The sequence below is a fragment of the Variovorax sp. UC122_21 genome, assembly GCF_044056785.1.
Lineage (GTDB): Bacteria > Pseudomonadota > Gammaproteobacteria > Burkholderiales > Burkholderiaceae_C > Variovorax.
In genome coordinates, this window is the sequence record NZ_CP172004.1 from 1674540 (window position 1) to 1786096 (window position 111557).

General features: G+C 67.7%; 103 protein-coding genes and 8 pseudogenes (2 of these 111 cut by a window edge). 62 read left to right on the forward strand and 49 right to left on the reverse strand.

The window, feature by feature from the left end:
• Nucleotides 1-929: the 3' end of a penicillin acylase family protein gene (locus ACHMXE_RS20205; protein ID WP_395350985.1), read on the forward strand. The gene continues 1549 nt to the left of window position 1, outside the view; 929 of the gene's 2478 nt are visible here — the last part of the coding sequence; its start codon lies beyond the left edge, outside the window; the stop codon is at nucleotides 927-929.
• 10 nt (nucleotides 930-939) lie between these two features.
• On the opposite strand, the gene ACHMXE_RS20210 is transcribed toward ACHMXE_RS20205, so the two are convergent.
• The 9 genes and pseudogenes from ACHMXE_RS20210 to ACHMXE_RS20250 form a co-directional block, all read right to left on the reverse strand.
• A complete protein-coding gene (locus ACHMXE_RS20210; RefSeq protein ID WP_395350987.1) occupies nucleotides 940-1533 on the reverse strand; it encodes an esterase/lipase family protein in 594 nt (197 codons plus the stop codon).
• A gap of 19 nt (nucleotides 1534-1552) precedes the next feature.
• Nucleotides 1553-2743, reverse strand: coding sequence for a tetratricopeptide repeat protein (locus tag ACHMXE_RS20215; RefSeq protein ID WP_395350988.1), 1191 nt, complete (start codon nucleotides 2741-2743; stop codon nucleotides 1553-1555).
• 184 nt (nucleotides 2744-2927) lie between these two features.
• On the reverse strand, nucleotides 2928-8252 hold the full coding sequence (locus tag ACHMXE_RS20220; RefSeq protein ID WP_395352726.1) for a beta strand repeat-containing protein: 5325 nt from the start codon (nucleotides 8250-8252) through the stop codon (nucleotides 2928-2930).
• Complete coding sequence (locus tag ACHMXE_RS20225; protein ID WP_395350989.1) at nucleotides 8140-10095, reverse strand: hypothetical protein; 1956 nt, start codon at nucleotides 10093-10095, stop codon at nucleotides 8140-8142. Before ACHMXE_RS20225 ends, ACHMXE_RS20220 begins: the two co-directional genes overlap by 113 nt.
• Nucleotides 10092-10628 carry a hypothetical protein gene (locus ACHMXE_RS20230; protein ID WP_395350990.1) on the reverse strand — a complete coding sequence of 179 codons (537 nt, stop codon included), beginning with the start codon at nucleotides 10626-10628 and terminating at the stop codon, nucleotides 10092-10094. The genes ACHMXE_RS20225 and ACHMXE_RS20230 overlap by 4 nt, the downstream gene beginning before the upstream one ends.
• A 106-nt stretch (nucleotides 10629-10734) precedes the next feature.
• Nucleotides 10735-12216, reverse strand: a complete 1482-nt coding sequence (locus tag ACHMXE_RS20235) for an HlyD family type I secretion periplasmic adaptor subunit (protein WP_395350991.1) — start codon at nucleotides 12214-12216, stop codon at nucleotides 10735-10737.
• Nucleotides 12213-14457 (reverse strand): annotated as a pseudogene (locus ACHMXE_RS20240) (type I secretion system permease/ATPase). Before ACHMXE_RS20240 ends, ACHMXE_RS20235 begins: the two are co-directional and overlap by 4 nt.
• Nucleotides 14458-14642: 185 nt before the next feature.
• A pseudogene (locus ACHMXE_RS20245) lies at nucleotides 14643-17001 on the reverse strand (cytochrome P450/oxidoreductase).
• A gap of 26 nt (nucleotides 17002-17027) precedes the next feature.
• Nucleotides 17028-18006: pseudogene (locus ACHMXE_RS20250) on the reverse strand (Bug family tripartite tricarboxylate transporter substrate binding protein).
• Nucleotides 18007-18177: 171 nt separating this feature from the next.
• On the opposite strand from ACHMXE_RS20250, the gene ACHMXE_RS20255 reads away from it, so the two are divergent.
• Together ACHMXE_RS20255 and ACHMXE_RS20260 are read left to right on the forward strand one after the other, a co-directional pair.
• Nucleotides 18178-19044: an IclR family transcriptional regulator gene (locus ACHMXE_RS20255; protein WP_395350993.1), complete on the forward strand. Its 867-nt coding sequence runs from the start codon at nucleotides 18178-18180 to the stop codon at nucleotides 19042-19044.
• Nucleotides 19045-19158: 114 nt separating this feature from the next.
• Nucleotides 19159-20401, forward strand: a pseudogene (locus tag ACHMXE_RS20260) (glutamate carboxypeptidase).
• Nucleotides 20402-20466: 65 nt separating this feature from the next.
• Here the strand turns inward: ACHMXE_RS20260 and ACHMXE_RS20265 are convergent.
• A complete protein-coding gene (locus ACHMXE_RS20265) occupies nucleotides 20467-21444 on the reverse strand; it encodes a TIGR03571 family LLM class oxidoreductase (RefSeq protein ID WP_395350994.1) in 978 nt (325 codons plus the stop codon).
• Between the two features lie 209 nt (nucleotides 21445-21653).
• Here ACHMXE_RS20265 and ACHMXE_RS20270 point away from each other — a divergent pair, with 209 nt between their 5' ends.
• From ACHMXE_RS20270 to ACHMXE_RS20285, 4 genes are all read left to right on the forward strand, one after another.
• Nucleotides 21654-22970: an MFS transporter gene (locus tag ACHMXE_RS20270; protein WP_395350995.1), complete on the forward strand. Its 1317-nt coding sequence runs from the start codon at nucleotides 21654-21656 to the stop codon at nucleotides 22968-22970.
• Between the two features lie 74 nt (nucleotides 22971-23044).
• Entirely contained in the window at nucleotides 23045-24460 is a 1416-nt protein-coding gene (locus tag ACHMXE_RS20275) for an FAD-linked oxidase C-terminal domain-containing protein (RefSeq protein ID WP_209545322.1), read from the forward strand.
• A 99-nt stretch (nucleotides 24461-24559) separates the two neighbouring features.
• On the forward strand, nucleotides 24560-26119 hold the full coding sequence (locus ACHMXE_RS20280) for a tannase/feruloyl esterase family alpha/beta hydrolase (RefSeq protein WP_395350996.1): 1560 nt from the start codon (nucleotides 24560-24562) through the stop codon (nucleotides 26117-26119).
• Nucleotides 26120-26210: 91 nt separating this feature from the next.
• Complete coding sequence (locus ACHMXE_RS20285; protein WP_395350997.1) at nucleotides 26211-27173, forward strand: LysR substrate-binding domain-containing protein; 963 nt, start codon at nucleotides 26211-26213, stop codon at nucleotides 27171-27173.
• A gap of 1 nt (nucleotide 27174) precedes the next feature.
• Here ACHMXE_RS20285 and ACHMXE_RS20290 read toward each other — a convergent pair whose 3' ends face one another.
• Nucleotides 27175-27858, reverse strand: coding sequence for a TetR/AcrR family transcriptional regulator (locus ACHMXE_RS20290; RefSeq protein WP_395350998.1), 684 nt, complete (start codon nucleotides 27856-27858; stop codon nucleotides 27175-27177).
• 212 nt (nucleotides 27859-28070) lie between these two features.
• On the opposite strand from ACHMXE_RS20290, the gene ACHMXE_RS20295 reads away from it, so the two are divergent.
• From ACHMXE_RS20295 to ACHMXE_RS20305, 3 genes are read left to right on the forward strand one after another with little or no spacing between them, the layout of a single operon-like run.
• On the forward strand, nucleotides 28071-28874 hold the full coding sequence (locus ACHMXE_RS20295; RefSeq protein ID WP_057596297.1) for an SDR family NAD(P)-dependent oxidoreductase: 804 nt from the start codon (nucleotides 28071-28073) through the stop codon (nucleotides 28872-28874).
• A gap of 26 nt (nucleotides 28875-28900) precedes the next feature.
• Nucleotides 28901-30037, forward strand: a complete 1137-nt coding sequence (locus tag ACHMXE_RS20300) for a DUF5938 domain-containing protein (protein WP_203202163.1) — start codon at nucleotides 28901-28903, stop codon at nucleotides 30035-30037.
• 5 nt (nucleotides 30038-30042) lie between these two features.
• Complete coding sequence (locus ACHMXE_RS20305; RefSeq protein WP_395350999.1) at nucleotides 30043-31596, forward strand: long-chain fatty acid--CoA ligase; 1554 nt, start codon at nucleotides 30043-30045, stop codon at nucleotides 31594-31596.
• Nucleotides 31597-31638: 42 nt separating this feature from the next.
• Here the strand turns inward: ACHMXE_RS20305 and ACHMXE_RS20310 are convergent, their stop codons facing one another.
• From ACHMXE_RS20310 to ACHMXE_RS20320, 3 genes are all read right to left on the reverse strand, one after another.
• Nucleotides 31639-32469 (reverse strand): hypothetical protein, encoded by an 831-nt coding sequence (locus tag ACHMXE_RS20310; protein WP_093340138.1) that lies wholly within the window; start codon nucleotides 32467-32469, stop codon nucleotides 31639-31641.
• Nucleotides 32470-32659: 190 nt separating this feature from the next.
• Nucleotides 32660-33820, reverse strand: coding sequence for a cytochrome c biogenesis protein DipZ (locus ACHMXE_RS20315; protein WP_395351000.1), 1161 nt, complete (start codon nucleotides 33818-33820; stop codon nucleotides 32660-32662).
• A gap of 14 nt (nucleotides 33821-33834) precedes the next feature.
• Nucleotides 33835-33948 (reverse strand): hypothetical protein, encoded by a 114-nt coding sequence (locus tag ACHMXE_RS20320; RefSeq protein ID WP_395351001.1) that lies wholly within the window; start codon nucleotides 33946-33948, stop codon nucleotides 33835-33837.
• A 522-nt stretch (nucleotides 33949-34470) separates the two neighbouring features.
• Between ACHMXE_RS20320 and ACHMXE_RS20325 the strand changes: the two genes are divergently transcribed.
• On the forward strand, nucleotides 34471-35211 hold the full coding sequence (locus tag ACHMXE_RS20325) for a response regulator (protein ID WP_395351002.1): 741 nt from the start codon (nucleotides 34471-34473) through the stop codon (nucleotides 35209-35211).
• The gene (locus ACHMXE_RS20330; RefSeq protein WP_395351003.1) at nucleotides 35208-36512 is read left to right on the forward strand and encodes an ATP-binding protein; all 1305 of its coding nucleotides are present in this window, start codon (nucleotides 35208-35210) and stop codon (nucleotides 36510-36512) included. Before ACHMXE_RS20325 ends, ACHMXE_RS20330 begins: the two co-directional genes overlap by 4 nt.
• 12 nt (nucleotides 36513-36524) lie before the next feature.
• On the opposite strand, the pseudogene ACHMXE_RS20335 reads toward ACHMXE_RS20330, so the two are convergent.
• Nucleotides 36525-37816 (reverse strand): annotated as a pseudogene (locus tag ACHMXE_RS20335) (c-type cytochrome).
• A 10-nt stretch (nucleotides 37817-37826) separates the two neighbouring features.
• A pseudogene (locus ACHMXE_RS20340) lies at nucleotides 37827-38584 on the reverse strand (c-type cytochrome).
• Between the two features lie 190 nt (nucleotides 38585-38774).
• Between ACHMXE_RS20340 and ACHMXE_RS20345 the strand changes: the two are divergent.
• On the forward strand, nucleotides 38775-39437 hold the full coding sequence (locus ACHMXE_RS20345; RefSeq protein ID WP_203202156.1) for a DUF1345 domain-containing protein: 663 nt from the start codon (nucleotides 38775-38777) through the stop codon (nucleotides 39435-39437).
• Nucleotides 39438-39452: 15 nt separating this feature from the next.
• Here ACHMXE_RS20345 and ACHMXE_RS20350 read toward each other — a convergent pair whose 3' ends face one another.
• From ACHMXE_RS20350 to ACHMXE_RS20360, 3 genes are all read right to left on the reverse strand, one after another.
• The gene (locus ACHMXE_RS20350; RefSeq protein WP_395351004.1) at nucleotides 39453-40385 is read right to left on the reverse strand and encodes a DMT family transporter; all 933 of its coding nucleotides are present in this window, start codon (nucleotides 40383-40385) and stop codon (nucleotides 39453-39455) included.
• A gap of 64 nt (nucleotides 40386-40449) precedes the next feature.
• Nucleotides 40450-40947: a methylated-DNA--[protein]-cysteine S-methyltransferase gene (locus ACHMXE_RS20355; protein ID WP_203202154.1), complete on the reverse strand. Its 498-nt coding sequence runs from the start codon at nucleotides 40945-40947 to the stop codon at nucleotides 40450-40452.
• Nucleotides 40948-40953: 6 nt separating this feature from the next.
• Nucleotides 40954-42561, reverse strand: a complete 1608-nt coding sequence (locus ACHMXE_RS20360) for a DNA-3-methyladenine glycosylase 2 family protein (RefSeq protein WP_395351005.1) — start codon at nucleotides 42559-42561, stop codon at nucleotides 40954-40956.
• A gap of 114 nt (nucleotides 42562-42675) precedes the next feature.
• Between ACHMXE_RS20360 and ACHMXE_RS20365 the strand changes: the two are divergent.
• Both ACHMXE_RS20365 and ACHMXE_RS20370 read left to right on the forward strand, forming a co-directional pair.
• Nucleotides 42676-44060, forward strand: a pseudogene (locus ACHMXE_RS20365) (phosphomannomutase/phosphoglucomutase).
• A 6-nt stretch (nucleotides 44061-44066) separates the two neighbouring features.
• Nucleotides 44067-45497, forward strand: a complete 1431-nt coding sequence (locus tag ACHMXE_RS20370) for a 3-deoxy-D-manno-octulosonic acid transferase (protein WP_395351007.1) — start codon at nucleotides 44067-44069, stop codon at nucleotides 45495-45497.
• A 4-nt stretch (nucleotides 45498-45501) separates the two neighbouring features.
• Here the strand turns inward: ACHMXE_RS20370 and ACHMXE_RS20375 are convergent, their stop codons facing one another.
• The 4 genes from ACHMXE_RS20375 to ACHMXE_RS20390 are packed head-to-tail and all read right to left on the reverse strand — an operon-like array spanning nucleotide 45502 to nucleotide 48849.
• The gene (locus tag ACHMXE_RS20375; RefSeq protein WP_395351008.1) at nucleotides 45502-47040 is read right to left on the reverse strand and encodes a TolC family outer membrane protein; all 1539 of its coding nucleotides are present in this window, start codon (nucleotides 47038-47040) and stop codon (nucleotides 45502-45504) included.
• 24 nt (nucleotides 47041-47064) lie between these two features.
• Nucleotides 47065-47403: a rhodanese-like domain-containing protein gene (locus ACHMXE_RS20380; protein WP_057596286.1), complete on the reverse strand. Its 339-nt coding sequence runs from the start codon at nucleotides 47401-47403 to the stop codon at nucleotides 47065-47067.
• A gap of 13 nt (nucleotides 47404-47416) precedes the next feature.
• Nucleotides 47417-48094, reverse strand: coding sequence for a protein-L-isoaspartate O-methyltransferase (locus ACHMXE_RS20385; protein WP_209545342.1), 678 nt, complete (start codon nucleotides 48092-48094; stop codon nucleotides 47417-47419).
• Nucleotides 48095-48135: 41 nt separating this feature from the next.
• Entirely contained in the window at nucleotides 48136-48849 is a 714-nt protein-coding gene (locus ACHMXE_RS20390; RefSeq protein WP_209545343.1) for a TetR/AcrR family transcriptional regulator, read from the reverse strand.
• 100 nt (nucleotides 48850-48949) lie between these two features.
• Between ACHMXE_RS20390 and msrA the strand changes: the two genes are divergently transcribed.
• The 6 genes from msrA to ACHMXE_RS20420 all read left to right on the forward strand — a co-directional run bounded on the left by msrA (nucleotide 48950) and on the right by ACHMXE_RS20420 (nucleotide 54890).
• Entirely contained in the window at nucleotides 48950-49501 is a 552-nt protein-coding gene (gene msrA / locus ACHMXE_RS20395) for a peptide-methionine (S)-S-oxide reductase MsrA (RefSeq protein WP_395351009.1), read from the forward strand.
• A gap of 103 nt (nucleotides 49502-49604) precedes the next feature.
• Nucleotides 49605-49946 (forward strand): hypothetical protein, encoded by a 342-nt coding sequence (locus ACHMXE_RS20400; protein ID WP_203202147.1) that lies wholly within the window; start codon nucleotides 49605-49607, stop codon nucleotides 49944-49946.
• 79 nt (nucleotides 49947-50025) lie between these two features.
• Entirely contained in the window at nucleotides 50026-52128 is a 2103-nt protein-coding gene (locus tag ACHMXE_RS20405; RefSeq protein ID WP_395351010.1) for a TonB-dependent receptor, read from the forward strand.
• Nucleotides 52129-52193: 65 nt separating this feature from the next.
• Nucleotides 52194-53144, forward strand: a complete 951-nt coding sequence (locus ACHMXE_RS20410; RefSeq protein WP_395351011.1) for an AEC family transporter — start codon at nucleotides 52194-52196, stop codon at nucleotides 53142-53144.
• A gap of 151 nt (nucleotides 53145-53295) precedes the next feature.
• Complete coding sequence (locus ACHMXE_RS20415) at nucleotides 53296-53682, forward strand: hypothetical protein (RefSeq protein ID WP_395351012.1); 387 nt, start codon at nucleotides 53296-53298, stop codon at nucleotides 53680-53682.
• Nucleotides 53682-54890, forward strand: a complete 1209-nt coding sequence (locus ACHMXE_RS20420) for an OmpA family protein (RefSeq protein ID WP_395351013.1) — start codon at nucleotides 53682-53684, stop codon at nucleotides 54888-54890. Before ACHMXE_RS20415 ends, ACHMXE_RS20420 begins: the two co-directional genes overlap by 1 nt.
• 4 nt (nucleotides 54891-54894) lie before the next feature.
• Here the strand turns inward: ACHMXE_RS20420 and pdxH are convergent, their stop codons facing one another.
• Complete coding sequence (gene pdxH / locus ACHMXE_RS20425; protein ID WP_209545354.1) at nucleotides 54895-55548, reverse strand: pyridoxamine 5'-phosphate oxidase; 654 nt, start codon at nucleotides 55546-55548, stop codon at nucleotides 54895-54897.
• Between the two features lie 32 nt (nucleotides 55549-55580).
• Here pdxH and ACHMXE_RS20430 point away from each other — a divergent pair, with 32 nt between their 5' ends.
• Nucleotides 55581-56165, forward strand: a complete 585-nt coding sequence (locus ACHMXE_RS20430) for an NTP transferase domain-containing protein (protein WP_395351014.1) — start codon at nucleotides 55581-55583, stop codon at nucleotides 56163-56165.
• A gap of 9 nt (nucleotides 56166-56174) precedes the next feature.
• On the opposite strand, the gene ACHMXE_RS20435 is transcribed toward ACHMXE_RS20430, so the two are convergent.
• Entirely contained in the window at nucleotides 56175-56717 is a 543-nt protein-coding gene (locus ACHMXE_RS20435) for a superoxide dismutase family protein (protein ID WP_203202140.1), read from the reverse strand.
• A gap of 161 nt (nucleotides 56718-56878) precedes the next feature.
• A pseudogene (locus tag ACHMXE_RS20440) lies at nucleotides 56879-57419 on the reverse strand (gamma-glutamylcyclotransferase); the annotation flags it as partial.
• A gap of 187 nt (nucleotides 57420-57606) precedes the next feature.
• On the opposite strand from ACHMXE_RS20440, the gene ACHMXE_RS20445 reads away from it, so the two are divergent.
• The 4 genes from ACHMXE_RS20445 to ACHMXE_RS20460 all read left to right on the forward strand — a co-directional run bounded on the left by ACHMXE_RS20445 (nucleotide 57607) and on the right by ACHMXE_RS20460 (nucleotide 61596).
• A complete protein-coding gene (locus tag ACHMXE_RS20445) occupies nucleotides 57607-58161 on the forward strand; it encodes an OmpA family protein (RefSeq protein ID WP_281080781.1) in 555 nt (184 codons plus the stop codon).
• 219 nt (nucleotides 58162-58380) lie between these two features.
• Entirely contained in the window at nucleotides 58381-60219 is a 1839-nt protein-coding gene (gene edd / locus ACHMXE_RS20450; protein WP_395351015.1) for a phosphogluconate dehydratase, read from the forward strand.
• On the forward strand, nucleotides 60210-60857 hold the full coding sequence (eda, locus tag ACHMXE_RS20455; protein WP_093340093.1) for a bifunctional 4-hydroxy-2-oxoglutarate aldolase/2-dehydro-3-deoxy-phosphogluconate aldolase: 648 nt from the start codon (nucleotides 60210-60212) through the stop codon (nucleotides 60855-60857). The genes edd and eda overlap by 10 nt, the downstream gene beginning before the upstream one ends.
• A gap of 7 nt (nucleotides 60858-60864) precedes the next feature.
• Nucleotides 60865-61596, forward strand: a complete 732-nt coding sequence (locus tag ACHMXE_RS20460; RefSeq protein WP_395351017.1) for a haloacid dehalogenase type II — start codon at nucleotides 60865-60867, stop codon at nucleotides 61594-61596.
• Between the two features lie 60 nt (nucleotides 61597-61656).
• Here the strand turns inward: ACHMXE_RS20460 and ACHMXE_RS20465 are convergent, their stop codons facing one another.
• Together ACHMXE_RS20465 and ACHMXE_RS20470 are read right to left on the reverse strand one after the other, a co-directional pair.
• Nucleotides 61657-63852 (reverse strand): gamma-glutamyltransferase family protein, encoded by a 2196-nt coding sequence (locus ACHMXE_RS20465; protein WP_395351018.1) that lies wholly within the window; start codon nucleotides 63850-63852, stop codon nucleotides 61657-61659.
• A 109-nt stretch (nucleotides 63853-63961) separates the two neighbouring features.
• A complete protein-coding gene (locus ACHMXE_RS20470; RefSeq protein ID WP_395351019.1) occupies nucleotides 63962-64570 on the reverse strand; it encodes a DUF1697 domain-containing protein in 609 nt (202 codons plus the stop codon).
• A gap of 240 nt (nucleotides 64571-64810) precedes the next feature.
• Here ACHMXE_RS20470 and ACHMXE_RS20475 point away from each other — a divergent pair, with 240 nt between their 5' ends.
• A complete protein-coding gene (locus tag ACHMXE_RS20475) occupies nucleotides 64811-66028 on the forward strand; it encodes a tyrosine-type recombinase/integrase (protein WP_395351020.1) in 1218 nt (405 codons plus the stop codon).
• Here the strand turns inward: ACHMXE_RS20475 and ACHMXE_RS20480 are convergent.
• Both ACHMXE_RS20480 and ACHMXE_RS20485 read right to left on the reverse strand, forming a co-directional pair.
• On the reverse strand, nucleotides 65976-66248 hold the full coding sequence (locus ACHMXE_RS20480; protein WP_395352728.1) for a helix-turn-helix domain-containing protein: 273 nt from the start codon (nucleotides 66246-66248) through the stop codon (nucleotides 65976-65978). The genes ACHMXE_RS20475 and ACHMXE_RS20480 overlap by 53 nt on opposite strands.
• Entirely contained in the window at nucleotides 66248-67012 is a 765-nt protein-coding gene (locus ACHMXE_RS20485; protein WP_395351021.1) for a hypothetical protein, read from the reverse strand. The genes ACHMXE_RS20480 and ACHMXE_RS20485 overlap by 1 nt, the downstream gene beginning before the upstream one ends.
• 103 nt (nucleotides 67013-67115) lie before the next feature.
• On the opposite strand from ACHMXE_RS20485, the gene ACHMXE_RS20490 reads away from it, so the two are divergent.
• A complete protein-coding gene (locus ACHMXE_RS20490) occupies nucleotides 67116-67778 on the forward strand; it encodes a hypothetical protein (protein ID WP_395351022.1) in 663 nt (220 codons plus the stop codon).
• A 15-nt stretch (nucleotides 67779-67793) separates the two neighbouring features.
• Nucleotides 67794-68036 (forward strand): hypothetical protein, encoded by a 243-nt coding sequence (locus ACHMXE_RS20495; RefSeq protein WP_395351023.1) that lies wholly within the window; start codon nucleotides 67794-67796, stop codon nucleotides 68034-68036.
• Nucleotides 68037-68792: 756 nt separating this feature from the next.
• On the opposite strand, the gene ACHMXE_RS20500 is transcribed toward ACHMXE_RS20495, so the two are convergent.
• The 12 genes from ACHMXE_RS20500 to ACHMXE_RS20555 form a co-directional block, all read right to left on the reverse strand.
• Nucleotides 68793-70802 carry a DNA cytosine methyltransferase gene (locus tag ACHMXE_RS20500; protein WP_395351024.1) on the reverse strand — a complete coding sequence of 670 codons (2010 nt, stop codon included), beginning with the start codon at nucleotides 70800-70802 and terminating at the stop codon, nucleotides 68793-68795.
• Nucleotides 70799-71110 carry a hypothetical protein gene (locus ACHMXE_RS20505; RefSeq protein WP_395351025.1) on the reverse strand — a complete coding sequence of 104 codons (312 nt, stop codon included), beginning with the start codon at nucleotides 71108-71110 and terminating at the stop codon, nucleotides 70799-70801. Before ACHMXE_RS20505 ends, ACHMXE_RS20500 begins: the two co-directional genes overlap by 4 nt.
• The gene (locus ACHMXE_RS20510) at nucleotides 71107-71529 is read right to left on the reverse strand and encodes a hypothetical protein (protein WP_395351026.1); all 423 of its coding nucleotides are present in this window, start codon (nucleotides 71527-71529) and stop codon (nucleotides 71107-71109) included. The genes ACHMXE_RS20505 and ACHMXE_RS20510 overlap by 4 nt, the downstream gene beginning before the upstream one ends.
• Nucleotides 71529-73613, reverse strand: a complete 2085-nt coding sequence (locus ACHMXE_RS20515) for a ParB/RepB/Spo0J family partition protein (RefSeq protein ID WP_395351027.1) — start codon at nucleotides 73611-73613, stop codon at nucleotides 71529-71531. The genes ACHMXE_RS20510 and ACHMXE_RS20515 overlap by 1 nt, the downstream gene beginning before the upstream one ends.
• Before the next feature lie 154 nt (nucleotides 73614-73767).
• Nucleotides 73768-73944 carry a hypothetical protein gene (locus ACHMXE_RS20520; protein WP_395351028.1) on the reverse strand — a complete coding sequence of 59 codons (177 nt, stop codon included), beginning with the start codon at nucleotides 73942-73944 and terminating at the stop codon, nucleotides 73768-73770.
• Nucleotides 73941-74639, reverse strand: coding sequence for a hypothetical protein (locus ACHMXE_RS20525; RefSeq protein WP_395351029.1), 699 nt, complete (start codon nucleotides 74637-74639; stop codon nucleotides 73941-73943). The genes ACHMXE_RS20520 and ACHMXE_RS20525 overlap by 4 nt, the downstream gene beginning before the upstream one ends.
• A 4-nt stretch (nucleotides 74640-74643) precedes the next feature.
• Nucleotides 74644-75009 (reverse strand): hypothetical protein, encoded by a 366-nt coding sequence (locus ACHMXE_RS20530; protein WP_395351031.1) that lies wholly within the window; start codon nucleotides 75007-75009, stop codon nucleotides 74644-74646.
• Between the two features lie 29 nt (nucleotides 75010-75038).
• On the reverse strand, nucleotides 75039-75275 hold the full coding sequence (locus ACHMXE_RS20535) for a hypothetical protein (protein ID WP_395351032.1): 237 nt from the start codon (nucleotides 75273-75275) through the stop codon (nucleotides 75039-75041).
• Nucleotides 75266-75406: a hypothetical protein gene (locus ACHMXE_RS20540; RefSeq protein WP_395351033.1), complete on the reverse strand. Its 141-nt coding sequence runs from the start codon at nucleotides 75404-75406 to the stop codon at nucleotides 75266-75268. The genes ACHMXE_RS20535 and ACHMXE_RS20540 overlap by 10 nt, the downstream gene beginning before the upstream one ends.
• The gene (locus tag ACHMXE_RS20545; RefSeq protein WP_395351034.1) at nucleotides 75403-75819 is read right to left on the reverse strand and encodes a hypothetical protein; all 417 of its coding nucleotides are present in this window, start codon (nucleotides 75817-75819) and stop codon (nucleotides 75403-75405) included. The genes ACHMXE_RS20540 and ACHMXE_RS20545 overlap by 4 nt, the downstream gene beginning before the upstream one ends.
• Complete coding sequence (locus ACHMXE_RS20550) at nucleotides 75820-76026, reverse strand: hypothetical protein (RefSeq protein ID WP_395351035.1); 207 nt, start codon at nucleotides 76024-76026, stop codon at nucleotides 75820-75822. It abuts the gene before it with no gap.
• 131 nt (nucleotides 76027-76157) lie between these two features.
• A complete protein-coding gene (locus ACHMXE_RS20555) occupies nucleotides 76158-76784 on the reverse strand; it encodes a S24 family peptidase (protein ID WP_395351036.1) in 627 nt (208 codons plus the stop codon).
• Nucleotides 76785-76886: 102 nt separating this feature from the next.
• Here ACHMXE_RS20555 and ACHMXE_RS20560 point away from each other — a divergent pair, with 102 nt between their 5' ends.
• The 10 genes from ACHMXE_RS20560 (at nucleotide 76887) to ACHMXE_RS20605 (ending at nucleotide 85964) form a co-directional block, all read left to right on the forward strand.
• The gene (locus ACHMXE_RS20560) at nucleotides 76887-77132 is read left to right on the forward strand and encodes a transcriptional regulator (RefSeq protein WP_395351037.1); all 246 of its coding nucleotides are present in this window, start codon (nucleotides 76887-76889) and stop codon (nucleotides 77130-77132) included.
• A 157-nt stretch (nucleotides 77133-77289) separates the two neighbouring features.
• Entirely contained in the window at nucleotides 77290-77682 is a 393-nt protein-coding gene (locus ACHMXE_RS20565; protein WP_395351038.1) for a hypothetical protein, read from the forward strand.
• Complete coding sequence (locus ACHMXE_RS20570) at nucleotides 77682-78758, forward strand: toprim domain-containing protein (protein WP_395351039.1); 1077 nt, start codon at nucleotides 77682-77684, stop codon at nucleotides 78756-78758. The genes ACHMXE_RS20565 and ACHMXE_RS20570 overlap by 1 nt, the downstream gene beginning before the upstream one ends.
• Nucleotides 78751-80262 carry a primase-helicase family protein gene (locus ACHMXE_RS20575; protein WP_395351040.1) on the forward strand — a complete coding sequence of 504 codons (1512 nt, stop codon included), beginning with the start codon at nucleotides 78751-78753 and terminating at the stop codon, nucleotides 80260-80262. The genes ACHMXE_RS20570 and ACHMXE_RS20575 overlap by 8 nt, the downstream gene beginning before the upstream one ends.
• Before the next feature lie 590 nt (nucleotides 80263-80852).
• A complete protein-coding gene (locus tag ACHMXE_RS20580; RefSeq protein ID WP_395351041.1) occupies nucleotides 80853-81596 on the forward strand; it encodes a ParB N-terminal domain-containing protein in 744 nt (247 codons plus the stop codon).
• A gap of 25 nt (nucleotides 81597-81621) precedes the next feature.
• Nucleotides 81622-82206, forward strand: coding sequence for a hypothetical protein (locus ACHMXE_RS20585; protein WP_395351042.1), 585 nt, complete (start codon nucleotides 81622-81624; stop codon nucleotides 82204-82206).
• Nucleotides 82206-82577, forward strand: coding sequence for a phosphoadenosine phosphosulfate reductase family protein (locus tag ACHMXE_RS20590; RefSeq protein ID WP_395351043.1), 372 nt, complete (start codon nucleotides 82206-82208; stop codon nucleotides 82575-82577). Before ACHMXE_RS20585 ends, ACHMXE_RS20590 begins: the two co-directional genes overlap by 1 nt.
• On the forward strand, nucleotides 82562-83320 hold the full coding sequence (locus tag ACHMXE_RS20595; protein ID WP_395351044.1) for a phosphoadenosine phosphosulfate reductase family protein: 759 nt from the start codon (nucleotides 82562-82564) through the stop codon (nucleotides 83318-83320). The genes ACHMXE_RS20590 and ACHMXE_RS20595 overlap by 16 nt, the downstream gene beginning before the upstream one ends.
• Nucleotides 83317-85476 carry a phage terminase large subunit family protein gene (locus ACHMXE_RS20600; protein ID WP_395351045.1) on the forward strand — a complete coding sequence of 720 codons (2160 nt, stop codon included), beginning with the start codon at nucleotides 83317-83319 and terminating at the stop codon, nucleotides 85474-85476. Before ACHMXE_RS20595 ends, ACHMXE_RS20600 begins: the two co-directional genes overlap by 4 nt.
• Nucleotides 85473-85964: a hypothetical protein gene (locus tag ACHMXE_RS20605; RefSeq protein ID WP_395351046.1), complete on the forward strand. Its 492-nt coding sequence runs from the start codon at nucleotides 85473-85475 to the stop codon at nucleotides 85962-85964. The genes ACHMXE_RS20600 and ACHMXE_RS20605 overlap by 4 nt, the downstream gene beginning before the upstream one ends.
• 4 nt (nucleotides 85965-85968) lie before the next feature.
• On the opposite strand, the gene ACHMXE_RS20610 is transcribed toward ACHMXE_RS20605, so the two are convergent.
• Complete coding sequence (locus tag ACHMXE_RS20610) at nucleotides 85969-87045, reverse strand: hypothetical protein (RefSeq protein WP_395351047.1); 1077 nt, start codon at nucleotides 87043-87045, stop codon at nucleotides 85969-85971.
• A 199-nt stretch (nucleotides 87046-87244) separates the two neighbouring features.
• On the opposite strand from ACHMXE_RS20610, the gene ACHMXE_RS20615 reads away from it, so the two are divergent.
• The 5 genes from ACHMXE_RS20615 to ACHMXE_RS20635 are packed head-to-tail and all read left to right on the forward strand — an operon-like array spanning nucleotide 87245 to nucleotide 91591.
• On the forward strand, nucleotides 87245-87985 hold the full coding sequence (locus ACHMXE_RS20615) for a hypothetical protein (protein ID WP_395351049.1): 741 nt from the start codon (nucleotides 87245-87247) through the stop codon (nucleotides 87983-87985).
• Nucleotides 87982-88209, forward strand: a complete 228-nt coding sequence (locus ACHMXE_RS20620; protein ID WP_395351050.1) for a DUF6148 family protein — start codon at nucleotides 87982-87984, stop codon at nucleotides 88207-88209. Before ACHMXE_RS20615 ends, ACHMXE_RS20620 begins: the two co-directional genes overlap by 4 nt.
• Before the next feature lie 2 nt (nucleotides 88210-88211).
• Nucleotides 88212-89816 (forward strand): phage portal protein, encoded by a 1605-nt coding sequence (locus ACHMXE_RS20625; RefSeq protein WP_395351051.1) that lies wholly within the window; start codon nucleotides 88212-88214, stop codon nucleotides 89814-89816.
• Nucleotides 89813-91177 carry a S49 family peptidase gene (locus ACHMXE_RS20630; protein WP_395351053.1) on the forward strand — a complete coding sequence of 455 codons (1365 nt, stop codon included), beginning with the start codon at nucleotides 89813-89815 and terminating at the stop codon, nucleotides 91175-91177. Before ACHMXE_RS20625 ends, ACHMXE_RS20630 begins: the two co-directional genes overlap by 4 nt.
• 45 nt (nucleotides 91178-91222) lie before the next feature.
• Complete coding sequence (locus ACHMXE_RS20635; RefSeq protein ID WP_395351054.1) at nucleotides 91223-91591, forward strand: capsid cement protein; 369 nt, start codon at nucleotides 91223-91225, stop codon at nucleotides 91589-91591.
• Nucleotides 91592-91874: 283 nt separating this feature from the next.
• Here ACHMXE_RS20635 and ACHMXE_RS20640 read toward each other — a convergent pair whose 3' ends face one another.
• Nucleotides 91875-92162 (reverse strand): hypothetical protein, encoded by a 288-nt coding sequence (locus tag ACHMXE_RS20640; protein WP_395351056.1) that lies wholly within the window; start codon nucleotides 92160-92162, stop codon nucleotides 91875-91877.
• A 28-nt stretch (nucleotides 92163-92190) separates the two neighbouring features.
• Between ACHMXE_RS20640 and ACHMXE_RS20645 the strand changes: the two genes are divergently transcribed.
• The 18 genes from ACHMXE_RS20645 to ACHMXE_RS20730 all read left to right on the forward strand — a co-directional run bounded on the left by ACHMXE_RS20645 (nucleotide 92191) and on the right by ACHMXE_RS20730 (nucleotide 108524).
• Complete coding sequence (locus tag ACHMXE_RS20645) at nucleotides 92191-92574, forward strand: hypothetical protein (protein WP_395351057.1); 384 nt, start codon at nucleotides 92191-92193, stop codon at nucleotides 92572-92574.
• Nucleotides 92575-92579: 5 nt separating this feature from the next.
• Nucleotides 92580-93056, forward strand: coding sequence for a hypothetical protein (locus tag ACHMXE_RS20650; protein ID WP_395351058.1), 477 nt, complete (start codon nucleotides 92580-92582; stop codon nucleotides 93054-93056).
• Nucleotides 93053-93385 carry a hypothetical protein gene (locus ACHMXE_RS20655; protein ID WP_395351059.1) on the forward strand — a complete coding sequence of 111 codons (333 nt, stop codon included), beginning with the start codon at nucleotides 93053-93055 and terminating at the stop codon, nucleotides 93383-93385. Before ACHMXE_RS20650 ends, ACHMXE_RS20655 begins: the two co-directional genes overlap by 4 nt.
• A complete protein-coding gene (locus ACHMXE_RS20660; protein WP_395351060.1) occupies nucleotides 93382-93828 on the forward strand; it encodes a hypothetical protein in 447 nt (148 codons plus the stop codon). Before ACHMXE_RS20655 ends, ACHMXE_RS20660 begins: the two co-directional genes overlap by 4 nt.
• Before the next feature lie 66 nt (nucleotides 93829-93894).
• Nucleotides 93895-94659: a hypothetical protein gene (locus tag ACHMXE_RS20665; protein ID WP_395351061.1), complete on the forward strand. Its 765-nt coding sequence runs from the start codon at nucleotides 93895-93897 to the stop codon at nucleotides 94657-94659.
• A 140-nt stretch (nucleotides 94660-94799) separates the two neighbouring features.
• Nucleotides 94800-98219, forward strand: coding sequence for a tape measure protein (locus tag ACHMXE_RS20670; protein ID WP_395351062.1), 3420 nt, complete (start codon nucleotides 94800-94802; stop codon nucleotides 98217-98219).
• Nucleotides 98216-98620: a hypothetical protein gene (locus ACHMXE_RS20675; protein ID WP_395351063.1), complete on the forward strand. Its 405-nt coding sequence runs from the start codon at nucleotides 98216-98218 to the stop codon at nucleotides 98618-98620. Before ACHMXE_RS20670 ends, ACHMXE_RS20675 begins: the two co-directional genes overlap by 4 nt.
• A 3-nt stretch (nucleotides 98621-98623) precedes the next feature.
• Nucleotides 98624-100669 (forward strand): hypothetical protein, encoded by a 2046-nt coding sequence (locus ACHMXE_RS20680; RefSeq protein WP_395351064.1) that lies wholly within the window; start codon nucleotides 98624-98626, stop codon nucleotides 100667-100669.
• Nucleotides 100666-102312, forward strand: a complete 1647-nt coding sequence (locus tag ACHMXE_RS20685; protein ID WP_395351065.1) for a hypothetical protein — start codon at nucleotides 100666-100668, stop codon at nucleotides 102310-102312. Before ACHMXE_RS20680 ends, ACHMXE_RS20685 begins: the two co-directional genes overlap by 4 nt.
• A 4-nt stretch (nucleotides 102313-102316) precedes the next feature.
• On the forward strand, nucleotides 102317-103522 hold the full coding sequence (locus tag ACHMXE_RS20690) for a hypothetical protein (RefSeq protein WP_395351066.1): 1206 nt from the start codon (nucleotides 102317-102319) through the stop codon (nucleotides 103520-103522).
• Nucleotides 103513-103896 carry a hypothetical protein gene (locus ACHMXE_RS20695; protein WP_395351067.1) on the forward strand — a complete coding sequence of 128 codons (384 nt, stop codon included), beginning with the start codon at nucleotides 103513-103515 and terminating at the stop codon, nucleotides 103894-103896. Before ACHMXE_RS20690 ends, ACHMXE_RS20695 begins: the two co-directional genes overlap by 10 nt.
• 1 nt (nucleotide 103897) lies before the next feature.
• Complete coding sequence (locus ACHMXE_RS20700) at nucleotides 103898-104296, forward strand: hypothetical protein (protein WP_395351069.1); 399 nt, start codon at nucleotides 103898-103900, stop codon at nucleotides 104294-104296.
• Nucleotides 104293-106191 (forward strand): hypothetical protein, encoded by a 1899-nt coding sequence (locus ACHMXE_RS20705; RefSeq protein WP_395351070.1) that lies wholly within the window; start codon nucleotides 104293-104295, stop codon nucleotides 106189-106191. Before ACHMXE_RS20700 ends, ACHMXE_RS20705 begins: the two co-directional genes overlap by 4 nt.
• Nucleotides 106178-106408, forward strand: coding sequence for a hypothetical protein (locus tag ACHMXE_RS20710; RefSeq protein ID WP_395351072.1), 231 nt, complete (start codon nucleotides 106178-106180; stop codon nucleotides 106406-106408). Before ACHMXE_RS20705 ends, ACHMXE_RS20710 begins: the two co-directional genes overlap by 14 nt.
• A gap of 75 nt (nucleotides 106409-106483) precedes the next feature.
• Nucleotides 106484-107008: a hypothetical protein gene (locus ACHMXE_RS20715; RefSeq protein WP_395351074.1), complete on the forward strand. Its 525-nt coding sequence runs from the start codon at nucleotides 106484-106486 to the stop codon at nucleotides 107006-107008.
• A 50-nt stretch (nucleotides 107009-107058) separates the two neighbouring features.
• Complete coding sequence (locus tag ACHMXE_RS20720; protein WP_395351076.1) at nucleotides 107059-107493, forward strand: hypothetical protein; 435 nt, start codon at nucleotides 107059-107061, stop codon at nucleotides 107491-107493.
• 9 nt (nucleotides 107494-107502) lie between these two features.
• Nucleotides 107503-107982 (forward strand): glycoside hydrolase family 104 protein, encoded by a 480-nt coding sequence (locus tag ACHMXE_RS20725; protein WP_395351078.1) that lies wholly within the window; start codon nucleotides 107503-107505, stop codon nucleotides 107980-107982.
• Complete coding sequence (locus ACHMXE_RS20730) at nucleotides 107979-108524, forward strand: DUF2514 family protein (protein ID WP_395351080.1); 546 nt, start codon at nucleotides 107979-107981, stop codon at nucleotides 108522-108524. Before ACHMXE_RS20725 ends, ACHMXE_RS20730 begins: the two co-directional genes overlap by 4 nt.
• 285 nt (nucleotides 108525-108809) lie before the next feature.
• On the opposite strand, the gene ACHMXE_RS20735 is transcribed toward ACHMXE_RS20730, so the two are convergent.
• From ACHMXE_RS20735 to ACHMXE_RS20755, 5 genes are all read right to left on the reverse strand, one after another.
• Nucleotides 108810-109601 (reverse strand): hypothetical protein, encoded by a 792-nt coding sequence (locus ACHMXE_RS20735; RefSeq protein ID WP_395351081.1) that lies wholly within the window; start codon nucleotides 109599-109601, stop codon nucleotides 108810-108812.
• Between the two features lie 307 nt (nucleotides 109602-109908).
• A complete protein-coding gene (locus tag ACHMXE_RS20740; protein WP_395351082.1) occupies nucleotides 109909-110412 on the reverse strand; it encodes a DUF4124 domain-containing protein in 504 nt (167 codons plus the stop codon).
• Between the two features lie 52 nt (nucleotides 110413-110464).
• A complete protein-coding gene (locus ACHMXE_RS20745; protein WP_395351083.1) occupies nucleotides 110465-110764 on the reverse strand; it encodes a hypothetical protein in 300 nt (99 codons plus the stop codon).
• 409 nt (nucleotides 110765-111173) lie between these two features.
• Nucleotides 111174-111389, reverse strand: coding sequence for a hypothetical protein (locus tag ACHMXE_RS20750; protein WP_395351084.1), 216 nt, complete (start codon nucleotides 111387-111389; stop codon nucleotides 111174-111176).
• A 98-nt stretch (nucleotides 111390-111487) separates the two neighbouring features.
• A protein-coding gene (locus ACHMXE_RS20755; RefSeq protein WP_395351085.1) for a hypothetical protein crosses the window boundary here: on the reverse strand, nucleotides 111488-111557 show its 3' end. 254 nt of this gene lie beyond the right edge of the window; only the last 70 of its 324 coding nucleotides appear in the window; the start codon falls outside the window, past its right edge; its stop codon occupies nucleotides 111488-111490.

Consider the following 111557-nt stretch of genomic DNA (forward strand, 5'->3'; position numbering starts at 1 on the left):
CCAACATGAACGACAGCTACTGGCTGGCCAATCCGGCGCAGCCGCTCGAGGGCTTCGCGTCCGGCCTCGGCGGCGAGGCGAAGCCGCTCTCGCTGCGCGGGCGCGAGGGCCATCGCATCGCGGGCGAGCTCGCGGGCGCGCACCTGCGCTCGGCGCACGCGCTCGCCGACCGGCTCGCGGTCGAGACGCTGGCCTCGCGCGCCTACAGCGCGGACCGTTTCAAGGCGCCGTTGCTCGACGGCATCTGCAAGCCCGAAAGCGTGGCGCTGGGGGCCGACGATCCGGTGCCGGGCCAGGCCGCGGGCATCGCCGCGAATGCGCGTTCGGTGAGCATCGGTCCGGCCTGCGAGGTGCTGCGCCGCTGGCCGAATCGCGCCGATGCGCAGGACCGCGGCGCGCTGCTGTGGGACTTCTTCTGGACCCGCGTGCGGAAGATCCCGTCGGCCGAGCTCTATGCCACGCCGTTCTCGCCGAAGACGCCGCTGTCCACGCCCGACGACATCCGTGCCGCCGATCCGCGCGTGGCGCGTGCGCTGGCCGGTGCCGTCGAGGACATGGCCGCCAAGGGCTGGGCGCTCGACACGCCGTTGGGTGCGCGCCGTTTCGCGCGCAGCGCTGGTGGACTGGTTCCGCTCTACGGTGGGTGCGATTCCGATGGCTACTTCACCAACGCCTGCTCGCGCGACGACGACTACACGATGAGCGATCTCTCGCACGGCAACACCTACCTGCAGATCGTCCACTTCGACGCGCGCGGCGTGCACGCCCGAACGCTGCTTGCGCACGGCGAGCGCGAGACTGCGGTGACGAACGGCGCGGGCGCCGCACCCGTGTTGCGTTATGCGCGCAAGGACTGGCTGCGCTTCCCGTTCCGCGAGGAAGAGATCGCGCGCGATCCGAAGCTGGTGCGCGAGACCCTGCGGCCCTGAGCGGCGCGCTTCAGGCGCGCGATGCGTCCAGGGCGCCCATCCGCTCGACGATGTCCGCGCACACGCGCGCGTTGCCCGGCATGAACCGATGCAGCAGGGCCCGCGCATCGAGACTGCTCGATGCGCGGGGCCAGTGGGAGCTGCGGGCCGGGAACACCGTCACGTCGAAAGACGTCCAGTACCCGAACACCGCCAGCCGCGCGAGCCGATGCTCGGTGCGCCGGAGCTCCTCGAGCACCGGGCTGCCGGGCCGCATGTCGCGGGCGCCCCTTCCCGGATAGAGGTAGGCCAGCAGCGTTCCCTGGTGCGGCGCCGAGACCGCGAACAGGGCCTCGCAGCGCACATGTCCGTCGAGCAGCTGCAGGTAGTGGCGCGAGACGATGCACCCCATGCTGAAGCCGACGATGGCGATCGGCTCGGTGGGGCCGAACTGCTCGTCGATGTATGCCTTCAGCTTGCAGGCAAGGTCATGAATGCCGCGGCGTCCATCGGCGGGTTTGAGCGCGGGCACCCAGCAGCGATGGCCGGCGTCGCGCAGGCTGCGCTCGAGGCGTCGGAAGATCGCGCCGTCGTCGAAGATACCGTGCACCAGCACCACGTTCATGCCGTGCGCTTCTTTCGCATCACTGCTTCGCCGCCGGAAACGTCAGCTTGTTCTTCAGGCGCGCGCCGTCCGGGCTGATGGCCAGCACCGCCTGGGTCACAGCCTGCGGGCTGTCCGTCGTTCCCGCACCGAAGTGCCACAGCCGCCCGTCGCTGTCGCGCTGCACCCGGTACACGGTCTTGCGCAGCGGTCCGCCGTAGTCCGGAACCTGTGCATCGGACAGCTTGCGTACCGTCACGCCGGTGGCCGCCAGGGCTTCGACGCTTTGCGCGAACGCTGCATCGACCTCCTTGGCACTGGCCTTCTGCGCGCGGATCTCGCACACGCCGTTGTCGAGCAGCACCAGCACCCGCTGCGAATAGACGCTGCTGCTGACATCCCACACCGAGCCCGGCTCGCCGTTGAGAAAGCTGATCGCGTTCGGCGGGTTCTCGATGTAACTGGGCCTGGCCTTCACCAAGGCCGTGCGCAGGGCCAGCGGCTGGTCGTAGTGCTTCAGGCAGGTGTCCTGCCACAAGGCCATGAGCGCACGCGCCTGTGCCTCGGGGGAGAAGCGCAGGTCCGGATTCGCGACCGGTGCGCCCGCGTTGGCGTCGATGCCGGCGGGCGTGCGAAGCTTGAGTGCGCGCTGCTTCTGGCCCTCGATGTACCGGAGTTCGCTGCGCGACATCGCGTTGGTGGGGTCGAGCGCGAGCACGCGTTCGTGCAAGGCCTTGGCGGCATCGAGATCGCCGAGCTCGACCTCGGCAAAAGCCATGCCGCGCAGTGCGCGCGTGGTCTCCGAGGTCTTCACCTGTTCCGGGCTGAGCTGGGCCGCGTCCAGTGCCTGCTTGAACCGGTCGAAGGATGCGCGCCAGTTCTTCTCGAGCGCATCGATGTTGCCGCGCTCCGACAGGTACTTGGAGTTTTGCGGCGACAGCAGGATGGCGGCATCGAAGGCCTGCCTGGCCTCCGGAATCCGGTGCAGATCGACCAGCGCGAAGCCCTGCGTGAAGTAGGCGAGGCCGAACCAGGGGCCATGAACCTTGGCCGGCGTGTTCGCGTTGGCGGCCTGGCCCAGGTAGGCGAGGGTTTCGACCAGGGACCGCGACGAGAACGAGATGACGCCGATCTCGCGATAGCGCTTCTCGTACTCGGCGACGGCCTGTTGCGCCAGCGGCAGGGCCTCGGCCGGCTTCTTCGCCTGGATCAACGACAGCGCGCGCAGCACCCGCTGCGCGTTGGCGTCGTTGTCTTCATCGGATGGGGCGGGCGCCGGCTTGGCGGAAGCCGTGGCCTGCGCGGTCGGCTCGATCTTTCCTTCGAGTTGCGTCGCGCAGGCGGCCAGCAGCAGCGACAGAAGTAGTGCCGCGCAAGCCTTGCCGCCCTTCGGGATGTTCGACATCGTCCCGGTCTCAGGTCCAGTTGGCTGCTAGCACCGGTGCCAGGCTGCTCTGGTAGTTGGCCGGGAGAGTCGTCTGCCCGGCTGCCGGCGGTGCGAATCCCGCCATCGCCTGCACGAGGTTCTGCACCTGGCTGTCCAACAGGGTCTTGCCGCCGGCCTTGAACTGCTCGACCTGGTATTGATCGCCCAGATACCAGTTGCTCAGCGTGAACTTGTCGGTGGAGCCGATGACGCTGACTTCCAGGTTGTTGCCGACCTTCTGGAACCAGAGCTGGTCGATGGCGATATCGGCGGCGAACTGCGCCACGTCGGTGTTGCCCGCCGTGGCATCGTTCTCCGTGATGGTGTCGATGCCGTAGCCGCGGCCAAGCACGTAGGTGTCGTTACCGACACCGCCTGCCAGCGTGTCCGCGCCGGCGCCTCCGTTGAGCGTGTCGTTGCCCGCGCCGCCGGTCAAGCCATTAGCACCGGCATTGCCGATCAGGATGTCGTTGTAGCTGCCGCCGACCAGGTTTTCGATGTTGAGCAGCGTATCGGTGCCCGAGCCGCCGGTGACTTGCGCCGCGGTACTGGCCAGGCTGACCGTGACGCCCGAGGCGGCATAGGCGTACGACACCGTGTCGGAGCCGTCCAGTCCGTCGATCACGTTGTTGCCCGCGCCGGCATACAGCACGTTGGCGAGCGCATTGCCCGTGGCATTCACCGCGCCGGTGGTGTTGATGTAGAGGTTCTCGAGGTTGGCGCCCAGCGTGTAGCTGATCGTGCTGTAGACGGTGTCGACGCCTTCGTTGGCCAGTTCGGTCACGACATCGCCGATGTTGTCGACGTAGTAGCCGTCGTTGCCCAGGCCGCCGATCATCGTATCCGCGCCGGCACCGCCGTTCAGGCTGTTGGCTGCGGTATTGCCGGTGAGCTTGTCGTTGAAGTTGCTGCCCACGAGGCTTTCGACGTTGAGGATCGTGTCGCTGCCGGAGCCGCTGGTGGCCTGAGCTGTGGTGATGGCGAGGCTGGCCGTGACGGCCGAGGCTGCGTAGGCATACGACACCGTGTCGATGCCGTCGCCGCCATTCAGCACGTTGTTGCCGTCGCCCGCGTACAGGATGTTGTTCAGCGCATTGCCGGTGGCGTCGATGTTGCCGGTGGTGTGCAGGCGGATGTTCTCCACGTTGGCGGCGAGCGTATGGCTGACGTAGGCGTAGACGATGTCGGTTCCCTCGTTGGCGAGTTCCGTGACCGTGTCGCCGACGTTGTCGACGTAGTAGGTGTCGTTGCCCGCGCCGCCGAGCATGGTGTCGATGCCGGCTGCACCGTTGAGGGAGTCGTTGCCTGCGCCGCCGGTCAGCGTGTTGCTGGCGGCGTTGCCTGTGATCACGTTGTCGAGGGCGTTGCCGGTGCCGTCGATGGCGGCGGTGTCCGTGAGCGTGAGGTTCTCGACGTTGGCGCCGAGCGTGTAGGTGATGGCGCTCTGGACGAGATCGATGCCCTCGTTGGCGAGTTCGGTGACCACGTCGCCGGCGACATCGACGACATAGACATCGTTGCCCGCGCCGCCAATCAGCGTGTCCGTACCGGCCCCACCGTTGAGGGTGTCGTTGCCGGCGCCGCTGGTCAGGGTGTTGCTGGCGGCGTTGCCGGTGATCACGTTGTCCAGGGCGTTGCCGGTGCCGTTGATGGCGGCAGTGCCCGTGAGCGTCAGGTTCTCGACGTTGGTGCCGAGCGTGTAGGTGATGGCACTCTGGACGAGGTCGGTGCCTTCGTTGGCGAGTTCGGTGACCACGTCGCCGGCGACATCGACGACATAGACATCGTTGCCCGCGCCGCCAATCAGCGTGTCCGTACCGGCCCCACCGTCGAGGGTGTCGTTGCCGGCGCCGCTGGTCAGCGTGTTGCTGGCGGCATTGCCCGTGATCACGTTGTCCAGGGCGTTGCCGGTGCCGTTGATGGCGGCAGTGCCCGTGAGCGTGAGGTTCTCGACGTTGGCGCCGAGCGTGTAGGTGATGGCGCTCTGGACGAGGTCGGTGCCTTCGTTGGCCAGCTCGGTGACCACGTCGCCAGCGATATCGACCACATAGGTGTCGTTGCCCGCGCCGCCAATCAGCGTGTCCGTACCGGCCCCGCCGTTGAGGGTGTCGTTGCCGGCGCCGCCGGTCAGCGTGTTGCTGGCGGCGTTGCCGGTGATCACGTTGTCCAGGGCGTTGCCCGTGCCGTTGATGGCTGCAATGCCGGTCAGCGTCAGGTTCTCGACGTTGGCTCCAAGCGTGTAGGTGGTGCCACTCTGCACAAGATCCGAGCCTTCGTTGGCCAGCTCCGTCACGACATCGCCTGCGCTGTCCACGACGTAGACGTCGTTGCCTGCTCCACCGATCAGCGTGTCCGCGCCAGTTCCGCCGTCGAGTACGTTGCCCGTCGCGTTGCCCGTGAGCTTGTCGTTAAATGCGCTGCCCGTGAGGTTCTCGATCTCGAGCAGCGTGTCGCTGCCGGAGCCGCCCGTCGCCTGCGCGGTAGTCACCATCAGACTGACCGTCACGCCGGAGAGCGCGTACTGGTAGGAGGCTGTATCAATTCCGCCCAGGCCATTGAGCACGTTGTTGCCTGCGCCTGAGAAGAGCACATTGTTCGCCGCGTTGCCGGTGCCGTTAATGGCGGTGGTGCCGGTCAACTGCAAGTTCTCGAGATTGGCACCCAGCGTGTGACTGATACTGCTTTGCACGAGATCTACGCCTTCGTTGACCAGTTCAGTGATCACATCGCCCACTGCGTCGATCACGTAGGTGTCGTTGCCGGTGCCTCCGATCAGCGTGTCTGTTCCGCCGCCACCGATGAGGGTATCGTTGCCCGCGCCGCCGGTCAGAGTGTTATTGGCGGCGTTTCCTGTGAGGTTGTTGTCCAGGGCGTTGCCAGTGCCGGTGATAGCAGCCATTCCCGTGAGCGTCAGGTTCTCGACGTTCGCACCCAGCGTGTAACTGATGCTGCTTTGCACGAGGTCCGTGCCTTCGTCGACTAGTTCTGTGATCACGTCACCTGCGACGTTGACCACAAAAGTATCGTTGCCCATGCCGCCGATCAGAACATCGGCCCGAATGCCACCTTCCAGAATATCGTTGCCTAACCCGCCGTTAAGCCTAGTTCCTCCCCAAGGGTTACCGACCAGATGATCATTGAAGTTCGACCCTAAAAAGTCTTGCAGACCCTCGATACGACTCCCTAGAGAGTCCGTATAGTAGGCTTCATAGATGTATTGACCATCGTCGAGATAGGCGTGCTCGTACCAGGAAGTCTTGACCCCGACTGCGAGCTCTTCATAGCTCAATCGGTCGGCTCCTTCCAGGCTCACGCTGCCAAAAACTTTGGTATTCAAGCCGGTGATCACGAACGTGTCAGAGCCTCGCCCCGAGCGAAGCGTGGTGTCACGGTCGCCTCCAATCAAAGTGTCGCCGTGTGCCGATGCGGTGATCGAGATGGCATGAACTTGCCCATCGTATGTGTTTTCTCCCCGCAGACTACGCACCCCACTCGTGGACGTTTGAAAGCGGACATCGTCAATACCAGTTAGATTGGAATACAAATCGAGCCGCGCGGCATTCACTCCCAACAGGGTCACTTTGGGCTGGCCATTGTGGTAAATGACTGTGTTGCCTAGACCATCGTCGGCGATGTCTATATAGCTCCATGCGCGACTATTGATGAACTGGAGCTGATCGCCTGCGGCGCCCACTTGGAAACCACTGACCGTGATGGTTCCGGTCGTGCTCGTGACGGCGATGTTGTCCACGCCTGCATTGAGGACAAAAGTCTGGTTGCCGCGATTGCCGATCAGCAGGTTGTAGCCATTGTCTGCCGTGGTGGTCTGGCCATCCTTGCCGACGTAGGCCCGTGTATAGCCATTGGATTGTGCAATGGCACCGAGCATTTGATCGCCCATGATCTTCAGCTCGGCCATCGGCTGTAAGGCTGACGCATAGGCTCGGAACGCTTCCGCCGCCATCGTAGCATCGGCGCGTGTGAGGAAGGTTGCACCGTTCGGAAGATGGCCAGTGAGATTGAGGTTCTGGGGGACCAATTCGTTGAGTTTGTTCTGGACCTCCGGTAGGCGTGCAGCCATGGCTTCGACCTGGTCCTTGACATTCAGGTAGCTGACGATGGCATCGTCCCAGTCCCTGGTCGCGAATATCGCCTGCAAATCCGCCGAATGTCGGGCGTCGGCGGTCTGGGTAGCATTGGCCACCTGCGCATCGCGTCGGGCCATGACTTGTTTGTTGGCTGCCCATTCGATGGATTGGGCTGCCTTGATCTCTCCCTGGCGCAGCGAAGCGATGCCGTTGAGCACGTTGACGATATCCGCTGGAGCGCTATTGATGCGCCGTAACGAAGGGTAGGTGTTGGCGTCCACCTTCGAACCGTAGAAGTAGACGATCTTGTCATTTAGCCCCGTCGGTCCCAGGCCTGCCTGCTGTGACCAGCTCGCCTTCATCCGGTACTCCATGATGGCTTCGCCTAAAGGTGGTGTACCCGGGGGCACCCCAAACGTCCGCTGCAGCGCGGAGATGGCAGCTTGCTCGTTGGCCTGGCGGCTCATTGCGAGGATGGCGGTTGCCTTGGCCTGACCAGCTGCCATTGCCGCGTAACCCTTGCCCGCGTACTCCGCGAAGGCGAGCGCGGCCGCTGACACCGGGCGCACGCCGTCCGTGATCGCTGTCAGTTCCGTGGCCGATCCCACGTCGTTGATGGTGTGGCGCTTGCCGTCGGCCGTGGTGTACCCTGCCTTGCTCAGGATGACGTTGCCGTCGTCGTTGCGATTGACGGCTTGAGGGGTGAGATCGATGGAGGTGATGCCCAGGCTTGCGAGGGTGCGCAGTTCGCCCGCATCCGTCTTGCCATCCTGGTCGGCGTCGATCCAGACTTGCAGCTCGTCGAAGTAGCGTTTGCCGGTGGCCGGGTTGATCTTGGAAGTGGTTGCCGAAAAGGACGTCGCTCCGGCGTTGGCCAGCGTGGCCAGGGCCTTGAAGCCGTCTTGGTTTGCCGGCGGTGTGCCAGAGGCAGCGAACTGCTGGCCGAACCATTCGCTGGCATTGTCGACGACGCCGTTGGCGTTCTTGTCGAACACGAGGATGCCTTCCTTGCCTCCTACCCAGCCCACTGTTTTGATCTGGCCATTCGCATCGACGTCGAACGTGGCGTTGCTGCGGTCCAGTGCGGTCAATTCAAGTCCATCGTCGCCGAGATCAAGCACCAGCGGCAGCGAAAGGTTGGCAGATGCTGGGCGAGGCGGTGGCGGCGGCATGTTGCCAAAGCCGAGTACGTTGACTGTGAAGTATGAGGGCGTCTGCTGGCGCAATGTGTTGACGCGGCTTTGCGACAGGATGCTCAACGCCTGTCTGACGGCCGCGTCCATTCCGCTGGACAGCATCAGCGTCGAGGGGGATTCCGGCGCCGAGGAAGTACGGCACCCATCGGTCAGAGATGTAAGGCATGCCGAGCCGATTTGCCAGCGTATCCAACGACGCACCCGTGTCCTTGGCGTTACTGACGCCAGCGGCGTTGTTACCGCCGGCGTTGGCGAACTGCTGGTCGTAACGACCGTACGTCGCCGACTCGCTGCTGCTCAAATCGGCTGCATCGGAATTGCTCTGGAGATTGGCAATGAACGCGCCCAGGTCGTCTCCGGTGTAGGTCTGACCATCCTGGGTCCAAGAGACAGGCACCCAGTTGCCGTCAGCATCCTGCTCATAAGCGGCGACGGCCCCTCCGTTCGCAAGTGCAATGGAAGCGGTCCCGCCCTCGCCATCAAAAACGAATGTCTCCAGGACTCCGGCGGAATTTCTACTTATTGTGGTGGATTCCAGTGAGCCCGTCTGATTGAATTGGCTCGTGGTGATTGACGAGTCGTCGTTAAGCACGATTTCCTTGCGCTTGACGATCGATTCATTGAGTGAGCTTTGATGGCCCGTGAAGTCGTACGTTGTTTGTCCTTGACTATTCGTGGTTGTCTGACGTATCCAATAGCCCCCATTGGCATCGATGGTACGGCTATAGACAGTTTGCCCTCCCGTGCCAGGGACTGCCATGTAGTACTCGCCAGTTGCGGAATTGCTATTGACGCTGGCTCCCGTCGCGTAGTTGTACGTTATGCTGCCGTTTGACTGCTTTTTGGGAATGTAAATTACTTGACCGGCTTGAACGATATTTGGGTTGGTAATTCCTGGGTTGCTGGCCAGCAGATCTGCCAGAGAGATGTCGTTCAGTAGGTTTTGCTGGGAGAGCACGATCTGGCTCAGGTTTCCACCCGCATTCAATATGACGCTATTGGGGCCGTTTGCCGTAAATCCGCTTTGTAATGAACCTCTGGCTGGCGGCTGCACTCCGGCCGGGGCATTTTGCCAAGACTGGCCATTTGACGTAGGGACCAGCGCGCCCGAGTAGGTTTGCGCACCCATGCGATCATAGGTGTAGGTATTGGCCGAGACAGCAGCGCCATCGCTGTTGTAAAAATACTGAGAAAAAGTGCTGCCAATGGCATCCCCATTTGCATTAACGATGGTGATGGTTTCGCTTTTTATATAGGCGCCTTGCACATTCTGTGTCCAGATGGTGTCAGTACGAACATTTCCTTCTTTCGTGCTGAGGCCCGTATTGAGAGGACTGAGCCCATCAGGTGCACGACGCGTGAGATCTGGAGTAGGCGGAAAAAGCAAAGGCGAAACGGTTGGAGTATTGGGTGTAGTTGCAGAAGAAAAAATTTGGCCGATGGTTTTGTCGCCCACCATGTTCTGAGCAACCCCCGCAGCCGCACCAACTCCTTTAAGAATCAGTCCTCCAACGAGTTGAGGGCCTGGCTTAATCAAAAAATTTCCTGCCAGTTCGGAAATTCCGCCAACTACACTCAGTGCATCGCCTGCTTTGATGGAGTCAACGTTGTTTGTTACTTGAAGAGTCAAGCGAATTCGTTCGGCAGATATGCCAACAGACGCCAAGGTCGAGCCTGATCCGAGCCAACCAGACCATTGGGGATTATTCGCTCCAAGCTCTGCCATGCCCGCAGTAATCTTTGCGGAGGTATTGATAACGTCAGTCCATGCTGCGCGCCGCTGATCTGCATTGTCTCCATTCAGCGCCTCACTGAGCGCTTTGGCAAGAGAGCCGGCATCGTTTTGCAGATTAATGATGGTGTACGTGCTCATGATTTCTCCCGGTTAGCTTTTTTGCTTGCAATAATCAATTGTATAAAATGAAAAATTAAAAACGAAATGAATCCCAGAACAATAGAATTGCTTTTGGACTCCCTTGCCCATTGCTCTCGAATTTCATCATCGTTGCGGGAATAATAGGTTGTGCTTCCCGAGATTATTTCAGTGACGATGGGGGATTTTCCGTGGTAGGTTGGTATGAGGGTTTGAATGGCTTCCACTGGCCTTCCATTTAACTGTTCTTTTAATCCACAATCATTGCGGCCCGTTCCTACTTGATAATAGGAGAGGCCTATGCAGTTGACGGCAGTACTGCCAACCCAGCTTTGGCTATATCTGCCGCCTGCGTCGCAGCATTTGTATATTCCATGGAGGGGAGGGAGTTTTTCAAGCTTCACTCCTTCTTGAGGTTCTGAGTTTTTGGCGATTGAGAAAAAAATGATTCCGAAAACCACGCCGACTGCGGCACTGGAAAGTAGCATTTTTTTATTCCACCATTTAATTTTCACGGGTTCGGCTTGACTCATAGATTTGATTTCAAAATTGATTAAAAATCAGAATGCTTGGTACTTCGCGGCTGAGGATCGAAGTCGTGCTTGTCGTGTGACATTGGTCATTAGGTGATTTCTCGACTTATCTTTCCCTCAAACTCTCACTTGTCGCCCGTTGCACCGGGCTGAGCAAGAACTCAATAACCCGTCTCTTCCCCGTCTTGATCTCCGCCGTCAGATTCATCCCCGGAGAGAGCTTGATCGGCTTGCCATCCACATCGATGCTGGTGGCGTTGAGGTTCAGCGTCACCGGGAAGATCGCCCCACGCTTCTCGTCATTGACCGCATCGGCCGTCACCGTCTTCACCGTCGCATCCACCGTCCCATAGCGCGTGTACGGGAAGGTCTCCAGCTTGATGCGCGCTTCCTGCGTCGGGCTCACGAAGCCGATGTCCTTGTTCTCCAGCGTCACCTCGGCCGTGACCTGCGCGTCGTGCGGCACGATCACCATCAGCGGCTGCGCCTCGGTCACCACGCCGCCCTCGGTGTGCGTCACCAGCTGCTGTACCGTACCGGCCACCGGCGCCTTCAAGGTCGTCAGGCGCTCTCGTTGCCCCGCCTTGGCGAGTTCCTGCGTGCCCTGCTGGCGTTTGAGCTCGGCCGCGGCTTCCCTGGTGCGCAGTGCATTGCGGGTCTCAGCGATATAGGAGGCCCTGGTGTTCTCGCTCTCGCGCAGCGTCGCATTGGCCTCGGCCAGCCGCGCGCGCTGGGTGGCGAGGTCGCGCTCCAGCTCGATGCGCTCGCGCGTGCGGTCCTGGTTCGCATGGCTGGACATGAAGCCCTGGTTGGCCAGCTGATGGAAGTCGGCCTCCCTCTGCTTCGCAATCGGCAGCGTGGTCTCGAGCTTGGTCACCATCTCGCGCACGGTGGCGATCTCGGCCTGGCGGCGCTGCAGTTCGGCCGCCGCCTTCGCGAGCTTGGCGGTGATGTCGCTCCATTCGTCGCTCAGCTGAAGCTTCGCCGCGGCGACGTCCACCTCGCTCCACGCCGGCAGGTTCGTGCCCAGCTCCGGCGCTCGGGGAGATGAGGCATTGAGTGCCTGCACATTGAACGCCTGTAGCAAGGCCCGTGTCCTTAGAACCTCCGACTGCGCCGACTTCAACTGTTCGTCGATGCTGGTCTTGTCTGCATTGGCGCTGGTGGGATCGAGCTCGACCAATGCCTGTCCGGCTTCGACATGGTCCCCATCCTTCACCAGCACCCGCTTGACCACGCTGACCTCCAGCGGCTGGATCAGCTTGGTGCGCTCGCTCACCACGATCTTGCCCGGCGCCACCGCCACGATGTCCACCTGCCCGACGATGGACCACACGAGCGCGATCAGGAACAGCGCGATCAGTGCGAAGGCCAGTCGCCTCGGTGCGGGGTGCACGGGCGTGTCCTGCAGGCTCAGCGCCGCCGGCAGGAAGGCGGCTTCGTCGCTCAGGCGCTTCGGGCCCGCCAGCTCATGGCGGTGCCGCCAAGCGGCCCGGAAGACCGCGCCATAGCGCCCGAGTAGCTCGAACACCGGATGGCGCACGCTCGGCTGGTTGGCCGCGTCGGTTCGCTGGACGGAGGCGGTCATGCCGGCACCTCCATGCCCGCGGGCTTGCTGCCCTCCATGTGCCCACCGCCCTGCATGTTCCACAGGTAGGCATAGATACCCTTGGGCCGATTGAGCAGCGCCTCGTGCGTGCCGCCCTCCACGATGCGCCCCTTCTCCATCACGATGATCCGGTCGGCGTGGCGCACGGCGCTCAGGCGGTGGGCGATGATGAAGACCGTGCGCCCCTTGCAGATGTGCGCCATGTTGCGCTGCACGATGGCCTCGCTCTCGTAGTCCAGCGCGCTGGTGGCCTCGTCGAAGATCAGGATGCGCGGCTGCGTGAACAGCGCCCGCGCAATGGCGATGCGCTGGCGCTGGCCGCCCGACAGGCTCGCGCCCTGTTCGCCCACCACGGTGTCGTAGCCCTCGGGCAGCTCGCTGATGAACTCGTGCGCGCCCGCCAGCCGCGCCGCATGCAGCACCGCCTCCAGCGGCGCGGCCGGGTCGGCGATCGCGATGTTCTCGCGCACGCTGCGGTTGAACAGGGTGTTCTCCTGCAGCACCACGCCCACCTGTCTTCTGAGCTGCGCCGCGTCGATCAGACCGATGTCGATGCCGTCGACCAGCAATCGTCCCTGCTCGGGGGTGTACAGCCGCTGGATGAGCTTGGTCAGCGTGCTCTTGCCCGAGCCCGAGCGCCCGACGATGCCGATGACTTCGCCCGGGCGCACATCCAGGCTCACGCCGTGCAGCACGGGCGGGGCCTCGGGCCGGTAGCGGAAGGTCAGGCCTTCCAGCGTGACGCGGCCCTTGAGCGCGGGCAGTTGGGCCGCGGTGCTCGGCGGCACCTCGGTGCGGGTGTTGAGGATGTCCCCCCAGCCGGGCCATGGAGATGCCGGTCTGCTGGAAGTCGGTCCACAGCTGCGCCATGCGCATGATGGGCTGCGACACGCGCTGGGCGAACATGTTGAAGGCGACGAACTGGCCCACGGTGAGACCTGCACCGGTCGCGTCGTTGTTCATCACGAGGTGGGCGCCGTACCAGAGGGTGGCGGCATTGACCAGCTTACCGATCAGGTTCACGCCCTCGTGGGCCCAGCTCGCGAGGTTCTGGGTGCGGAAGCTCGCGCTGACGTAGGCGGCGAGCTGGTTGTCCCAGCGCCGCGCGAAGGCCGGCTCCAGCGCGGTGGCCTTGACCGTCTGGATGGCGCCCACGGTCTCCACCAGCATGGCCTGGTTCTCCGCGCCGCGCGCGAACTTCTCGTCCAGGCGTCGGCGCAGGATCGGCACCACCGCCAGGCTCAGGCCGAAGTACAGCGGCAGGCTCACCAGCACGATCAGCGTGAGCGGCACGCTGTAGAACAGCATGATGGCCACGAAGACGACCGAGAACACGACGTCCAGCAGCACGGTCAGGGCGTTGCCGGTGAGGAAGCTGCGGATGTTCTCGAGCTCGCGCACGCGCGCCACGGAGTCGCCCACGCGCCGGGCCTGGAAGTAGGCCAGGGGCAGTTGCACGAGGTGGCGGAACAGCCGCGCGCCCAGTTCCACGTCGATGCGGCTGGTGGTGTGGCTGAAGACGTAGCTGCGCAGGCCGTTGAGCAGCGACTCGAAGATGACCATCACCACCAGGCCCACGACCAGCACGTCCAGCGTGGTGAGGCCGCGGTGCACGAGCACCTTGTCCATCACGACCTGGAAGAACAGCGGACTGACCAGCGCGAACAGCTGCAGCATGAAAGAGATCAGCAGCACCTCGCCCAGCAGCCGCCGGTGCTTCACCAGGCTGGGGATGAACCAGGAGAAGTCGAACTTGGCCAACTCTCCCACGAGGCTGGCACGGCTGGTGACGAGGATGAGTTCGCCGCTCCAGTGGGTGGCGAAGACTTCCAGGGGTTCGATGACGGGGCGCGGGGTAGGTGCAGCGGGGTCTTGCAGCAGGACGCGCTGGCCGTCGCACTGGGCGAGGATGACGAAGCGCTCGCTGCCGTCGGGATCACGCAGCGCCGCGAGGGCGGGCAGGGGCGTGTGGGCCAGGCGCTCGATGCCGCTGCGGCTGGACTTGGCCTTCAGGCCCAGGTGGCGGGCTGCGCGCAACAGGGTTGCGGTGTCGACGGCTTCCGAAGAGGTCACGCCCAGCTGGTGGGCCAGCAGGGCGGGGTCTGCTGCGATCTGGTGGAAGCGCGCGAGCGTGCACAGCGCGGCGAGAGAGGCTGATGTCTCTTGCCGCGTTTCGTTCTCGGGCTTGGAGAGCGCCGCGTCGCCCCCCGCCGGTGCCATATCGGCACCTGATGGATCCAGTTCTCCCACTCCTCGCTCCCACACATTTCTTGTGTCGGGGACGGTAGCGGAAGACGGATCGAACTACAACGACAGTTCAATGACAAAAGCTCCGGAGCTCTTGACAAGTGTCCTGCAAAGGCGTGGCGGCAAGGTCCTCGAGCCTGGGAACTATCGGTGCTCGGTCAAAGCTCCAGCACCAGCCGCTCCCCCGTACAAGCCCGCGAGCAGCAGGTCATCATCCGCCCATTCGCCTCCCGCTCCGAGCGCGTCAGCACCACGTCGCGGTGGTCGACCCTGCCGGCCAGCACGCGCACCTCGCACGAGCCGCACAGGCCCTCCTCGCAGTCGCTCTGCACGTCGATGTTGGCGGCGCGCAGCGCGTCGAGCACGGTGCGGTCGGCCGGCACGGGCACGACGATGCCCGAGTCCTTGAGCTCGACCTCGAAGGCATGTTCCTTCGACGGATCGAGGCTGCCGAGCTTCGATTCGAAATGCTCCACGCGCGGCGAGTCCTCGGGCCAGGCGGCGCAGCAGGCCTCGAGGGCGTCGAGCATGCGCGCGGGGCCGCAGGCATAGACCTGGGTACCTTCGCGCGGGGTGGCGAGAAGGGCGGCGAGGTCGCAGCGCTGGCCGTCCTCCTTCGCGTAGACGTGCAGGCGCTCGCCATGCAGCGCGGCCAGCTCGTCGACGAAGGCCATGCGCGCGCGGCTGCGGCCGCTGTAGTGGATCTCGTAGTCGAGGCCCAAGGCCTTGGCGCGGCGCGCCATCGCGGCGATGGGCGTGATGCCGATGCCGCCGGCGATCAGGATCAGCCGCTGGCGGCTCTCGTCGAGGTGGAAGTGGTTGCGCGGGCCGCGCACCTTGAGCTTGTCGCCGGGGCGCACGTTGGCATGCACCCAGGCCGAGCCGCCGCGGCCTTCGTCCTCGCGCAGCACGGCGATCTCGAGCACGTCGGCTTCGGCCGGGTCGCCGCACAGCGAGTACTGGCGCGACAGGTCGGGCGAGCCGCATTCGATGTCGATGTGCGAACCCGGCGTCCAGCGCGGCACGGGGCGGCCGTCGGGCGTGGCCAGGCGCAGCTTCAGCACGCCCTCGGCGACCGGGGTCACGCTTTGCACCACCATCTGGCGCGAGATCGCGTGCTTCGAGGGCTCGCCGATGCGCACGGGCACCTGTTGCTGCAGCAGCGCGGCATCGCGGCGCTCGGGGTTGTGGGCCGGGTTCCGATTCGACCCACAGGTGCTCGGGGCCGCGGAACGAGGTGTTGGGCACGTAGCTGAACTGCTGCTCGGCCAGCTTCATGTGCGGCAGGCGGCGCGTGAACTCCTCGAGGAAGATCTGCATCTCCATGCGCGCGAGGTTCTTGCCCATGCACTGGTGCGAACCGTAGCCGAAGGTCAGGTGGTCGCTGGCGTTGTCGCGCCGGATGTCGAACAGGTCGGCATCGGCGAAATGCGCCTCGTCGTGGTTGGCCGACGAGGTGACGATCAAGAGCTTCGAGCCGGCGGGGATGTCGATGCCGCCGACCTGCACGTCCTTCGTCGCGAGACGTCGCCAGGCCGCGACCGAGCCGTTGTGGCGCAGGCATTCCTCCACCGCGCTCGAGATCAGGCCCGGGTCCTCGCAGATGTCGCGCCAGGCCTGCGGATGCTGCAGCAGCAGCTTCATCGCATTGGCCGTGGCGTTGGCGGTGGTCTCGTGCGCGGCCACGATGCCGGCCATCATCATCGAGTGCAGGTAGGAGTCGGTCACGACCTCGGGATGCTCCTTCTGCTTGCGCAGGCCGTAGGGCATCCAGCCCGGCGCGTCGGGGTTCAGGCGCATCTTGTCGAGCACCTTGCCCGCGAACTGCCAGAAGTTGCCGACCGCGTGCGCCACCGCCACCTGCTCCTCGGGCTTCGGGCGGCCCCAGGTGTTGACGGTGTGGGCGATCGAGTACTGGCGCAGCGTGTCCATGTCCTCCTCGGGCACGCCGAGGAAGTGCAGCGCCACGGTCAGCGGCACCTCCCACAGCATCTGGTCGACCAGGTCGGCGCGGCCGTCGTCGATGAAGCGGTCGACGTACTCGCGCGCGAGCTGGCGCACCATCGGCTCGTGGTGCTTGAGCGCCTCGGGCGTGAACGGGTCCATCAGCACGCGGCGGCGCGGCATGTGGGCCGGCTCGTCCTCGTTGACCAGCGTGCGGTTGAGCGCGAAGCCGTAGCTCGCGAGCACCGCGTTGGCCTCGGGGCCGGTGGGCGTGATCTTCTCGAGCGCGATCGAGGGACTGAAGGTGAGGTTGTCGCGGAAGATGGCCTTGATGTCCTCGAAGCGCGTGACCACCCAGTAGCCGAGCTTGGGGCTGTAGAACACCGGCTCCTGCTCGCGCGCCCAGCGCACGTACTCGGGCGGGTCCTGCTGGTAGCCGTCCTCGAAGGGATCGAAGTCGGCGGCGCGCCGGCTCACCGGGCAGCCGGTGGGCGAGCGTTCGGCGGACAGCTCGCCGTGTGCCACGGGGCAACCCCCGGTGCGCGCGGCGGTGGCTTCGGAAACGGTGGACATCGAGAAGGCTCCTTCCGCGCGGCGCGTCAGTCCAGGGTGATCTTCAGGTCGCGGATCAGCTTCTGCCAGCGCACGGTCTCGCTGCGCAGCAGTTCGCCGAACTGCGCGGGCGTGTTGCCCACGGGCTCGACGCCGAAGTCCTCGAGGCGCTTGCGTACCGTGGGTTCGTTGATGGCCGCGACCACGCGCTTGTTGAGCGCGTTCACCACCTCGGGCGGCGTGGCGGCGGGCACCACCATGCCGACCAGCGCGGCGGCTTCCACGCCCTTGTGGCCGAGTTCGGCGAAGGTGGGCACGTCGGGCAGCTGCGGCAGCCGCGTGGCGTTGGCCACGGCGATGGCCTTGACCTTGCCGCCCTTGATGAAGCCCGCGCCCGCGGCGAGGTCGACCATCATGGCCTGCACCTGGCCGCCGGCCACGTCGGTGAGGGCCGGTGCCGCGCCGCGGTAGGGCACGTGCACCATGAACAGGCCGGCTTCGGTCTTGAGCAGTTCCATCGCCAGGTGGTGCGGGCTGCCGGCGCCGGCCGAGGCGTACGAGAAGCTGCCGGGCTTGGCCTTGGCCTGGGCGATGAAGGTCTTGGCGTCGGCGATGCCGCTGGCCGGATTGACCACCAGGATCATCGGGAAGCGGCCCATCAGCGTGACCGGCGCGAGGTCCTTGGTGGGGCTGTACGACAGCGTCTTGTAGAGCGAGGGGTTGAACACCATGGTGCCGTTGTCGGCCGACAGCACGGTGTAGCCGTCGGCCGCCGAGCGCGCGGTCTCCCGCGGCCGCGATGGCGGTGTTGCCGCCGGGCTTGTTGTCCACCAGCACCGGCTGGCCGGCCTGCGTCGACAGCGTCTGGCCGATGGTGCGCGCGAGGAAGTCGGAACCGCCGCCGGCGGCATAGGGCACGAGCCAGCGGATGGGCTTGGCGGGGTAGGCCGCGGCCTGGGCGAAGGCGGTGCTCGTGACGGCGAGCGCGGGGAGGGCCAGCAGGCAGCCGGCCAGGAACTTCTTCATCGTGTCTCCTGGTTTCTAGGGTTCTGGGAAGCGCAATCCGGGGTCAAAATCCGCGACGGCGAGTTTTGCGTAATGATTGTACGCATAGCGTAAATCGCGAGGCAAGCCCTGGTGCCACCGTACTTACCATCGGGTGCCCGCCCCTTTTTTCGAGAACGAGACGATCCGCACATGGCTTCCACCCCGAAGAAAAAAGCCCCCGCCGCCAAGCCGAAGGCCGCTGCCGCCAAGCTGCCCGCAGCGCCCGCGCCGCGCGAGCGGCGCCAGCGCGTGCAGTCGGCCGAGACCGGCATGGCGGTGCTCAAGGGCCTGGCGCGCATGGGCGGCAACGCGGGCCTGTCGGGCCTCGCGGCGCACGTGGGCGAGAGCCCGGCCAAGGTGCATCGCTACCTCGCGAGCCTGGTGCAGGAAGGGCTGGTGGCGCAGGACGTCGATTCGCAGCGCTACCGGCTCGGCCCCGAGGCCATCAACATCGGGCTGGCCGCGATGCGCCAGTCCGACCCGGTGCGCGCGGCCGAGCCCGCGCTGGTGCGGCTGCGCGAAGGGCTCGAGGTCACCTGCTTCGTCGCCGTGATGGGCAACAAGGGCCCGACCGTGATGCGCTTCGAGGAGCCGGGCCTGCCGGTCACGGTCAACGTGCGCGCGGGCTCGGTGATGTCGATGCTGTGGTCGGCCACGGGCCGCGCCTTCCTCGGCCTGCTCAACGAGCGCAGCGTGCGCGAGCTGGCCGAGCAGGAACTCGCCGCGGCACCGCGCGAGATGCGCGCGCAGCTCGATGCCAGGCAGCCGATCGAGGCCCTGCGCGCCGAGGTGCGCGCGCTGCGCTGCGCGGTGGTGCGCGACACCTACCTGCGCGGCATCAGCGCGGTGGCGGCGCCGGTCCACGACTTCACGGGGCGCGTGTGCGCGGTCATCACCGCGCTGGGCGCGAGCGGCGGCTTCGATCCCTCGGCCGATGGCGAGATCGCGACCGCCGTGTTGCGCGAAGCAGCCGCGACCAGCGAGGTGCTGGGCTACCTGGTACCGAAGGAATGCTGAGTCGCGCTTGACCCGCGTGCGACCGGGGCGATAGGCTGCGGCGGCGCGTCGCGGGGAGCGGCGCGCCTCCTCGCGGAGCCAACAGCCATCGACAAAGAACGGACAACAAGACTTATGAAGACTTTCGCCTTCCCATCCCTTCGCACCCCGGCCATCGCGCTGGCCTGCGCGCTCGCCTTCGCGGGCGCCGCCTCGGCGCAGCAGCCGAACCAGGCCGTGCTCGACGCCGCCACGCAGAAGAAGGAGGAATCGCTCAAGCTGCTCGAGCGCCTGGTCAACATCGACTCGGGCTCGACCAATGCCGAGGGTCTCGAGAAGGTCCGCACGCTGGTGGTGGACGAACTGCGCCAGCTCGGCGCGCGCATCGAGACCTTCCCGGCCGAGCCGCATCCCGGCAGCAACGTGGTCGCGACCTTCACCGGCACCGGCAAGAAGAAGATCCTGATCCTGGCCCACATCGACACCGTGTTCAAGGACGGCACCGCCGCCGCCAAGCCCTTCTACGTGAAGGACGGCCGCGCCTACGGCCCGGGCGTGATGGACAACAAGGGCGGCGTGGTCGCGGGCCTGCAGGCGCTCAAGATCCTGCAGCAGCTGGGCTTCAAGGACTACGGCCAGCTCACCTTCCTGATCGACACCAACGAGGAGACCGGCTCGGTCGGCACCAGCGCGCTGATCGAGCGCGTGGCCAGGCAGCACGACGTGGCGCTGAACCTCGAGCCGGGCCGCCCGGCCGACGGCCTGGTGGTGGAGCGCAAGGGCTCGGCCACCGCGCTGATCGAGGTCAAGGGCCTGGCCGCGCATGCCGGCGTGGCGCCCGAGGCCGGCCGCAATGCCGCGATGGAGGTGGCGCACCAGGTGCTGCAGCTGTCGAAGACCGCCGATGCCGCGAAGAAGACCACGGTCAACTTCACGGTGCTGACCGCCAACGGCCCGACCAACGTGATCCCCGCCACCGCGACGCGCGCGCGGCGACGTGCGCGCCGCCACGCCCGAGGAGCTCGACCGCGTCGAGAAGGACCTGCAGCGCATCTCGCAGAACAAGCTGATCCCCGACACCGAGGTCAAGGTGCGCCTGATCCGCGGCTTGCCGCCGATGCCGCGTTCGCCCGCCTCCGACAAGCTGGTGGCGACCGCCGAGGGCATCTACGCCGAGATCGGCAAGAAGCTCACCATCGAGAGCAGCGGTGGCGCCGCCGATGCGAGCCTGGTGGCCGGCGTCGGCGTACCGGTGCTCGACGGCTTCGGCATCGTGGGCGGCGGCATCCACACGCCCGAGGAATACGCCGAGGTCGAGAGCATCGTGCCGCGGCTGTATCTGCTGTCGCGGATGCTGATGGCCTTGAGCGCGAACTGAAAACGGGGGATTTCCAAACCGTTCGGGCTGAGCTTGTCGAAGCCTTGCGCGGCGCTTCGACAGGCTCAGCGTGAACGGGTAGGGGAACGAGTGGCCGCGCTCTTCAGACGCGGCAGCACCTCGCGCCCGAGTTCCTCCACGATCTCGCGCGCATCGCGCGGCCCGCGCGCGATGTTCATCAGCACGTGGGCCACGCCCGTGTCCTCCAGCCGGTCGAGGTAGGCCACCAAGGCGTCGCGCCCGGTGCGCAGGCCCAGCTCGATCGGCTCGGCCGGCGCGTCGGCACGCTCGAGCAGCTCGAGCTGCAGCGACTGGATGAAGGGCTTGGCCTCGCCGCCCGCGCGCTCGCGCAGCGCGGTCTGCCACAGGCCGATGCGGCCCTGCTGGCGCGCCTCGTCGCGATGGTAGGTGGCCCAGCCATCGGCATGGGACGCGGTCCATTGCAGCGACTGCCGCGCCGACCCCACCACCACCATGCCGATGCGTTCGGCCGGTGCCGCCATCAGCTCGTGGCCCGCCGTGGCCTCGCGCAGCGCGGCGCGTTCGGCAGCCAGCGGGGAAAGGGCGGAGCGCACCAGCGTCCAGCGCTCGCGGAAGGTCTCGGCGCGCTGCGCGATGTCCTCGCCGAAGATCGCGAACTCGGCCTCGCGGTCGCCCGAACCGAGCCCGAGGATGAAGCGCTCGCCCGACAGCCGGTTCAGCGACAGCGCGGCCTTGGCCAGATGCAGCGGCTGGCGCAGCGGCATCACCGCGGCGGCCGTGCCGAGCGCGATGCGCTGCGTGGCCGCGGCCAGCGTGGCGAGCCAGAGGAAGGGCTCGTCGAGCGGCGCCGTGGGCATCATCCGTTCGCCCTGCGGCGCGAGCACCGGCACGTCGCGCGTCCACAGCGCCGCGAAGCCCAGCGCGTCGGCGCGCTGCGCGAGATCGCGCTCGACGGCCAGGTCGGCCATCGCATCGTCGGGGCGCGCGATCGGTGTCATGAGGCCGAGCGTGAGTCGGCCGGCCTGGAGGGTCTGCTGGTAGGCGCGGTTGAAGGAGGGCATGGGCGGCGGGAGGTGGGGCGAAGGAAATGATCGCACGCGCATCGCGGCCGGCATCGCGTGGGGATAAGGCCGCCGCGCCAAGCATCTCGATCGGAGATGCGCCGATCTTCAATCCATATGAATCTTGCGCGTAAACCCGCTGCGGTGCCTTCGCGTGCCGCCGCGACCATCGGCGCACCGAATCACCAGCACAGCGAGACACCCACCCCATGAACACGAGCGCGATCACACGGCCCCGGGCAGCGGCGGCGCAAGAGGACGGCGGCGCCGATGCCGTCTACCGCAAGGTCGGCTGGCGGCTCATCCCGCTGCTCTTCGTCTGCTACATCGTGGCCTACCTCGACCGCGTCAACGTCGGCTTCGCCAAGCTGCAGATGCAGGGCGACCTGCAGTTCAGCGAGGCGGTGTACGGCCTGGGCGCGGGCATCTTCTTCATCGGCTACTTCCTGTTCGAGGTGCCGAGCAACGTGGTGCTGCACCGCGTGGGCGCGCGCCGCTGGATCGCGCGGATCATGATCACCTGGGGCCTGCTGTCGGCCGGCACCATGTTCGTGAGCTCGCCGATGTCCTTCTACGTGATCCGCTTCCTGCTGGGCGCGGCCGAGGCGGGCTTCTTCCCCGGGATCATCCTGTACCTGACCTACTGGTACCCGGCCGCGCGGCGCAGCAAGGCGACCTCGCTGTTCCTCGCGGCGATCCCGTTCGCGGGCATCCTCGGCGGCCCGATCTCGGGCTGGATCCTGCAGGGCATGGGCGGCGTCAACGGCTGGGCCGGCTGGCAATGGCTCTTTCTGCTGCAGGGCCTGCCGACCGTGGCGCTGGGCCTGCTCGTGTGGCGCTACCTCGACGACCGCGTGAAGGACGCGCAGTGGCTCAGCACCGCCGAGCGCGAACTGATCGCGCGCGACATCGCGGCCGAGAACCAGGGCAAGGCCGAGCCGCGCATCCTCGAGGTGCTGGGCAATGGCCGCGTCTGGCTGCTGGCGCTGGTGTACTTCGCCTACACCTCGGGCCTGTACGGCATCTCGTTCTGGCTGCCGAGCATCATCAAGGCGATCGGCGTGAAGGGCGCGCTCGACATCGGCCTGTTGAGCGCCATCCCCTGGACCTTCGGCGTGGTCGCGATGTACCTGATGGCGCGCAGCGCCGACCGCCGGCTCGAGTACCGCTGGCACAGCGCGCTGGCCGCGATCGTGGGCGCGATCGGGCTGGTGCTCAGCGTGGCCTTCCACGGCAACGCGGTGCTCGCCATGGCCGGGCTCACGCTGGCCACCATGGGCATCATGTCGACCCTGCCGATCTTCTGGGGCATGCCGACGGCCTTCCTGGGCGGTGCCGCCGCCGCCGCGGGCATCGCGTTGATCAACTCCTTCGGCAACCTCTCGGGCTTCAGCGCGCCCTTCCTCATCGGCCTGATCAAGGACGCGACGCAGAGCACCGACGCGGGCCTGCACATGCTCGCGGGCCTGCTGGTGGCGGGCGCGGTGCTGGTGCTGCTGGTCAAGCCGGCCGCCGCGCGGCGCTGAGTCTTCGTCTTTTTCGCGCCGCGGCGTTCGTCCGCGGCGCTTCATTCCCGATTCCCCACAGAAAGTCCCACCCCATGGATGCGGTCGTGATCTCCCCTGCGCGTCGTTCGCCTTCGGCCGAACTGCTCGCGCTCCTGCAACGGCGTTTCGAGGAACGCCTGTCGACCAGCCAGGCCGTGCTGCTGCAGCACGGCACCGACGAATCGGCCTATGCACCGCAGCCGCCCGACGCGGTGGTGTTCGTGCAGAGCACCGACGAAGTGGCCTTCGTGGTGCGCGCCTGTGCGCGCGAACGCGTGCCGGTGATCGGTTTCGGCGTGGGTTCGTCGGTCGAAGGCCACCTGCTCGCGGTGCAGGGCGGCGTGTGCATCGACTTCTCGCGCATGAACCGCGTGCTCGCGATCCGCGGCGGCGACCTCACGGCCACGGTCGAGGCCGGCGTGACGCGCGGCCAGCTCAACGCGGCGCTCGCGGACAGCGGCTTCTTCTTCTCGGTCGACCCCGGTGCCGACGCCTCGATCGGCGGTATGGTCGCCACCGCCGCCTCGGGCACGAACACCGTGCGCTACGGCACCATGCGCGACAACCTCGTGAACCTCACGGTGGTGACGGCCGACGGCGAAGTGGTGCGCACCGCGACGCAGGCGCGCAAGAGCTCGGCCGGCTACAACCTCACGCAGCTGTATTGCGGTTCCGAAGGCACGCTGGGCCTGATCACCGAGGCCACGGTGCGGCTGCATCCGCATCCCGAGGCGCATGCGGCGGCGGTGGTGCATTTCCCCTCGGTGCGCGCGGCGGTCGACGTGGTGATCGAGGCGATCCAGCTCGGCGTGCCGCTCGCGCGCGCCGAGATGCTCGATGCGCTGACGATCCGCGCCGTGAACGCCCACAGCCGCACCACGCTGGCCGAGCAGCCGACGCTGTTCCTCGAGTTCGGCGCGAGCAAGGCGCAGATCGACGAACAGGCCGAGCTGGTGCGCGAGATCGTGGCCGGCCATGGCGGCGGCGCCTTCCAGTGGGCGCTGCGGCAGGAAGAGCGCTCGCGGCTGTGGACGCCGCGCCATCACGCCTACTTCGCCTGCCTGCAGCTCCAGGCCGGCTGCCGCAGCCTCACGACCGATGCCTGCGTGCCGCTGTCGGCGCTCGCGCAGTGCATCGACGAGACCCAGGCCGACATCGCCGAGCACGGGCTGCTGGCGCCGGTGTTCGGGCACGTGGGCGACGGCAATTTCCATTGTCTGGTGCTGGTCGACCCCGACGATGCCGCCGCGAACGCGGCCGCCGAGGCCTTCAGCCACCGGCTGGTGCAGCGCGCGCTGCGCCATGGCGGCACCTCCACCGGCGAGCACGGCGTGGGGCTGCACAAGATGCAGTACCTGGTCGAGGAGCACGGCGCGCAGGCGGTGGGGCTGATGCGCGCGATCAAGCGCGCGCTCGATCCGCACGACATCTTCAATCCCGGCAAGGTCGTGGACCACGCCACGCTCTGAATGCATCCGAAGACGACAACACAGGAGACAGGACGATGAAGCATCTGCACAGGAACACTCGGGTCGCGATGGCCGCGGCTGCGTTGATGGCGGGATGTGGTGGCGGGGGCGGCGGGGGCCGGCTTCGTGCCGCTCGCGCCACCGGCGAGCGCGCCACCGGCGGCACCGCCGCCCGCGCAGTCGCTGGCCGAGAAATGCCCCGCGTTCAAGGGCCGATCCGTCGCCGAAGGCGCGGTGCGCGTCGACGACGCGAAGCTGGTCGCCGCCACCGGCGTGCAGCCCGAGTACTGCGTGCTCACCGCGAGCTTCCAGGGCTCGAGCCTGCGCTTCGAGGCGCGGCTGCCGACCTCGGGCTGGAACGGCAAGCTGGCCTTCATCGGCGGTGGCGGCTTCGACGGCGCGCTGCCCAGCGCGGCCGATCCGCAGTTCAGCGCCTCGATCTTCAGCGAGCGCTACGCCACCATCGGCACCAACGGCGGCTACGACTATCCCGGCGTGCGCGACGCGGGCTACTTCGCGGCGCGCTTCGCGGCCGATCCCGCGAAGCTGCTCGACTTCACGCAGCAATCGGAGCACCGCGCGCTGCCGCCGGGCAAGGAGCTGATCGCGGCCTTCTTCGGCAGCGGCCCCGCGCGCAGCTACTTCGAGGGCTGCTCGATGGGCGGCCACGATGCGCTGATGCTCGCGCAGCGCTTCCCCGAGGACTTCGACGGTATCGTCGCGCGCGCGCCGGCCGGCAACATCATGGGCCTGTTCGTGCAGTTCAACCGCATCTCGAAGCAGGTGCGCGTGCCGGCGAACACGCTGAACCCGGCCAAGCAGACCCTGCTGGCCAACGCGGTGCTCGCGCAGTGCGATGCGCTCGACGGCGTGGCCGACGGCATCGTCTCGAAGCCCGCGGCCTGCAACTACGACCCCGCGCCATTGCGCTGCGCGGGCGGCGCCGACACCGGCGATGCCTGCCTGTCGGACGCGCAGATCGCCACGGTGAAGACCGTCACCTCGCCGGTCGCCACGTCCGACGGGGCCTGGTCGCATCCGGGCTACAACTTCGGCCTCGAGAACACGTCCGATGGCTGGGGCTCGTACATCTGGCCGCAGGCAGCGCTCGGCGGCAACTCGATCCAGGGCATGTTCTCGGACGGCTTCGTGCGCTCGTTCATCACGCAGGACCCGGCCTTCGATACGCTGGCCTGGAACCCCGACCAGTGGCTCATGCGCATGGGCGTGGTCGGCGGCCTGTTCAGCGCGGCCGATCCCGACCTCGAGCGGCTGCATGCGCGCGGCGCGAAGCTGATCCTGTGGAACGGCACCAACGACACCTCGGTGAGCGCGCGCGACACCTCGCGCTACTACGACCAGGTGGTCGGCAAGCTCGGACAGGCCAAGGCCGACCAGACCGTCGAGCTATTCCTCGCGCCGGGCGTCGGCCACTGCGCGGGCGGGCCGGGCGCCGACAAGGTCGACCTGCTGAAGGCGATGGCGACCTGGGTCGAGCAGGGCGTGCCCGCGTCGGCGCAGGGCCTGGTGCAGCGCAAGCTCGAGGCAGGCACGGGCGCCACGGCGCTCGCGCGGCCGATGTGCAAATACCCCGCGTACCCGCGCTACAAGGGCGCGGGCAATACGAAGGATGCGGCAAGCTTCGATTGCGTGAACTAAGGCCTCGTCCGACCCGGGGGCCGCGAGGGCGCGGCCTAGAATGGCCGGCCGTTCCCGCAACCCTGTGGCGAATGGCCGGAGACCCCCGCCGATGGAACTGCGCCAGTTCAAGTATTTCGTTGCCATCGTCGATTGCGGCAGCCTCTCGCGCGCCGCGCAGCAACTCTACGTGGCGCAGTCGGCGCTGAGCAAGCAGATGGCCGAACTCGAGGCCGAGCTCGACACCCCCTTGCTGCTGCGCAGCCGCAACGGCGTGGCGATGACCGAGGCCGGCAAGGTGTTCTACGAGTACGCGCAGGGCATCACCAAGCAGGTCAGCGACGCGCGCGCCGCGGTGCGCGTGGCCGCCGACGCGGTGGTGGGCTCGGTGGTGGCGGCCCTGCCGCAGAGCGTGTCGCCGATGATCGCGCTGCCGCTGATGCGCGCGGCCGCGCGCCGCTATCCCGACGTGGTGCTTCACCTCAACGAGGAACTCACGGGCAACATGGCCGACCAGCTCACGCGCGGCCGGGTCGACGTGGCCGTGTTCTCGCCCACCATGCCCGCCGACGACGTGGCCTTCACGCCGCTGGTGGAGGAGGACTTCGTGTTCCTCGAATCGCCGCAGAGCCCGCATGCGCTGCCCGAGGGCGAGGTGAGCATCGCGCAGGCGACCGCGCGGCCGCTGGTGTGGCCCGCCAATGCGCACGGGCACTGCACGCGCTGGCTGGTCGATGCGGTGCTCGAGGCCGCGGGCCAGCCGGCCGCGCGCGTGGCGGCCGAGATCAATTCGGTCTACACGCTCAAGGCCGCGGTCGAGGCGGGGCTCGGGCCGACCATCATGCCGCTGGGCCTCGCGCAGCGCGAGGTCAGCGAAGGGCGGCTCGCGGCGCACCGCATCGCCTCGCCCGCGATGTTCCGCACGCTGGGGCTGTGCGTCTCGCAGCACCTGCCGACCAGCAATGCCAAGCGCGCGATCTGCGCGCTGATCGCCGAGGTGATGCAGGGGCTGTGCGCGTCGGGCGAATGGGCCGGCGCGCGCGCGGTGCAGACCGCGAAGAAGACGAAGGCCTGAGTCAGGCGCGGCGCTTGCGCGCGGCCGCCGGCTTGCGGAGCTCGGCGGGCCGCGGGAACAGGCGCAGGATCGCCGCGCGCACGTCGTCCTTCATGCGCTCGGCCGCATCGGCCTCGCCCGACAGGTGGCGCAGCAGCGCCTGCTGGAACAGGCCGTCGAACAGCGAATAGGCCGCGGCGGGCGGCAGGCCCGTGGGCACGCCCGCGAGCTCCTCGAAGCGGACCATGATGCGCCAGATCATTGCCTCGAGGCTCCTGTCGATCTCGGTCACGTCGTCGCGGAAGGCGGCCTCGAACAGCGCCTGCGAACGCAGGTCGTACCAGAGGCGGTGCATGTGGCCCTCGTCGCGCAGCGTGTCGGCCAGGCTCCGCAGGAAGCCTTCCACCAGCTCGTCGAAGGTGGTGGCGCTGTCGACCGCGTGGTCGTAGCGCTTGACGCAGCGCGCCTTGTACTGCTTCACGCTGCAGACGATCAGATCGACCTTGTCGCTGAAGTAGTAGTGCAGCACGCCGTGCGAGAACTCTGTGTTCTGCGCAATCTCGCGCAGGCTGGTGCGCGCGTAGCCGAGCGTCGCGAGCGTGGTCAGCGCGGCCTCGCCGAGCTCGGCGCGTCGTTCCTCGAACTTGTCGACCCTGGCCTTCGGCACCCGGGCCGTCGACGGTTGTTCCTGCTGTCGTGTCGTCATTTCCACCGCGCCGCGCGATGCGCGGGCCGCTCTCGTTGTCCGTTGATCTGCAAACCATAGCACGCATGGCACGCCCGTGCGAAACGGCGTTCCAGCCCGTGCGGGACCCATTCTAGAAAATCTGGACAGTCGTCAAAGAAAATCTTGACACTCGTCAAGACGATTTCTAGGATGGCCGCTCCATCTCACAACCAGACCACAGGAGACAAGCGATGGGACAGTTCGATCTGAAGGGGCGCAAGGCGCTCGTGACGGGTGGCGCGCGCGGCATCGGCGCCAGCATCGCGCAGGCGCTGACCGAGGCCGGCGCGGCGGTGATGATTGGCGACGTGCTCGCCGACGTGGGGCGCGCGACCGCCCAGCGCCTCTCGTCCGGCGGGGCGAAGGCGGGCTTCGTGCCGCTCGACGTCACCGACGACGCGGCCTGGGCCGCGGCCGTCGAGACCACGGTGAAGGAGCTCGGCGGGCTCGACATCGTGGTCAACAACGCGGGCATCGAGATCACCTCGCTGGTGGTCGACGTGCAGGCCGAGGACCTGCGCCGCATGCTCGACGTGAACGTGGCCGGCACCCTGCTCGGCATGAAACACGCGTTCCGCGCGATGCGTCCCGGCGGCGCCGCGGGCGCGGGCGGCGCGGTGGTCAACATCGCCTCGGTCGCCGCGACCATCGCCTTTCCGGCCATCGCGGGCTACTCGGCCACCAAGTCGGCGGTCGACCGCGCGACCCGCGTGGCCGCGATGGAGTCCGGCAAGCTGGGCTACGGCGTGCGCGTCAATTGCATCTACCCGGGGCTGGTGCCCACCGACATGGGCATGAAGCTCGCGAACGACATCGTCGCCGCGGGCCTCGCGCCCAGCGTGGAAGCGGCCGTCGGCGACGTGATCGGCCAGACGCCGCTGGGCCGGCTCGGCGAGGTCGGCGACATGGCCGACGTGGTGGTCTTCCTCTGCTCCGACGCGGCCCGGTTCATCACCGGCGCCGGCATCGCGGTGGACGGCGGCATGGGCATGTGATCGATCAAGACAAGGAGAGACAAGAAATGAGCAGCAAGAACAAGAAGCCGGTCATCGTGTACGGCGCCTCGGGCTACACCGGGCGGCTGGTCTGCGAGTACCTGCGCGAGTACAACATCCCGTTCATCGCCGCGGGCCGCAGCCAGGAGAAGCTCGACGCCGCGATGAAGTCGAACGTGCCCGGCATCGAGACCGCCCGCTACGAGGTGGTGGAAGTGGCGCATTCGGTGGCGGCGCTCACCGAGCTCTTCACCGGCGCCTCGGTGGTGCTCAACACCGTGGGGCCGTTCGCCAAATTCGGCCCCGAGGTGGTGGAGGCTTGTCTCAACGCCGGCTGCCACTACACCGACACCACGGGCGAGCAGGACTGGCTGATCACGCTCGACCAGCAATGGGGCGCCAGGTTCGCCGCCGCCGGCCTGCTGCTCTCGCCGGGCCTGGCCCACATGTACACCACGGGCGAGATCGCGGCCCAGCTGTGCCTCGAGACGCCCGGGCTCGACACGCTCGACATCGCCGTGTTCTGGGGCGGCAGCCCGACCATCGCGTCGACGCAGACCATCCTCGTCAATGCAGCGACGTCGAAGGCCTACTACCTCGAGCAGAACGAGTACGTCGAGTGGCAGCCCGACGCCGGCCTCTACCACCTGTCGATCCCGGGCCAGCACGAGGCCGCGCTCGCGCTGCCCTGGGGCGGCACCTCGCACCCGGTGTGGTTCAAGCGCGATCCGCGCGTGGCCAACGTCAAGGTGCTCGGCGGCGTCTTCAACAAGCCGCTGATGATGGGCGTGCCGCAGATCGTGGCGGCCGCGCTCGAGGCCACCGAAGGCATGAACGAGCAGGACCGCTACGAGGCGCTGGCCAAGACCGCCTCGAGCGTGATGAACACCATGCCGCCGCGCGAGAACCCGCGCATCAACAAGTCGGTCGACTCGGTGCATGCCTCCGGTCCGCTGGGCCGCGTGCACTGCGTGATCTTCGGCAACTGCAACTACAAGCAGACCGGCCTGCTGCAGGCCTATGCGGCCGCGTCGCTGCTGCAGCAGCCGCCGCGCCGCGCGGGCTTCGCCTCGGGCTGCCAGGCCTTCGGCCACCGCGAGCTGCTGGGCGCGCTGCGTGGATTCGGCCTGGTGCAGGAACCCGTGCTCACGCGCATGGGCTGACCCCGATGCGTCTCGTCGACTACCTCGACAAGGGCGCCCAGCTGGGCGCCGACGCGCCCTGCCTGACCCTGGGCGAGGCCGACCTCAGCTATGGCCAGGTGCAGCGCATCAGCTGGCGCGTGGCGCGCGGCCTGCGGCGCGAGGGCCTCGAGCCCGGCGACAAGGTGGCCGTGCTCTCGAGCAACGATGCGATGGCCTTCGCCACGGTGTTCGGCATCTCGCGCGCGGGCTGCGTGTGGTGCCCGATCAATCCGCGCAACGAAGCGAGCGAGAACGCCTTCGTGCTCGATGCCTTCGACTGCGCCTGCCTGGTGTTCCACGGCAACTACGCGCCCATGGTCGAGCAGATGCGTTCGCAGCTGCCCAAGCTGCGCGCGCTGGTCTGCCTCGATGCGCGGCAACCGTTCGCGCCCTCGATGGACGACTGGCTCGAGGGCCTGGACGACGCGCCCCTCGACATCGCGCCGCCCGACGACGTGGCGATGATCGCTGGCACCGGCGGCACCACGGGCCAGCCCAAGGGCGTGATGCTCACGGGGCGCAACCTCGAGGCGATGTCGGCGCTCACGCTGATGGGCTATCCCTTCGAGGGCCGGCCGGCCTACCTCGCGCTCGCGCCGCTCACGCACGCGGCCGGCGTGCTGTGCCTGCCGGTGATGGCGCTCGGCGGGCGCGTGGTCATCATGCCCAAGCCCGACCTCGGCGAGTTCCTCGCGCTGATCGAGCGCCACCGCATCACCCACGCCTTCCTGCCGCCGACGCTGATCTACATGCTGCTGCAGCATCCCGAGCTCGCGGCGACGAAGCGCGATTCGCTGCAGTGCTTCTGGTACGGCGCGGCACCGATGTCGGCCGCGCGGCTCGAGGAGGCGCTCACGAAGATCGGCCCGGTGATGGCCCAGCTCTTCGGCCAGACCGAGGCGCCGATGATGATCTCGATGATGTCGCCGCGCGATCACTTCAATGCCGACGGCTCGGTGGCCCGGCATCGCCTCGCCTCGGCGGGCCGGCCCGGGCCGCTGGTGCAGGTGGGCGTGATGAATGCCGAGGGCGCGCTGCTGCCCACGGGCGAGAGCGGCGAGATCGTGGTGCGCGGCTCGCTCGTGATGCAGGGCTACTACAAGGACCCGAAGGCCACGCAGGAGGCCTCGCGCTTCGGCTGGCACCACACGGGCGACATCGGCCGGCTCGACGGCGACGGCTTCCTCTACATCGTCGACCGCGCCAAGGACATGATCATCTCGGGCGGCTTCAACGTCTATTCGGCCGAGGTCGAGCAGGCGCTGATGCAGCATCCCGACGTGCAGGACAGCGCGGTGATCGGCCTGCCCGACGAGAAATGGGGCGAGCGCGTGGTGGCCGTGCTGCAGCCGCACGCGGGCCGCAGCATCGATGCCGAGGCGATCAAGGCTTTCGTGAAGGCGCGCATCGGCAGCGTGAAGGCGCCCAAGCAGGTGGAGGTGTGGGCCGACCTGCCGCGCTCGAAGGTCGGCAAGGTGCTCAAGAAGGACGTGCGCACCATCCTGCTCGCGACCTTGACCCGCGAGCCGGGCGACTAGAGCAAAGAGATCGGCGGCGCTGCGCCGCCGATCGGCCCACGATCAGAAGCGCGCCTTGAGCGAGGCCGTCGGCCCCTGCAGGCGGATCTTCAGCCGCGCGTCGGCCGTGCCGCTGTCGCGCGTGATGTCGATGTTGGTCACGTTGTAGGCCAGCACCAGGCCCACGTTCTTCACCGGGAACCACTCCACGCCGGCCGCGGCGTTGTAGATGTTGCCGTGCGAGCTGCCGCCGTTCTTCCACACGCCCGAGGCGTCGGCGAACAGGCGCAGGTCGGGCGTGATCGCGTGGCGCACGCCGATCTCGAGCAGCGGCGCGATCGCGTCGCGGCTCGAGCTTTCGCTGAAGGTGCCGTACTGGCCGTTGACGCCCGCGAGCGCGCTCACGCCGAGCTTGATGCGGTAGTAGGCCGCGCCGGCGCCGAGGCCCAGCACCGTGTTGCCCGAACCGATCCACCACTTGTACGAGAGCTTGGCGAAGTCGACCTGCGTGTCGACGTTGGCGTTGCCGAAGGCCGCGATGGTGCCGAAGCCGCCGAGCGAGCTGGCGCCCGAGAGGCCGCCGAAGTAGTCGCGCTTGTAGCGGAAGTAGTCGAAGGAGATGCCCTGCGTGTCGCCGAGCAGCACGTCGGCCGTGATGCGCGGCATGGTCACGCGGCCGGGCTTGATGTCGCCGGTGTGCAGCGACCCGTAGGGCGTGCCCACCGAGGCGTCGAACTTGGGATCGGCGCCATAGGCACCGACGGAAAGACTGAAGCGGTCGAGCGCCGGCGACGGGTCGGCGAGGGCGGGCGTGGCGGCTGCGAGCAGTCCGCTGCCGGCCAGGGCGGCGACGAGGGTGGCGTGGCCGCGGGCGCGCGAGCGAAGCAAGGGCATGAAGAAGGTCCTTCGAAGGATGAAAGGCAAAAAAAAGGAAACCCCGGACCTTGCGCGTTGCTCGGCTTCCTGAGGTGCTGCTCCCTGTTGATGACCCACAAGTTAATAAGAGAGCGCGCACGCGCCTATGCGTCGATGGCGACGGTGCTTGTAGGAGAAGGGGCCATGCGCCTGTTGGTCCGCACCTGCGTCATTGCAGCGCCTGCTCGATCTGCCGCTCGATGTGTTCGTAGTCGCCTTCGCCCACGTGGCGGAAGACCACGCGCCCCGTGCGATCGACGAGATAGAGGCTGGGCCAGTACGCGGTGCCCCATGCCTTCCAGGTCCTGTAGCGGTTGTCCTGCGCCACGGGGTAGTCGATGCCGTGGCGCCGGATCGCCGACTGCAGCCCTGCCGCGTCGCGCTCGAACGCGAACTCGGGCGTGTGCACGCCGACGACCACCAGGCCGCGCTCGCGGTAGCGCCGGGCCCATTCGCGCAGGTGGGGCAGGGTGTTGACGCAGTTGACGCAGCCGTGGGTCCAGAAGTCGACCAGCACGACCTGGCCGCGCAGGCCCTCGATCGTGAGCGCGGGCGAGTTGAACCACTGGTCGATGCCGACGAAGTCCGGCGCCGTCGTGACGGACGCCGCGGAGGACGAACCGCCCGAGGACCACGCGGCGCGCGACAGCCACGCCGACAGCTGCGTGTCGACCCGCAGGGCCATGGCCAAAGCGGTCGCCATCATCAGCAGGCCGAACACGCGGCGCAGGGCGTGCATGTGCTTCGCCACGACGCGGATCCGCGCGCTCGCTGTCTGTCCGCCGTAGGCGATGGCGAGCATCGGCACGCCGGCGCCGATGGCGTACATCAGCAGCAGCCAGGCAGCGGTCCACGATTGCTCCTCGGTCGCGATCAGGGTGAGCACCGAGGCCAGCACGGGGCCGGCGCAGGGCGTCCACAGCAGGCCCAGGCTCGCGCCCAGCAGCAGCGCGCCGCCATGGCTGGCACCGGCGCGGTCGCCGAGCCTCTGCCCGGCATCGGCGAGAAAGCCCAGCGGCGCGGCCAGGCGGTCGAGCAGGCGCGGCCACGACAGCAGCAGCCCGAAGGCCAGCAGCACCGCGATGCTCGCGTCGCGCAGCGCCTGCGGCGAGAGGCCGAGCACGCGCGTCGAGGCGCCGAAGGCCAGCGCGGCGGCGGCGAACGACAGCACGAAGCCGGCCACGATCAGCAGCGGCCGCAGCGATGCGGTGCGCGCGGACGTCCCGGCGGGTGCGAGCGTGGCGCCGAGCAGCAGGGGCAGCATCGGCAGGATGCAGGGACTGCCGACGGTCGCGACGCCGGCGCCGAGGGCGAGCAGGGTTTGCAGCATGTGCCGGCCTTGCTTCAGTGGCGCGCCGGTGCGCGGGTCCAGCGCTGCGTCTTGCCGAACAGGGGCAGGCCGACATAGGCATGGAGCACCAGCTCGCCGGCGGCGATCGATGCGGTGGCGACCGACATGCGGCAGCGGTAGGTCTTGCCGTTCTCGCGGTTGTAGATCGGTGCCTTCCCATTCGCCGGGCGGCTCGCTGGCGGCCGTGGGCCTGAAGTCCTTGAGCAGCGTCATGCCCAGCGGCGAGCGCGTGTCGACGGCCTGCATCTCGCCGCCCTCGGGCGCCATCGAGCGATTGCCGAGCACCTGCGTGACGCTGCCGCACAGCGCGTCGCCGCAGGCCGAGACCTCGACCTCGAGGTTGCCGTTGGCGGTGATCCAGCGGCCGCGCGGATCGCCGGCGGCGGGTTGGGCGAAGGCCGCCGGAGCGGCGGCGAGCAAAAGGCCGAGCGCGAGGGCGCGGCAGGCGGAAGTCATCGAGTGCATGGAGGCTCCACGGGTGATAGGAGCCGCCATTGCATCGGCCGGCGTCGCCGCGGCGATGTCGAAAAGCCGGCGGATCTGTAGCAATGCTTGTCCGCGCGCGGCCCGGACAAACTGCGATACAAAACCGCGGCCGCGCCAGGCGCCGCCGCGACTATCGTGCCGCGATGGAACGCCCCGACCATGTGCTCGTCGTCGACGACGACCGCCAGATCCTCGCGCTGCTGCGCGACTACCTGACGCAGGGCGGGCTGCGCGTCAGCACGGCCTGCGATGCCGCGCGCATGCGCGCGGTGCTCGCCGCCCACGCGGTGGACCTGATCGTGCTCGACCTGATGCTGCCCGGCGAGGACGGCCTCTCGCTGTGCCGCGACCTGCGTGCGCGCGATGCGGCGCCGATTCCGATCCTGATGCTGACCGCGCGCGCCGACGAGGCCGACCGGATCCTCGGCCTCGAGATGGGCGCCGACGACTACCTGACCAAGCCCTTCGCGACGCGCGAGCTGCTCGCGCGGATCCGCTCGGTGCTGCGCCGCACGCGCATGCTGCCGCCCAACCTGCGGCGCGCGCAGCAGCCGCGCTTCCTGGCCTTCGGCGACTGGCGGCTCGACACGCTGGGGCGCCACCTGGTGGACGCGAGCGGCACGCTGGTGGCGCTCACGGGCGCCGAATACCGGCTGCTGCAGGTGCTGCTCGAGCGGCCGCAATGCATCCTGCACCGCGACCAGCTGCAGAGCCTGATCCAGGGCCGCGACAGCGACGCCTTCGACCGCTCGATCGACCTGCTGGTGAGCCGCCTGCGCCGCCGGCTGCGCGACCTCTCGCGCGAGCCGCGCTACATCAAGACGGTGCGCGCGGCCGGCTACGTGTTCTGCTGCGAAGTGCGTGCCGAGGCCGAGGCGACATGAAGCGCGCGCAGACGATGTTCGGCCGGGTCGCGGTCGTGGTGTTCGCGGGCCTGGCGCTGGCGCATGCGCTGACCTTCGCGGTGCTGCTGCACGAGCGCGGCCTGCTGGCGCGCGACATGATGGCCTCGTACCTGGGCAGCGAGGTCGCGAGCGCGCTGGCGATCCTCGATCGCGTGCCGCCCTCGGAGCGCGCGGCATGGTTGCCGCGGCTGGCGCGCAGGAACTACGACTACGCGATCGCCGCGCCGCCGGCGGCCGCGCCCGCGGGCGATGCACTGTCGCTAAGCCTCGCGCGCAGCGTGGCGGCCGCGGTGGGCGAGGCGCGCACGGGGCCGATGCTGCGCGGGCCCGGCCATGACGCCGATGCCCCCTTGCTGCTACCGCTGCGCCTGGCCGACGGCACGATGCTCACGCTGACGCTGCGCCCGCCCGCGCTGGGCCTCTCGGGGCGTGCCATCGCCCTGCTCGCGCTGCAGGTGCTGCTGCTGGGCGCCGCCACCTGGTGGGGCGTGCGCGTCGCGGTGCGGCCGCTCGGCGCGCTGGCGCGGGCCGCGAATGCCATCAAGCCCGGCACGCGGGCGGTCGCGCTGAAGGAGGCGGGCCCGGTGGAGGTGGTGCAGGCGGCGCGCGCCTTCAACGACATGCAGCGGCGCATCGATGCGCACCTGGCCGAGCGCCACCGGCTGCTGGCGGCCATCTCGCACGACCTGCAGACGCCGATCACGCGCATGCGGCTGCGGCTCGAGCCCTGGAAGGACGACCCGTGCGGCGCGCGGCTGGCGGGCGATCTCGATGCGATGCAGGCGCTGGTGGAAGAGGGGCTGGCCTATGCGCGGGCCGCCCATGCGGGCCAGGAGCCGTTTCGCGCCGTCGACATCGATGCGCTGCTCGACGGCCTGGTCTGCGATGCGCTCGATGCCGGCGCGCAGGTGGCGCTCGAGGGCCAGGCCGGCGCGCCGCTGAGAACGCGCATGCTCGCGCTGCGACGTACGCTCGTGAACCTGCTCGACAACGCGATCAAGTTCGGCGGCGGCGCGCACGTCGTCGTGGCGAGAACCGACACCGAGTTGCGTATCGCGGTGCGCGACAGTGGACCGGGCATTCCCGAAGCGCAGCTGCACAGGGTGCTCGAGCCCTTCTACCGCGTCGAGTCGTCGCGCAACCGCGCGACCGGCGGCACGGGCCTGGGGCTCGCCATCGCGAGCGAGCTGGCGGCCGCGCTCGGCGGCGGGCTGCGGCTGTCGAACCGCCCCGAGGGCGGCCTGGAAGCGCTGCTGAGCCTGCCCGCGAACCCCGAATGACGGCGCCGCGCCTCAGCGCCGCGCGATGTCGAGCTGCGTGACCGGCGCGCTGTCGTTGCCCCACGAGCCGCGGATGTAGGTCAGCACGGCCGCGAGGTCGGTGCCGTCGAGCGTCTCGCCGAAGGGCGGCATGCCGTAGGGGCGCGGATTGCCCGCGGTGGTCGGCAGGAAGCCGCCATGGCTCACGACCTGGATCAGGTTGACGGGCCGCGCCATGTTGACGGCGCGGCTGCCCGCGAGCGGCGGGTAGGCGCCCGGCGCGCCCTGGCCCTGGTCGCCATGGCAGTAGGCGCAGCGCTGGTCGTAGATACGGTTGCCGCGCGCCATCTCGCCGGCATCGCGGCGGTAGGTGGCGGGGCGCGCGGGCTTGGCGTCGCCCGCGTCCTGCGCGACGGCCGGCAGGTCCTTGAGGTAGGCGGCCATCGCCGAGAGATCGGCTTCGGACAGATGCTGCGTGCTCTCGAACACCACGTCGGCCATCGGGCCCATCACCGAGCCGCGCGGCGCGCTGCCGTTCTTCAGCAGCGCCACCACCTCGGTGGCGGGCCAGCCCGACACGCCGGCTTCGCGCGGATCGGCCAGCGAGGGCGCATACCAGTTCTGCACCGCGATCAGCCCGCCCGACAGGCCGCGCTGCGTCTCGGTGGCGCCGAAGGCATTGCGGCTGCCGTGGCAGGCGATGCAGTGGCCCAGGCCGTCGACCAGGTAGGCGCCGCGGTTCCATCGGCCGGCTTGCCCGCGTCGGCGACGAAGCTCTGCGGCGTGAAGAACAGGGCGCGCCAGACGCCGAGCGCGGCCTGGGTGTCGTAGGGGAAGCGCAGGCGGTGCGGCCGGTTCGGCGTGTCGGCCGCGGGCAGGCTGCGCAGGTAGGCGTAGATGGCGTCGGAGTCCTCGCGCGTGACGCGCGTGAAGCTCGGATAGGGGAAGGCGGGATAGAGCAGCCGGCCGTCCTTCGAGCGGCCGTTGTGCATCGCGCGCCAGAAGTGCGCGCTGCTCCAGCCGCCGATGCCGTGCTGCGCATCGGGCGTGAGGTTGGTCGAGTGGATGGTGCCGAAGGGCGTCTCGATCGGCAGGCCGCCCGCGTAGGCCTGGCCGCCGCGCGTGGTGTGGCAGCCCGCGCAGTTGCCGGCCAGCGCGAGGTAGCGGCCGCGCTCGATGCGCTGCGGCGTGGCTTCGAAGGCCTCGGCCCGATCGGGAATGGCGGCCTCGCCGCGCAGGTTGAGCGCGACCACGCCGCCGGCCACGGCGGCCAGCAGCAGCACGAGCACCAGCAGGGTCCAGAAAAGACGTTTGAGCGCGGTCATCGTCGCCGCCTCACTGCATGCCGCCGCAGGCCATCGGCAGCGGCGCGGCCGGCGCGGACGCCGGCTTGGGGTTGGCGGGCATCGGCTGCACCGCGAGCCAGCTCGCGACGGCGTTGATGTCGGCAGTGGTCATGCGCCGTCCGATCTCGGCCATGCAGTCGGGCGCGAGCGCATGGCGCTCGTTAGTGAGCCAGGCGCCGAGCTGCGAGGAGACGTAGAGGCGAGGAAGTCCCAGCAGGCCAGGGATGGCGGGCTGCACGCCTGTGAGCGCGGCGCCGTGGCAATGCACGCAGGCCGGGATGTTGCGCGTGGCGTCGCCCTCGAGCGCGAGCTGGCGGCCGCGCGCGAGCTGCGCGGGGGCCGCGTCGCTGGTCGGCGAAACCGCGGCATAGGGCAGGTCGAGGCCGGCGAAGTAGTCCGCGATCTCCGCAGGTAGGCGTCGGACATGTGGCGCACCATGTAGTTCATGTCGGTGTTGGAGCGCCGGCCGTCGCGGAAGCTGCGCAGCTGGTTGAACAGGTAGCCCGCGGGCTTGCCGGCCAGCCGCGGGAAGAAGGCCGCGTTGCCGGTCGAGCCCTGGCGGCCATGGCAGGCGATGCAGGCGGCCACGCGCTGCTCGATGCTGTCGGGCACGCCGGCCGGTTCGGCCGCGCGCGCGGGCTGCAGACCAACCAGGCCGAGCAGGCCGAGGGTCGCGACGGCCAGTGCAGCCAGCGTGGCGCGCAGCCCGTGGTGCGGTGGTCGAGGGAGAAGTCGCACGTGTCTCATGGCGGAAGGGCGCGGCTGCATCGGCCGCACGTCGTTGCTTCGTGGGAAAGCGTCGTCGGGCCCGGCGCGGTGCCCCGGGGACGTCGTGACCATACCAGCGCGCGCACGTTGCGGCGTACGCTGGGACAAAAAGTCCCATCGCTCGCGCCGCACCGCGCAGCGCCGTGGCCACGGCGCTAAGCTGCGCCCCATGTCCACGCTCCATCCCCTGTCCACCACCACCGGTCCGCAGCGCCTGCTGTATGGCGGCATCGTCGGCGTCGCCGTCGCGGCGATCCCCTGGCCGCTGGGCCTGATGGCGCGCGGGCTGGCCGGCTGGTGCGCGGCGGTGCTGGTCTACCAGGTGCTGACCTGGTGGCTGGCCGACACCTTCGACGCCAAGCGCACGCGCGAACGCGCGCAGTCGCTCGACCAGCCGAACCTGATGATCCTGGTGTCGATGCTGGTGGTGGTGGGCGCGAGCGTGGTGGCGATCGCGATGCTGCTGCAGCAGGTGAAGCAGTTGAGCGGCATCGAGCGCGCGGTCCACATCGGGCTCGGGCTGGTGGCGCTCGCGGGCTCGTGGCTGATGATGCATTCCATCTATGCCTTCCACTACGCGCACCGCTACTACAACGACGAGAAGCACCGCGGGCCCGACGCGGGCGGGCTGGACTTCCCGGGCAAGCAGGACCCCGACTACTTCGACTTCCTCTACTACGCCTACGTGATCGGCATGACCTCGCAGGTGTCGGACGTGCAGGCTACCTCGCGCGAGATGCGGCGCATCACGCTGATCCACAGCGTGCTGGCCTTTGCGTTCAACATGCTGGTGCTCGCGCTGTCGGTCAACGTGGTGGCCGGCGCGATCTGATCCCGGCCGAAGTCTTCAGGCCTTGGCGGCGCGGGGCCAGAGCTTCACGAGGCCGGTCGACAGCGCCACGCCGCAGACGATCACCACGGCGCAGGTCAGCATCCACTGCGTGATGGTCTCGCCGAGGAACACCGCGCCGTAGAAGGCCGCGAACACCGGCACCAGGAAGGTCACGGTCAGCGCGCGCGCCGGCCCGGCGCGTTCGATCAGCCGGAAGAACAGGATGTAGGCCACGCCGGTGCAGGCGATGCCGAGCGCGAGAAGTGCGAGCCAGGCGCGCGCGCCGGGCATCTGCGCGGGCCAGAGCCAGATCGCGGGCACGGCGAGGAACAGCGAGGCGCCGATCTGGCTGCCGGTGGCGGTGGCCAGCGGCGGCACGCCCGTGAGGAAGCGCCGCGTGGCGCTGGCCGAGATGCCGTAGCACAGGCAGGCCGCGAGGCAGGCCAGCATGGCCCACAGCGCCGCGAGGTTGCTGGCGCCGGTGTGCAGGCCGGCACCGCCGCTGGCGAGCATGGCGACGCCGATGAAGCCGATCACCAGGCCGACCAGCCGCGACCCGTCGGGCCGCTCGCGAAACCAGGCCCAGGCCACCAGCGCGCCGAACATCGGCGTGGCCGCGTTGAGCACGGCCGCGAGGCTGCTGTTGATGCTGAGCACCGCGAAGCTGAACAGCGCGAACGGCAGGCCCGAGTTGAAGACACCGACCGAGAAGCTGGGCTTCCAGTGGCGCGCGAGCGCGGGGCCCTGGCCGCGCAGCAGCGCGATCGGCAGCAGGAACAGCGCGGCGATGCTCACGCGCACGGCCGCGGTCGGCAGCGCGCCGAACTCGGCGGCGCCGATGCGCATGAACAGGAAGGAGGCGCCCCAGAGCGCGCCGAGCAGCACGAGGTCGACGAGCCAGCCCTTGGGCCTGGATGCGCCGGCGGCGCTGGTGGAGGTGGTGGTCATGCGGTGTTGTCGTTGTGTGTTCTTCGCGCGCGGACCGGAGGTCGGGCGCTCCCGACCCGCGAGCCTACCGCACGCCTTCGAGTTCGAGCAGCGCGCTCTTGCGCTCGAGACCGCCGGCATAGCCGGTCAGCGAGCCGTTGGCGCCGAGCACCCGGTGGCAGGGCACGATCACGCTGATCGGATTGCGGCCCACGGCCGCGCCCACCGCGCGCACCGCGGCCGGGTTGCCGACGTTCGCGCTCAGCGCGCCGTAGCTGGTGGTGGCGCCCGCGGGGATCGCGAGCAGTGCCTGCCACACGCTCTGCTGGAACGCGGTGCCGTGCGACAGGTCGAGCGGCAGCTCGAAGCGGTCGCGCTTGCCGGCGAAATAGTCGCGCAGCTGCGCGGCCGTTTCGACGAACACCGGGTGGTCGTCGCGCGTCTGCCAGCCCGTGGTGTCGGGCCAGTGGCGCTGCTGGTCGAACCAGACACCGGCCAGGCCGGCGTCGGTGGCGGCCATGGTGATGCCGCCGAGCGGGCTGTCGAAGTGCGAGGTGTAGATGACGGTCTTCTTGAACTTCATGGCTTCTCAGGCGGTGAGGCCTGCCGTGGGAGTGGAAGGGATGTCCGCGGGCGCTGGCTCGGCGGACGGCGTGGAAGAGGTGGGTGCATGCCAGGCGCGCAGCACCGCATAGCTGCGCCACGGGCGCCAGGCCTGCGAGGCCTCGCTCGCGGCGCGCGCGGTGCTCACGCCCAGCGCCTTCTGCAGCGCGACGTCGCCGGCCGGAAAGGCATCGGGCCAGCGCAGCGCGCGCATGGCGATGTACTGCGCGGTCCAGGCGCCGATGCCCGGCAGTTCCTGCAGCGCGGCGATGGTCGAGGGCACATCGGCGCCCGCGTGCAGCGGCAGCCGGCCCTCGGCCGCGGCGCGCGCCAGCGCATGCAGCGCGGCCTGGCGCTGGCGCACGATGCCGAGCTGGCCCAGCGCATCGCCGCTGGCGGCCGCGATGGCGGCGGGCGTGGGAAACAGGCGGTCGAGCCCGTCGATGGGCGTGGCGATCGCTTCGCCGAAGGCCTCGACCAGCCGCGAGCCCAGGGTGCGTGCCGCGGCCACCGTGATCTGCTGGCCCAGCACCGCGCGCACCGCGAGCTCGAAGCCGTCGACCGTGCCGGGCACGCGCAGCCCGTCGCCATGCGGAAAGGCCTCGTGCAGCGCGGCGTTGATGGCCATCGGATCGGCGTCGATGTCGAGCATGGCGCGGGCGCGGCTGATCACCACCGGCAGCACCGGCGCCAGCGAATCGCTGACCGACAGCAGCATCTGTTCGCGCGCCATGTCGAAGCGCAGCTGCAGCCAGCCGGCATGCACCTGCGCGCCGTGCTGCACGCGCAGCGTGCGCGCCAGCCGCGTGAAGGCCGGGGCCTGGGTGTTCTTGCCCGCCACCGGCACCTTGCCGTCCTCGGCCGTCACGCGCTCGACCCCGCGCAGCGCGCGGCGCGCGAAGAAGCCGAGCATCGCGTTCGGGTCGTAGGGCGGGCGAAAGCCCAGTCGCACCTCGATCGCGCGGCCGTCGCCGCCCTCGGCGCCGCCGGCGCGCCGCAAGGCGCTCGGATTGAGCCCGTAGTGCTCGACGAAGGCCGCGTTGAAGCGGCGCACGCTCGCGAAGCCGCTGGCCAGCGCCACCTGCGTCATCGGCAGGCGGGTGTCGGCGATCAGCTGCTTGGCCGCGAGCAGGCGGCGCGTCTGCAGGTACTGCAGCGGCGAGACGCCGAACTGGGCCTCGAAGATGCGGCGCAGGTGGCGGTCGCTGACGCCGAGCCGGGCCGCGATCTGCGCGGCGCCCGGGCCCTCGTCGGTCCAGGCGTCGGGCTCGTCGATCAGCCGCGCCGCCTGCTGCGCGAGGATGCGCGAGGCGTCCTCGGTCGACCAGTTGGCCGTGCCCATGGGGCGCGGTGCCAGTTCGGGCCGGCAGCGCAGGCAGGGGCGGAAGCCCTCGGCCTCGGCCTGGGCCGCGTGGCGGAAGAAACGGCAGTTCTCGCGCCGCGGCAGCTTCACGCGGCAGACCGGGCGGCAGTAGATGCCGGTGGAGGTCACCGCGGTGAAGAACGAGCCGTCGAAGCGCGCGTCGTGCGTCTTCAGCGCCAGGTAGCAGGCATCGCTCTCGAGCACGTCGGGGGAGGCGTTGGCGTTTGTCATGGGCCAAATATTAAGGTTTCGAGGCGTTTCGACTGGCCGTTTTCGGACATGTGGGTACCCCTGGCGATGCCTACAATCCCCGGGGTCTACGAATCCACAGAGGAATCCTTTTTCATGCAGCTCAGCGCGTCGATCTTCAAGGCCTACGACATCCGCGGCGTGGTGCCCTCCACGCTGACTCCCGAAGTGGCTGAAGCCCTGGGGCGGGCCTTCGGCAGTGCGGCGCGGGCCGCCGGCGAAAGATCGGTGGCCGTGGGGCGAGACGGGCGCCTGTCGGGTCCCTCGCTCTCCGAAGCGCTGATCCGCGGCCTGGTGGCCACCGGTGTCGAGGTGATCGACGTGGGCGCGGTCACCACGCCCATGCTGTACTTCGCGGCCCACACGCTCGCCACCAGCGGCATCCAGGTCACGGGCAGCCACAACCCCAAGGACTACAACGGCTTCAAGATGGTGCTGGCCGGCCGCGCGATCTACGGCGACGAGATCCAGGCACTGCGCAAGACCATGGAAGCAGGCAGCGCGACGCTCGCGCCCGGCGGCAGCGTGCGCCGGGTCGACGTGACCGAGGCCTACGTGCAGCGCATCGTGGGCGACGTGCGGCTCGCGCGGCCGATGAAGATCGTGGTCGATTCGGGCAACGGCATCGCCGGCGCGACGGCTCCCGCCATCTTCCGTGCGCTGGGCTGCGAGGTGACCGAGCTGTTCAGCGAGGTCGACGGCAACTTCCCGAATCACCATCCCGACCCCAGCAAGCCCGAGAACTTGAAGGACCTGATCGCCGCGCTGCAGCAGGGCGATGCCGAGCTGGGCCTGGCCTTCGACGGCGACGGCGACCGGCTGGGCATCGTCACCAGGGACGGCCAGAACATCTTCCCCGACCGCCAGATGCAGCTGTTCGCGCAGGACGTGCTGTCGCGCGTGCCGGGCGGCACCATCGTCTACGACGTGAAGTGCTCGCAGCGCCTGGGCCCGGCGATCGAGGCCCGCGGGCGGCAAGCCGCTGATCTTCAAGACCGGCCATTCGCTGATCAAGGCGAAGATGAAGGAACTCGATTCGCCGCTGGGCGGCGAGATGAGCGGCCACATCTTCTTCAAGGAGCGCTGGTTCGGCTTCGACGACGGCACCTATGCCGGCTGCCGCATGCTCGAGATTCTCAGCAAGAGCCCGAACGCGGGCGACGTGCTCAAACGCGCTGCCCACGAGCTTCTCCACGCCCGAGCTCAACGTGAAGTGCGCCGAGGGCGAGCCGCACGCGGTGGTCGAACAACTGCTGAAGGCGGCGAGCTTCGAGGCCCCGGCGCAGGTGTCGACCATCGACGGCCTGCGCGTCGACTGGCCCGACGGCTTCGGCCTGATCCGTGCCTCCAACACCACGCCGGTGCTGGTGCTGCGCTTCGAGGGCCAGACCCAGGCGGCGCTCGAGCGCATCGAGGCCCGCATGCTGGCGCTGCTCAAGACGGTGAAGCCCGACGCCACGCTGGCCGAAGCGGCGCACTAGGACATCGTGCGTTCGCTGCTGCTGCGCCTGTACGGCGCCTTCACCACCCTGGCCCAGCCTTTGGTGCGCCGCAAGCTGCGGCGCCGCGCCGTGGCCGAGCCCGGCTACGCGGTGGCGGTCGAGGAGCGCTTCGGCCACTACGACGCCGCCATCACCGGCCACGCCCAGTGCTGGGTGCATGCGGTCTCGCTCGGCGAGACGCGCGCCGCCGCCATCCTCATCGAGGAGCTGCGGCGCCAGTTCCCCGAGATCCCGATCCTGCTCACGCACGGCACCGCCACCGGCCGCGAGGAGGGCGCCAAGCTGCTGCGCGAGGGCGACACGCAGGTCTGGCAGCCCTGGGACACGCCGGGCGCCGTGGCGCGCTTCCTCGACCGCTTCCAGCCGCGCATCGGCGTGCTGATGGAAACCGAGGTCTGGCCCGAGATGGCCGCGGCCTGCGCCGAGCGCCGCATCCCGCTGGTGCTGGCCAATGCGCGGCTCAACGAGAAATCGCTGGCCTCGGCCGAGCGGCTGGGCTGGCTGGCGCGGCCGGCCTATTCGGCGCTGAGCGCCGTCTGGGCTCAGACCGAGGCCGACGCGCACCGGCTGGTGTCGCTGGGCGCCAAGGTCTCGGGCATCTACGGCAACCTCAAGTTCGACGCCACGCCCGACGTGCGGCAACTGCACGCGGCCGCCCGGCTGCGCGGCACGCTGCCCAAGCCGATCGTGGTGCTGGCCAGTTCGCGCGACGGCGAGGAACGCCTGCTGCTCGAGGTGCTGCGCCGCTTCGGCGCCACCGCGCCCGTGCCGCCCGAGCAGGGGGCGGTCCGCTCGATCTCGAAGCGGGTGCACGACGTGCAATGGATGATCGTGCCGCGCCATCCGCAGCGTTTCGACGAGGTGGCGGCGCTGATCGAGGCCGAGGGCTTCGCGGTGGCGCGCCGCAGCACGGCGGGCCAGCCGGCCGAGGCCGAGATCTGGCTCGGCGATTCGCTCGGCGAGATGGCGCTGTACTACGGCCTGGCCGACGTCGCGCTGCTCGGCGGCAGCTTCGAACCCCTGGGCGGCCAGAACCTGATCGAGCCCGCGGCCTGCGGCTGCCCGGTCGTGATGGGGCCGTCGACCTTCAATTTCGCGGAGGCCGCGCAGCTGTCGCTCGCGGCCGGTGCCTCGCTGCGCGTCGAGACCATGGAGCAGGCCGTGACCAGCGCGCTCAAGCTGGTCGAGAACCGCGAGCGCCGCGAGGCGATGTCGCAGGCCGCGCAGGCCTTCTCGTCCTCCAACCGCGGCGCGGCCGAGCGCACGGCGGCCGCGGTGCTCGCGATCGCGATGGCGGCCGAGCCCGAGGAAGCGGTGGAGCCGGCGCTGGCCGACGAGCCGGCGCAGCCGCCGGCCCAGGCCGCGCAGCCGGCGGCGGAAGGTCCGCGCGAGCGCGCGGAACCCACGCTCGACTAGGCTTTCAGCGCCCCGGGTTCAGCACCGGCGGCGGCGGCGGTGCCACGGGGATCGCGGGCGGCGGCGGATTGAACGGCGCCACCGGCACCGGCGGCACCACCGGCACGCTGGGCCGCGCGGGCGGCACGGCCACCGCGTTCGGATCGGCCGGCGTGGTCGATGGGGCCGGCACCGCGGGCACGCTGCCGTTCTTCGCCAGCGTGGCGTTGATGGCGTCCATGTCGGCCACCGTCAGCGTGCCGTTGGCCTGGCGCAGCTTCAGGTTGCCCAGCAGCACGTTGTAGCGCGCCTGCGCGAGGTCGCGCTTGGTCTGGTAGAGCTGGCTCTGCGAATTGAGCACGTCGATGTTGATGCGCACGCCCACCTGGTAGCCCAGCCGGTTGGCGTCGAGCGCGCTCTGGCTCGAGGCCTCGGCGGCCTCGAGCGCCTTGACCTGGCCCGCGCCCGAGACCAGCCCGAGGTAGGCCGCGCGCGTGGCCTGCGCCACGTTGCGGCGCGTGCCGTCGAGCACGCTGCGCGACTGGTCCTCGAGGGCCAGCGTTTCCTTGATGCGGTTCTCGGTCGCGAAGCCCGCGAACAGCGGCATGTTGAAGGTCACGCCCACGGTGGCGGCGTTGATGCGCGTGCCCACGGTGCTGGTGCTGGTGCCGTTCGGGTTGCGCGTGACGTTGTAGCCGAGGTTGGCGTCCAGCGTGGGCTTGTGGCCGGCGCGCGCCTTCTCGATCTCGAGGCCCGCCACGTCGACGCCGAGCTGCGCCTGGCGGATCGCCGGATGCCCGGCGTCGGCCTGCGAGACCCAGGCCTCGATGTCGGCCGGCTGCGCGGTCGGCAGCACCACCGGCACCGCCAGCGGCACCGGCACGCTGCCGGGGCGGCCGACCAGCTGGTCGAGCACGATCTTCTTCACGCGCAGATCGTTCTCGGCCGCGATCTCCTGCGCCACCACGAGGTCGTAGCGGGCCTGGGCCTCGCGCGAGTCGGTGATGGTGGAGGTGCCGACCTCGAAGTTGCGCTTGGCCGAGGCGAGCTGCTCGGACACGGCCGCCTTCTGCGCGCGCACCAGCGACAGGCTGTCCTGGCTCGCGAGCACGTCGAAATAGGCCTGGCTCACGCGCACGATCAGGTCCTGCTCGGCGATGGTGAACACCGACTGCGCGATCTCGGCCTGGCGCTTGCCCTGCTCCCAGGTGGCCCAGTTGGCGGGCCGGTACAGCGGCTGGGTGGCGTTGATGCCGACATTCTGCTGCGTGAAGTCGCGCGAGGAACTGCCCTGCTGGTTGCCCGTGATGACGTCGATGTCGAGGTTGTTGCGGTTCACGCCCGCGCTGAGCCCGACGGCCGGCAGGATGCCGGCCCTGGCCTGCGCGGCGCGCGCCACGCTGGCGTCGTACTGGGCGCGCGCGCCCTGGTAGGTGGCATCGAAGCCACGCGCCGATTCGTAGAGTTCGTTCAGTGTCTGGCCCTGGGCCGGCGATGCGAGCAGCGTGGCAAGAAGGCTTGCGATGGCTGCGGAAAGAGGCAGGAGCCGGGGCCTGGGAGGCATTGAAAGTCCTTGGGAGCGGAGGAATCAGTAGCGCGGCACGGCGGGGTCGTGCTGCGCGGACCAGGCGTCGATGCCGCCGGCCACGTTGGCCAGTTGCGCAAAGCCGTTCTGGTGCAGGAAGGCGGCCACGCGCTGGCTGCGGGCGCCGTGGTGGCACAGGCAGGCGATGCGCTGGTTCTCGTCGAGCTCGGACAGGCGCGCGGGGATCTCGTTCATCGGGATCGCCAGCAGCGTGAAGCCCGCCGGGGCGACGCTCGCGGTCTGCAGCTCCCAGGGCTCGCGGACGTCGAGCAGCACGGCGGGTGCATCGGCGTCCTGTGCAAACCAGGCGGCGAGGTCGGCGGGGCGGACTTGATCGATCATGCGGCCGGCCCGATCAGAACGCGAAGCGCGACGGCTCGGGGAAGTTCAAAAGGCGCGGCGCCACCGTGTCCCAGGGCTGGATCGTGTCCCACTTGCTCTCGCTGGTGCGGGTCACGAAGTGGGCGCGCATCATGGGCTCGTCGCCGACGATCGCCGCCAGGCGGCCGCCGACCTTGAGCGAGCCGAGCAGGTTCTGCGGAATGCGCGCGACCGAGCCGCTGAGCACGATCACGTCGAAGCTCGGGCCGCTGGGCAGCGGCACGGCGCCGTCGGCATGGCGCACCTCGACGTTGGTCACGCCGTTCTGGCGCAGGGTCTCGGCGGCGCGGGCGGCCAGCGCGGGGTTGATCTCGAGCGACAGCACCTTGGCGGCGCGGGCGCCGAGCAGGGCGGCCATGAAGCCGGAGCCGGTGCCGATCTCGAGCACCGATTCGTGCTTCTGCACGTGCAGGTCCTGCAGCGTGCGCGCCTCGACCTTGGGCGACAGCATGAATTCGCCGGGCACCGAGCCGTCGAGCAGCGGCAGCTCCATGTCGAAGAAGGACAGCGCGCGGTGCGCCTCGGGCACGTAGTCCTCGCGGCGGATGACCGCCAGCAGGTCGAGGATTTCCAGGTCCAGCACATCCCAGGGGCGGATCTGCTGTTCGATCATGTTGAAGCGCAAGCGCTCGAGGGTGGGGGCGGTGCTCATGGGTTTTCCTTCTGGGGGCGGGTCAGGACAAACCTTCAATTTTAGGCGGCACCCGACGGGCCAGCGGCTTCGTCGGGTTCCACCTCGGCCCGCGGCCGGGTGCTCAGGCCGTAGAGCACCGCGTCGGCCTGCATCTCGATGTACTTGAGCGGGTCGAAGTTGTCGCCCTCGTCGACGCACAGGTTGGCCGAGTGCTTCCAGAGCATCAGGAAGATCATCGGCGCCACCACCGAGTAGATGGTGTGGTCGACGTCGACCGGCCGGAACTCGCCGCGGTCGATGCCGCGCTGGATGATGCGCCGAAGCAACGCATGGCCCGGCCGCACCACCTCCTGGCGGTAGAAGTCGGCCAGCTCGGGGAAGTTGGCGCCTTCGCTCATCATCAGCTTGGTGAGGCCCGAGGCCTGGGTCAGGCCCACGCGTTCCCACCACACGCGCATGCAGTAGCGCAGCATCTGGGCCGTGGTGCCCTCGAAGGTCTCGAATTCCTGGTTCCACTCGGTGAAACGGCCGCCGAGGTTCTCGACCACCACGGCCTTGAACAGCTCTTCCTTGCTCGGGAAATAGAGGAACAGCGTGCCCTTGGAGACGCCGGCACGCACCGCCACTTCTTCCGAGCGGGTGGCGGCATAGCCCTTCTCGACGAACAGGTCGAGTGCCGCCGCCAGCAGTTCGCCGGGGCGTGCCTCCTTGCGCCGCTCGCGCTTGGCGCGGACCGGGCAGAGCTTGTCGGCAAGGAATCGGGGAGTGGGCATTGTTTAATGACTCGCGGGTTAGTAATGTAGTGAGCCGCATCGAATGCGTCAAGCCGCGACAATATCGGGTTCCCTTGTCAGTCCGTTCCTGGAGTCCCCCATGACCTCTTCGCCTTCCACCACCGAAACCATCGTGCTCGGCGGCGGCTGCTTCTGGTGCACCGAGGCGGTGTTCGACCGCGTGCAGGGGGTGGTCGACGTGGAATCGGGCTATTCGAACGGCCAGACGGTCAACCCCAGCTACGAGCAGGTCTGCACCGGCCGCACCGGCCACAACGAGGTGGTCAAGCTGACTTTCGACCCGGCGCAGATCGCCCTGCGCGAGATCCTCGAGATCTTCTTCGTGGTGCACGACCCCACGACGCTCAACCGCCAGGGCAACGACGTCGGCACCCAATACCGCAGCGGCATCTACTACACGACCGAGGCGCAGAAGCAGGTGGCCGACGAGGTCATCCGCGAGATCGAGGCCGGCAAGACCTACGCCTCGCCGGTGGTGACCGAGGTCAAGCCGCTCGACAACTACTCGACCGCCGAGGCCTACCACCAGGACTACTTCCTGAACCACCCGAACCAGGGCTACTGCGCCTTCGTCGTGGGACCGAAGGTCGAGAAGTTCCAGAAGACCTTCGCCGCGCGCGTGAAGAAGTGAAGAAGGCCTGACCGCTTCGCTCCCGGGCCGTCCTGGCCCGATTCCTGCCAGCTTTTTCTTCGTGCACACGCTTCGCCGTCCCGTCTCCGTCTCCGCCCGCGCGATGCTCGTCGTGCTGGCGGTGGCGCTGTGGCTGTCCGGCACGCTCGGGCTGATGCACCGCACGCTGCACGTGCCCGGGCTGGCGACGGCCACGGCCGCCGAGGCCACGGCGTCCCGGGCCGAGCATGTGCATCCGCATGGCATCGCCAGCCTGTTCGGGCTGCACACCGATGCCGAGTGCCGGCTCTACGACCAGCTCTCGCACGGCGCCAGCGCGCTCGGCGTGCCGCTGGTGGTGCTCCCGGTGCTGCTGCCTTTCGCCACCTTCGCCTGGCTGCAGGGCGAGGCGCTGGCGCGCTGGGTCGCGCTGTTCGACGCACGCGGCCCGCCTGTCGCTCGCTGAATCCCCCGTTTCCGATTCGCCGCCACCCGTCGCGCACGGGTGGCCGGCGGTCGCTGATCGATTCAACGAGTTTTCATTCATGACCCCCCAATTCCGTCGCAACGCCATCGGCGCTGCCGTTCTTTCGCTCGCCTCGGCCGCGGCCCTGGCCCAGACCGCACCCGCCGATCCCTCGCCGAACCCGCAGCAACCCACCACCAGCCTGCGCGAGATCACCGTCACCGGCAACCCGCTGGGTGCCAGCGACCTGATCGCGCCCACCACCACGCTCTCGGGCGACGAACTGCTGCTGCGCTCGCAGTCCACCTTGGGCCAGACGCTCGACAACATCCCCGGCGTCAGCAGCACCTACTTCGGTCCCAATGCCAGCCGGCCGATCATCCGCGGCCAGGACGGCGACCGCATCCGCATCCTGCAGAACGGCGGCGGCGCGCCCGACGCCTCGGCGCTGAGCTACGACCACGCGGTGCCGGTCGACGCGCTGGTCACCGAGCGCGTCGAGGTGCTGCGCGGCCCGTCGGCGCTGCAGTACGGCGGCAGCGCGGTCGGCGGCGTGGTCAACCTGATCGACAACCGCATCCCGAGCGAGCCGATCGAGGGCTTCGGCGGCCGCGCCGACCTCGGCTACGCCACCGGCAACCGCGAGAAAAACGGCGCCGTGATGCTCGAGGGCGGCAACGGCCGCTTCGCGCTGCATGCCGATGCCTTCAAGCGTGACTCGAGCGACGTTTCGGCGCCGATCGACCTGAACTGCGAGAAGCCCGGCTCGCCCTGGCGCGCGCGCAAGATCTGCAACTCGGCCAACGAGGCGCACGGCGGTGCGATCGGCGGCACGCTGTTCTTCGACCGGGGCTGGATCGGCGCCTCGGCCAGCACTTACCGCAGCAACTACGGCACCGTGGCCGAGGACGACGTGACCATCGCGATGAAGTCCGACCGCTACGCGATCGAGGGCGAATGGCGCCCGGGCGGCATCATCCGCAGTGTCCACGCCAAGCTCAGCCACACCAACTACCGCCACACCGAGTTCGAGGGCGCCGAGGCCGGCACCACTTTCTCGAACATGAGCAACGACCTGCGCGTCGAGGTACGGCACGAGAAGATCGGACCGCTGGAAGGCCTGATGGGCTTCAGCGCCGAGACCAACCGCTTCGCCGCCGACGGCGAGGAAGCCTTCGCGCCGCACAGCCGCACGCGCTCGCGCGCGCTGTTCCTCTACGAGGAGATGGGCACCTCGTGGGGCAAGCTGAGCTTCGGCGCGCGCACCGAGCGCGTCACCGTGCGCTCGCTCGGCTATCCCGACGATCCGAGCATCAACCGCTTCGCGATCGGCGAGCGCACCTTCAACCCGAACAGCGCCGCCTTCGGCGCTTTGGTCAACCTCGCGCCGCAGTGGCAGCTGACCTCGAACATCGCCTACACCGAGCGCGCGCCCAAGGACTACGAGCTGCTGGCCAACGGCCCGCACGTGGCCACGGCCGCGTGGGAGGTCGGCAACCCGAACCTCAGCAAGGAGCAGTCGACCGGCTTCGACCTCGGCGCGCAATGGAAGTCGGGGCCGAACACGGCGCGCGTCAACGCCTACGTCACGCGCTTTCGCAACTACATCGGCCTGACCGCCTCGGGCCGCACGCTCGACGAGGAGGGCCAGGTCGTGACCGACCCCGAGGTCACCGACACGCTGGCCGAGTACCTCTACAACGGCGTGCGCGCGCGCTTCACCGGCATCGAGGCCAGCGGCAACCTGCGCCTGCTGGGCAGCGACGGCTTCGCGCGCATGGCCGACGCCGGCACGCTCGACCTCGAATGGCGCGGCGACCTGGTGCGCGCGAAGAACACCGACACCGGCGAGCCGCTGCCGCGCATCGCGCCGGTGCGCGTGGGCGCCACGCTGGTCTACGGCAACGGCCCGTGGAGCGGCCGCGTCGGCTTCGACTACAACGCCGCGCAGCACCGCGTGCCGGGCGTCGGCGCGCGCGAGACCGATGCGTACACGCTGTGGAACGCCTCGATCGCCTACCGCATGAAGGTGCAGCGCGCCAACCTCACCTGGTATGCGCGCGTCGACAACATCGGCAACAAGCTGGCGTACAGCGCGACCTCGATCCTGACGACGACGGTGTATCCGGCCGCGCCGCTGCCGGGGCGGTCGCTGAAGGTGGGCGTGCGCGTGACCTTCTGACCGGAGGGTGCCTCCTTCCCCCGGCGGGGGGGAGGCCGGCGCGAACGCTCGGCTATCCTCGACCGGTGAATTCGTTCGTCATCTCCTCCCTCCTGCCCGTCGTGCTGCTGATCGCGGCGGGCTACCTGGCCGGGAGGCGCCGCTGGATCGGCGGCAACGCGGTCAAGGACCTCTCCAACCTGATCTTCCTGCTGCTCGCGCCGGCGCTGCTGTTCCGCGCGATGAGCGGCGTGCACGTCGAGGAACTGCGCTTCAAGCCGGTGGCCGCCTACTTCATCGCCTCGGGGCTGCTGTTCGCGGCCACCTTGGCGCTGCGCGGCTTCAACCGCACGGGCGCGGTGCTCGCGCTCGCCAACACCTACAGCAACACCGTGATGATCGGCATCGTGCTGGTCGGCCTGGCCTATGGCGAGGCCGGCATGGTGGTGCTGCTGACCTTGATCTCGCTGCATTCGCTGGTGCTGATGACCAGCGCCACCGTGGTGCTCGAGCTCGCGGTGGCGCGCGAGCATGCGGTGGTCAGCGGCGCCGAGAAGCGCTCGATGCTGCGCACCGTGCTGCGCGCGCTGCGCAACGCCATCATCCATCCGGTGCCGCTGCCGATCATCGCGGGCCTGCTGTTCGCGCAGAGCGGCTGGGTCATGCCGCAGCCGGTCGACCGCACCATCGAGCTGCTGGGCCAGGCCTTCGGCCCGGTCGCGCTGGTCATGGTGGGCATCACGCTGGCGCTCACGCCGGTGGGGCGCTACTGGCGCGGCGCACTGGTGCAGGCCAGCGTCAAGAACCTGCTGCATCCGCTCCTGGTGGCGATCATCGGCTGGGCGCTCGGCGTGCGCGGCCTGCCACTCACGGTGATGGTGGTCGCGGCCGCGCTGCCGATCGGCGCCAACGTGTTCCTGTTCTCGCAGCGCTACCGCAGCGCCGAGGACCTGGTGACCGCCAGCGTCGCGGTCTCCACGCTGCTGGCGCTGGCCACGCTCACGCTGGTGATGCTCTGGGTGCAGTGGTTGCCCTGAGGCCGACCGCGGGCCACGCGAAACCGTAGCCTTTCGATTTCCTGCCCGCCCCGCGCCCCCTATGCCGTTCGGCAGGGTGGCCGTTTGGCGAGATGTGGAGCGCCGCCGGCCGCTCTACATTTCCCCGCTGATGATTTGCCAGACGCGATCCATGCCCGTTGCTGCGATGGTGCTGATCGCGACGGCGATCGCGCCATGGCTGCTGCTGGGCGCCGCCACGCCGGCGGCGGCGCAGGCCAAGCCGTGCCGCACGCCCTGTCTGGCCGTGCCCAAGCCGGAGGAGAAACCGGCGTCCGAACCGGCGAAGCCGCCGGCCGCCGTCGACCGGCCGAGCGAGAAGGCGGCCGCGCGGCCGCCGCCCAAGCCGCGCGCGCCGGTCGAGGCGCCGCCGGCCCGCGTCGCGGAGCACGAGGCCGACCGGCCCGCGCCCGCGCGCCGGCCGGCGCCGACGAAGCGCTGCACCGAGATCAACATGCGCGCCGCCGTGGGCGAGCCGCTGTCGGACCAGGACATGACGTACTTGAGGAGCCAATGCTGATGATGAAGATCCCCTCCAGCCTGCGCAGCGCGCTGCGCGCGATGGCGCTCGGCGCCGCCGCCGTGCTGCTCGCGGCCTGCGCGGCACAGCGTCCGCAGCCGGGCAACGCGATGCCCTTCGAACAGGCCGTCGACCAGGCGGTGGACGACTTGATGGTGCAGACCAAGAAGCTGCCGGGTTTCCTCGCCAAGGTCGAGTCCTCGATGAAGCAGAGCCGCATCGTCATCGACCCGCTGCTCGAGAGCGCCAGCGGCCAGCAGACCGAGGTCACGCGCGTGGCCGAGCAGCGCATCGTCCAGCGCATGCAGGCGCAGTTCGAGCAGTTCACCGTGACGCCGTTCAACAGCACCGAGATCGCCACCGCGCAGTACGTGCTCAACGGCACGCTGGTGCGCGACAAGGAAGCGGGCGGCTCGCCCTACCGGCTGAACCTGGCGCTGACCGAGATCAAGAGCGGCGTGGTGATCGCGCAGTCGGTGGCGCGCATCAGCGATGCCTCGCTCGACACCCGGCCCACGGCCTTCTTCCGCGACAGCCCGGTCAACGGCAAGGACCGCGGCGTCGAGGGCTACATCCGCACCGCCGAGACCCAGCCGGGCCAGGCCGCCGACGCGCTCTACCTCGAGCGCCTGCCGACCGCGACCGTGATGCAGGAAGCCACCGCCGCCTACGAGGCCGGCCGGCTGCAGGAGGCGCTGGCGCGCTACGACGCCGCCTCGCGTCGCCCCGACGGGCAGCAGCTGCGCGTCTACAGCGGCCTGTACCTCACGCAGTCGCAGCTCGGTCGCACCGCCGATGCCGAGAAGACCTTCGGCACGCTCGCGCGGCTGGGGCTCGAAACCAACAACCTCAGCGTGAAGTTCCTGTTCAAGCCGGGCTCGACCGACTTCCTGGCCGACCCGAAGATCAGCGCCGCCTACCCGATGTGGCTGCGCCAGATCGCGCGCCAGGCGGCGCAGATCGATTCCTGCGTGGTCGTGACCGGCCACACCAGCCGCACGGGCTCGGAGGCGGTCAACGAACGGCTGTCGCTGCAGCGCGCGGTGACCGTCAAGACCCGGCTGGTGGGCGAGGCCCCGCCGCTGGCGAAGAAGCTGCGCGAAGCCGGCGCCGGCTTCCGCGAGAACATCGTGGGCACGGGCGCCGACGATGCGAGCGACGCGCTCGATCGTCGCGTCGAATTCAAGGTGACGGCCTGCGAGGCCTGATTTGTCAGGGGGCTAGCCGTTCGCGCGTCCACAGGCCGGCCTCGAGCCGGTAGCGCAGCCGGTCGTGCAGCCGGCTCTTGCGGCCCTGCCAGAACTCCCAGCGGTCGGGCACCAGCCGATAGCCGCCCCAGTGCGGCGGGCGCGGCGGCGAGAGCAGGTACTTCGCGGCGGCGACGGCCGCATTCTTCACCAGCACCTCGCGCCCGCCGATCACCTCGCTCTGCGGGCTGGCCCAGGCGCCCAGGCGCGAATCCAGCGGGCGGCTCGCGTAGTAGGCGTCGCTCTCGTCGGCGCCGGCCTTCTCGACCCGGCCCTCGATGCGCACCACGCGCTCGAGCTCGACCCAGTGGAACTGCAGCGAGGCATAGGGGTTGCCCGCGAGCTCGCGACCCTTGCGGCTCTCGTAGTTGGTGTACCAGACCAGGCCGCGCGCGTCGTAGCCCTTGATCAGCACGATGCGGCTCGAGGGCCGCAGGTCGCTGCCGACGGTGCACAAGGTCATCGCGTTGGGCTCGGGCACCTGGGCGTCGATGGCCTCGTCGAGCCAGCGTTCGAACTGGCGCAGCGGATCGTCGGCGCTGTGCGCCTCGCCGAGCTCGGCGCGCTCGTAGCTCTTGCGCAGCGCGGCCAGCGATTCTTTGGAAGTCGGGGAAGTCATGGCGGCATTGTTGCCCAAGCGATACTCGCGCCGTGACCCCCCTCGCGAATCCCCCGACCGTGATCGTGCTGGCCTCGGGCCGCGGCGAACGCTTCGTGGCCGCCGGCGGCAGCGGCTCCAAGCTGCGCGCGCCGCTGGCCGGCAAGCCTGTGCTCGAGCGCACGCTCGACGCGGTGCGCGCGAGCGGCCTGCCCTGGCATGTGGAGGACGCGGGCCATCCGGGCATGGGCGATTCCATTGCCGCCGCGGTGCGCGCCACGGCGGGCGCGGCCGGCTGGCTGATCCTGCCGGGCGACCTGCCGCTGGTGCTGCCGCAAACGATGCGCGCGGTGGCCGCGGCGCTCGCGGGCGGCGTGCAGGCGGCGCAGCCGAACTACCAGGGGGAGCGCGGGCATCCGGTGGGCTTTGCCGCCGGCTGCCATGCGGCGCTCGCCGCGCTCGAAGGCAACTTCGGCGCGGCGCCCGTCCTGCGGGCTTTGCGTGCTATGGATTCGGTAGCTGACCTGGCGCTCGACGATGCCGGCGTCGTGACCGACATCGACACCCCCGAGGCCCTGGCGTGCGCCGAGGCGCTGTGGCGCGCGCGCGAGGCGGCCGGCGCACAGCGCGCCGGCTGAACGAAGCCCTTACTTGCCGATCACCGCGCAGGCGATGCGCGGGCCCGAGTTGCCGGCCGGCTGCGTCGTGAAGTCGTCCTTGTCGCGGTGCACCACCAGCGCGCGGCCGATCACGCTGTTGGCGGCGCCCGGCGTCAGCGAGATCGCATGGTTCTCGACGCTGAAGCGTGCCTCGCCGGCGCCGTTGGCCACCAGGCTCGGCAGTTCGCCCGCATGGCTGCCCGGCGCGGCGAATTTGCCGTGAGTGCCGCCGCTGGGGTTGAAGTGGCCGCCCGAGGCATTGCCGTTGTCGCCGCAGTCGCCCTTCTCGTGGATGTGGAAGCCGTGCTCGGTGTTCGGCGGCAGGCCGCGCACGATGCCGGCCACGCGCACGCCATGCTCGAGCGCGGTGAAGGTGACGGTGCCCGTGGTCGGGTTCGGCGTGATCGCGCCGGTGGGCACCAGGTCGACCGTGGTGGCGGGCTTGCCGCCCAGCGTGCCGCAGGCGGCCAGCAAGGTGGCCGCGAGCACGGCGGTGGCGGCGCCGGCGAGGCGGCGGGAGGAGTTCTTCATTGTTGGTCCTTGTCGGGAGATCCGGAGGGTCCGGAAGGTTGAGAGGATTTCTTGTCGGAAGACCCTGCGACGTATACCGGAGGCGGCACCACATCGCAATCGGTCGGGGCCGGCGATGCAGTGTGCCCGGTCGATGTGTCCGAGGCCACGGCAGGCGGGACGGCCAGCGCCACCAGCCGCGCGAGCGCCACGTCGTGGATCGCATGGCGGCGCAGCTCCTCGAGCGTCTGCTGCGCATAGTCGAGCGAGCTGCCGTAGCGGCCCACGGCATTCGCGAAGATGTGGCGGTAGCGCTCGTCGCTGAGCTCGCCCGTGAAGTCTGGGGCTGCGCCGCGACAGCGTGAAGGCCAGCGCGCTCACCGGCCCCGAGGCGGTGGTGCAGCGCAGCCACTTGGGGTCGTAGACGCCGGTGGGCATCTCGCGCAGCCAGAGCCGGCGCAGCGTGTCCAGGCCCTGCGCGGCCGGCACGCGGAACACCATGCCGCGCACGCTGCCGCCCGAGAGCAGGCCGAACACCAGGCCCGGCGTCTGCACGCTGCCGCGGTTGACGCGGCTCCACATCTTCAGCGCACGGTGCCAGCCGCGCACCCAGGCCGGGCGGCGCTCGATGAAATCGAACTCGGGCCGCCAGATCAGCGAGCCGTAGCCGAACAGCCAGAGGTCCTCGTGGCCGCCCCATTCGGCGATGGTGCGCTCGAGCATCGGTTGCGGGTCGCGCAGCGGCTTGGGCAGCGGATCCAGACCCGGCGGCCCGGGATTGGGGCGCCGGGTCCGAGCCCGAGGTGGGGCCAGCGCCTACAGTGTCGGGAGAAGGACCCATGCCTACAATTTCCTGATCATGGTTGACCACCCCATTATTTACCGGCCGCTTTCATCCTATGGAGCACGCGTGACGAACAACACCGACGACAGCCAGCAGAATTTCGCCCTCGGACTGATCGCGATCCTGCTGCTGCTGATCGTCGGTGGGGTGATCGGCTTCGCGGCGTGGCACAAGACGCCCGCCAAGGCTTCCGCGACGGCGCAGACCGCCATCACGGTGCCGGCCGCGGCCCCGGCCACCCAGGCCACGGTGGCCGAGGTCACCGAGACCGTCACCGTCACGATCCCCGACGGCGCCAGCATCCGCGTCGCCAACGGCGTGGTGAACTTCTACTTCGCGACCGGCAGCGCCGACCTCGCGCCCGGTGCCGCGGAAGCGCTGGCCGCGGTCATCAAGGGCGTCGAGGCCGGCCGCAAGGCCGTGGTCTCGGGCTTCCACGACACCACCGGCGACGCGGCGGTCAACGAACAGCTCGCGAAGAAGCGTGCCGAGACGGTGCGCGACGTGCTCGTCGGCCTCGGCGTGCCGGCCGACAAGATCGACCTGCTGCGCCCGCCCGTCACGGCCGGCAGCGGCAACGATGCGCAGGCGCGTCGGGTCGAGGTCAAGCTGCTCGATTGATTCGAGGCCGCCGCGGCGCGCGGAATGCGCCGCAACGCGGGCTCGCGCGGGCCCGCGTCCGGTGTTCTGCAAGCATCGGTATCCAGGCGTGGATTCGTATTGGCACGGTGCCCTATTTCCATCGGGCCCTGGCGTCGTCCTTGCTACGATGAATCCATCTCGAGGTCGCCCCACGCGACAGTGGCGATCGATCGGCAAAGCCACCGACACAACATCCCCATGAGCAGCACACACCCCATCGTCCTCGACGTCACCGATCGCATCCGCGATCGCAGCAAGGCGCAGCGCGGCGCCTACCTCGCGCGCCTGGCCGAACTGCGCCAGCGCGACCGCGGCTCCGACCGCATGGGCTGCGCCAACGTGGCGCATGCCGTGGCCGGCATCCCGGCCAACGACAAGTTCCGCGTGGTCGCCGAGCGCGCGCCCAACATCGGCATCGTCACCGCCTACAACGACATGCTCTCGGCCCATGCGCCGTACCAGGGCTACCCCGACATCATCAAGCACGAGGCGCGCCGCCTCGGCGCCACCGCGCAGGTGGCCGGCGGCGTGCCCGCCATGTGCGATGGCGTCACGCAGGGCACGCCCGGCATGGAGCTGAGCCTGTTCAGCCGCGACCTGATCGCGATGAGCACCGCGGTCGCGCTCACGCACGACATGTTCGATGCCGCGCTGATGCTCGGCGTGTGCGACAAGATCGTGCCGGGCCTCCTGATCGGCGCGCTGCACTTCGGCCACCTGCCCACCGTGTTCGTGCCCGCGGGGCCGATGCCCTCGGGCCTGTCGAACAACGCGAAGTCGAAGGTGCGAGAGCAGGCCGCGCAGGGGCTCGTGGGCCGCCAGGGCCTGCTCGAGGCCGAGATGGCGGCCTATCACACGCTCGGCACCTGCACCTTCTACGGCACCGCCAACAGCAACCAGATGCTGCTCGAGGCCATGGGCCTGCACGTGCCCGGCACGGCCTTCGTGCAGCCCGGCGACGCGATGCGCGAGACGCTCACGCGCGAGGCCGTGCGCACGGTGCTGGGCAAGGCGGGCGAAGCCGCCTTCCAGTGCCCGCCCATCGGCGAGATGGTCGACGAGCGCTGCATCGTCAACGCCATGGCCGCGCTGCTCGCGACCGGCGGTTCCACCAACCACCTGATCCACTGGGTGGCCGTGGCGCGCGCCGCGGGCATCGTGATCGACTGGGACGATTTCTCGAAGCTGTCGGACGTGGTGCCGCTGCTCACGCGCGTGTACCCCAACGGCAGCGCCGACGTGAACGAGTTCCAGGCCTCGGGCGGCCCCGGCTTCGTGATCGGCGAGCTGGTCGAGGCCGGACTGATGCATGCCGACGTGCTGACGGTGCGCTCGGGCGGCATCCGCGAATTCGCGGAGGTGCCGTCGCTCGATGGCGAGGCCGACGAGAAGCGTCTGCGCTGGACGCCGGCCGCCGCGCTGCAGAACGATGCCGTCACGCGGCCCGCCGCCGCGCCCTTCAGCGCCACCGGCGGCCTGAAGCTGCTGAGCGGCAACCTGGGCCGCAGCGTGATCAAGGTCTCGTCGGTGCCCGACGACCGCCATGTGGTCGAGGCGCCCGCGCGGGTGTTCGATTCGCAGGCCGCGCTGCAGAAGGCCTTCACGGCCGGCGAGCTCGAGCGCGACGTGGTCTGCGTGGTGCGCTGGCAGGGCCCGCAGGCCAACGGCATGCCCGAGCTGCACAAGCTCACGCCGCCGCTGTCGGTGCTGCAGGGCAAGGGATTCCGCGTGGCGCTGGTCACCGACGGCCGCATGAGCGGCGCCTCGGGCAAGATACCGGCCGCCATCCACGTGTCGCCCGAGGCGGCCGCGGGCGGACCGCTGGCCAAGGTGCGCGACGGCGACGTCATACGCCTGGACGCCGTCGCGGGTACGCTCGAGGTCCTGCTGCCCGCCGACGAGTGGGCCGGGCGCGAGGCCGCCACGCTGTCGGAGGCCCAGCGCTTCGCCGACGGCCACGGCCTGGGGCGCGAACTGTTCGCCGGCATGCGGCGCAATGCATTGACTGCTGAAGAAGGAGCCTGCTCATGGCTGTAAACGACAAGAACGCACTGACTTCCCTCGACGTGATGCGCGATGCGCCGGTGATCCCGGTGATCGTGCTCAACGACGTGAAGCACGCCGTGCCGCTCGCGCGCGCGCTGGTCGCCGGCGGCATCCGCATGCTCGAGGTGACGCTGCGCACGCCGCAGGCGCTCGAGTGCATCGAGATCATCGCCAAGGAAGTGCCCGAGGCCGTGGCGGGCGCGGGCACCATCCGCAGCGCGGCCGATGCCCAGGCCTCGGCGCTGGCCGGCGCGAAGTTCGGCGTGAGCCCGGGCTACACGCGCGCGGTCGGCAAGGCCTGCCACGACCTCGGCCTGCCGCTGTTGCCCGGCGTGGCCACGGGCAGCGAGATCATGTCGGCGCAGGAGGACGGCTACACCCAGCTCAAGTTCTTCCCCGCGCTGCAGGCCGGCGGCCTGCCGATGCTCAAGGCCTGGCAGGGCCCGTTCGGAGACGTCGTCTTCTGCCCCACGGGCGGCATCCATGCGGGCAACGCGGCCGAGTTCCTCGCGCTGTCGAACGTGGCCTGCGTGGGCGGCTCGTGGATCGTGCCGACCGACGCCATCCGCGACGGCGACTGGGCCCGCATCGAACAGCTCGCGCGCGCCGCGAGCCAGCTCGCACGCTGAGGCCGCCATGGGCAACGCGGATTTCGACACCAGCGACCTCAAGGTCGTGGCCTTCGACGTCTTCGGCACCGTGGTCGACTGGCACAGCGGCATCGCCGCCGAGGCCGAACAGGCCCTGCCGGGCGTCGATGGCGCGACCTTCGCGCTGGCCTGGCGCGCCGGCTACCAGCCCGCGATGAAGCAGGTGATGGAGCGCATCGCCGCGGGCGAGGGCGGCTTCACCCTGCTCGACGAGCTGCACCTGAGCATGCTCGAGCAGGTGCTGCGCGACTTCGGCCTCAGCGACCGGCTCGATGCCTCCGCGCGGCGCGAACTCAGCCGCGCCTGGCACCGGCTGCCGGCCTGGCCCGATGCGGTGGAAGGGCTCACGCGCCTGAAGCGCAGGTTCACCATCTGCTCGCTGTCGAACGGCAACATCGGCCTGTTGACCGAGATGGCCAAGCGCGCCGGACTGCCCTGGGACTGCGTCCTGTCGGCCGAGGTCTTCAAGGCCTACAAGCCCGACCCGCGCACCTACCTCGGCGTGGCCGGTGTGTTCGACGTCACGCCGGGCCAGGTGATGCTGGCCGCCGCGCACCACGACGACCTCGCGGCCGCGCGCGCCTGCGGCCTCAAGACCGGCTACATCGAGCGGCCCTTCGAGTTCGGCCGCGCGCAGCCCAAGGACGTGACGCCGGTGACGGCCAACAACCTGCATGCGCGCGACATCCTGCAGCTGGCCGAATTGCTCGGCTGCTGATCCGCGCCCCATGAAAAAGCCTGGCACCGCCAGGCTTTTCTTCGTGCGCGCCGCGCGGGCTCAGTAGCCGAAGGCCGCGCCCGAACGCCGGTTGTCGGCCGCGCCGCTGTAGACCGCGCGGCCGTTCGCGTCGCGCGTCACCGCGATGCCGCTGAGGCCGCTGAGCAGGCCCGTCACGCGCAGGGTGTCGCTGTCGTAGCCATAGCTCGCGCGCAGGCTGTCGGCCAGCGGCGCCAGCGCCGAGCCGGCCTCGAGTTCGGCCACGCCGTTCTGGCCCGTGAAGTTGGGCGCGTTGATCGCGGCCTGCAGGTCGAGGCCGTAGACCACGTGGCCCATGAAGCTCTTGACGATGTAGTCGGGGATCGGGCCGCCGCCCGCCGATCCCCAGACCAGCCGCAGCCGGCCCTCGGCATCGAAGGCGATCGCGGGTGCGATCGAGGTGCGCGGCCGCTTCGTGCCCTGGTAGCCGTTGACGTCCGAACCGGTGCTCGGCGGCGCGCTCGAGCCGGCCGAGAAGTTCGACATCACGTCGTTGAGCATGATGCCGGCCGCTTCCATGTGCGCCCCCCAGTGCGTGTTGATCGTGGTCGTCATCGACAGCGCGTTGCCGTAGCCATCGACCACCGCCACGTTGCTGGTGGTGTTCCAGTCCTCGTCGCGCGCCGTGGGGCGAGCCTGCGCCAGCCGCGTGGCCGGCGCGGCGGCGCGTCCCTTGTCGAGCGCGGCCATGGTGTCGTAGAGCGCCGGGTCAGCCGCCACGAAGCTGCCGATGTTGCCCGCGGGCGCGGTGTCGAAGGCCTTGTCGCCGATCTGCGCCGCGCGGCGGTCGAGTTCGGCCTCGCTCAGCAGCACCGAGGCGCGCGCGTTGACGTTCGACCAGGCGGGGTCGCCGATCACGGCGCGCCGGTCGACGTTGGCGAGCCGGCTCGCCTCCGCGGCGTAGTAGACGAAGCGCGGCGTGTCGAGCGCCTTCTCGTCCTGCAGCTTCTTGCGCTCGAGGATGCCGAGCGAATAGAGCGTGACGAAGCCGCCGAACGAGGGCGCGGGCTGGGTGTAGATCGTGGTGCCGAAGCGCGTGCCCACGAGCGGCTTGCGCTCCACCGCCTGGTAGGCCGCGAAGTCGGTCGGCTGCATCAGGCTCGGGATCGAGGCGATGGTTGTCGCCACCGCCGGCCTGGCGGGCGTGCCCGCGGTCGGAAGCACCGAGCGGCAGGGCAGGCTGGCGGCGGTGGTGCGCTGCACGATCGCCTGCACCGTCGGCCGGGCCGGATCGTAGAAGGCCGCGCTGCCGCCGTCGCGCACCAGCTTCATGGTCTGGGCGAGCTCGGGGTTCTTGATGAGCGTGCCGATCGGCAGCGGCTTCTGCATCGTGGCATCGGCCGGGTCGCAGTAGCGCTTCGCGATGTCGGGGTACTTGCAGCGCGCAGCGCCGCGCACCGTGCCGGCCGAGTTGACCCAGGCCGGCACGCCGCTGCCGGCGTCCACCGGGTTGCCGTCGTCGTCGAACTCGGCGCTGTCGGCATAGAGCGTCGAGTACATGTACCTGGTCATCGGGAAGCCGTTCTCGGCCAGCGCGATCGCGTCGTCCCACAGGGCGTTCCAGGCCTTGCGGCCGTAGGCGCGGTGCACCAGGTCGAGCACCGCCACCGTGCCGGGAATGCCGACCGCGCGCGCCGAGATGTTGGTGTTGCCCTGCTGCGAGGAGATGCTCGCGCCGGCCGCGAGGCCGCTCTTGCAGACGTTGTAGGGCGCGGCGCTCGACACGTCCTGCGCCACGGCCTGGTAGAGCGTGGTCGCGCCGCCGGTGGCCGCGGGCGCGGCCGAGAGGCCGTCGAAGGTGCGCACGGCCCGGGTGGCCGCGTCGTAGTAGGTGATCAGCGTGCCGCCGCCGAGGCCCGAGGCGAAGGGCTCGGCCGTGCCGAGCACCGCCTGCACCGCGATGGCCGCGTCGATCGCGCTGCCGCCGGTGGCCAGCACCTTGCAGCCGGCCTTCGAGGCTTCGTAGTGGGCCGAGGTCACCATCAGGCTGGTGCCGCTGATGCCGGCCGTCTGGCCGTGCGGGGTGCCGGCCTGCTGTACGCACAGCGCGGGATCGAAGCGCGCGCCGGGCGGGGCCGGCGGGGGCGCGGACGGTGGCGGCGGCGCGCTGCCGATGGGAAGCGCGGCGAAGCCGCCGCTGGAACCGCCGCCGCAGGCGGAAAGCGTCGCCGCGGTCACGGCGAGCAGGACTGTTGGAATGATTTTGGAGGGGTGCATCGTGGCGCTCGAATGAAAAAGGCCGACGCGTCGGTCGGCCTTTCAATCTATTGCAAATCCCGTGCCTTGCGCAGGGGCGATTGCCCCTATGCCGTGGCCCCTGGGCGGCTCAACCCGCGATCAGCTTCTCGACCGTGCGCAGGTTGCGCGTGGTGGTGCTCGACTTGTAGCGCGTCTTCGCGAGCAGCTTCGCCACCGGCGTGTCGGTGCTCTCGCCGCGCGGCAGCTCCCAATAGAGCACGCCGTCGCCGCGCTGCAGCCGGTCGGCGTCGTCATCGAGCTCGCCGGCCTTGGCCATCACCTCGTCGAGCATCGCGGGATCGGAGCCGAAGACGATGTACGGATGGCGCTCCTCGTCGACGCGCTCGAAGGGATAGTCCGCGGCCATGCGCGCCACCGTGGCCTGCGCGAGCAACACGATCCAGGCCTCGTAGCCGAAGCGCTCGCGCAGCGCCTGCTCGATGCGCTGGCGCAGCGCGGCGGTGTCGGTCTCGTCGGTGTCGAACAGCACGTTGCCGCTCGCGAGCACGGTGCGCACCGCGCCGAAGCCGAGCTCGACGAACAGCGCCTGCAGCTCGGCGCTGCGAATCGTGATGCCGTTGACGTTGACGCCGCGCAGCAGCGCCACATGGCGCACGGCCTTGCTACCAGCCTTTGTGCCGGCCTTGGCACCGGCCTTCTTCGTGGCCGGTTGCTTCTTCGCGGCGCCGGTGGCCATCGCCGATCAGCGCAATCCGCCGCCGGCCGCCTGCTCGGCGCGCTGGATCAGTTCGATCTTGTAGCGGTTCGGTTGAGTTATTGACATCAGATAAAATCCTTTTAAATCAATGACTTAACACTGTATTTGAACCGCACGACTCGGCTGGTTTATGCCTCATATATGCTCCGGCCGCCAAATTTCGGCGTTGAAGACGAAATTCGATCGATAGATCCCGTCCGGTTGAGTTGTGGGGGCACGATGGCAAAGGCACGGCAAAAGGATTCTGGCAAATGGGAAATCGGGCTGCGGCACCCGTCGCTTCCTGGTGGGCGAAGGTATTTCACATTTGACACCGAGGCGGAGGCAAACGCTTACGGCGAGCAGTGGAAGTTGATGAAGATGGCTGGCCTGCAGCCGCCGGCAGAATTGCTCAAGCCTGCCGGTGCGTCGCCACCGTTGGGGCTGGTAATCCGCGAGTGGGCCAACAGTGGTCTGGCAGCGCCCAGCCAGCAGATTGTCCTGAGCCAGCTGGTTCGGGAGGTGGGGTCCGTCAAGCTCGAGATGGCGAACTACGCGTGGCTCGCCGCCTACGTGCAGCGGTTGAAGGTCGAAAACAATCTTTCACCGAATTCCGTGCGACATCGCGTGCAGGCGCTGGGCCGCAGCATCGACGAGTACTTGCGACACCACCCCAGCGTCGCGATGGGGAATCCGGTCCGTCTTCTGCCCAAGGGGTACAGCACATACAACGACGTCGACCAGCGACTGGTTGTGGCTGCGGGCAAAAAGGTCAAAGAGGACGTCGAGCGCGATCGACGTCTCCATCCTGGCGAACAAGAGCGCATCGTTGCTGCCCTGTCGGGCAAGCAGCGCGAGGACCGCGAGCGTGGCTTGATGCTCTCTGGGGGTAACGCGCTTCTGACGATGTTCCTACTGATCGTGTACTCAGGCCTTCGTTTGCGCGAAGCCTACACGCTGCGCCGGGGCCAGATCGATCTCGACCGGAAAGTCATGCGAGTCCAGAGCAGCAAGCAGTGGCGCGGCAAGGTCGCATTCCGCGATGTGCCCATGCGGCCCGAGGTTCACCGGGCGCTGATCAACTATCTGTCCACGCGCTCTATGCTGCCTGCGGCGTACATGTTCCCCTTCATGGAAGAGGAGCCCGACCTGACGCTAAAGAAGGTAACGCAGCGCCTGTCGGATCGGTTCGCGTCCGCCTTTGCGTACGCCGACTGTCCCGAGTTGCACGAGCACGATTTGCGGCATGAAGCCACCTGCCGATGGCTCGAGTTGCGAGACAGCACTGGGAACTGGATGTTCCGCTTGGAGGAGGTCAACCGCATCATGGGCTGGTCTTCGAACTCGACCATGGCGCAGCGCTATGCGAGTTTTCGCGGCAGCGACCTGGCCGAGCGGATGTGGGCTACATCCGTACCGGCTGAGGCAGCGGTGGCGGGACCTTCCGGCGCGGCTTGACGATAGACGTCGGCGCGTTCGGCTGTCGTTTCGCGCGTCGGTCTTGAGCCTCCGCGCGCGCCTTCTCCGCGAGGTATGCCAGCAAGTCAGCGCGCACGAACAGCCACGACCGACCGAACTTGAGGCCCGGAATCTCGCCGGCACGCGCCAGCTCTTCAACCTGCTGCGGTGTGCATCGCAGCAGCTCCGCGACTTCCTCGGAACCGATGGTTTCAAGCATCAAGGCGTGACTCTCCGGAATTCGAAGACCCGTACCCACGGGTTGGCGGCCCAGCTGCGGGCGCCGTTGATCTGGCCCCAGAGCCAGCGGTAGTGCTCGAGCGGGGTGGCGTTGTAGCTGTAGCCGTCGATCGCGCCATGACCGCCGGGGGTGCCCTCGGCAATGGCATCGGCGGTGTCAATCTCCTGCAGATGCTGGATGCGGATGGCCGTCACATCGAGCACGAGTCGGCATGCGGCGCGGGGCATGTGAATGCCTGTCCGTCGCTTCCATCCCCAGCGACGCAGCTCGTCTGCATCGATGTGGCCGTCCGCGTCGTAGAGATAAGACGGCCAGGTGTCGGCGCCTTCGCGCAGTTGCCGAGCAGTTCGATGCGAGGGCCGCTGCCAGCCGCTTTCTCTGACCCAAAGCCAGTCGCCTACAGCGATGGTGGCGTACACGCGGTGCACGCTGCCGTCGCTGCGTCGCGGCACCTTGAGATAGGGGCCATCGTTGCCTGCCGGCGATGGCCCGGCATCGACCCATGCGGCGTCGAAGTCCAGGTCCGCCCACAGCGTCGACGTGGCGCGGCGCCCGTCGACGAGGCTGTTGTGCCTCGTGAAAAGCCTGCGCGTCTGCCACTTCGGGTCGACCTCGCGCTGCAGGGCACGCACCATGCCGGCCTTGAACAATGCGCCGTGCTCCTTTCGCGTGGCGGGCGCCTGGTTGGCCGAGACCTCGTGCATCGGGATCGGCTCGCGGCTGATGATGGCGGGCGGCATCATGGCTGGCCTCCGGCGAGCCTGACGCCCCGGATCTGCTTGGAGCGCTCGCGGTCGTGCGCGGTGTCAATGAGGTTCACAATGCGCCCCCAAGACGGAGAGAGAAATGAAAGAACGCTTGCTGAGTTGGGGCACCTTGCTGTGCCTCGTCGTGCTGACGTGTCTGTTGCTGGTGCACGCTCTGGCGATCTTTCCTGGGGTGCTGGCAATGCGATGGTTCTTTGTCACGACCGCGGCGGTGCTGGGTCGCCTTGATGCACCAGCGTGGGTTCAAGCGGTCGGTTCGATCCTTGCGATCGTTGCAGCTGCCTTTTTTGTGAGATACCAGCACTCCCTCGAGCGGCAGCGCGACACAGAGAATGACAAAAGCGCTCGAATGCGGCGTTATTTGGTCCTGGCGGAACTCGCGCGCGCCACGGCTGCACATTCCGACTTCCTGCGCGTCTACTTCAGTGACCGCGAAAGGGTGCAGAGCATGGCGACGGGCGACCGGTTCTACGATCCGGGAGTGATCTCCTCTCTTGGTGAGGACATCGCGGCAGTCCCTCTCCACGAGGTGGACGACGAGAAAATCTCGAGAGAGCTGCTCGTCCTCAAGGCGAACTGCAGGCAGATAAAGATGTGGATTGGCGACATGCTCGCGCATCACCGCGTACTCAGCGGCGAGGACTTCGCAAAGTGTTCTCAGTTTTTGGAAACGGCCTCGACTGAGTGCGCGCGTAGCAGAAACGCGATCCTCGCGCGAGTCGAACATTTGGCGGCTCTGTAAGGTCTCATACATCACATGCCCAAGCCAACCCGCACCGCCAAGCAGCTCCACGAGCTGCTGCTCCAGCGTATCGAGGCCATTCGAGACCTGGCCGGCCAGGTGACGGACGTGCATCGCGGCGGCGTGGTCGGCACGGGCGGTGACGGCGAGGGCGGCCCGAACTGGACCGTGCCGGTGTTGACCGACCGCGGCACGCACCGCGCCGACATCGCGCGGATCATTCGCGACCTGCAGCGGCAGTACGACCTTGAGGATTGAGCCTGCCGCAGCCTCTTCGCGCGTTACGATGCGCGCCAAACGAGGAGATCCAAGATGTCGCAGCTGTTGCTGGGGCCGCCGCCCCCGCCCGAATACTGCTTCTTGTGGGCAGATAAGTGGTGGCCGTGGGCCGATCCTTGGTGGCTCTGCATGCAGAAAGCAGAGTGGTCTGGCTGGGCGCAAGCCATCGGGGCGATCCTCGCGATCCTCGCTGCGGTCGGAGTTGCATACCTCCAGCACAAGCAGAACTTGGAGCAGCAGAAAAGGTCTGCAGCGGCGGAGCTGGCCCGCAGTAGTTAGCGGCCCACTCGCAGTTGCCGAACGCACGCTCTGGCAAATGAAGCAGTTTTATTCGGACCTGAGGAAGGTCGACGCTGCTGCGAGTTGGCGAGGGGCACCAATAGGGATGGACGCGGAATTGCGGCGGTTGATGGCGACTTTCGAATCCCTTCAGCTCACGTCGCTTCCAACGTATGAACTTGTACACGCGGCTCAGAAAATTGGGGAAAACTTTCGATTGGCCCGCAGCTTGCTGTCGGAAATGGGATTGCAAAAAGATGCGAGCGGTCACGTATCTCAGTCCAATGCTGAAGAGTGCGTTTCCGCAATATCCGCCGCAGGTGACGAAATCGAAACATTCCTTACGGCTTGGAGAAAGGCTCGTGCGGAAGAGTTGGGATTCCGCTCCTCTGGGCGTGTCACACGAGTGCATCAAATTGGTGGCAGTGCACCTGACAATGGGTGAAACGGGCGGCATCACATCTGTTCCCGTAGCGTGAGCGCCATTGCCACGTCGCGCACCCAGATCGGCTGCGCCGACAGCATGAAGGTCTCGCCGGTCATCGCGAGTAGCAGCGTGGTGCCCATCACGTCGGCGATCGCGCGCGCGGCATCGCTGGGCACGGCGTTGCCGATGCGCTCGCGCCAAGCCTGATCGCTCAGGCCGTCGAGCTCGAAGCGCTCCTCGGGATCGAACAGCGACTGCAGGGCCGCGAGCTCGAGCGTCGTGAAAGGGCGATGCCAGGTGCCGTCGAGCGCCTGGATGCGGCACACGACCTTGTCGGCCGCCGCAGGCATGCGTGGGTCGGCGACGCTCCACCTGCCGTTGTCGTGGCCGGCGGCCGCGCTGACCGCGCCGGCCGGCTCGTTCCACGGCGTGACACCGTAGTGGCCGGCCGTCAGGTAGGCGTCGCCCTTGCCGCGCTGGATGCCGCTGCGAGGATCGGCCACCGCGTAGGCTCCCTGGCCGGTGGTGCTGCCGCTGATCACGGTGCCGGCGGGCTCGCCGAAGCTCGTCACCGAGTACTTCGCGAATGGCAGGCCTGGCTGCCGTGGGTCAGCAACGCCCTGGCCGCTACCGTGCGCGCTCGTGACGGCAAGGCTGGCCCGATCCCATGGGACGATGCGGAACTCGTTGCTGTGCTTCGCCGGCCCGGCATGCCGGGGGTCGGACACTGCATAGGCGCCGGTGTCATCGCCGCCGATCACGGTGCCGGTGCTCGAATCCCACGGCGTCACCGCGTACTTGGAAAAGGGTTTGCGGTCTTGCGGGCCGCGTGGGTCGGCAACGCTGAAGGTGCCCTGACCGGGAGACTTAACGCCGATCACCGCGCCCATCGGCTCGGCCCAGTCGAGCACGCCGTATTGCTGGTACTGCAGCGCGGCTGCGGGCGCGCGAGGATCAGCCACCGTGAAGCGGCCATTGCTCGGACGGCTTGATCCCGCTACCACGCCGAGCGGGTCGCCCCACGGGTGTACGCCGAAGGCGCGGTGATGCGCGCCCTCGGTGCGCGGATCAGCCACCGAAAACGCGCCGTTGCTGGGGCCGCTGCGCGCCGCCACCAGCTTCGAATGGTCCTCCCAGCGGGTGACGCCGTAGGCGCCGGTGCCCTCCTGCGTGCTAGGCACGATCAGGTAGTCACGCAGGTGCCCGTTCTCGACGGCCAGCTTGTTCAGGCTGCGCCAGTCGCTGCCGGCCTCCACGAAGGCGAGGCGTACCCAGGTCTTCCACTGCAGCGCCGGGATGCGGTGCATGGGTCCTGCGCGCTCGTCGCCGGGCATCAGCATGCGGCCGAGCACGTCGCCCACGGCGCGCAGAGGACGCTTCTCGGGCTCGTAGAGGAACGGCGGCACTTTCTCGATGTGGCGGGCCACGAGCAGGAAGCGCTTCCTGCTCTGCGCCAGGCCACCGAGTTCGCCACAGTCGTGCGTGGTCTCGGCCACGGCGTAGCCGTAGCTGCGCAGCAGGCTGGTGATCTGGTCAAGCAGGTGGCGCCCGCGCGTCGCGATGCGCGGCACGTTCTCAAAGACGAACAGCTCGGGCGGATCGTTCTTCCAGGCCTCCAGCATCAGCCACACGCCTCGCAACGTTAGGCGGTTGAGCGCTTGGTACTTGTCGCTCTTGCTCTTGCCCTCGGCGAGCAAGCCGCTGAAGCCCTTGCACGGCGCCGAGAGGAAGATGATGTGCGGTCGCTCGCCGCCCGCGGCGCGGTGGATGTCGGCCGGCATGGCCTCGCGCCAGCCCGCCGGCGGCGGCCGGCCGTGGAAAGCCTCGAACTGGGCCCGGTCGAAGAGGTCGAGCACGGTGCCGGTGGCGTTGGCGAGCCGGTTGAAGTCGCGGATTGCCGCGGCGTCGACGTCGATGCCGCCGATGCAGCGGAACTTCGCCTGCAAGTTGCCGACGCGCGGGTTGGCCTTGTTGAAGCCGCGCGCGCCACCGCCGAGGCCGACGAAGGCGTGGAAGTGGCGGATCTCTACCGTGCTCATGCGGCGCCTCCCTGGCTTTGTTCGGTGACGCGGTAGATGGAGATCCAGTCGCCTTCGAGGTCGCAGGTGTAGTAGGTCGGCGTGTTCCAGCCGTCCGTTTGCCACTCTTCGAGGTCTGAAAGCAATACCGTCCAATCGTCACCGGCGGCTTCTTCGTCAACCTTGGCAACAAGAGCAGCCCAACCACGAATCAGAATCGCGTTGACGCCATCGCTGCCGGTGGCATATACGAAGAGTGCGTCCTGCAAGGCTGGGTGTGGGGCCTCCAGTGCTTGGCGCTTCGCGAGTCGTAGGACTTTGGCGCTCATGCCACGCTTCCCTTGGCGCCGGAGTCCAGTTGCTGTTCGAGGATCGTGCGGAGAGCATCGACCGACACCGTCAACGTGTCGAGGGCGGTCGCGTCCGCTGGCTCCAGCTCACAGATGTCGCGAATGATCGCGGTGATGGCGTCGGGCAGCGTTCTCGCGGCACCGTGCTCGAGCACGGCCAGCACCGCCGCGCGCATGCGCGATCGGATGAAGTTCTTCTCGGCCTCGACCTTGGTGACGCCGAACCATGCCGAGACACCGGCGTCGAGCGCGGCGTCGCTGAGGGCGAAGGTGGCCTCGCGCGCGTCAATGCCGTTGCACACACGCAGGATGGTCTGGTGAAGCTCGGAGCGCCGGGCCGGCCCGACGTCGGGCAACTCGCGCTTAAGCACGTTGAAGAGGGTGGTCGCGTCGGCCATCAGACGGCCTCCATTTCCGTGTAGTCGGCTGACAGGGGGAAAGAGGGCGACTCCGGCTGCACCATCCAGGCGCGATCGCCGATGGCGTGCAGTACCTCGGCTTCGACGCCGCGCGTGTTGAACACGTTGTCGCCCTTGCGCAGGTCGGTCTTGAGGCGCACGCGTTGACCGGGTTCGAACTGGTTCGGGTTCTCCACCGCCTGCAATTGGGCCGCGATGGCGGCCGTCGCCTCTTCCTTGCTCACCTTCGGCGGCCGGGCAGGCTTGCCCGTGGCCGGCTTGGCGGCTGACTTCACGGCCTTCGCGGCTTCGTCCACACGTTGGGACGAGATTGCGTCGCGGATCTCTTTCTTCGCCGCGGTGCGCAGGGCCTCGAGGTCGATCGACAGGTCGGCGGCCAGCGCTTCGATGTGCGGCGCGGGCGCCGGCTTGCCGGACTGGTCCAGCAGCTGCCGCATGTCGTGCTCGGCCAGCAACAGGAACAGCACGGCCTCGATCTCGCCTTCGTCGACCGTCTTGATGTGATTTTCGAGCGCGTCACGGGCCGCGACCTTGCCCAGCTCGAGGATCGCGGCGACGTGGCGCTGCTGCTCGGCCATGAGGCCGTCGAGCACCAGCAGGGCCAGCAGCCGCACCACGGGGCCGCTGATGCCGTTGTTGCCTTCTTCCGTGGCGGCGGCGTGCACCTTCGCGATCGCCTGCTGCCGCCACGTCTTCTCCAGCTTCTCGGCGCCCTGGTGCTTCGCCGTGGCTTCGTCGAGCTGGGCCGCCTCCTGCGGTGCGCTCTTCGTGATGCCGTGGTCTTTGAGCAGCTTGCTGGCGGTGGCCGTGGGCAACGCCTCGACCATCTCGTGCGTGCGCGGGTCTTCGATCAGCGTGGTGGCCGGCATGTCCTTGCCGAGCACCTTGCGCAGGGTCTTCATCTGCCCGCCGAGCGCCTGCGTGTCGTCGACCCTGGTGTAGCCGCGCAGCGTGCTGCTGTCCGGCATGATTTCCTTAGCCTCGCGCCCGGTGATGACCGACTGCCCGCGGGCCTCGGCTTCGGCGCGCACGCGGGCGTAGTGCGCTTCCTTCTTCGACGAGAAACACTCGGGGTCGGTGCAGGTATCCGCGTGCGGCACGTCGTCGAACAGCTCCGGGTTCGCGCCCGAGCGCTTCGGGCAAGTGCGGCAGCTGCCGGCCTGCGGCATCAGCGTCTCGTCCGTGATCTTGAACGGCGCGGCTCCCAGCTTGAGCATGTACCGGTCATCGACGTGAGCCTTCGCCTTGCGGTAGCTCATGGGCTCGCCGTGGAAGTCGGTCGCGGTGATGTCCTTGAGCACCTGCAGCTGGATGGTGTGTGGACGCGCGGCGACCAGCTCGGCGGTCGAGCGAGTCAGCTTGCCCTCGTAGAAGGCCTCGCGCGCTTCGGGCAGCAGCTGCAGCAGCTGCATCGTCTTGTAGACGTAGGAACGGCCCTTGCCGATACGCTCGGCGATGCCTTCGGCCGTGAGGCCCGTCGTGTCGCGCAGCGTGTCGTAGCCCTCGGCCTCTTCCATCGGATGCAGGTCGCGGCGCTTGAGGTTTTCCACCAGCTGCAGCTGCAGTACTTCGGCGTCCGACATGGGGCGCACCAGCGCCGGCAGCTTGCGCAAGCCGGCCATGGCGCACGCGCGCCAGCGCTGCTCGCCGGCGATGATCTCGTGCGTGGGGCGCGGCGCATCGGCGCGGCGGTCCGTGTACGTCTCCTGCAGGCGTGAGCCCGGCAACGGACGCACGAGGATCGGCTGGGCGATGCCCTGGTCGCGGATGCTGGCGGCCAGTTCCTCGAGGAAGGCTTGGTCGAAGTGCTTGCGCGGGTTGGTGAGGCTCGGGACGATGGCCGAGTGGTCCAGCTCCATGAAGCGGTTGCGGATGTGGCCGCGCTCGCGGTCGTACTCGCGCGTCTTCTCGCGGTTCTCTTCGGCCCACGTGGCCTTCTGCGCTGCCTGGCATTCGCGGCAGAAGCGCTGCAGGCCGTCCGGCCTGGTGGCGTTCTTGTTGAACGCGGAATAGGCGAGCGTGCGCTTGCACGGGCCGGCGCAGGCCTTGGTCTTCTCGCTCATGCGGCCTCCGTTGTATGCGTGAAGACCTGCACGTTCATCCTGTCCGCGGTCACGTCCACTGCCGCCACGCGCAGCGAGCGTGCCCCCGCCCGTTCGACGCGGCCGTCCGGGATAGCGGCGCTCGCCGGCGATCAGGCTCGGCAGCGCGAGCGCGTCATAGGCGCCGGGGCGCATGCAGGTGCGGCCCAGCTCCGGGCAGGTGTAGGCGTCCGTACCCGAGCGAGTCGCTGCCGAGGTTGGGCTTCTGCGGTTGCGCGTGGATGGTGAAGCGGCGGCCGGGGTCGAGGATCGGCTGGGATTCGCCCGACAGGTAGACGATGGCGCGGCTCATGAGCGCACCTCGATTGCCACGGTGACATAGTCGCGGTGCGGCCAGATGTCTCGCGAAACGTATTCCGCCAGGACTCGGCCGCGAAGCGCTTCGACGTCTTCGTCGTTGGGAATCACGACCTCGGGCTCGAAATCGTCGCCGGTGACGGCGCTGACATGCTGACCCTCGGGCGCCTCCTCGGTGACTGGTCGCGCGAGCTGCCAAATCTCCCCGCCGATGCTGCGCACGAACGCGGCCTCGTTGGCGAAGCGGACGTCGGTGACCACGAAGCGCCGCTCGCCGCCCTGCATGTGGTAGTCGATCTTCTTCTTCATCGACTTCACCCAGTAGTCCGGATCCTCTCGCCGTCGGTACTCTGTGCCCCACCATTGCATCATCTGCCGCGGGCTGCGTGGCTGAGCCAGCCAGGCGAGGCTGATGCCGCCGTTGCTGTCGAGCGACTCGTGGGTTCGCGCAAGGGCGATCGCCGGCCAGACGTGCAGCGGCAGCTTCTCCAGCGTGAGGTCTGCGTGGGGGCATTCCTTCGTCGCGCGGTCGGTGAACACGCTGATCGGGACGTCGAGGGCCAGCGACAGCTCGGCGCGCAGCGAGTCCGCGAAAGCGAGCTTGCGGAAGTGGAGCGGCACGAGAAAATCGGCGGCCGTGTCCTTGCCTGCACCGGCGCGTCCGGTGAGGCCGTAGATGTGAGGCTTCATGGTGTTAGGCCGCGAGCGGCCGAGGTTGGGAAGGTGGATCTACCGGGAGGTCGGCGTGGTAGGACGGCCAGCGCTCGGGTGCGAGCGAGCAGGCGTTGATGGCGGCAGCGAGGCCGTCACGGTCAGGGGCGGGGCGCACCCGCTCGAGCTGCAGGTTGAGCGCGCAGCCTTTCACGAGGTGCCTGGCATGCACCCCAACGAAGGCCGCGGCCTCCACGCCCTCCCACACGGCGACGACGCGCTGCACGCCGCGCCTGGTGCGCTCGACGGTGCTGAATTGCCAGCCGCGGCGCGTGGCGCCACCTTCGGGCGATGTGAGAAGGACGAGCGCAGGGCGCGCCGTCAGGAAGAACAAGCCTGTTGCGTTCATGACGTGACTCCGTGTGGACGGGGCTGAGGTCAAGGCGCGTCGCTGCGGGCGATGCGTTGCGTCGAGGCGATCGCGTCGGCCTTATGGAGCGCTCGCGCTCTAGCGGCCTGTGCGATGGCATCGCGGTGGTCGGCGGCGACGGCGCTGGCCGCATCTGTCTCGCTCGGGCCATCGAAGAGGTAGGCCATTGCAGGCACTGCGCCGAACAGGCCGTAGAGAAGCGCGGCCAGTGCCCAGCGGGGCAGCTTTGCGAGGTTCACGCGCATGCGGCCTCCTCGGTCAGCTGCTGGAGCCGCAGGGCCGTGAAAAAGGCGCGCAGGGCTTCGTCTCCGTCGATGTACGTGACTTCGCACGCTTGGAGAAAGAGCGCCGTGTCGAGCACGTTGAGGCCGTTCATGGCGTGCTCCTGTCTGCCTTGATGCAGTCGGCGTCGTGCTCGCCGAGCCAGTTGCCGCAGAACCGGCAGCGCGAGCGAGCGGCCCCCTCGATGGCTGCACGGATATCGGCGAACGCGGCGCCGATCACGTCGTACTCGACGACCTGTTCGGGAAGCAGCGAGGAACGACCGCCCGGCATGCTCTGCAGCTCGTAGAAGCGACGCGCCAGAACGCGCATGTGCGAGCGCAGACCGTCGGCTCCATCTTGTGTGGCTTCGAGTCGGCGTTGCGCCTCGGCCGGCGGCCGGATACCCGGCAACGCCGCCAAGACCTCAGCGCAATGCGGATCCGTGAGGGATAGACCCAGCATGGGCTTCTGTACGGCGTTCAGGATGCGGCCGATGGCAGACGGCCGAGAGCTGGCCTTTGCCACTTAGGCCTCGGCGTGGTCGAGACGTTCGACGGACGACACCGGGCAGCCGGTGACGTGGTGGGCGGCGCGCATGGCGTGCTCGCCGTCCTCGGCTTTCAACTGCACGAAGGGCAGCGCGCCGCTTTCAGGAATGTCCGGGATGCCTAAGCCATCCGAGGGCGCGAAGAAGCAGCGGTAGCTGCGTTGGCCCGAGAGTCCGTTCGCCATGTCCATCTCCAAGAAAGTTGAGATGGCGAAGTGTAGAAATTCTATTCCTATAGGTCAAGCATTTCTAAACGGAAAAGTGCAGAGGTTCTGCACTCTCGGGGCTGAGCTAGGATATTTGAGCCCGGTCGGGCCTAATCAGGGCGCCATTTGCTGGGCGACACTACTGCGCCGACTGCCTGCATGCCGCGATCTTCGGCCAGGTCTTGCCAGGTGAAGGACAGGCGCTCGCCGCCATTGACGCTCATGACCTCGATGGTTTCCTGCCTACGAAACAGGAACTCCTTGACCATCTTCCGACCATCGCGCAGTCGAATGAGAACGTACTCCCCTTCATAGGGGGTTGCGTTGGGCTCTATCAGGACATACCAACCGTCTCGGATGGCGGGGAACATGCTTTGCCCGCGAACCCGTAAACAGTAGGCGTTCGGGTCCTCTGTGGCGATTTCGATGTGGCCGTCTCCAGCGCCCGGCAGCTCCGAGAATTCCTCGAAGAAGCCGTCGCCTCCCATCTTGGCAGTACCAACGACAGGGATGCGTCGCGACTGCTTTGCCGCGCCAGCGTATTCAACCCGATCGCCTCCCAGCATCGTGTAGCCGGTGATTTCCGCGATGCGTTGCACCTGGTCGAAGCTGGGCTGATGGCGACCGTTCTCCCACCCCGAAATGTTCCCCTTCGTCAGGCTGAGGCGCTCGCCCAGCTGCTCCTGCGTCAGCTTGGCGTGTTGCCGCGCAGCCTTCACCCATTCGTTCAGATTCATCGGGGCACTGTAAAGAATACCTAAACCGCGCGTGTCCCGTTTTTCTTGACCTTGCATGTTTACAGCTTCTATACTTGTGTTGAAAAACTACACAGGACGCACATGGAAGCCATCGACAGGGCGGCCGAAGTACTCGGGTCGCAAAAGGCCCTCGCCGAGCTTTGTGGCGTGAGCAAAGGCGCCGTCAGCCAGTGGAAGGACGAGAACCGTCGTGTCCCTGCTGAGTACTGCCCGTTGATCGAGCTCGCAACCAACGGCGTTGTTCGCTGCGAAGAGCTGCGCCCCGATGTCGCCTGGCACGTCCTGCGAGGGTCGCGCCAGGCAGTTGCGCAAGGTGCGGCTGCCTGATGGTGCGATCGCTGGTTCCGGTTCGAGTTGAGTCTGGTCGTTGTGCTTCTGCATGGCGGCCAGTCTCTTTTTTTTGTCCAAACGGGTCATTCCGACGCGCTCCGACTTTGTCGGAACCCGTCGGAACGGCCCGGCGCACACATGAAAGCGCCCACACATGACGACTGATTCCGTCTACTACGAAGACGAACTCGACGCGGCTCGCGCCACGGTTCAGGCCCTCGGCGGAACCAAAAAGGTTGGGCCGCTGTTCTGGCCCGAGAAGCCGGTTACCAACGCGGCGCGCTACCTGTCGGACTGCTTGAGTCCTGGGCGAAGCGAACGCTTGAGCCCGGCGCAGCTTCTCTTCCTGATGCGCTTGGGCCGCGAGGGCGGCGCGCACATGCTGGCCGAGTACTACATGGCCGAGGCCGGCTATCAGCGGCCGGTGCCGGTGAATCCGGATACCGAGGCGGCTGTGCTGGCGCACCAGCTCGACGCTGTGCTCGACCGTGCGACCGCGCTCGCTGATCGCCTGGCCATGATGCGCAAGTTGGGGGCGTCCAGCTGATGGATAACCTGAATGCGGTGCTCCGCCAGATGGAGGCCTTCGGCATCGAGCTTCGCAGGCCGCCTGGGCTTGATGACGTGGCACGTATCCAGGCCATGAAGGAGGGAAAGCGCACAACGATTGGGAAGGGCGGCAAGGCGTGGTTCAAGTTCTACATCTTCCGGCCTCGATCGGGCGGTTCGTTCATCACGGGATCGTTCGGCTCGTACAAGCATGGTGGCAGCTGGGAGAAGGTCGACAACCACTTCGCGCCCCTCGATGCCGGCGAGCGTGAGCGCGAGCGGCAAGAGCGCGCCGAGGCGATCAGGCGGGCTGCCGCGGAGCGCGCGGACGAGATAGCCAACGCCCGCGCGGATGCGGCCATTCACTGGCGCGCCGGCAAGCGAGAGGGTCAGTCGCCTTACCTCGAGCGGAAGGGCGTGCAGGGCGAGTCCTGCCGCTACCTGGCCCGCCAACTGGTGCTGCGCTGGCCGGCTCGCGACAGCCGGCAACCTGACACCGTGGTGCGGCTGCCGGAGGGCACGCTGATGCTGCCGCTGATCCGCTACGACCTCCCGCGCGAGGAGGCTTTGCGCGGCCTGCAGTTCATTCGCCCGGACGGCCAGAAGGTGTACCTGCGCGGCTTCGACAAGCAGGGCGCCGCGCTTCGGCTCGGCACAGTCGAAGACGACACCCAACTGCTGCTGGTGGTCGAGGGTTACGCCACGGGCCTCACCGTGCGCATGGCGCTCGATCACCGGCTGCCGGTGTTCGTGGCATTCGACGCGGGCAACCTGGCGCACGTCGTGCCGCTGCTGCGCGAACTGCACCCTGACGTGCGGATCCTGATCTGCGCCGACGACGACTGGAAGACGGTCGACCAACGCACTCAGCGGCTCAACAACCCCGGTCGGACGGCCGCCCGCGCCATCGCCCGGCAGGTGACCGGCGTGGACATGGTCTACCCCGTGTTCGACAACACCCGCCGCGGCGAGAAGGACACCGACTTCGACGATCTGCGCACCCGCGAAGGCCTTGAGGTCGCGCGCCGGCAACTCGAAGGCGCCGTGCAGATGATGGAGCGCGTGCATGGTTGACGACGACGCAGGCACGCCCGACGAGCCGATCGGGCCGGCCCCAGCACCTGCCACACCGCCTGCGGCCGAGCCCGACACGCCGGTCGACGGCAACGTGGTGAGTCTGGGCGATGCGAAGAAGAAAAGGGCCGGATCCCCTTCGGCGAGTAGTCCCCCGGCCCCCTCAAAGCGCGAGAGCGCGCCAGAGACGGGAAAGGGGAAAAAGGCCAAGGACGACGGCAAACGGACGGAGAAGGTCATCGACTGGGGCAAGTACAACACCCTGATCGAGAAGTTCGCGCTGATCTACGGCACCGACACGGTTTGGGACGGTGGGACGCGGACGATCATGAAGATCGCCAACATGGCCCACGCCCACGGGTCCGACATGGTGCGGATGTGGAAGGCTTCGGAGAACCGGCGCACCGTGATGCCGTCCGACGTGGTGTTCGATCCGACGAACACCTGCGACCCGCGGCGCTGCATCAACCTCTACGACGGCTTCGCGATGGAGCCGAAGAAGTGCAAGCCGGCCGAGGTCGATGTGATGCTCGAGCTGCTGCGCCACCTGTGCGGCAACTGCGCGACCACGGACCAGTCGATCGAGGCCGTCATGCATTGGGTGCTGTGCTGGCTGGCCTTGCCCCTGCAGCGGCCTGGCGCGAAGCCTCGATCGGCGCTGGTGTTCCATGGCCCGCAGGGCACGGGCAAGAACCTGTTCTTCGACGTGATCCGCAGCGTGTACGGCAAGTACGGCGTGATGGTCGGCCAGACCCAGCTCGAGGACAAGTTCAACGATTGGCTGTCGGCGAAGCTGTTGGTGATCGGCAACGAGGTGGTGACGCGGCAAGAGCTGTACCACAACAAGAACATCCTCAAGTGGGTCATCACCGAAGAGTTGATCCCGATTCGGGCGATGCAGCAGGGGACGCGCTGGGAAAGCAACCACGCGAACGTGATCTTCCTGTCGAACGAGAGCCAGCCGTTGGTGCTCGAGGACAACGACAGGCGTTACCTCGTGGTCTACACCCCTTCGGCCGAGGACGGGAACCTGTATGCCCGTGTGGCCGCCTTCCTGGCGGACGGCGGGGCGGCGAAGTTCCTCTACTTCCTGCAGCACTACGACGTCGGCGATTTCGGCGAGCACACGAAGCCGCTCATGACGGCGGCCAAGGCTGACCTGATCGAGCTGGGCATGCGGCCCGCTGAGCGTTTCATGTACGAGTGGCTACAGGGCTTCCTCCCTCTCCCCATGCGTGTCTGCTCGGCCGAGCAGCTGTACCGCGCGTTTCGACGATGGTGCGACCAGTCCGGCGAGCGATACCCGCCGCCGCGGGCGACCTTCACCAAGAACGCTGAGCGCTATGTCATCGAGCGGCTGGAGCGAGACGCGACGGGCACAAGGCTGCCGCCTCGGCTGACCTACAAGGTCGTGCAGCTTAAGGACACCGTGAAGACCAACGGCCGCAAGGCCGTGCGGTGCTGGCTGCCTCGCGGCACGGGCCCGCGTGAGGGCGCCGACTGAGGGCGAGTGGGCAGCGGAGTCGGTCGAGGTCTTCGAGAAGTCGCTCAACAGGTTTTTCTACGCCAGCCGCGAGGGCGGGAGCCCTGTCCCTGGCAGCAACAACGAGGGCGGGGGCGAGCCTCCCGTTACGCGTGATGCGTAACCCGTTTCGCCTGCAAACCCGCGCCGTTACTTGTGTTTCGGCTGTTTCGCCACTTCGCTCACATGCGTGCATGCAGGCATGTGCGTGCAGGCGCGTGCATGCACACACGGCGAGCGCGCGTAACCGCGTAACTCACGTAACGACGCGGCCTGCACGCGATACGAGTTACGTGCCTCGCGCGCGCACGCCCTTCTACACACCTCTCCCCTTGAAAGAAAAGGAAGTTCGAATGAAGACAGGACACTTCGGCAGCGCTGTGGTGGTCGAGCGGTTGCTCGCTCGGACCCGCGCCCAGTGGGTGCTGGTCCACGCCGAGGGCTGCCCGGCCGCCCGGCCTACCCCCCTCGTAGGTACTCCCGGGGCTTCGGCTCGTCGGGGTAATTCCACCCCCACGGCCGCGCCAGTCGCTGGGGTTTCGCATTGGTTAAACGGACGGGGGGAAGGTTAAATGGTCGCCATCCTTGACGCCTCGGAGTTGCGTCCGATCGACTCGCTGGTGCCCTATGCGCGCAACAGCCGGACCCATTCCGACGAGCAGCTCGGGCAACTGGCCGACTCCATGCGCGAGTGGGGCTTCACGATGCCGGTGCTGGTCGATGAAGACGGCGGCATCATCGCCGGCCACGGGCGCGTCCTGGCCGCCAAGCGCCTCGAGCTGACCGAGGTGCCGGTGATCGTCGCCAAGGGCTGGAGCGAGACGAAAAAGCGCGCCTACGTGATCGCCGACAACAAGCTCGCGCTCAACGCCGGGTGGGACGAAGACCTGCTGGCCGCCGAGCTGGTGGACCTGCAGGCGGAGGGCTATGCGCTCGAGCTGACCGGATTCAACGAGAAGGAACTGCTGGGCCTGCTGAGCCCGGACGCGGCACCGGCCAAAGCGCGGGCGCGACGTCGCAGCCGCGGCGGCCCGATGGTCGAGTTGGAGGGTGCTGCGCTTGATGCTGCGATTGCCTCCGTCGAGGAAGGCAGGGGTCAAGCCATTGATCGCGCGGCCTGGTCGCCCTCGACGCGCTACGAGCAGGGCATGCCGATCCTGCGCCGTGAGCGCATCGATCTTCGCTGCAAGGTCGGCGAGGACGGCGAGGCCGACGTGTGGACCGGGAACGCGCCTGGCTTCCTCAAGGAAGTGCACGCCGAACCGCTGGTCGCGGGTCTGCGCGCAGTGCTCGCAAAGCACCGGGCGGCCTCTTGAGCGCGCCGGTGACCAGGGCTCAACGATGAGAACGGGTTCGCTTTCCGAGTACGCCGCGCACGCCGGCGTGTCGCCGGCCTACGTCACGAAGCTGAAGAGGCAAGGTCGGATTGTGCTGGTCAAACAGGATGGCCGCGAGCAGGTGAATTTCGACGCAACTGATCGCCTTGTCGCGAACACTGCCGACCTGGCCCGCGCGCGCAACGGTGGGAACGCGAAGCCTGATCGCGACCCGTTTGCCGCGGCCCCGGATGAGCCCGCGGGCGCGGCGACCTCGGCGGGAGGGGGAGGGGGCGCAGCAGGCGTCGACGCCGTTTTTCGCAAGGCGCAGGCTCAGGAGCGAGTCTTCTCGGCGAAGAAGGCCGAGCTGGAGTTCAAGCGGCTGAGCGGCGAGTTGCTGGAGAAGGCGGGCGTCGAGCGCACGGTGTTCAACATGTTCCGCCTGCTGCGTGACCATGCCTTCCAGGCGCCGCAGCGCGCTGCTGTCCGGGTGATGACCATGAGCGACCCGAGGGAGATCGAGAACGTCATCAGCGAAGAGCTGCGCAAGGCCTTCGACGGCTGGGACGAGAAGATGGCCGAGCGCCTGGCCGCAAAGGGGGGCGCTTGATGCGGGTCATACACGTCGTATCGGTCAGCGGCGGCAAGGACAGTCTTGCCACGCTGCTTATCGCGCTGGACCGCTGTGGGCGCGACAACGTGATCGCCATCTTCTGCGACACGGGGAACGAGCACGAGGAGACCTATGCCTATCTCGGCTACCTCGAGCGGACGCTGGGGATCAAGATCGAGCGCCTGCGAGCAGATTTTTCAGAGCAGCTGTTGGCGAAGCGCCAGTTCATCGCGCGCGATGTGCGCAACGGCAGGGAATACGACACCCGCCCTGTATTCGAGGCGGACGGCAAGACGCCGGTACCCAAGCGCGACGGGCGCGGAATATCGTCCTCAACCGCAAGGGCAAGCCAGTGCAGAAAACGGTGACGGTCGGCGGTGGGCGCCGCGTGCGCTGGTCCAACAAGGCGAAGCGTCGCGCGTTGGCTGTGATGTACCCCAGCGGTAACCCGTTTCTCGACCTGTGCATGTGGAAGGGGCGGTTCCCTGCTCGCAAGGCGCAGTTCTGCACCGAAGAGTTGAAGACCAACATGGCGGTCGCGTTTCAGTTGAACTTGATGGAGGCCGGCCATCGGGTCGTCAGCTGGCAGGGGGTGCGCCGCGACGAGTCTGAGAACCGTAAGAACGCTCGGCTGTTCGAGCGGATCGGCCGCGGCTTGTATGCCTTCCGCCCGTTGGTTGAATGGACTGCCGCCCAGGTGTTTGCGCGCTGCAGGTCGGCGGGCATGCGACCCAACCCGCTTTACCTGCAGGGCATGGGCCGGGTCGGCTGCATGCCTTGCATCAACTGCAACAAGTCAGAGCTGCGCGCGATTGCAGCTCGATTCCCGGCGCATCCAGCTCGCATCGCGGAGTGGGAGCAGCTGGTGGGCCAGTGCAGCAAGCGCGGCTACAGCACATTCATGGCCGATGCCCACCCGGCGAAAGACCGGCGCGTCGTCTTCGCAGACCTCAACATCTGGGCGCGCATCGAGTGGTCGAAGACCAGCCGCGGCGGCCGTCAGTTCAACCTCCTCGACGAAGAGGAGAACAGCACGCAGGGCTGCAGCTCTTCCTACGGCCTGTGCGACCAGGGTGGCTTAGCGGTCGCGCTCGAGGAAGGCTTCGCGTGACGGCAGAAGAAGAGTTCGCCATCGTCGTCGGCGCTGCTCGCGCAGCTGCGCGCCCGGATCCCGAACTGCTGGTCGACCACTGGGCCGAGCAGCCGGAGAACGTCGTCCTTCCCAAGAGCGGGCCGACCGGTGGGGGTGCCTACCGGCTGGAGCGCACCCCATACGCGCGTCGCGTTCATCGCGTGTTGTCGCCCTCGTATCCGTGCAAGCGGGTCGTTGCGAAGGTGGCGTCGCAGATGTTCAAAACGCAGGCCGCGATCAACTGGATGTGCGCGGTCGCGCAATTGTCCCGAGCCAACATTCTGGCCCTTGAGCCGACCGATGGCCTCGCGAAGCGCCTGAGCGCGCGGTTATCGCAGGCCATCCGCGCCAGCCCGGTGCTGCGCAAGGTGTTTGCCGCAGAGCGCAGCCGCGACAAGCGCAACACCACGCAGGCCAAGGACTTCCATGGCGACTCGACGCTCTACATCAACACGTCGGGCTCGGCTGCGAACCTTGCCGAGATCAGCGCCCGGTACATCTTCATGGATGAGGTGGACCGGATGGCGCAGAGCGTGGACGGCGAAGGCGATCCGGTTGACCTTGCCGAGGCCCGTGCGACCCAGTACGAGCGCAACGCGAAGTTCTTCGAAGTCAGCAGCCCGACCGTCAAGGGCTTCTCGAAGATCGACGCGCTGTACGCCATGGGCACGCAAGAGGTCTACCACGTGCCGTGCCCGCATTGCGGCCACCTGCACGAGCTGGTGGTCGAGAACTTCCGCTACCAGCGCGACGACGAAACCGGCTTCATGGAGCGCGCGTGGTTCATGTGCCCGGACTGCGGCGCAGACATTGAAGAGCACCACAAGGCCGTGATGCTGCCCGACGTAGAGATGGGCGGCCAGGCGCGCTGGGTGGCGACCGCGCAGGGCGACGGCGAGACCGTCAGCTTCACGCTATCGGCGTTCTACATGCCGATCGGCGCTATCAGCTGGATGGCACTGGCCCGCCAGTACGCCCGCGCCAAAGAACGCCTGCAGCGGGGCGATCACGAGGGCATGCAGGTGTTCTACAACACCCGTCTCGGGCTGAGCTATCAGAACAGCGAATCCACGACCACGGCCAAGCAGCTGCAGGACCGGGCCGAGGCCTATCACCCGCGCGTGGTGCCCGACCGTGCGCTCGTGCTGACCATGGCGGTCGACACCCAGCCCAGCCGGCTGGAAGTTCAGATCGAGGCCTGGGGGCCAGGCATGGAGCACTGGGTGGTGGACTACTTGGTGCTGCTCGGCTCACCGTCTGATCCGCCCGATGGCGAGGAAAGTGTTTGGCGCCGCCTCGACGAAATCCGACGTACCCCGCTCGCGCACGCCTCGGGTAGCAAGCCGATCATGATCAGCGCCTACGGCATCGATGCTGGCGGCGCGAACACGCAGGACGTGTACAACTACGGCGCCGAGCGCAAGTCGCTCGGATGCACAGTGCTTCATGGTGCGAATCGGCCGAACCGCCCGATCATGGGCAGCGCGCCGTCGCGCGTGGATATCGAATGGGGCGGCACGAAGACGCCGGGCGGCGTCGAGCTGTGGACGGTCGGCACCGACGTTGCCAAGGACTACCTGTTCAACCGCCTGCAGCTGGCCGAAGGCGCTGGCGCCATGCATTTCCACGACCAGTTGCCCGCGGCATGGTTCGAAGGCCTGGTCGTCGAGCAACCGCGGGTCGAATACAAGAAAGGGCGGACGATCCGCAAGTGGATCAAGCCGGCCGGTGCCCGCAACGAACCGCTCGACCTGTCCGTCTACAACCTGGCGATTGCCTACCAGCTTGGCCTGAACCGATGGGCCGCGCTGGACTGGCAGCGCCTGCGCGCGAAGCTCGTCCCCGAACACCTGACACGCGACCTCTTTGCGCCGCAAGAGGCCGCCCACAAGGAACCCCAACCCGAGGAATCCGAAGCCGCTGAAGCCGCTGTCCCGGCTGCTCCTGCGCACATCGTGCCCGTGGCCACCGCCACGCCGGCGGCGGTGGTTCCCCGTGAAACCGTCGCGAATCCGGTAGTCCATACGTATGGACCGGTCGTCACACCCGCATCCATTACTTCCAATCCACCGCCAGCCGTCGCCGCTGGCAGGGCGCAAGGTGGGCGCCGCTTCATGTCACGAGGTATCCGATGAACACAACTGTAGAACTGGGACGGATCGCCGCGCCTGCGCCGATCGAAGACGACACGCCGCCCGAACTGAGCGACCTCGACCGCGACCTCGACGTGCTGTGCGAGCAATGGGTTGCGTGGTGCCGCACGCGCCGCCTGTACGGGCCGGCGCCGTTGTCCGGAACGGTGCTTGGCCGTCTCAGCGGCTCAACGCGCCCGTTGCGGCCTGGCGCTGGCGACGCTATCAGCAGCGCAGCGCTGTCGGCCTTCCACATCGCCTACACCTGTCAGCCGCAAGCGCTAGACAAGCAGGTGTTTGATCTCTACTACCTTGTACGGGCAAAGCCGATCAAGTCGGTCGCAGGATCAATCGGAATCAGCAGAGCACACTTTTACAGAATTCTCGGAGAGTTTCGACGGCGAGTGCATTCAGCCGCGCAAGCAATCGAGCTAGAGAACCAGCAGGAGCTTGCAGAGTTGGTCCGACGCCGCCAGCAGCGGGCCGCCTAACTGATCAAGGTTTCCTCTCGGTGGGATCGCTGTGGAGCCCGTAGGACTTCGAAACGCTGTCGACCTCCCCGAGAATCTGATCGCGCATCTCTTCCCATTCCTTCGTCATCTGTTCTTCGTCTGCATACTGTCCCAACTCTCGGCGCAGAAAAGCAAGGACGCGTATCTGCTGGCGACTGATCTCGTCGAGGCGCGGTCTGAGGAAAACTTGAAAGTTGTGGCGGGCCTGCGCTGTCTGAAGGAATAAGTCCGATGACTTTTCCCAGGCGTCTGAGAGGGCCTTCTGGGCGCGGCGCAATTCGTTTATGGCTTGCTGTCTTTTGTGTGATGTCAGGACATCAAATTGATCGTAGCGACTAGCTTCCGTCTTGAGCTCTTCAACTTTACTGGCAAGTTCAAGTGCTTTTGCTTCCGCGGCTTTAGCTTTGACATTGAGGCTTGAAGCTTCGATTGCAACTGGCGTCGCCACAATGGCTGTTCGGCCGTAGAGCATTGCCAAGCGCTGAGCTTCGGCGGCAGTGGATGAATCGGAGACAACGGCAATCTTTGCATTTGCTGCTGCAAACTCGGTGATTCCGTCCAGTGCGTTCGCTTGTTCGAAATCAAGCTTGAACATCGATCCGATAAATGCGTTAGCGCGAACTTGTTCGGCAGCCGCTGTAAAAAAAACGTCTTGCCTCATATCTGACTCTCTTTGGAGTCGTGCCTCGGTAGCCGCATGATCTAGCTGCATTGCCAGACGGTCCGCGTCGTGCAGCAACTGCTTCTCTTGCTTGTCCGCTTCAGCCGCGATTTGAGCCGAAGCTCGCCGGTCATGGCTTCCATTGGTAAGCAGCACGCCAGTAAGCGTCAGCGGACCGATCAGCACAGCCGCCCAAAATGGGCCGGGAATTGAAGCGATAAGCTGCCAGTCGATATAAGTGCGACAAGCGATGACGACGATCAGGGCAGTTACCCCCGAGCAAGCCGCGCAAAGGGCCACTGTCCGGCGGTCAATGGCTGAGCGTTCGACCTGAGGAGCCGGGCCTTGGTCTTTGATGCGTTGCTCTAGGCGAGACGGGGGCGTGTCTAGCGGGGTCATGGAATTTTGAAGGAAGGAACTGGCGCGCATGATAGACGCCAGCATGCAAATCCTGGTTGGTCAATTCCAAAAGTGTCCCGTTTGGACGAGACACTTTAGGGCTAGCAGTCCTGAGACACTTTGGCCCAAAATGCATAGCAATTCAGGTAGGTCTAGCTAGTCCGCCTGAATCTTTGCAGGTGTCTTCTCCTCCCCCGGAATGCCCCGACAGCGCAGGTTGTCGGGGCGTTTTCTTTGCAGCATGGCAACCATTCGTCGCACGGGCCCGTCACTGGCCGACGTGATTCGAGACATGCGGGATGTGCCTGCGCGCGTCATGCCCTACGCCGCAGCCACCGCGCTCACGAAGGCGGCCAAGCATGGGCAACGAGCGGTGATCGAGCAGATGCCGCAGGCCTTCCGCAACCCGGTTGCCTACACGCTCAACGCCACCCGCATCGAGGTCGCCACCAAAGACAAGCTTTCGGCGCGCATCGCGGTGAAGGATCAGCGCGCCGGCGGCACGCGGCCCGAGTCGTTCCTGTTGCCAGAAGTCGAAGGCGGCCCGCGCTCGGAGAAAGGCTTCGAGCGTGCACTGCGCTTCGCCGGGATCCTAATGAGCGGCGAACGCGCGATGCCCGGTGCCGGCCTCGCGCTCGATGCCAACGGCAACGTGCCGGCTTCCATGGTGCGCACGATCCTGCGCCAGGTCACGCGCGGCGGGGCGGGCCAGAAGCGCGCTGCCGGCGGCATCTTCGCGGGTTCGGTGGGGCGCAAGCAGACCCGCGGCGTGTGGCAGCGCGAGGGTCGGCGCATCAAGCCGCTCTTCATCTTCACGCAGAACCAGCCGGTGTACCGCCCGCGTCTGGACTTCACGGGCGCAGCTGCAGCCGCTGTGCGCGAAAACTTCGCCAGCGACTTCTACGCCGCGGCGCAATCCCTCCGCAGGAAATTCGCATGACAGAAGCCGAGCTGACCGCCCGCCTGGCGGCCTACCTCGCCGCCGAGACGGCGATCCTGACAGGCGCGCAGGAATACACGGTGGGCGCCGGTTCAACTGCGCGCCGCCTCACGCGCGCCAACCTGGGTGAAGTGCAACAGGCCATCAAAGAGATCCGCTCGGAGCTGTCTGTGCTCCAGGCCGGCAAGCGCGGCCGTCGCGTCGTCTACCTCCGTCCGCTCTGACCATGAAGCTGTCTGTATTCGACCGCCTCGTCGCGGCGGTGGACCCTGCGCGCGGCATGCAGCGCCTGCGGGTGCGCGCCGCCATGGAAGCGCTGCGCGCCATGCCGTCCCTGGGTGCGTTGTCCGAAGAGAACGCACCGGCCGCGAGTGCGCCCGCAGCTGGGCGCTGGTGGCGGCCGATGGCTCGAGATGCAAAGTCCGACACGTTGCGCCAGCTCGGCCTGCAGCGCGGCCAGTCGCGCGAGCTGGCGCGGACCAGCCCGATCGCTGTCGGTGCGATCAACACCAACGTCGATCGCGTTGTCGGCACCGGTTTGGCGTTGAGCGCGCAGCCGCACCGGGGTGTACTCGGCTGGAGCGTCGAACAGGCGCTCGAGTGGAAGCAAATCGTGCAGAGCGAATTCAGCCTGTTCGCCGACAGCCACGAAAGCGATTTCGCGCAGGAACAGAACTTTTACGAGCAGCAGGGCGTGGTGCTGCGCGGCACGCTCGAGTCGGGCGACATCTTCACGTTGATGCCCGATGGTGAACGCACGGCCACGCAACCCTACGCGCTGCGCATCCAGCTGCTGGAAGCTGATCGCGTCGGCAACCCACTCGGGCAGCTCGACACCTCGCTCATGGCCGGGGGCGTGCGGCGCGCAGTCACTGGCGCGGCGGACGCGTACTTCGTGTACGACCAGCATCCTGGCGGCTATCTGGCCGGTGGCAGCCTGTACGCGGGGCAGTGGGTAGAGCGGCTGGGCCGCTCCGGCCGTCGCCGTATCCTGCATCACTTCCGCAAGCTGCGCCCCGATCAGCCGCGCGGGCTGCCGTACCTCGCGCCGATCGTGGACTGCATCAAGCAGATCGCGCGGTACACCGAAGCGGAAATCATGGCGGCGGTCATCAGCGCCTACTTCACGGTCTTCATCGAGACGCCCGATGGTGGCGGCACTGCGCCGATCTTCGGCGCCAACGATGCAGACGCGGGTGGCATCGGCAACGAGATCGGCCTCGGCATGGGCGCCGTGGTAGGCCTGGCGCCCGGCGAGAAGCCGCACACGTCCAATCCCGGCCGGCCCAATCCGAATTTCGAGCCCTTCATCCTCGCCGTCATCAAGCAGATGGGCATGGCGTTGGGCCTGCCCTACGAGCTGCTGGTCAAGCAGTTCAACGCGAGCTACAGCGCAAGCAAGGCAGCGCTGCTCGATGCGTGGGTCTACTTCCGCAGCGTGCGCACCTGGCTGGCTCGCAGCTTCTGCCAGCCGGTGTACGAGACGTGGCTGGCCGAAGCCGTTGCGATCGGCCGCGTGCCCGCGCCTGGCTTCTTCGCCGACCCGTTGCTGCGCTGGGCGTACACGCGCGCTGTGTGGCCGGGCGACAGCATGGGCTCCATCAATCCCAAGGACGAAGTGGCGGCGTATGTCGCAGCGATCGAGGCGCGCCTCATGACGCGCGAGCGTGCCGAGTGGGAGCTGTGGGGCACCGACTTCAACGAAACGCTCGACGCCAAGCAGGCTGAGCAGGACCGGCTCAAGGACGCCGACCTCCTGCCCACGCCGAAGCCCGGCGCCGCGGCGCCGCAGCCCGGCAGCGCGCCGGCGAATCCCGAGGACCAACCATGAGCCTTCTCGACCTTCTTCGTGCCCCGTGGGCCATCCAGCCGGAAAAGCTGCTGGAGATTCAATCGATCTACGCTACGCACCTTCGCGGCGAGAAGATCGACCTCGATGGCCTCGAAGCGCGCATGGGCCGTCCGCTCGCAAACGACCAGCAGGAATACCAGCTGCTCGAGGGCGGTGTGGCGGTGCTGCCGGTCGAAGGCGTGCTCGCACCGAAGGCGAACCTCTTCATGCGCATCAGCGGAGGCGCTAGCACGCAGATGCTCGCGCAGCAGGTAGAAAGCGCCGGCGCCGACCCCCGCGTGCGCGCGTTGATCCTTTCGATCGATTCTCCCGGCGGCAGCGTGCACGGCGCGCCCGAGCTGGCAGCGACGATCGCCGAAGTGGCGGCCGAGAAGCCCGTTGTCACCCTCGGCACTGCCAACGTCAACAGCGCGGCCTATTGGATTGCTGCTGCCGCTAACGCGATCTACATCACTGGGCCGACCGTGCTCATCGGCTCGATTGGCGTCGTCGCAACACACGACTACAGCCCGCGAGCGCCTGGCCGCGTCGTCACCGAGGTCACCGCTGGCAAGTACAAGCGGATCGCGACCACGAACGAGCAGCTGTCGGACGAAGGCCGCGCCTATCTGCAGTCGCAGGTCGACCACCTCTACAGCGTCTTCGTCGATTCGGTCGCTGCCAACCGGCAGGCCACGACGGAGCAAGTACTCGAGCACATGGCCGATGGTCGCGTGTTCGTGGGCCAGCAGGCCATCGACGCGGGCCTCGTGGACGGTGTTTCCACGTTGGGCGCGCTCGCTGCGCAGTTGGCCGCCAACCCCGCCGCATTCGCGAAGCGCCGCAAGGCTGTCTTCGCCGTGGCGGGTTCTTCGTCCCCAAGCGCCGGTGCTGCGCCCAAAGACAAACCTCAACCCCGTGAAAGGAAAACCGCAATGAGCGGCGATACCAACCCGATCACGCGTGCGTCTTTCGAACAGGACCACGCGGCGCTGTTTGCGCAAGTTCGCTCCGAGTTCATGGTCCTGGGTGCGACCCAAGAACGTGATCGCATCCAGGCCGTGATGGCTGAAGGCCAGGGCATGCCCGGTCACGACAAGCTGATCAACGCCCTGGCGTTCGACGGCAAGACCACCGGCGCCGAAGCCGCGCAGCAGGTGCTCAAGGCTGAGCGCGATGCGCGCGCCGCGGCAGCGAAGGCGCATGCCGACGACGCGCCGGCGGCCGCGAATCCGAGCGCCGCGCCGCAGGACAAGGGCGCCAAGACCAAGGCCCAGCAAGTCGCGGAGGCGCAGGCGCACGCCAAGGAAAAGGGCATCGACCTGATCGCCGCCCTCAAGGAACTGGGCTACGCCGCCTGATCGGCGCAGGCCTTCCGCAACCCTTCAACTTCGGAGCGACTCATCATGAGTTCTGGAAACATCGCAATCCTCACGCTGACCGTCAACGCTGCGGGTGCCCTCGAGGCCGCCCGCTTCGTCGAGCGCGACGGCACCTATCCGACCGCCGGCGGCAATGCGCTCGGCGTCACCCGCTTCTCGGCCGCCGCGGCGGGCGAACCCGTCGCCGTGGATGTGCTGGGCACCACCATCGTCGAATGCGGCGCCGCCGTGACCGCAGACGCTGCCCTGATGGTGGACGCCACCGGCCGGGTCGTGCCGCTCGCCGGCGCCGCCAAGCAGTCGGTCGGCCGCGCGCTGGAAGCGGGCGCTGCTGCCGGCGCGCAGATCGAGATCCTGCTGATTCCCAGCGCTGGCCTCGTCACGGCGGCCTGATCGTCGATCAGGCATTCCCAACCCAACGAAATAGGAGCCTTTCATGGGACAACAGAATCTCGCACAAGCCCGGATCAGCGATCCGATCCTGACCGCCGTTGCTCGTGGCTATCGCAGCCCGGCCGCGGCGATCGCCAACCTGCTCTTCCCGATCGTCGAGGTCGGCACCCGCGCGGGTCGCATCCTGGCCTTCGGCCCGGACGACTTCAAGCTCGTGAGCACCGTGCGCGCACCCGGTGCGAACACCAAGCGCGTGCAGTTCGGCTACGCGGCCGACAAGTTCTCACTGGTCGATCACCGCCTCGAAGGCGCGGTCCCGCGCGAGAACGCGCAGGAAGCCGAAGCTGTGCCCGGCATCGACCTGGGCGCCAACGCTGTGCGCCGCGTGCAGAACGTGATGGCGCTCGAGCGTGAGAACCAGGCGGCTACGATCGCGCTGGACGCGAGCAACTACGATGCGTCCAACAAGGTGACGCTGACCGGCGCCGACAAGTGGACGGACCCCGCCAGCGACCCGTTCACCGACGTCAACGACGCCAAACAGGCGGTGCGCCGCCGAGACCGGCGTCAAGCCCAACTCGCTCGCCCTCGGGCCGAACGTGCTGACGGCGCTGCGCTCGCACCCGAAGATTCTCGACCGGCTCAGCACGGCGTCGGACCGCCCGCCGGCCACGATCCAGCAGCTGCAGGCGTTGTTCGAGCTGGCGCAGATCGTCGAGGGCGAGGCGGTCGTGCACAACGGCACGGAGTTCGTCGATGTGTGGGGCAACGATGCCGTCCTGGCCTACACCACGCCGGCCAGCATGCAGGAGATGGGTTCGCCTAGCTACGGCTACACCTACCGCCTCGAGGGCATGCCCGACGTGGAAGAGCCGTACTTCGACAACAACACGGTGACCTGGTACTACCCGACCACCGACGCGTACCAGGCGGTGCTGGCCGGCAAGGCAGCGGGCTTCCTGTTCAAGGGCGCCGCGGGCTGATCGCCATGAAGTACGTCGTCGACGAGCCGATCAAGGCCGGTGGCAAGCGCTACCTGCCGGGCGAGACGGTCACGCTGACCGCCGAACAGGCGAAGCCGCTGCTGGCGGCGGCGCTGGTCCGCAAAGAAGCCGACATCGGCCAGGCTGAGGCAGAGGCCCGAGCCAAGGCCGAAGCTGAGGCCAAGGCGGCAGCGGAAGCCGAGGCGAAGGCCAAGGCCGAAGCGGAAGCAAAGGCGGCAGCGGAAGCCGAGGCGAAGGCCAAGGCCGAAGCGGAAGCAAAGGCGGCAGCGGAAGCCGAAGCGAAGGCCAAGGCCGAAGCGGAAGCAAAGGCGGCAGCGGAAGCCGAAGCGAAGGCCAAGGCCGAAGCGGAATTCGCCCCGAGCGCTAGTGGTCCTTTGCCGGGCGAGGGAGTCCTGATTCCCGGATCCGGCATCACGCCCATCGCTCCTGCGCCGAAATCCACTGGCAAGGGCGGCAAGTGATCGACCACGCGCACGACCTGGCCGCCGTGTTCTACGGCCCGGACTTCGCCGCACCGTTCCTGCGTCAGCGGCCTGCCGCTGATGCGGTGACGGTGATGGCGATCCTCGGGACGGTGGACGATGAAGTGCTCGAGAACCGGGCGGTCGCGGCCGTTCGCACCGCGCGCTTCGTGGCCGGGCAGGACGTGCGCGCCGATGACAAGCTGATTGCCATGGCTGCGTTCGGTCCTGACGTGCCGGCGGGCACCGCCTTTCGCGTGCTGGAGAGGCCGCGGCGGGTCAACGACGGCCTCGAGTTGGAGGCGCTGCTTGGCAGCGCAACGGCATGAGCGACGCCGGCGACACGCTGCCCGAGGGCTGGCCCTTCTTCATCGGCGAGGCCTTCGTGGCCGCGCTGCGTGAGGCGCCGGCGCTTGCAGGGGCCTCGGTGCTCGACAACCCTGTGCGGCTGAGCGACCTGACGGACGGCGAGCGGATCGTTTTCTTCGAAGACGTGTCCGATGGGCCGGCCCAGGCCGACGAAGGCGGCAAGCGGGTCTACCGCTACAACGTGGGCGTCGTCAATCGCACCGAGGCCGCGCGCCGCGGCGCGCACGGCGACTACCGCGCTGCGAGGCGGGCCCTCAAGGCCGCGCTGCCGCGTCTCAAGCCGAAGGGACTCATCGTCAACTTCCACCGCGAAGGCGAGATCGCGTTCCGCCTCGAGAACATCGACGTGGGCGGCGGGCTGGTGCTCGGCACGTTCACGATCGGATACCGCGACCCGAGCTGATCCTCTGGTCGACCACCTCACGGCCCGCATGCCTCGCGCTGCGGGCCTTTTCTTTGGAGTACTCCCATGAGTGACGCACAAGCAATTCTCGGCGCCGGCAAGATGCAGCTGAACATGTTCAACCCGTCGACGCAGGCTTATGCCGGCTGGGGCGACGCGATCGGCGCCGACCGTTTCGAGATCACGCCGGACTCGGACGAAAAGCAGAAGACCTCGAAGGCGCGCGAGAACTACGGCCAGGCCATCGCGGCCGTGCCGATCGCGAAGCCGTCGAAGATCGTCATCGTTATCTCGGCGGCCGACAAGACCGCCCTGGCGATGCAGTTCCAGGGTCAGCTCGCCACCTACTCTCAGGGCTCGGGCGCGATCGACGAGACGGTGACCGCCAAGCTGGACAAGTGGGTGTCGCTGTCGAAGCGCAATGTCTCCGACACCGCCTTCGCAGTGAAGAAGGCCAGCGACAACACGCCTTACACGATTCATCAGGACTACGAGGTCGACTACGCCAGCGGCGCCATCAAGGCGCTCTCCGGCGGTGCCATCGCCGCGGACGAATCCCTGAAGGTGACGGGCACGGCCGCGGCTGTGAGCGGCACCCGCATCCGAGGCGGCACAGTGCCGAAGGTGCGGGCGCAGGCGCGTTTCGTCGGCGTCAACATGGTCGACGACAGCCCGATGCGCGTCGAGGTCTGGGAGGCGCAGCTGCGCTCGACGCAGGGCTTCGACTTCCTGGCCGACGACTTCAACGGCATCCAGCTCGAGGGAACCCTCGTGATCCCGGCCGGCAAGACCGAGCCCTACGTCGTGGACTTCGACAACCCGAGCGCCTGATAGCGCCGCGCCCCTGGGCTCTTCTGCTCAGGGGCTTCGCCTCTCCATCCAATAGAGAACGACGTGACCGATCCGAAGATCAGGTACGACATCGAGGCCGGTATCAAGGGCGAGGCCGGCGTCAATAGCTGGCGCAGTCGGTGCGATCGCTCGGCGACTCGCTCGAAGGCGACCTCAAGCAGCAGGCCGAGGACGCCGCCAATGCGCTGCAGCAGCTCGGCGCGAAGCGGGATGCCGTTGCGGCCTTCCGCGAGCTGACCAACGAATCCAGCGCCCTGGCGATCGAGCTGGCCGAGGCGAACACGCGCGTCGACGCACTCGCTGCCAACCTGCCCGGCGCAGCTGCCGCGACGACGCGTCTCGCCACGGCCGAAGCAGCAGCGCGCGCGCAGCTCGAGGGGGCGACCGCCGACTTTCAGGAACAGCGCCTCGCGCTGCAGCAGCTGCGCGAGGAATTCACCGGTGCCGCCCGACGCACGGACGCCTACCGCGAAGCGAACGCCCAATTGCGCGTCACGGTAAAGGACTTGCGCACCAACCTGGCCGAGAAGCGTACCGCGTTGCGCGACGCCGCGGCGCAGGCCGCGCAGGCCGCTGCCGACGAGAAAAAACTCGCCACCGAGTACAGCGCCGCCGCCGACGCGGCCGTGCGCATGCGCGGCGCGGTGCAGGACAACGCCACCGCGCTCGGGGCCGCCCGCTCGTCGCTGCAGTCCTTCGGCATCCAAACCGAGAATCTCGCGCAGGCCGAGCGGAACCTCGAGACGGCCATCGGGCAGGTTCGCGAGCGTGTCGTCGGCTTGGCGCCGGCCTTCGCGCAAGCGGCGCAGGCCTCCAACGCCGCAGCTCAGCGCCAGATCGCCGACCAGCGCACCGTGCGCGACGGCTACCGCCAGATTCAGCTCGAGCTGCAACGCATCCAGACGATCGCGACTGTGGCGGTCGGCGGCAGCTTCATCACGGGGATGATCAAGGACGTCGCCGAGACGGCCGACGAATTCAAGAACCTGCAGGCGCGGATCAAGCTGGCAACGGGCGAGGGCGATGCCTTCACCACGTCGTTCCGCGGCGTCACCGAGGTCGCGCTCGCCACGCACAGCGCTCTGGAGGAAACCGGCACCCTGTTTGTGCGCCTCGCCAAGGCGGGCACCGACGCAGGCCTGCAGGCGCAGGCTGCGCAGGCGCAGGCCCTCGACCTCACGACGACCATCAATCAGTCGATCCAGCTGTCGGGCTCGGGCGCCGAGGCCTCGCGCGCGGCGATCACGCAGCTGATCCAGGGTTTGCAGTCCGGCGTGTTGCGTGGCGAAGAGTTCAACAGCGTCATGGAGCAGGCGCCACGCCTCGCGCAGGCGCTGGCGCAGGGCCTCGGCGTCACCACCGGCGAATTGCGCAAGCTCGCTGAGCAGGGCGCGCTGACCAGCGCCACGGTGATCAAGGCGCTCACCAGCCAGTCCGCCACCGTCGCAGCCGAGTTCCAGAAGCTGCCCTCGACGGTCGGCCGTGCGTTGCAGAACCTGCAGACGCAGTGGACGCTGTATGTCGGCGCCACTGATAACGGCATGGCCTCGAGCGCGAACCTGGCGCGCGTCATTGACGGGCTCGCCAAGAATCTGGACACGCTCGTTGCTGTGCTCTATGCCGCCGGCAAGGCATGGGCCGCCATCAAGATCGCGGGCCTGGCCGCCGACGCATACCGCTGGGCCACTGCGACCGCCGGCGCGACGGTCGCAGTGCAACAGAACACGGTGGCCGTCGCCGCCAACACCGCGGCGCACGGCGCAAACGCAGCCGCGCAGCGCGCGAGCGCCGCCGCCGGCACCGCGAACGCCGCAGCCGCGGCGGCCAGCACCGCGCGAATCGGTGCCGCTTCCGCGGTCCTCGGCCGCTTCAGCGGACTGCTCGGGCCGTTCGGCCTGGCTGTCGCCGCGCTCGGGCCTGAATTCGTCAGCCTCGGGAAGTGGATCGGGGAAAGCATCGCCAAGCTGCAGGGCTACGGCAAGGTGATGAAGGACGCAGAGGACCGGACTCGCCTGCAGGAAGAGGCCGCCAGGGCCAACGCCGCCCAGCAGCGAGCCCTCGCCGTCGCGCTCGAGGAGGCGCGAAACAAGCAGTTCGAACTGACCAAGGACGCGCAGGGCCTGATCGCCAAGTTCGACGAGATGCGCACGAAGGGCGACAGCGCCGCTGAGGCCATCGGGAAGATCGGCAAGGACTTCGACCTCGCCAGCGTGCCCGGCATCGCCAACGCCGCGGCCGTGCTGGACAAGCTCGCCGCCGATGGCAAGCTCAGCGCACAGCAGTTCCAGGACGCCTGGGCACAGGCGCTCAGCGGCCAGGATCTCGCCGTTTTCGAAACCAACGCCCGCGCAGCCTTCTCGGGCGCCACGCGCGAGGCTGAGCGCCTGGCCTCGATGCTCGAGGGCTCGGCGCGCGAGGCAATCCGCCGCACTGGTCTCGAGTACGACGTCCTCGCGGGCGGCATCGGCAAGGCATCGCGCAGCGCGATCAACGATACCGACGCCATCATCCAATCCCTCGACCGCCTCAAGGCGCAGGGCGTGGATACGGCGCAGGCGCTGTCGGCGAGCATTTCCAAGGGGATCCAGACCGCCGACAGTCAGCGGGCGATCGACGCGCTACGCGGTCAGATCGAGCGGGTGCGTACCGCCCTCGGCGATCGAATCGCGGACGGGCTGCTGCAGCAGGCGGCCCAGCAGGCCGACGAGCTGCGCCTCAAGGTGGAACAGCTCAAGCCCGGCATCCAGAGCGCAGCCGAGGCGATGCGCTTCTTCGGACTGCAGAGCGCCCAGCAGCTCAAGGCCGCGGCCGACAACTCACGCGAAGCCTACGACGTGCTCAAGACCAGCGGCGCCGCCAGCGCGGCCCAGCTGCGGGAAGCATTCGTGCGAATGGCGAACGACGCGATCGCTGCAAACAAGGGCATCGCGCCGACGTGGCTGCAAACCGAGGATGCCATCCTGCGTTCGCGCGAGGCCGTCGAAGGCTTCGGCCGCTCGACGATCGATGTGCTCGACCGGACCGGCGCGAAGTGGCGCGAGTATGGGCAGATCGTGCGGCAAGAGGGGGCTGCGACGCCTGGCGTGATCGGCCCGAATCAAGACGTGCGATCGCGACTCGGCGACACGCGCGAGCAGCGCCTGTCCGGGCAGAACGCCGTCGACAACCGTCTGCAGTTCCAACTGCGGGACAAGCTCAACGCCGGCACGTTAAGCGCCAGCGACCTGGCCGACCTCAAGAACGTAGTGGCAGCGCTTCGCCAGAACGGTCAAGTCAACGCCGACGTCATGCGGCGCAATCCTGGCGCCATCTCGTTGGAAGGGCAGGCCGACGACAGGGCATGGCAGCGGGTGCGTGCGCAGTTCGAAGCGGCGATCCAGCGTTTCGAGGCACCAGCGCGCGACACCGGTGGCAAGAGCACGACGCACAAGGTGGACATCAAGGTAGGCGGCGAAGCGGGGAGCGTCGGCGTGAACTCGGAAGACGACGCGAAGACCCTCGTCGAGCTACTGCAGCGCATGAAGGGCCGCAGCTCATGAGCATCACCCTCGCACACGAGGGCGCGGAGCTGCCCCTCGACGCCGACCTCTACTGGGAGGACGAATACCAGCACAGCCCGGTCGCCCAGTCTGTGGACGTCGGCCTGACCGGCGCGCTGATCGTGCAAGTCGACGGCGATGCCGAGCGGCCTGGTCGCCCGATCACGCTGCGGCCCGAGGACGACAACAGCGCTTGGATGATCCGCGCCGACCTCGACGCCCTCAACGAGTGGGCGGCTATCGCCGGCGCTGTCTTCACGCTCACGCTGCGCGGCGTGGCCCGCAGCGTCATGTTCCGCCACCAAGACAAACCGGCCGTCGACGCGCGCCCCGTCGTGCATTTCAGCGATGCGCAGGCAGACGACTACTACCTCGTCACCCTCAAGTTCATGGAAGTCTGAGCAATGCCCATCCTTCAAGGCGATATCAAGCTCAAGAAAACGCAGGTGATGGCCGACACCCAAGACGGTGGCGGCGCACCCACCGGCATCGCGATCGCTGACGGCGCAAACAACGCCGTGTTCCCCGACGTGTCAGAAATGGACCGCGCCTTGGGCCGCGTGAAGCTGCGCAAACTCGCGCTCCATGTGGACACGGCGAACGCCGACATGCTGCTGGGCGCGAACATCATCGTCGCCGAGCCGCCGGACGATCCGAACATCTCGATCACCCTGTTCAACACGAAGGCGTTCTTCGACCGCCGCACGGATGCCGTGTCGCGGCTGGAGTCGTATCTCAACGTCGGCCCGCAATATGCCGGCGTGCTGTACGGCAACCACATCGCCGGCCAGAGCACGATCCTGCTTTACCAGAAAACCGATGTGCTCCCGGCCAAGGGTGCCACGATGGTGCTGACCAAGCGCGAGGGCTACGGAGATCAGTTCACTCAGTATGTCCGCGTGGTCGATGCCTCGGCCACGCAACAGAGCTTCGAGGACGGCAGCGGTGTCTACCAGCGCTACGTTGTCGAGATCGAACTGCTGAACGTTTTGGAGGCGGACTTTCCGGGCTTCGACGTGCAGCGCTTCGACTACACGAAGGCCCAACTCGCCGCGGCGACGAAGATCAGTTCCACGGTGGTCGCCAACGCCGCGCGCTACTACGGCGTGAGCGCGTTGGCCTTGGCGGCGGCGCTTGGCTCCTACACGGTGCAGGCCGCTTCGGCGTTCACGCAATTGGTGCCGAGCGCGCAGATCGAATCCCCCGTGGCAGATGCGCGGACCAACCAGGTTGCGGACGCGGTCCTGAGCAGTGGCAGTGCGACGGTGCAGACCCTCACCGGCGTCTGGAGCCCGACGAACAACCTGTTCATCGGGGGCGCCTTCGCGCCGAACTCCCTTTCGGTGGTGCGCGGTGCGGTCGCGGTCACGGACGCCGGTGGGCGCCTCATGAGTGCTGGATCGCAAGTGGGCACCGTGGACTATGCCAACGGCATTCTGTCGCTGACGGTGGACCTGTTCGGCAGCAGCGCAGGCACACACACGGTGACTTCGTCGCTGGCGGCGGTGCCCCCGAGCGTTAGCGTTTCGCTGGGCATTCCGGTCACCGCCGAATCGCGCTCCCTCAACTACGTGCGCACGCTGACGCCGAAGCCCGCCGCGGGCACGCTGCTGGTGAGCTACCTGGCCCAGGGAAACTGGTACGAACTTCGCGACCTCGGCAACGGCGAGGTGCGTGGATCGGAGACGGCCTACGGCGCGGGCATGCTGAACCTGAGCACCGGCACTGCGACGCTGACGCTGGGCGCGTTGCCCGACGTGGGTAGCGAAGTGATCCTGCAGTGGGTCGAGGATGCCGCCGTGCGAAGCACGGAAGCCCTGACGCTCGAAAACGACGGCAAGCTCTACTGGATCATCAACACCAGCGGCGCCAATGCCGATGAGCCGGGCAGCAAGGCCATCGCGCCGGGCGCGCTCAGCCTCACCTGGCCGGACGCCGCAAACACCCGCACCGTCACCGACAACGGCGCAGGCGGCCTCGCCGGCTACGGCACGGGCACCGTTGACTATGCCCGCGGCATCGTCAAGCTCAGCCCTACGACGCTGCCGCCGAAGGGCACGTCGGTGACGGTCGATTTCACCGCCGGCACGCTGGCCAGCGCCACCGCGCCCGTTTCGAGCGGCGCGGGCAATGTGGGCGCGACCAACCTCACCCCGGGGTCGGTCTCGATGACCGTGGATGCCCAGCCCAAGGTGATCTACGGCCCCGACATCGTGAGCGCGGGCGGCCCTGCCAGTTTCCTCATCACCGACGACGGCGCCGGTGGCCTGCGCGTCTACGTGCGTGGCATTTGGATCGCATGCGGTTCCATCGACTACGTGACCGGTGACTTCGAACTGCTCAGCGGCGCCGTCTTCTCCAGCCCGGCGGCCATGGTCGGCGCGTTCGCATTCATGGACTTCTACGAGCGCACCAATACGCCCGCCTTCACCCTGGAAACATCGGCATGAGCACCATCGTCGTCAACCCTTCTGCGGCAGGCGCCGGCGTCAAGCGGGCGGCCCTTGCTCAACTGATGGCCGCCGGCATGACCGGCGTCATCGACCTGAGCGGCGTCGCATCCGCCTCGGTCAAGTACGCCACGGCCACCAGCGCACAAAGCACGACTTCGAGCTTCGGCGAAGTGAAGCTCAAAGCGCCGGTGGAGAACGCCTACACCCTGTCCGGCGTGCGCTTCACCCAAGGGGGCAAGGACTACATCGTGAAGGCGTCGGGTGCCGTGCACAACGACATCAATCCGGCGACCGGCAACGGCACCAGCGTGGGCACGCTGACGGCCGCGCAGGGCGAATTGACCCTGACCGCCTGGCCTGCGGGCTCGACACCCGTGGTCACGAACTGGCGCGCTCTAGCGGGAGCGGCCGTGAGCGGCGACGACACGCCTTACAAGTCCTACGGCGTGTCGTTTCGCACCGCTGCGGCGCCGCTGCGGCCCAGCGGGTTTTCCGTAACGGGCACGATGGCCGATGACTCGGCGGTCAACGTGGTGGCGGACGCCAACGGCGTCATCAACGGGACGCGCGTGAAGGGGCGTGTGGACTACACGACCGGCGTCGTGCGACTGGTCTTCGTGACGCCGACGCCCGCGGCGGGGATCAGCCCCGTCGATCTTTCTTACCTCGGCATCCCGGGCCTGACCACGGCCTACGTGGACCTCGTGCAGCAAGAGACGCTGCGCTACAACGCGGTGGCATATGCCTACCTTTCGATCGACGCTGAACTGCTCGGCCTGAGTTCGGTGCGGTTGCCTACCGATGGCCGCGTGCCGATCTACCGTGCGGGCGAGGTGGTCGTGGTGGGCCGCACGCAGCGACTGGCGCCCGTCACGGCGGTCAACGGTGCAACCTTCGACACCGGTCAAGAGCGCCTCTCGCGTGTGCGCGTGATCGGCGCTGGTGAGGGGGGCAAGGATGGCGCGACGATCAATACGGGCTACACGGTGGACTTGGAGTCCGGCACGGGCACCTGGGTCGATGTGACGGGCTACGCGCAGCCGGTTGTCGTTGAGTACCGCTACGAGGATGCCGCACAGGTCCGCCGCGCCGATATCGATGGCCGTCTGACCCTGATGCGCCCGCTGACGCACGACTACCCGGCGGACGGCACGAGCTTCGTGTCCAGCGCGCTGGTGTATGGCGACCTTCAGTCGCGCGTGCAAAACGTCTTCGACCAGTTCACCTGGGACGGCAGCACTTTTGACGACGTGTTGCATGGCGATCCGGCCACGGGCACCTACAACAACATCGATCACCCGATCACAACTACGAACCGTGGCGCCGTCACCGAGCGCTGGGCGCTTCGATTCACCGGCACCACCGGCGGCCTAATCGTCGGCGAACACCTTGGGGTGATCGGCACGTTCACTACGGGCACGGAGACCGCGCCCATCAACACCGCGACGGGCGAGCCGTACTTCGTTGTGCCGGAAGGCGGATGGGGTCTCGGCTGGAGCGCCGGCAACGTGCAGTTCCTCGCCACGGTGGCCGCGATGGGCAACGTGTGGGTCGCACAGACCATCAAGCCGGGCATCGAGGGCGATGGGGACTATTCATTCACGCTGCTCGCACGCGGCGACGTAGACAACGAGGGTTAAGAAGATGGCGCAGAAGTACTACCACTCCGGCCTGAGCGGCGCGCCGGTTCTCAACGGCGCCGCAGGCAGCCTGATCGCCGTGATCGATGCGGTCAACGATGGCTGGGGCATGGCAACCGCAACTTCCCTCGTGGTCAGCGGGGGCATCGCGACGGCGACTTTTGCGTCGCCGCACGCCGCCGACGTGGACATCACCGTGCGCGTGGCCGGGGCCACGCCAAGCGGGCTGAATGGCGATTGGATGCTGACGGCTAAGGGCGGTAGCACCATCTCCTGGCCGACCGCCGTGGCTGATGGTGCCGCGACGGGGACCATCACGGTCAAGATCGCGCCGCTGGGCTTGCAGAAGGCGTTCACTGGCACGAACAAGGCGGTTTACAAGTCGACGGCCCCGGCTGCCACCGGCTTCTGCCTGCGGGTGGACGACACGGCCACCACGTCGGCTCGTGTTGTTGGCTATGAGTCCATGACGGACGTGGACACCGGCACCAACGCCTTTCCGACGGCTGCGCAGGTCACCGGCGGCATGTTCTGGAACAAGTCCGCCACGGCGGGCAGCACGGCGATCCCATGGGAAATCCTTGGCGACGAGCGCGGCTTCTACTTCATGAAGGCGGTCCGTGTGCCTACGAGCAATACATACGTCGGGCGCGACTGCAACTGGTTCGGCGATATCACCAGTTTCAAGTCCACCGATGGATATGCATGCGTTCTTGTGGGGTCCACAGCGCTTGCTGACGACACGGGCGGGAATGTCGGATGGCTTGCGTCTCCCTCGCAGGGGGCAACCACACCTTCATATGTCGCACGTTCGCTGACGCAGATCGGAACGTCGGCGCGCGGATACCGTACAGCAACTGTCGCGGCCTCTGCCGCTGCGACCTCAAGTGTCTTCTCGGGAGGCACGGTAGATGCCTGTTTTGGGACTTACCCGGCAGCGGCCGATCTCTCGGCGCGAACGACTCCCATCATGTTCGCGGAGAACCCGGGTGTGACAGCGACCGACACGCAACTGCGGGGCCTGTTCCCGGGCGCATATTCGAGCTTGCTGCGGATTCCCGGCGGCACGTTCTCCGCGCGCGACACCATCGACGCGACGGGCGACATGGCGGGCAAAAAGCTGCTGGTGTGCCCCGGCTATTCAGCCCCCGCGGTCCCAAGCTCCACACCCGGCGCCTTCTTTCTCGACATCAAGGGGGCATGGCGTTGACCAACTTCACCGTGCGTGTCGGTGTCATCCGACCGCAGTCGCTGACGCCCATCAGTAGGGAGGCAACGACGCGATTTTTCGCCGCACCCGCTCTGTTTGTGCGCGACATCTATCACGGCGGCCTCGGGCGCATCGGTCCGTTCACCGTCAAGGTGGACGGCGACCCCACCGACCTGCCGCTGCGTCGGCTCGTGCGCTTGTACCGCGACCGAGACGGCATCTTCATTCGCGCGACCTGGAGCGACGCCACCTCCGGCGTCTACCAGTTCGACTGGGTGGACCCGCGCGAGCGCTATACGGCCATCGCCTACGACTACGAGCACGACTACCGCGCCGTGGTCGCCGACAACCTCGCCCCCACGTTGATCACCTGACATGTTCGCTCAAGGCCCCACTGTCGATGCCGCCATGGTTCAAGGCGTGGCCGCGCACATCAACACTCGTGCGAATCCCACCTATGCGCTAATTTTCTCGACGACGCAGCCCTCGACACCCGGCACACCAGTGAGCGATACGCCGTTGGTGACTGCGCTCTTTGGCCCGGCGAGCGTGACCGCCGGCGTGCTGGCGCTCGCGCAGGTCGATGCGAGCGGGGATCAGATTCTCGTGAGCGGTGATGCCACGTGGATTCGCCTGTTCGACGGCGACGGCGCCTGGCTGGGCGACGGTGACGTGACCGACGAGACGGGGGCGGGCTTCGCCAAGGTGCTGGGCACGGACGGCACGCGGCTTCGCGCGGGGGCGCGGGCCAAGATCACGATCTCGCTGGCATGAGCGGCGATGGCGACCTGCTTTTTCGCTACCCGGCACGCACGCACGGCAACCTCGTGTTCGGCGCCGATGACGGCGGCGAAATTCCTACCTCGCACATCGTCGGCGCTGGGGCGCTCGCGCGGCCGACGTGGGGCGGCGTTGTTGAGCGCATTGAAGCGCTGGTGGCTTCTGCGGTGCTGGTGCGGCCTTCGGCATGGGCGGGCACCGTCGTCTATGTCAGCGACACGCAGCGGCCTCTCGTCGGCCATGTGGCCTCGGGCTTTCAGGACGGGCGTGAGCTGGAGGCGGGGGCCTCGACCGCATCGCAGGACGCACGGCGAATGGTCGCAGGCGGCTCCATGCGTCAGCAGCGCGCCGAGGCCATCGATTCGGCAGTCACCGAGCGCGCGCGTGACGCGACGCGCGCCGGCTTCCCGATCCACGTGCGCATGCAGGACGGGGATACCCGGAGCGCGCTGCACTCGGGTGGCTTCGCCGATGCTCGGCGTCTTCGGGCCGGCGGAGCGGTGTCTCTTCAAGACGGGCGCCCGGTGCGCGTGGGCGGCAGTTTGCGCGTGCGAGACGGCCTGCATGTGTCTGCGGCCGGCAGCCGCATGCTGTTTCAGGACGGCAGGCCCCTGCAGATCGGCACTCAGGGGCGTGTGCGCCGTGGGCGGCCTGTGGTGCTTGGTGGCGAGCAAGCTCGCTTTCAGGATGCTGTGCCGCCTCGGCCGGGCATCTACACGCCGACGCACCCTGAGCCCGAAGACCCGTGTTACGTGCCTGACGGTGATCTTGTGTTCTCCGCCCCGTGGACGGCGCACGGCAACCTCATTTTTGTTTGCGAGCGGCACGACGGGCCGGGGCCCGTCGAAACCGTCGTTGTGCCTGTCCGAAGGATTTACACCGTGATCAACACTGCAACGCTTCGTCGGGTCGACGGCGATGTGCTCATTCCCACGCTCGCGATGACGCTGACGATCGACGTTGAGTCGTGGACGTGGGGATTCACCGCCCGCACGCCTGGCAGTGCGCTGCCGGACCTTGAACCGGGCGCCGGCGGCCAGCCCGTCGAAGTCGAGGCACAAATCAACGGGGTGCCCTACCGCGCGCTAATTGAGGGCATCACGCGCGAGCGCGTGTTCGGCCGCTCGGACTTGAGCGTGACAGGCCGCGGCAAGGCAGCTGTGCTCGATGCGCCGTACACGCCGCTCTCGACGTTCGGCAACCCCTTGGCCGCGCGCACGGCCCAGCAGCTCACCAACGACGTGCTGACGCTCAACGGCGTCAGCCTTGGGTGGGCAGTGAACTGGTCGCCGGAGGATTGGCTGGTGCCAGCCGGCGTGTTCTCCCATCAGGGTTCGTACATGACGGCGCTCAACGCGATCGCTGGCGCGGCCGGGGCCTACATCCAGCCGCACCGCACCGGCAAGAGTCTCGATTTCCTCCTGCGCTACCCGGCCAAGCCGTGGGAGTGGGGCGACGTGACGCCGGACTACGAACTGCCGGCCGATGTGGTGCAGAAGGAAGGCATCGTGTGGACCGACAAGGCCGCCTACAACCGCGTCTTCGTGCGTGGTGTGAAGGTGCCGTATCTCGGCCAGGTGACGCGCGCGGGTACGGCCGGGGACATTGATGCTCCGATGGTGACGGACCCCCTGATCACCACGACCGTTGCGGGTCGCCAGCGCGGCCTGCCTGCCCTGGCCGATGTGGGTCGCCAGGCGGCCGTGTCGCTGCGCCTGCCGGTGCTGGCCGAGACGGGGATCATTCCGCCGGGCAAGTTCGTCCGGTACGTTGATGGCGGTGTGACGCGCATCGGCCTGGTCCGTAGCACCTCGGCGGCGATCGAGCGCGCGGAAGAGAAGCTCACCATCTGGCAAACGATAGGAGTGGAAACCCATGTCGGTATTTAACCCTTGGAAGGCGCTGCAGGCGCTGGTCGCTGGTCCGGCGCTGCAGGCTGGCGTAGTGCTGAGCATCGAAAGTGGCGTGGCGACCATCCAGCTGCCCGGCGGTGGCATCGTGCAGGCCATCGGAGAAGCGACGGTCGGGCAGACGGTCTTCTTCCGCGGCAATGCGATCGAGGGAGAGGCCTTGGAGGCTTTGCCGATCGACGTGATCGAAATTTAGACCGCACCTTCCCAGCTCCAAGCCCGCTCGCGCGCAAGCGCCGGCGGGCTTCTTCATTTCTGAAAGGCACCACGCATGGCAACCATAGACCGAAGGGTCAGCGACGCGCAGCTGCGCGCGCATCTGCAGGCCGCGAACATCCCGACGCCGCCGGAGCAAGACCGCATGGAGGTTCGCGTGTACGCGGCCTACGTGACGCTGGCCTTCATGAACGACCTGATCGGGCCGATCACCTACGTGTTCAAGCTCGAGCCGACCATGCTGTTCAAGGTGGCGTCGCTGTCGCCTTCGAACTACTTCGTCGGCGCGCTCTTCCTGGCCGCCCTTGTGCTGATGGTGCCGCACTGCCTGCACCTGATCTTCATGCCGAACCGGCTGTCCATCCGTTGGCCGCGCCGCCTGGCGACGGTGGCCGGCGTCATCTCCTGCATGACGTGGTTCTACCTCGCGCAGCTTGCGCGACCGCTCGACATCGGCCCCTCGCTGCAATGGCTGTACGGCCGCCAGGCGCTCGAGTCGTTGGGCGTTGCCGCGCTCTTCGCCATTTCCCTCAACGCGCAGCTGCTGCGCCGCCTCCACGACTGGTTGATCGCACGATGAAAAACACTCGCCTCGTCCACTTCCTCCTGCTCGTTTGGGCGCTCGTCTTCGTGAAGGCGGTCTACGCCGCCGGCTCGGTCACTTCGCTTTCGCTCGACGTGCGCAGCTGGGACTACGAGTCGCTGCTGTGGGGCGCGATCGCAGGCTTCCTTGGCGGTGCGCTGCGCACGATCTTCACGCTCGCGAGCGAGAACGTCGCGGTCTACCGCGTGCTGCGCGAGGCCCGCAAAGACCTGATCGTGTCGTTCCTCGCCGGCGGCCTGGCCTACCTGATCATCATCGCCGTCTCCTCCAAGCTGCCCGAGTTAATAACCCGCGAGATCCGCATGGTCGTGATCGTGTGGGCCGGCTGGCAGCGCATCGCCTTTTTCAAGCGCGTCGACCAGCTCGTTACCAGCAAGCTGGACAAGCTCAATCAGGACTTACGCGGCGGTGCCCCGGCCGATCCCCCCGCGTCCGACGTCGTTTCCCTCGGCGACAAGTAGGAGCACTCCATGAGCAACCTTTCCGCATTTCTCGACATGCTCGCCGTGTCGGAAGGCACGAGCACCAGCCCGGCCACCAAGAACAACGGCTACGACGTGATCGTCACCGGTATCGACCGCGTGCCCGAGGTCTTCACCGACTACAGCGACCATCCGTTCGCCAAGGGCCGCAAGTCCAAGGTCATCAACTCCAAGGGCCTGACCTCGAACGCCAGCGGGCGCTATCAGTTCATGCTCAAGGACTGGGCGCACTACCGGGCGCTGCTCAAGCTGCCGGACTTCGGCCCGCAGTCTCAGGACAAGTGGGCCGTGCAGCTGATCCGCGAGCGCGGTGCGTTGCCCCTGATCGACGCCGGCCGTTTCGATGAAGCGGTCGCCCGCGTCCGCAACCTGTGGGCGAGCCTGCCGGGCGCCGGCTACGGCCAGCCGGAGCACAACCTCGGCCAGCTGCGCGCGGCGTACCTGGCCGCCGGCGGGGTCGTGGTGTGATCCTCTCGGACCTCAAGACCTGCGTCCTTTGGGCGCTGGGCCTGGCCTTGGCCGCAGCGCTCGCCGCGGCGGCATGGCAGGGCCGTCAAGCTGCTGCAGCGCGAGCTGACGCCGCTGTCGAGCGCGCGGACTTCGCCGATTACCGCGCCACGGCAGCCGAGTCGGCACGCCTGGCCGAGAAGGCCGAACGACAGGAAGAGGAACGGCGCCACCTAGCGCAGGGAAAGGCTCTCGATGAAGAACGCGCTCGCACGTTTGCCGCTCGCGCTGATGCTGACGGCTATCTTGCTGCTGCTGGCCGGCTGCAAAGCCGCCTCGATACCGCAGTCGCCGCCGCCCGTGCGGCCCGCGCAGATTCCGCCGCTGCCAGCGGCAGCTCGGCAACCGCCGATCCCGTCGGAGTGCTTGCCGACGTGCTCGGCCGCTGCGAGCGCCGAGTTGGACTCCTGGCTGCTTATGCCGACAAGGTCCGCATCGCAGGCGCAACCTGCGAAGCCAGCTACGATGCCCTGACCCCGGCCCCCAGTCCGAGCGCGCCGTGAACGTCGCGATCGAGCGGATGCTGGCCTACCGTGCCCGCCTGGTGGTGGCCGGCAAGTTCCTCGAGGCGAGGGCAGTGGAGATGTGCATCACGCTCGCCAAGCGGTCGACCGGCCGACCGAGTCGCCAACATAGCGACAACGTTGCACCCGCTGCCAACATACATTGGAGCGCGGGCGGCGCGGCTTTGGGGAGCGGATTGTCTGGGGGGAATCAGGCTGCGAGTAGTCGTCCTGAGTCACGTTAGGCGTGCTTCACGCAAGGATTCCAGGGAGCGTTCAGGTGGATTAAAGAAATTGCCCCCACAACTCTGCGATCCAGATCATCGAGTTCTTTCTGAGGTAGATAACGTAAAAAACGGGGACAAGGCCGATGATTAGCGGGCCGTAATTTTCCATGAAGGAAGGCCTCGCCACCATTGCTTTGAGGTGGATGAATGCCCATCTGGAAATAATTCTCCCACGAATTGGAACGTATTGGCGTTCCTGGCCTTGTAGGGCGTTGCGATTACTAGGTGGATAAATTACGGCGTGAGGGTTGTACCAACTTGGGGCACTGAGGAAGCGGATCAAACGGTGATGCCTCCAAGGTCTCAAAAAATTTAATCGCACTGGGCCAATAAGGGAGCGCCGAGAAGTGAGGCCAAGTAGATCGCCGATGCCCAATATGAGCTGGGCTAAGCAACGTGAAAATAACGAAGAAGGCCTGTAGCCAGGGCCTCCAAACAGTTTTATTCGCACGACGCTTGATTTAAGGCCGTCATCGCTTGGAATTAGTCGAAAATCATGTTTCGAAATTCCTGCGAGGCGATAGCCCAATTCATCCATAAATACGGCGTCAAGGACCTTCCTGTAGGATTTTGCGCCCTCTTCAACGAAGTACTGATAGCTGCGCAGATAATAATAAAGCCATATAACCCATCCGAAATGAAGGATGGCGTCCTCATTATTAAATTGCACTGTCGCGCCGATCAGTGAGATTCCCTGAATTTTGGCCTCTGCATAGTAAAAAAAACTAAGTAGCCCGGTTACGATTAGAAGTTTATTTTGCGCCGTCGATTTTTGATCTTTTCCATCCATTACATCTCCTTTTATATCGGCCCTCTTTACTGGATCATATGTGTCATCGCGCTAATGAGCAGGCGATCAATTCTTTAGGTTGAACTTTCGACCTTGAAGTCGTAGCAGATAACGAGGGGCGTGGGCAGGATGTCGTTGACTCCATCCTTGTGCGGGCGCGGGACAAAGTAGACGAGCGATCCACAAGCTTTGGTCCCCTCATTTTCTTGTCTCACCGTCGCGCCACCGCCGCATCGGTAGGGCGGTGTCTCAATGGCGGTTCGATTGGGGGGTGGAAATGCGGAGACGACTTAACAGGCGATTCCGTTTAGCTGCACCCGCGAGTGGCGCAGAGCCGACGGGCTTCCTCCAGCTCGCCGAGTAGTTCCCGTCCGCGCGTGTCGCAGCGAGTGGCCGCCGCGGCGGCCTCGGTGGCAACGGATTGTTCGTACATGGCGCCGGCGAGGTTGTTGTTCGCCCTGGCGCGGTTCGACAGGATCGCGCGCTGCTGGGCGTCGCATGCGGCTCGGTGCCGTTCCATCTCGATGGTCTTGTCCCGCAGCTTGTACTGGGCGTCGAAGCGCAGCCGCTCGGCCTCGGCCTGTCGGTTCTGCTCGTAGATCGATGGACGCGCGGCTGCTGGAGTAGGCGCCTCGGGGCTGGGGAGGGGAGGCTTTGGTGCCTCGACCAGCGGCTTGATCGTCGTCTGCGCCTGGCTGCGTTCACACGGCTGCTCTTGGAAGCTGACCTTCCCAGCACCGTCGACGCACTTGAACAGGGCGAACGCGGGCTGAGCTGCGAAGAATGCGGCGGCGACGATGAGAAAGCGCATGGCGGGACCTCCGGGGCGGGATGGTATCTCGGGCCGGTAGAGACGGACCGTGTCAGTCCGGCACTTCTGCGCCGTAGCGTGCGGCCACGATGGCTCGGCCGACAGCAACGCGCGGGGTAGCGCCCTCTTGCCAGGGCGCGCGGCCGTCAGGGAATCGGCTGCCTGGCTTCCCGGTCACGATCGCGCACCACTGGTAGCCTTTCCCCGGCATCGGCGCGACGTGGATGGCTTCGCGCTCGAGCAGCCGGTCGAAGGCCGGCCAGTCGTTGGCATAGTCGGTGCCGGCCGGCTCGCCCATGGCCTTGGCGATCCAGGCATTGAGCGCGGCGCCTGCAAGGTCGGAGGTCTTCATGATCCGTCAGGCCGGAAAAAGAAAGCCCGCCGAAGCGGGCAAAGCTGCCAAGGCAGCAAAGGGAGCCACAGGTTGCCCTGTAGCCGCTTCGTTTATCGCACAGCGTCCCCGCGGCTCTTGTGCTGAATTTTGCAGTCGCGCGTCAACTAAGCTGAACATTTCTTAACGTCGCGTCCTGGTGTTGCCGCCCTGACCTACAACGACGGCAGGGAGGATCTGCTGTGGCAAGAAGCGTTGCGATTTCGGTTGTGGAACTGGCACCGGGAGACTGGTACTTTTCGCTCTTGAGAGAGGTCGCGCTGCTGTCAAATTCAGGCGGCGACTTTTTGGTCTATGTGGAGTTGCCGGTCGCTTCGCCGAGACATGCTTCAGAGGTAGAAGCGTGGGTTGGCGCGCTGCAGCACCTGAGCTACTTCGATGAGGCGCGGCGGATCTCCACCGGGCCGATGCCGTCGTAGATCGTGGCCCCATCCTTGAGCGACGTCACAGTCCAGCGATCACCGGGCGTGACCTTGTAGTCGCCCGGCGCCAGCGGCAACTCGGTTTCGTCGTGGGCTTCGGCGCTGTACCAGGTCGGCGTGTGGAGGATCGTGGTCTCGGAGGGGAAAAACTCTGCTTGGCTCATAGTGGAAAGGCTACACCTTCGGTGGTACGAAGAACCCGGCCTCAGATCGCCGGCATCATCTGCGAGTGCTCCTTCAAAGAACTGATTGCGAAGTCGGCCTACTCGGAGCCGTCGCGCTGCGTGGGGACGACCTGCCAGACCTGGCGGTGCTCCTTGATTCGCAGCTTC

Coding starts and splice junctions, on each gene's coding strand:
- ACHMXE_RS20210 (WP_395350987.1), bottom strand. CDS start 1,533: ATGAACGTGGTGCTGGTGCACGGTATCTTCGACGACGGCGCGATCTTC.
- ACHMXE_RS20225 (WP_395350989.1), bottom strand. CDS start 10,095: ATGAGCACGTACACCATCATTAATCTGCAAAACGATGCCGGCTCTCTT.
- ACHMXE_RS20230 (WP_395350990.1), bottom strand. CDS start 10,628: ATGAGTCAAGCCGAACCCGTGAAAATTAAATGGTGGAATAAAAAAATG.
- ACHMXE_RS20235 (WP_395350991.1), bottom strand. CDS start 12,216: ATGACCGCCTCCGTCCAGCGAACCGACGCGGCCAACCAGCCGAGCGTG.
- ACHMXE_RS20255 (WP_395350993.1), top strand. CDS start 18,178: ATGGCTTCCACCCCGAAGAAAAAAGCCCCCGCCGCCAAGCCGAAGGCC.
- ACHMXE_RS20265 (WP_395350994.1), bottom strand. CDS start 21,444: ATGCCCTCCTTCAACCGCGCCTACCAGCAGACCCTCCAGGCCGGCCGA.
- ACHMXE_RS20270 (WP_395350995.1), top strand. CDS start 21,654: ATGAACACGAGCGCGATCACACGGCCCCGGGCAGCGGCGGCGCAAGAG.
- ACHMXE_RS20275 (WP_209545322.1), top strand. CDS start 23,045: ATGGATGCGGTCGTGATCTCCCCTGCGCGTCGTTCGCCTTCGGCCGAA.
- ACHMXE_RS20285 (WP_395350997.1), top strand. CDS start 26,211: ATGGAACTGCGCCAGTTCAAGTATTTCGTTGCCATCGTCGATTGCGGC.
- ACHMXE_RS20290 (WP_395350998.1), bottom strand. CDS start 27,858: ATGACGACACGACAGCAGGAACAACCGTCGACGGCCCGGGTGCCGAAG.
- ACHMXE_RS20295 (WP_057596297.1), top strand. CDS start 28,071: ATGGGACAGTTCGATCTGAAGGGGCGCAAGGCGCTCGTGACGGGTGGC.
- ACHMXE_RS20300 (WP_203202163.1), top strand. CDS start 28,901: ATGAGCAGCAAGAACAAGAAGCCGGTCATCGTGTACGGCGCCTCGGGC.
- ACHMXE_RS20305 (WP_395350999.1), top strand. CDS start 30,043: ATGCGTCTCGTCGACTACCTCGACAAGGGCGCCCAGCTGGGCGCCGAC.
- ACHMXE_RS20310 (WP_093340138.1), bottom strand. CDS start 32,469: ATGCCCTTGCTTCGCTCGCGCGCCCGCGGCCACGCCACCCTCGTCGCC.
- ACHMXE_RS20315 (WP_395351000.1), bottom strand. CDS start 33,820: ATGCTGCAAACCCTGCTCGCCCTCGGCGCCGGCGTCGCGACCGTCGGC.
- ACHMXE_RS20320 (WP_395351001.1), bottom strand. CDS start 33,948: ATGTCGGTCGCCACCGCATCGATCGCCGCCGGCGAGCTGGTGCTCCAT.
- ACHMXE_RS20325 (WP_395351002.1), top strand. CDS start 34,471: ATGGAACGCCCCGACCATGTGCTCGTCGTCGACGACGACCGCCAGATC.
- ACHMXE_RS20330 (WP_395351003.1), top strand. CDS start 35,208: ATGAAGCGCGCGCAGACGATGTTCGGCCGGGTCGCGGTCGTGGTGTTC.
- ACHMXE_RS20345 (WP_203202156.1), top strand. CDS start 38,775: ATGTCCACGCTCCATCCCCTGTCCACCACCACCGGTCCGCAGCGCCTG.
- ACHMXE_RS20350 (WP_395351004.1), bottom strand. CDS start 40,385: ATGACCACCACCTCCACCAGCGCCGCCGGCGCATCCAGGCCCAAGGGC.
- ACHMXE_RS20355 (WP_203202154.1), bottom strand. CDS start 40,947: ATGAAGTTCAAGAAGACCGTCATCTACACCTCGCACTTCGACAGCCCG.
- ACHMXE_RS20360 (WP_395351005.1), bottom strand. CDS start 42,561: ATGACAAACGCCAACGCCTCCCCCGACGTGCTCGAGAGCGATGCCTGC.
- ACHMXE_RS20375 (WP_395351008.1), bottom strand. CDS start 47,040: ATGCCTCCCAGGCCCCGGCTCCTGCCTCTTTCCGCAGCCATCGCAAGC.
- ACHMXE_RS20380 (WP_057596286.1), bottom strand. CDS start 47,403: ATGATCGATCAAGTCCGCCCCGCCGACCTCGCCGCCTGGTTTGCACAG.
- ACHMXE_RS20385 (WP_209545342.1), bottom strand. CDS start 48,094: ATGAGCACCGCCCCCACCCTCGAGCGCTTGCGCTTCAACATGATCGAA.
- ACHMXE_RS20390 (WP_209545343.1), bottom strand. CDS start 48,849: ATGCCCACTCCCCGATTCCTTGCCGACAAGCTCTGCCCGGTCCGCGCC.
- msrA (WP_395351009.1), top strand. CDS start 48,950: ATGACCTCTTCGCCTTCCACCACCGAAACCATCGTGCTCGGCGGCGGC.
- ACHMXE_RS20400 (WP_203202147.1), top strand. CDS start 49,605: ATGCTCGTCGTGCTGGCGGTGGCGCTGTGGCTGTCCGGCACGCTCGGG.
- ACHMXE_RS20405 (WP_395351010.1), top strand. CDS start 50,026: ATGACCCCCCAATTCCGTCGCAACGCCATCGGCGCTGCCGTTCTTTCG.
- ACHMXE_RS20415 (WP_395351012.1), top strand. CDS start 53,296: ATGCCCGTTGCTGCGATGGTGCTGATCGCGACGGCGATCGCGCCATGG.
- ACHMXE_RS20420 (WP_395351013.1), top strand. CDS start 53,682: ATGATGAAGATCCCCTCCAGCCTGCGCAGCGCGCTGCGCGCGATGGCG.
- pdxH (WP_209545354.1), bottom strand. CDS start 55,548: ATGACTTCCCCGACTTCCAAAGAATCGCTGGCCGCGCTGCGCAAGAGC.
- ACHMXE_RS20435 (WP_203202140.1), bottom strand. CDS start 56,717: ATGAAGAACTCCTCCCGCCGCCTCGCCGGCGCCGCCACCGCCGTGCTC.
- edd (WP_395351015.1), top strand. CDS start 58,381: ATGAGCAGCACACACCCCATCGTCCTCGACGTCACCGATCGCATCCGC.
- eda (WP_093340093.1), top strand. CDS start 60,210: ATGGCTGTAAACGACAAGAACGCACTGACTTCCCTCGACGTGATGCGC.
- ACHMXE_RS20460 (WP_395351017.1), top strand. CDS start 60,865: ATGGGCAACGCGGATTTCGACACCAGCGACCTCAAGGTCGTGGCCTTC.
- ACHMXE_RS20465 (WP_395351018.1), bottom strand. CDS start 63,852: ATGCACCCCTCCAAAATCATTCCAACAGTCCTGCTCGCCGTGACCGCG.
- ACHMXE_RS20470 (WP_395351019.1), bottom strand. CDS start 64,570: ATGGCCACCGGCGCCGCGAAGAAGCAACCGGCCACGAAGAAGGCCGGT.
- ACHMXE_RS20475 (WP_395351020.1), top strand. CDS start 64,811: ATGGCAAAGGCACGGCAAAAGGATTCTGGCAAATGGGAAATCGGGCTG.
- ACHMXE_RS20480 (WP_395352728.1), bottom strand. CDS start 66,248: ATGCTTGAAACCATCGGTTCCGAGGAAGTCGCGGAGCTGCTGCGATGC.
- ACHMXE_RS20485 (WP_395351021.1), bottom strand. CDS start 67,012: ATGATGCCGCCCGCCATCATCAGCCGCGAGCCGATCCCGATGCACGAG.
- ACHMXE_RS20490 (WP_395351022.1), top strand. CDS start 67,116: ATGAAAGAACGCTTGCTGAGTTGGGGCACCTTGCTGTGCCTCGTCGTG.
- ACHMXE_RS20495 (WP_395351023.1), top strand. CDS start 67,794: ATGCCCAAGCCAACCCGCACCGCCAAGCAGCTCCACGAGCTGCTGCTC.
- ACHMXE_RS20500 (WP_395351024.1), bottom strand. CDS start 70,802: ATGAGCACGGTAGAGATCCGCCACTTCCACGCCTTCGTCGGCCTCGGC.
- ACHMXE_RS20505 (WP_395351025.1), bottom strand. CDS start 71,110: ATGAGCGCCAAAGTCCTACGACTCGCGAAGCGCCAAGCACTGGAGGCC.
- ACHMXE_RS20510 (WP_395351026.1), bottom strand. CDS start 71,529: ATGGCCGACGCGACCACCCTCTTCAACGTGCTTAAGCGCGAGTTGCCC.
- ACHMXE_RS20515 (WP_395351027.1), bottom strand. CDS start 73,613: ATGAGCGAGAAGACCAAGGCCTGCGCCGGCCCGTGCAAGCGCACGCTC.
- ACHMXE_RS20520 (WP_395351028.1), bottom strand. CDS start 73,944: ATGAGCCGCGCCATCGTCTACCTGTCGGGCGAATCCCAGCCGATCCTC.
- ACHMXE_RS20525 (WP_395351029.1), bottom strand. CDS start 74,639: ATGAAGCCTCACATCTACGGCCTCACCGGACGCGCCGGTGCAGGCAAG.
- ACHMXE_RS20530 (WP_395351031.1), bottom strand. CDS start 75,009: ATGAACGCAACAGGCTTGTTCTTCCTGACGGCGCGCCCTGCGCTCGTC.
- ACHMXE_RS20535 (WP_395351032.1), bottom strand. CDS start 75,275: ATGCGCGTGAACCTCGCAAAGCTGCCCCGCTGGGCACTGGCCGCGCTT.
- ACHMXE_RS20540 (WP_395351033.1), bottom strand. CDS start 75,406: ATGAACGGCCTCAACGTGCTCGACACGGCGCTCTTTCTCCAAGCGTGC.
- ACHMXE_RS20550 (WP_395351035.1), bottom strand. CDS start 76,026: ATGGCGAACGGACTCTCGGGCCAACGCAGCTACCGCTGCTTCTTCGCG.
- ACHMXE_RS20555 (WP_395351036.1), bottom strand. CDS start 76,784: ATGAATCTGAACGAATGGGTGAAGGCTGCGCGGCAACACGCCAAGCTG.
- ACHMXE_RS20560 (WP_395351037.1), top strand. CDS start 76,887: ATGGAAGCCATCGACAGGGCGGCCGAAGTACTCGGGTCGCAAAAGGCC.
- ACHMXE_RS20565 (WP_395351038.1), top strand. CDS start 77,290: ATGACGACTGATTCCGTCTACTACGAAGACGAACTCGACGCGGCTCGC.
- ACHMXE_RS20570 (WP_395351039.1), top strand. CDS start 77,682: ATGGATAACCTGAATGCGGTGCTCCGCCAGATGGAGGCCTTCGGCATC.
- ACHMXE_RS20575 (WP_395351040.1), top strand. CDS start 78,751: ATGGTTGACGACGACGCAGGCACGCCCGACGAGCCGATCGGGCCGGCC.
- ACHMXE_RS20580 (WP_395351041.1), top strand. CDS start 80,853: ATGGTCGCCATCCTTGACGCCTCGGAGTTGCGTCCGATCGACTCGCTG.
- ACHMXE_RS20585 (WP_395351042.1), top strand. CDS start 81,622: ATGAGAACGGGTTCGCTTTCCGAGTACGCCGCGCACGCCGGCGTGTCG.
- ACHMXE_RS20590 (WP_395351043.1), top strand. CDS start 82,206: ATGCGGGTCATACACGTCGTATCGGTCAGCGGCGGCAAGGACAGTCTT.
- ACHMXE_RS20605 (WP_395351046.1), top strand. CDS start 85,473: ATGAACACAACTGTAGAACTGGGACGGATCGCCGCGCCTGCGCCGATC.
- ACHMXE_RS20610 (WP_395351047.1), bottom strand. CDS start 87,045: ATGACCCCGCTAGACACGCCCCCGTCTCGCCTAGAGCAACGCATCAAA.
- ACHMXE_RS20615 (WP_395351049.1), top strand. CDS start 87,245: ATGCCCCGACAGCGCAGGTTGTCGGGGCGTTTTCTTTGCAGCATGGCA.
- ACHMXE_RS20620 (WP_395351050.1), top strand. CDS start 87,982: ATGACAGAAGCCGAGCTGACCGCCCGCCTGGCGGCCTACCTCGCCGCC.
- ACHMXE_RS20625 (WP_395351051.1), top strand. CDS start 88,212: ATGAAGCTGTCTGTATTCGACCGCCTCGTCGCGGCGGTGGACCCTGCG.
- ACHMXE_RS20630 (WP_395351053.1), top strand. CDS start 89,813: ATGAGCCTTCTCGACCTTCTTCGTGCCCCGTGGGCCATCCAGCCGGAA.
- ACHMXE_RS20635 (WP_395351054.1), top strand. CDS start 91,223: ATGAGTTCTGGAAACATCGCAATCCTCACGCTGACCGTCAACGCTGCG.
- ACHMXE_RS20650 (WP_395351058.1), top strand. CDS start 92,580: ATGAAGTACGTCGTCGACGAGCCGATCAAGGCCGGTGGCAAGCGCTAC.
- ACHMXE_RS20660 (WP_395351060.1), top strand. CDS start 93,382: ATGAGCGACGCCGGCGACACGCTGCCCGAGGGCTGGCCCTTCTTCATC.
- ACHMXE_RS20665 (WP_395351061.1), top strand. CDS start 93,895: ATGAGTGACGCACAAGCAATTCTCGGCGCCGGCAAGATGCAGCTGAAC.
- ACHMXE_RS20675 (WP_395351063.1), top strand. CDS start 98,216: ATGAGCATCACCCTCGCACACGAGGGCGCGGAGCTGCCCCTCGACGCC.
- ACHMXE_RS20680 (WP_395351064.1), top strand. CDS start 98,624: ATGCCCATCCTTCAAGGCGATATCAAGCTCAAGAAAACGCAGGTGATG.
- ACHMXE_RS20685 (WP_395351065.1), top strand. CDS start 100,666: ATGAGCACCATCGTCGTCAACCCTTCTGCGGCAGGCGCCGGCGTCAAG.
- ACHMXE_RS20690 (WP_395351066.1), top strand. CDS start 102,317: ATGGCGCAGAAGTACTACCACTCCGGCCTGAGCGGCGCGCCGGTTCTC.
- ACHMXE_RS20695 (WP_395351067.1), top strand. CDS start 103,513: ATGGCGTTGACCAACTTCACCGTGCGTGTCGGTGTCATCCGACCGCAG.
- ACHMXE_RS20700 (WP_395351069.1), top strand. CDS start 103,898: ATGTTCGCTCAAGGCCCCACTGTCGATGCCGCCATGGTTCAAGGCGTG.
- ACHMXE_RS20705 (WP_395351070.1), top strand. CDS start 104,293: ATGAGCGGCGATGGCGACCTGCTTTTTCGCTACCCGGCACGCACGCAC.
- ACHMXE_RS20710 (WP_395351072.1), top strand. CDS start 106,178: ATGTCGGTATTTAACCCTTGGAAGGCGCTGCAGGCGCTGGTCGCTGGT.
- ACHMXE_RS20715 (WP_395351074.1), top strand. CDS start 106,484: ATGGCAACCATAGACCGAAGGGTCAGCGACGCGCAGCTGCGCGCGCAT.
- ACHMXE_RS20725 (WP_395351078.1), top strand. CDS start 107,503: ATGAGCAACCTTTCCGCATTTCTCGACATGCTCGCCGTGTCGGAAGGC.
- ACHMXE_RS20735 (WP_395351081.1), bottom strand. CDS start 109,601: ATGGATGGAAAAGATCAAAAATCGACGGCGCAAAATAAACTTCTAATC.
- ACHMXE_RS20740 (WP_395351082.1), bottom strand. CDS start 110,412: ATGCGCTTTCTCATCGTCGCCGCCGCATTCTTCGCAGCTCAGCCCGCG.
- ACHMXE_RS20745 (WP_395351083.1), bottom strand. CDS start 110,764: ATGAAGACCTCCGACCTTGCAGGCGCCGCGCTCAATGCCTGGATCGCC.
- ACHMXE_RS20750 (WP_395351084.1), bottom strand. CDS start 111,389: ATGAGCCAAGCAGAGTTTTTCCCCTCCGAGACCACGATCCTCCACACG.